The organism is Aciditerrimonas ferrireducens, from assembly GCF_023130475.1.
In the GTDB taxonomy this organism is placed as follows: Bacteria; Actinomycetota; Acidimicrobiia; order Acidimicrobiales; family UBA8190; genus Aciditerrimonas; species Aciditerrimonas ferrireducens.
Window position 1 is genome coordinate 1 of record NZ_JAKHEX010000004.1, and the last position, 113,048, is coordinate 113,048.

Sequence of the window (113,048 nt, forward strand, 5' to 3'; positions counted from 1 at the left end):
CCTCGGTGTCGACCCGGCTGACGAAGAAGGACGCCACGCTGCGGACCCGGGAGAGGTCGGCGGTGCCCTGGGCGGCGAGCTCCTCGAGGCCGGCGAGGTAGGCCTCCATGACCTCTTGGTAGCGTTCGAGGCTGAAGATCAACGTCACGTTCACCGAGAGGCCTTGGGCGATGACCTGGCGGATGGCCGGGACGCCCTCGGCGGTCGCCGGGATCTTGACGAGGACGTTGGGTCGGGCGATGCGGGCGTGGAGTTGGCGGGCCGCTGCGACGGTCCCGGCCGTGTCGTGGGCGAGGGCCGGGGAGACCTCGACCGAGACGTAGCCGTCGACGCCCCCGGAGGCCTGGTGGACGGGGGCGAGGACCTCGGCTGCCTCCTGGATGTCGGTGGCGACGAGCTCCCAGTAGGCGCCCTCGACGTCGTGGTCGGCGAGGAGCTGGCGGAACTGCTCGTCGTAGTCGTCCTCGCCCTCGATGGCCTTGGCGAAGATGGTCGGGTTGGAGGTGACGCCCCGGACCCCTTGGTCGACGAGCTCGGCGAGGCGACCGCCCCGGACGTAGTCGCGCCGGAGGTTGTCGAGCCAGGGGCTCTGGCCGCAGCGGTCGTAGAGGTCGTGCAGCTTGGTCATCGGGTCCTCCTCGACGGGCTTCCACCGTGCTCCTGCCAGCGGGCCCAGAGGGCCTGGGCCCGTTCGGCAACCGCCTCGGCGGTGAAGCCGAGGCGAGCCATGACGACCTCCCCTGGGGCCGAGGCCCCGAAGCGGTCCAGGCCGAGGACGTCGTCGGCGTAGCGCTCCCAGCCGAAGGGACTGGCCGCTTCGACGGCCAGGCGGGGCAGCTCGGGAGGGAGGACCTCGGCCTGGTAGGCGGGTTCCTGGGCGGCGAAGCGGTCCCATGAGGGCATGGAGACCACCCGGACGGCCAGCGACGGATCGGCGCTGGCGAGGAGCTCGGCGGCCCGGAGGCAGAGCTGGACCTCGCTACCGGTCCCGATGAGGACGAGGACCGGGGGCGAGTCCTTGGGGTCCTGGAGGACGTAGGCCCCCCGCTCGACCGGCGCGCCGAGGGTGCCGGGGAGGACGGGGAGGGCCTGCCGGCTGAGGACGAGGGCGGTGGGCCCAGGGCTGTGGACCGCGAGGCGCCAGGCCTGGGCGGTCTCGTTGGCGTCGGCCGGGCGGACGACCTGGAGGCCGGGGATGGCCCGGAGGGAGGCGAGGTGCTCGACGGGCTGGTGAGTGGGGCCGTCCTCGCCGAGGCCGATGGAGTCGTGGGTGAAGAAGTGGACGACCTTCGCCCGGGACATGGCGGCGAGGCGAAGAGTCGGGCGGAGGTAGTCGCTGAAGACGAAGAAGGTGCCGCCGACGGGCAGGATGCCGCCGTGGAGGGCGAGGCCGTTCATGACCGCGCCCATGGCGTGCTCGCGGATGCCGTAGTGGACCTGGCGACCGCCGGGGGTGGCGGCGGACTGGGTCTCGGCGTCGGCGAGCTCGACCCCGGTGTTCTCGGTGAGGTCAGCCGAACCGGCGAGGAGGCCGGGCAGCATGGGGGCGGTGGCGTCGACACAGGCCTTGATGGCTCGTCGAGTGGCGATCGAGGCGCCGGGTTCGAAGCGGGGCAGGGCCTCGGCGAAGCCGGGGAGGGGCTGACCGCTCCAGTGGGCCTCCCAGACCTGGCGGTCGCCCCGCCAGGAGCTGAGCCGGGAGCACCAGGCCTCACGGGCTGCGGCGCCCCGGGCGGCCACCCCCCGGTAGAGGTCGCGGACCTCCTCAGGGACCCAGAAGGTCTCCTCGGGGGGGAGGCCGAGGATGCGCTTGGTCTCCTTCACGACCTCCTCGCCGAGGGGCGAGCCGTGGGCGGCCGCGGTGTCGGTCTTGCCCGGGGCCGGCCAGCCGATGTGGGAGCGGAGCACGAGGAGGGAGGGCCGGTCCTCGACGGCCATGGCCCGGCGGAGGGCAGCTTCGAGGCCGTCGAGGTCGTTGGCCATCTCGCCGAGCTCCTCGACGTGCCAGCCGTAAGCCCGGAAGCGGCCGGGGACGTCGTCGCTGTAGGCGAGGGAGGTGGAGCCGTCGATGGTGATGTGGTTGTCGTCGTAGACGGCGACGAGCCGACCGAGGCCGAGGTGGCCGGCCAGGGAGGCAGCTTCGTGACTGATCCCCTCCATGAGGTCGCCGTCGGAGCAGATGACGAAGGTGCGGTGGTCGACGACCTCGGGTCCGAGGCGGGAGCGGAGGAACCGTTCGGCAAGGGCGAGCCCGACGGCGTTGCCGAGGCCCTGGCCGAGGGGCCCGGTGGTGACCTCGACCCCGGGGGTGTGGCGGACCTCGGGGTGACCGGGGGTCTTGGAGCCCCACTGCCGGAAGGCCTTGAGGTCTTCGAGGCTGAGGTCGTAGCCGGCCAGGTGGAGCATGGTGTAGAGGAGGATCGAGGCGTGGCCGCAGGAGAGGACGAAGCGGTCCCGGTCGGGCCAGGAGGGGTCGGCCGGGTCGTAGCGAAGGATGCGGCTGAAGAGGACGTGGGCGAGGGGGGCGAGGGCCATGGCGGTCCCGGGGTGGCCGGAGTTGGCCCGCTGGGGTCCGTCCATGGCGATGCCGCGGATGACGTTGACGGCCAGCTCGTCCAGGTTCTGGTGGCTCGCCGGTCGGGGGCGCTCGGCGGGGGTGGCGGCGGGCTCGCTCATGGCGACCACGGTAGTGGCCCACCCGGCCCACTGTCCCCCCAAGCTGCGGGGTGGCCGAGGAGGACGAGGCGGTCGGTTCTCGGGGTGCCGGTGCTCGGCGAACGGGCCAGGGTCCGGCCGGGAGCGGCCAGGAGGGGGAGGTCGGGGGGCAGGCCGAGCGGCGCTCGGGCGAGGGGCCCGGCCGGCGGGGGGAACCAGAGGCCGGCGGCCGCCGGTCCGGTGGGGTCGGGGACCAGGGCGCCGCTGGGCAGGGCGAGGGCCACCGCACCGACCCCGAGCAGGTGGTCGTCGAGGAGGAGGCGGACCGGCGTGGCGGTGGTGCCCCGGGCGAGACCGGCCACGACGACGTGGGCGGCGGGTGCGAGGGCATGCAGCTGGCCGGCCAGCTGGGGGACCGAGGTGGTGCGGTCGTCGGCGAGGGCGAGGAGCGCCGCCGTCCCCCGTGGGGCCAGGTGCTCGGGCGGGCCCGAGGGGGGGCCGGCGAGGGCAGCGAGGGCCAGGGGCGGCCGTGGGCCGGCGAGGGCGACGAGGACGGCGTGATCGACCCGTCCCGGGCCGAGGCGAGCCCAGAGGGGTGCAGCGACGGCCCCGAGGAGGGCCTCAGGGTGGAGCAGGGCCCGGAGCGCCCCGGCGACGTCCTCGAGGGCGCCGCCGATGGCCGGGTTGGCCAGGACGACGAGGAGGCCGGGGCGGTCCCCAAGGGCCTCGAGGAGGCGTCCGGCCACTTCCCCGGTGGCCTCGGCCGGGACGGGGTGGCCGCTGGCGGCCAGGGCGAACCGGGCCGGGAGGGCCTGGCGGGGCACGGCGCCAGCCTAGGGGGAGCGGGCCGGGTAGCCTCGCTCGGGTGTCGCCGGCCCGTCACCTCCAGGTCCCGCCGAACTGCGACCTGACCCTGGGGCTGGTCTGCGAGGACAAGACCACCCCGGGGCGGACCCGCTGGCGGATGCTGGCCGACGAACGGTTCGTGAACCCGGCGGGGATCGTCCAGGGCGGCTTCCTGGCGGCCCTCTGCGACTCGGCGATGGGGGCGGCCACCGTGACCTGGGCCGCGGGGCGGCCGGTGTGGACGGCGAACGTCGAGATGAAGGTCAGTTTCCTGCGGCCGGTCCGACCGGGGACGACGCTGTGGTGCACGGCCGAGGTGGTCGGTGGGGGGCGGCGGGTGGCCTTCGTGGAGGCCGAGGTGCGAAGCGCCACCGAGGTGGTGGCCCGGGCCAGCTCGACCTACCTGTTGACGGAGCGCACCGTGCCGGGACAGGGGGACGACCCTCCTGCGGGGGCGGAGCCCGGTGGCTCCTTGGGTGCGGGGGGCTATCCTGCCGCCAACCGGGCCGCCTCTGGTCCGGGGCGGGACGGCTGAGGCTGGGAGGACGGTGCCGGAGGATCGCCAGGGGGAGCCGAGGACCCGGTCAGGTCGGGCTGGCCTCTCGGAGGGGCTCAGTGACCTGCTGCGACTGGTCCTGGACTACCTGAAGCAGGAGACGGTCGGTCCCCTGCGGGGCCTCGGGCGCTTCGTGGTCTTCGGGGTCCTGGGTTCGGTGGCCGTGGCCGCTGGCGCGGTGCTGCTGCTGGTGGCGGTGCTGCGGGTGCTGCAGGACGAGACCGGGACGACCTTCGCCGGGGACCGGTCCTGGCTGCCCTACGTCGTCGTGGTGGTACTCGCCCTGGTGGGCCTGGGGGTGGCCGGGTGGCGGGTGGTCGCCGGCGTTGGTCGGCGGCAGCGAGGGCAGGCGGAGGGAGAGCGAGGTCGACGTGGCAGCTGAGGGTCGCCGCCGGGTCAGCAGGGCCGACATCGAGTCGAAGGTCCGGGAGCTGACCGGGCAGGTCGAGGGCGAGGTGCGCCAGCGTCAGGGTGTCGTGGTGCCTGCCCTGGCGGCTGCCGGCGTCGCCGTGGTGCTCGTGGCCTACCTGCTCGGGCGTCGGGCCGGGCGGCGGCGCTCGGCCGTGGTCGAGATCCGACGGGCCTGAGCCGGTGGTGCGCGACCGCGTCCTGCGGCTGGCCGGGGACTGGGCTCGTCGACGGGCCCGGGAGGGCGAACCCTGGTGGCTGGTGGTGGCGGTGCTGTTGTGGGCAGTCGGCCGGCAGTCCCGGCGGGGCGACCTATTGTGGCGGGGCCGGGTTGCGGAGGGGCAGCGCCTGGAGGTGCGGGTCCGGCCCGCCGGTGGGGGGGAGCCGGGCCGGCCGGCCCGAGGGTGAGGGGCGTGGCCGACGGCCTGCTGGGGCGGCGGGGTCCCTTGCAGGCCGGGGAGCGGGTCCTGCTCGTCGACGGGCGCCAGCGGCGGTACCTGGTGGAGCTGCAGGCGGGGAAGGCCTTCCATACCCACGCTGGCTGGGTGGACCACGACGCCATCATCGGCCAGCTCCCGGGCAGCGAGGTGCGGGGCAGCGCAGGCCGGCGGTTCCTCGTGCTGCGGCCCACCCTGGGCGACGTCGTCCTGAAGATGCCGCGGGGTGCGCAGGTCATCTACCCGAAGGACCTGGGTGCCATCCTGCTGGCGGCCGACGTCGGGCCGGGCATGCGGGTGCTCGAAGCCGGGGTGGGGTCGGGGGCCCTGTCCATGGCTCTCCTGCGAGCGGGGGCCGAGGTGGTGGGCTACGAGCTGCGGGCCGACTTCGCCGAGGTGGCGAAGCGCAACGTCGCCACCTGGCTCGGGGAGGCCCCGTACCGGGTCGAGCTGCGGGACGTCGGCGAGGGCATCGACGGGGGACCCTACGACCGGGTGGTGCTGGACCTGCCCGAGCCCTGGCGGGTGGTGCCCCACGCGGTCGAGGCCCTGGCGCCGGGGGGGATCCTGCTCGCCTACCTCCCGACCATCGGCCAGACCGCCCAGCTGCGGGAGGCGATGGAGGCACACGGCTTCGTGCTCTGCGAGACGGCCGAGGTCCTGCGCCGGACCTGGCACATCGAGGGCCGCTCGATCCGGCCGGACCACCGCATGGTGGCCCACACCGGCTTCCTCACCTCGGGGCGCAAGGGACCCGCTCGGGAGGAGCCTGCCGAGCCCTGAGGGGACCCGGGAGGGGACCCCGGAAGGGGCTCAGCCCTCCTCGATGAAGATGCACTCCCCGGGGCACTCCTCGGAGGCCTCCCGGACGGCGTCCTCGAGGTCCTCGGGGACGAGCGCCATGCCCGCCGAGCCGCCGGGGTCGTTCTTCACCACGTCGCCTTCCTTCACGTAGGCGAGCCCGTCGTCGAGCAAGGTGAAGACGGCCGGTGCGATCTCTTCGCACAGCCCGTCGCCGGTGCACAGATCCTGGTCGATCCAGACCTTCATCGGCTCTTGCCCTGCCTCTCTGCCTGTCGTGGCGCAGCGCCCGGCCGGCGGACCGTGCCCCGGGCCGACCGACCGGGGGAACCCGGGGCGTCGCCGGTCCGGGGCGGTGCCGGTGCCCGGCGCACACGACCCCTGGGGATCAGAAGCAGTCTAGCGGGCCGAGGACCCCCGTCGGGGAAGCCGGGCCAGGACCCGACCGAGCGACCACCGAGGACGGGGGCCGGTGTATGGTCGGCAGAGGGTCCCGGCTCGCGCGAGGGAGGTGGTCCCGATGTCCAGGTCGGACGACGAGCAGCGCCCCCTGCAGGCGGAGCTCGAGGAGCTCCGGGCTCGAGCGGAGCACGCCGAGGAGGAAGTGGCTGCCCTCAGGCGGCGCCTGTCGGAGGGGCCAGGCCGGGTGCAGAGCCTCGAGGAGCGGCTCCTGGAGACCAAGGGCCAGCTGGCCCACGCGATCTCCCAGAACGAGAAGCTGACGTTCACGCTCCAGCAGGCCAAGGAGCACATCGCCGCCCTGCGGGAGGAGGTCGAGAAGCTCACCCAGCCCCCGAGCGCCTACGGCACGTTCCTGGCGGCGAACGACGACGGCACGGTGGACGTGTTCTCGGGGGGTCGGAAGATGCGGGTGGCGGTCCACCCCCAGATCGACGTGGGTGCCCTGCGGCGGGGGCAGGAGGTCGTCCTGAACGAGTCCTTGAACGTCGTCCTGGCCCGGGAGCCGGAACGGGCCGGCGAGGTGGTGACGGTGAAGGAGGTCCTCGAGGACGGCCGCCGCGCGGTGGTCTACGCCCGGGCCGACGAGGAGCGGGTCGTGGAGCTGGCCGCAGACCTGGTCGGCACGCGCCTGCGGGCCGGGGACGCCGTGCTCATGGAGCCCCGCAGCCAGCTGCTGGTGGAGAAGCTGCCGCGCCCGGAAGTGGAGGAGCTGGTCCTCGAGGAGGTCCCCGACGTGACCTACGCCGATGTCGGGGGCCTGGACGAGCAGATCGAGGCCATCACCGACGCGGTCGAGCTGCCCTACCTGCACCGGGCGCTCTTCGGGGAGTACAAGCTGCCGGCGCCCAAGGGCATCCTGCTCTACGGCCCGCCGGGCTGCGGCAAGACGCTCATCGCCAAGGCGGTGGCGAACTCCCTGGCGAAGAAGGTCGCCGAGGTGACCGGCCGTGAGGGGGTGCGGAGCTACTTCTTGAACATCAAGGGGCCGGAGCTGCTGAACAAGTACGTCGGGGAGACCGAGCGGCAGATCCGGCTGGTCTTCCAACGGGCCCGTGAGAAGGCCGAGGAGGGCGTCCCGGTCATCGTCTTCTTCGACGAGATGGACTCGTTGTTCCGGACCCGGGGGACCGGGATCAGCTCGGACATCGAGTCGACCATCGTGCCGCAGCTGTTGGCCGAGATCGACGGGGTGGAGGCCTTGCGGGACGTCATCGTCATCGGGGCCTCGGCTGGACGTGAAGATCAAGATCGAGCGGCCCGACGAGCAGGCCGCCGCCCAGATCTTTGCCCGCTACCTGACGCCCGACCTGCCGCTGGACCCTGGCGAAGTGGAGCGGCTCGGCGGGGGGGACCCGGCGAAGGCGGTGGCCGCCATGATCGACGCCACCGTGGCCGAGATGTACCGGGCCGACGAGGAGAACAAGTTCCTCGAGGTGACCTACCAGAACGGGGACAAGGAGATCCTCTACTTCCGGGACTTCGCCTCGGGCGCCATGATCGAGAACATCGTCCGGCGGGCGAAGAAGCTGGCGATCAAGCGGGCCATCGCCGGCGAGGGCTCGGGGATCCGCACGGAGGACCTGCTGGAGTCGATCCGGCGGGAGTACAAGGAGAACGAGGACCTGCCGAACACGACGAACCCCGACGACTGGGCCCGGATCTCGGGCAAGAAGGGCGAACGGATCGTCTACGTCCGGACCCTGCTGGCCGACCGGGACGAGACCCGTGGGGGTCGCTCGATCGAGCGGGTGGGCACCGGTCAGTACCTCTGAGCGGTCCGATGACCTGCCGGCCCTGCCGTCCGCCGACCCCGAGACCCCGCCAGCGACCCTGGGCGTCGGTGCCAACCGATGCCGTGTCGGGGCAGGGGTGAGGCAGTAGGGTCCGGCCATGGCCGTGCCGAAGGTCTGCGGCATCGAGACCGAGTTCGGGATCCAGCACCTCGGTGGTGACGGGAACCCGGTGGCCTCGTCGTCGCTGCTGGTGAACGCCTACGTGGGGGGCCTGGCCCGGGCGGGCTGGGACTTCGAGGACGAGCAGCCGGGGAACGACGCCCGGGGGTTCGCCCGGGAGGGCGCCCTGCCGCCCGAGGTGGAGACCCACCTGGTGAACGCCGTGCTGACCAACGGGGCGCGCTACTACGTGGACCACGCCCACCCGGAGTACTCGACCCCGGAGTGCCCCGACGCCCTCGAGCTGGTCCGCTACGACCGGGCCGGCGAGGAGATCCTGCGGCGCTCCATGCGGGCCGCCGCCCAGGTCCTGCCCCCGGGCCAGCGGATCGTGGTCTACAAGAACAACTCCGACGGGAAGGGCAACTCCTACGGCTGCCACGAGAACTACCTCATGGACCGGGCCGTGCCCTTCTCGCGGATCGCCCGGCAGGTCATGGCCCACTTCGTGACCCGCCAGGTGTTCTGCGGCGCCGGCAAGGTCGGGACGGAGACTGCGCAGGCCGGGGCGGACGTGCCCTACCAGCTCTCCCAGCGGGCCGAGTTCTTCGAGGAAGAAGTCGGCCTGGAGACCACCTTGAAGCGGCCGATCGTGAACACGCGGGACGAGCCCCACGCCGATCCCCAGCGCTACCGGCGGCTGCACGTGATCGTGGGCGACGCCAACCTCTGCGAGGTGGCCACCTTCTTGAAGGTGGGGACGACGGCCTTCGTGCTGGCCATGATCGAGGACGAGGCGCTGGGCAGCCCGGAGCTGGTCCCGGCGAACCCGGTCCAGGCGATCCGGCAGGTGGCTGCCGACCCGAGCCTCAAGACCACGATCGACCTGACCGACGGTCGGCGGATCAGCGCTCTCGGGGTGCAGTGGGAGCTGCTGGAGCGTGCGGTGAAGTACGCGGAGGACCAGGGCCTTGGTGCCGTGGGGGGCGAGGCGGTGGGCCGGGAGGTGCTGCGGCGCTGGGAGGAGGTCCTCCACGGCCTGGAGACCGACCCGACCGAGGTGGCGGGCCAGGTCGACTGGTGTGCGAAGCTCCAGCTCATCGAGGCCTACCGGGATCGCCACGGCCTGGACTGGGACGATCAGCGGCTGGCGGCCCTGGATCTGCAGTACCACGACCTCCGGCCCGAGCGGTCCTTGTTCCAGCGTCTGCCGACCGAGCACCTGGTGGGCGAGGAGGCGGTCCTCGAGGCGGTCGGGTCGCCGCCCCGGGGCACCCGGGCCTACTTCCGGGGCCAGTGCCTGGCCCGGTGGGCCAGCGCCATCACGAGCGCCAACTGGGACTCCCTGGTCTTCGACCTGGGGACGGACCCGTTGCGGCGCGTCCCTATGATGGATCCGCTGCGCGGCACCGCCGAGCACGTCGGGGCGCTGCTGGACTCGTGTGCGACCCCGGCTCAGCTGGTGGCGCGCCTGAGCGGAAGAGGGTGAGGATCGAGCATGGCTGAGCGCGAGCTGAAGCGGAGGACGGCTCCGAGCACCCGGGAGGGTGACGAGGAGGAGCCGGCCGCGTCCGCCCAGGGCGAGCGGCAGGGGGAGAAGCTGAAGGCCGAGCTCGACGACCTGCTGGACGAGATCGACGAGGTCCTGGAGGAGAACGCCGAGGAGTTCGTCCGCAACTACGTGCAGAAGGGCGGGGAGTAACCAGGTGAGCCTGCCGATCTTCCCCCCGGGGGCGGACCCGGGGCCCGACTTCGCGGCGCTGCTCCGGCGGGTGGAGCCCGCAGCCCTGCCCTGGTGGCTGGGGGGTGCGGGCGGGCCGCCCGAGGGTGCCCGGGGGCTTCGGGACGGCCGGCCGGGCCACCTGCCCCACGGCACGACGGTGGTCGCCCTGCGCTTCGCCGACGGCGTGGTGATGGCGGGGGACCGCCGGGCCACCGAGGGGAACTTCATCGCGCACCGGTCCATGGAGAAGGTCTTCCCGGCCGACCGGCACTCGGCGGTGGCGGTCGCCGGCGCGGCGGGGCCGGCGGTCGAGATGGTGCGGCTCTTCCAGACCCAGCTGGAGCACTACGAGAAGGTGGAGGGCGTGGCCCTCAGCCTGGAGGGCAAGGCGAACCAGCTCGGCCAGATGGTCCGGGAGCACCTGCCGATGGCCTTCCAGGGCCTGGCCGTGGTGCCCCTGTTCGCCGGGTACGACCTGCGGCGACAGACCGGTCGGATCTTCACCTACGACGTGACCGGCGGGCACTACGAGGAGACCGACCACGCCGCCACCGGCTCCGGCGGCCGGGACGCCCGAACCACGATCAAGCTGGGCTGGCGGCCGGGGCTCAGCCGGGCCGAGGCCATCGAGCTGGCGGTGCGGGCCCTGTACAACGCGGCGGACGAGGACGCAGCGACCGGGGGGCCCGACGCCGTGCGGGGCATCTACCCGGTGGTGGCCCTGGTGACCGCCGAGGGCTACAGCCGGGTGGCCGAGGACGAGGTGGCGGCCCGGTTCGCCGACCTGCTGGCCCGGGGCCTGGGCCGGGAACGTTGAGGAGGCGGCCATGACCATGCCGTTCTACGTGGCCCCCGAGCAGGTCATGAAGGACCGGGCCGAGTACGCCCAGAAGGGCATCGCCCGGGGGCGTTCCCTGGTCGCCACCACCTACGACCAGGGGATCGTGATCGTGGCCGAGAACCCCTCCCGGTCCTTGCACAAGGTCAGCGAGATCTACGACCGGATCGCCTTCGCCGGGGTCGGCAAGTACAACGAGTTCGACCAGCTGCGGGTGGCCGGGGTGCGGCACGCCGACACGAAGGGGTACGCGTTCTCCCGGGAGGACGTCGACGCCCGCTCCCTGGCCAACCTCTACGCCCAGTTCCTCGGGAACGTCTTCACCCACGAGATGAAGCCCCTCGAGGTGGAGATCCTGGTGGCCGAACTGGGGGACCAGGGGCGGGCGGACCAGCTCTACCACGTGGCCTACGAGGGGACCATCTCCGACCAGGACGACTTCGCCGTGCTCGGCGGGGACGCCGAGACCATCGCGGAGCGCTTCCGGACCCGGTTCCGACGGGGCTGGACCCTGCCGGAGGCTCTGGTTGCCTGCGTGGCCGAGCTGGCCGGGCCGGAGCGGGAGCTCGGCCCCTCGGACCTGGAGGTCGCGGTTCTCGAGCGGGGGGCCGAGCGGCGGGCTTTCCGGCGGGTCCAGGGCGAGGAGTTGGCCCGGCTCCTGGAGGAGGGCCGGGCGGCGGGTGCCGGACCGGCCGAGGGCGGACCCGTCGACGGCTAGGCGACGTGGGGCGGCACCCTGGCTGGTCGGCGGACCCTTGCCGGCTCAGCCCCGAGGGTCGCCTGGCGGGGTTTCGGGATCGGCGACGGCAGCGAGCAGCTCCCGGGCGTCCCCGGCCCGGTCGGCCTCGACGAGGACCTCGACGGGCCCCGGCAGGGGATAGGGGCTCTCACCGCCCCGGACAGCGGCCACGATGCCCTCGGCCCCCAGGCGGGCGACGAGGACCTGACCCTCGAAGCGGGAACTGACCAGGGTCAGGGGCACGAGGGGCGAGGTCGGCACGGCGCCACGCTAGCGCTCCGCCCGAGCGGGGAGCAGGGCTAGCGTGCGGGTGTGGAGCGCCGGATCTTCGGCCTGGAGAACGAGTACGGGGTGACCTGCACCCAGCGGGGCCAGCGGCGGCTGAGCCCCGACGAGGTCGCCCGCTACCTGTTCCGCCGGGTGGTCAGCTGGGGACGGTCCTCGAACGTCTTCTTGGACAACGGGGCCCGGCTCTACTTGGACGTGGGCAGCCACCCCGAGTACGCCACCCCCGAGTGCGATCGATTGGTGGACCTGGTGGCCCACGACAAGGCCGGGGAGCGGATCCTCTCGCAGCTGGTCGAGGGCGCCGAGGCCCGCCTGCGCGAAGAGGGGATCCGAGGGACGATCTACCTGTTCAAGAACAACACCGATTCGGCCGGCAACTCCTACGGCTGCCACGAGAACTACCTGACCTCCCGCCGGGACGACTTCGCCCACTACACCGAGGTCCTCATTCCTTTCCTGGTCAGCCGGCAGATCTACGCCGGGGCCGGCAAGGTGCTCCACACTGCCCGGGGCGCTACCTACTGCCTCTCGCAGCGAGCCGAGCACATCTGGGAGGGGGTCTCCTCGGCCACCACCCGGAGCCGGCCGATCATCAACACCCGGGACGAGCCCCATGCGGACGCCGAGCGGTTCCGGCGGCTGCACGTGATCGTCGGGGACTCGAACATGAGCGAGGTGGCCACCCTCTTGAAGGTCGGCACCACGAGCGTGCTGCTCCACCTGCTGGAGGAGCCTGGGGTGGTCCTGCGGGACCTGACCCTCGAGAACCCCATCCGAGCCATCCGGGAGATCAGCCACGACCTCACCTGCCGCCGGCCCGTTCGACTGGCGAACGGCCGGGAGGTGAGCGCGTTGGACATCCAGCGGGAGTACCTGGGCCGGGCCCTGCGGTTCCGGGAGCAGCGGGGTCTGCCCGAGGAGGAGTCCCGGGTCCTCGACCTCTGGCAGGCCTGCCTCGAGGGTCTGGAACGGGACCCCTTCTCGCTGGCCGACCGGCTGGACTGGGTGGCCAAGCTGCAGCTCGTCGAGGCCTACCGGCAACGCCACCAGCTACCCCTCGGCCACCCCCGGGTGGCCCTCTTGGACCTGCAGTACCACGATGTGGATCCCCGCCGGGGCCTCTTCTACCGCCTCCAGGCCCGGGGAGCGATGCAGCGGGTGGTCGACGACGGGGCCATCGCCCAGGCGGTCCGCGAGCCGCCCCAGACCACCCGGGCCCGTCTGCGGGGCGAGTTCATCCGGCGGGCCAAGGAGCGGCGCCGGGACTTCACCGTGGACTGGGTCCACCTGAAGCTGAACGACCAGGCCCAGCGCACCGTGCTCCTGAAGGACCCCTTCAAGGCCCACGACGAGCGGGTCGAGCGGCTGATCGCCGGGCTCTGAGGGCTCCCGGTCCCCAGGGGCGGCCGATCTGGGGCAGGCTGGAGGGGCCCGGGGCCCGGCGGGGTCGGGGGGCAGGGTCGTGGGAGGAGGGCCATGGCTGAGGTGAGCGAGAGCGGGGCGCCGGCGGGACCGGCCACGGCGACGGAGCCCCCGACGGCGACCACCCGCTCCTCGGGTCGGGCCCGTCCCCGGCGCAAGGGCCGCTGGCTCGTCGAGTGGCTGGTCGTCGTGGCGGTGGCCGTCGTGGTCGCCGTGGTGGTCCGGGCCTTCGTCTTCGAGACCTACTACATCCCCTCGGACTCCATGGAGCCGACCTTGATGCCCGGCGACCGGATCGTCGTGGACAAGCTGGCCTTCGACTTCCACCCGATCGAGCGGGGCGACATCGTGGTCTTCCGCCGGCCGGCCACCTGGCCGAAGGAGTACCCGGACCTGGTGAAGCGGGTCATCGGCCTGCCGGGGGAGACCATCTCGGCCCGGGGGGGCAACGTCTACATCGACGGCCATCTGCTCCCCGAGCCTTGGCTGCCCCGGGGGATCACCACCTCGAACTTCGGACCGGTGCGGATCCCGAAAGGGGAGTACTTCGTCATGGGGGACAACCGGCCGGTCTCGGCCGACAGCCGCTACTTCGGCCCCGTGCCCCGCAAGGACATCGTCGGCGAAGTGGTCTTCCGCTACTGGCCCCTCTCCCGGATCGGCGGCGTCTGACCAGCCCGGCTCATCCGCCGGGGGGGACCGGGCCGTAGACTAGGGCGTGGTGGACCTCGACCCGGCCAAGATCCTCCTGGTCCTGGTTGTGGCCCTCATCGTGCTCGGCCCGGACAAGCTGCCGAAGGCGGCCCGCCAGATGGGTGCCGCCTGGGGCCAGCTGCGCCAGTGGCGGGCCCGGCTGGAGGAGGAGGTCCGCGGGGCGGTGCCGAACCTCCCCTCGACGGCGACCATCACCGACGCTGTCCGCTCGCCGCTCAGCTTCCTGGACCGGCTCGCCGACGAGCACGGCACCGGGACAGCCCCAGCCGGGGCGGCCGGTGCCGCCACCATCGACCCCCCGGTCCCCGAGGTCGGCGCGACCGGGAGCGGCACCGGGTGGGCCACCCCGGGCAGCCCCTCGGCGATCCCCGGGACGCTCGGGACCGCGAGCGGCCCGCTGCCCCCCACGACGGTGCCGCCGGTCGGCGGTCCCCTGGCGAACGGGGAGCCCGGTGCGGGCGACCCCTCGATGAACTGAGGCGGGCCGGTGGCCTCCCAGGTGCTGACCAAGCTCCGCCGCAGTGGCCGTCCCGAGCCGGACGCCATGACCCTGGTGGAGCACATCGCGGAACTCCGGAACCGGGTGGTGGTGGCAGCCGTGGCCACCCTGGCCGCTGGCGTGGCGGCGTTCTTCTTGTACCAGCCGATCCTGTCGTTCCTCCAGCACCCCTACTGCCAGGTGGCCGGCCCTCGGCACTGCGCGTTCTACGTCACCACCCCCCTCCAGGGGCTGAGCATCCGGATGAAGATCGCCACCTACGGGGGGGTCTTCATGGCCTCGCCGGTGATCCTCTGGGAGCTGTGGCGCTTCATCACCCCGGGCCTGCTGCCCAAGGAGCGGCACTACGTCGTGCCCTTCGCCCTGGCCTCCATCGCCTTGTTCCTCTTCGGGGTGGTGCTGGCCTACGTCATCTTCCCGCACGCCCTGGCGTGGCTGGGCTCCATCGGGGGTCCCAGCCTGCGGCAGATCTACAGCCCGACGGCCTACCTGCGCTTGATCCTGGCCCTCATGGTCCTCTTCGGGCTGGCCTTCGAGTTCCCCCTGCTCCTGCTGGGTCTGCAGCTGGTCGGCTTGGTGGACCCGAAGACCCTGGCCCGGGGCCGACGCTGGGCCTTCGTCCTCATCGTGGCCGGCGCGGCGATCTTCACCCCGAGCGGCGACCCCTTCTCGATGCTGGCCCTGGCGGTGCCGCTCTACGTCTTCTACGAGGTGTCGGTCGCCCTCGGCCGGCTGCTCACCCGCTGAGCGGCCCCTGGCGCCCTATCCTCGGCGGGTGCGGCGCGACCGGGCCTTCCCGTTCCCCCTCGACCCGTTCCAGGAACGGGCCCTCGACGCCTTGGACCGAGGGGCCTCGGTCCTGGTCTCGGCCCCGACCGGGGCGGGCAAGACGGTGGTGGCGGAGTACGCCGTGGACCTGGCCCGGCGGGAGGGGACCCGGGCGTTCTACACGACACCGCTCAAGGCCCTCTCGAACCAGAAGTTCGGCCAGCTCCGGCAGCGCTACGGGCCCGAGCAGGTCGGCCTGTTGACCGGGGACACGACCTTCCAGCCCGATGCGCCGGTGGTGGTGATGACCACCGAGGTCCTCCGGAACATGCTCTTCGCCGGCTCGCCCCAGTTGGCGGACCTCGGCCTGGTGGTCCTCGACGAGGTCCACTTCCTCCAGGACCCCTATCGGGGCTCGGTGTGGGAGGAGGTCATCATCCTCAGCCCGCCCCCGGTCCGCCTGGTCTGCCTCTCGGCCACCGTGGCGAACGCCGAGGAGCTCGGGGCGTGGCTCCGGTCGGTGCGCGGAGCGCTGGAGGTCGTGGTGGAGGAGCGGCGGCCAGTGGCCCTGCGGCACCACCTGGCCGTGGCCGAGCGGGGCCGGGGACGGATCGAGCTCCTGCCGGTGCTGAAAGACGGCGGGCTGCACCCCGAGGCGGCCCGCTTCGACCACCGGGTGGCCCGCTTCGCCCGACAGCCCGGTGGCCTGCGGCGGAGCCGGTTGGCCCCCCCTCGGCGGACCGAGCTGGTCGAGGCCCTGGCCGAACGGGAGATGCTGCCGGCCATCGTGTTCATCTTCTCCCGCGCGGCCTGCGAGGACGCCGTGGCCCAATGCCTCTCGGAGGGCATCCGCTTGACCGGCCCCGGCGAGAGGGCCGAGATCCGCCGGCGCTGCGAAGCGGCCACCGAGGGGCTGCCCGACGACGAGCTGGCCGCTCTGGGGTACGGGGAGTGGCTGGCCGGCTTGGAGGAGGGGCTGGCCGCCCATCACGCCGGCATGATCCCGGCCTTCCGGGAGGCGGTCGAGTCCTGCTTCGCGGACGGGCTCCTCGGGGTGGTCTTCGCCACCGAGACCCTGTCGCTGGGGATCAACATGCCAGCCCGGACGGTGGTGGTGGAGCGCCTCACCAAGGTCCGGGAGTCGGGCCGCTCAGCCCTCACCTCGGGCGAGTACGCCCAGCTGACCGGTCGGGCCGGGCGTCGGGGACTGGACCCGGTGGGGCACGCGGTGGTCCCCTGGGGTCCCCAGGTCCTCGCCACCGACGTGGCCCGGCTGGCCACGACCCCGCCGCCGGACCTGCGCTCCTCGTTCCGACCGACCTACAACCTGGCGGCCAACCTGGTGCGGCGCTTCTCGCCGGCCCAGGCCCGCCACGTCCTGGACCGCTCCTTCGCCCAGTGGGTCGACCGGCGCCAGCACCGGGCCCTCTCGGAGCGGCTGCAGCGGACCTGGGCCCTGCTGGAGGCCTGGGGCTACCTCGACCGGGCCGCCTGGCGGCTCACCCCTCGGGGCGAGATGCTGGCCCGGATCTACCACGAGTCCGACCTCCTGGTGGCCGAGGCCCTGGCCTGCGGCTGCTTCGGGGGTCTGGACGCCCCGGCCCTGGCCGCGGTGGCCTCGGCCCTCGTCTTCGCCCCCCGAGTGGCCCGCCGGCGGCTCCGACCGGCTCCGCCCCCCGAAGCGGCCCGGGCGCGCCTCGGGGAGTTGGGCCAGTTGGCCGAGCGCCTCCGAGAGGACGAAGCCCTCCACCGCCTGCCCCCCACCCGGCTGCCCGATCCCGGGTTCGCGCAGGCGGCGGCGGCCTGGGCCCGGGGCCGGCCCTTGGAGCGGATCCTCGAGCGGGCCGAACTGGCCCCCGGCGACTTCGTCCGGACCATCCGGCAGCTGGTCGACCTCCTGCGACAGGTCGCCCTGGTCGCTCCCGAGGCCGAGGTGGCCGACCAGGCCGCGCTCGCTGCCCGGGCCCTGGACCGGGGGGTGGTGGCCAGTGGGGTGCTCGGCGTGACACGGCTCGAGGAGGTCGAGGAGCCCCTGGGGGACCCCGCGCCCCCCTTCGGCACGGTCCCCCAGGCGGGACCGGCGGGCCCCTAGGCTCGGCCCGTCATGGCACGAAGCAGCGTGGAGGCCTTCGGCCCAGAGGAGCGGGAACGCCTGGCCCGCTACGTGACCGACGTCGACGGCCCGGTCTTCGCCCTGGTAGGCCTCCCGGAAGTGGTGAAGGGGGCGCTCTTCGCCCGCTACTCCCGGTCGGCGAAGAGCCTCCGACGGCTGCTGCTCGACGAGTTCGCCGACGACCTGGCGGACGGGGGATCGGGGGCGGCGCCGACCACCCGACGGGCCGACGCCCTCTACCACCGGGTCCTGACCGAGTACGGGGACGACTCGGTGGCCCAGCTGGGCGGCGTCCACCTGGCCTGCGAAGGGGTCTCGAACCTCCTCACGAAGGTCCTCGAACGGGGCCGCCTCATGTCCTACCTCGAGCAGTCGACCCGCTACGTCCGCTACGACGGCCGGCTGCCAAGCGGCCACTACCGCTACTACCGAGACCCGGACCTGCTGGCCTCGTCCCTGGGTGCCCGCTACGTCGGGGGCATGGACGGGCTCTTCGAGGCCTACGGGTCGCTGCTGCCGGAGGTGACCGCCTGGCTGGCCCGCCGGTACCCGGCCGGGGGGACCACCGAGGACCTGGCCCACCGCCGGGCCGTGCAGGCCGCCGCCTTGGACCTCCTTCGGGGGCTCCTGCCCGCCGGCGCCCTGGCGAACGTCGGGATCTTCGGCGCCCCCCAAGCCTTCGAGCGCCTGATCCACCGTCTTAGGGCCCACCCCCTGCCCGAGGCCCGCCGGATCGCCGAGCGGATCCTCCACGAGCTCCGAAAGGTGGTCCCGGCCTTCTTGGAACGGGTCGACCTGCCCGACCGTGGCCTGGCCGCCGTCGCCTACCGGGAAGCCACGGGGGCGGCCGTGGCGGCACGGCTGCGCCAGCTGTGGCCCGAGGACCACGAGCCGGGTCGGCCACAAGGCGCCGGGGGCCTGCGAGAGGGCGGCCCGGAGGTCTCCTTGGTGGACTGGGACCCCGACGGCGAGCTGAAGGTGCTGGCCGCCATCTGCTACCCGGCGACGGGGCTGCCCGACGTCGAGCTGGTCCGCCGGGTGGCCCGACTGGACGCCGAGCAGCGCCGGGCGCTCCTTTGGGCCTACGTGGGCGAGCGGCGCAACCGTCGGGAGATGCCGGGTCGGGCCTTCGAACGGACCGCCTACCGCTTCGACGTGGTCTGCGACTACGGGGCCTTCCGGGACCTCCAGCGGCACCGGATGGCCACGATCGAGTGGCAGCCCCTCGGGCCGGACCTCGGGGCCAGCGTGCCCCCGGAGATCGACGAGGGCGGCTTCGGCCCCCGGTACCGCGCCGCCCTCGAGCAGTCGGCGGACCTCTACGACGCTTTGGCCGGCGCCTGGCCCGAGCAGGCCCGCTACGCCCTGGCCATGGCCTACCGGGTCCGTTTCAGTATGCAGCTCAACGCCCGCGAGGCCATGCACGTCCTCGAGCTCCGCTCCCAGCCCCAGGGCCACCCCGCGTACCGCTCGGTGGTCCAGCAGATGCACCGGCTGATCGCCGAGCAGGCCGGGCACCGGCTCCTGGCCGAGGCCATGGTCTTCGTGGACCACGGCGACTACGCCCTTTCCCGCCTGGCCGCCGAGCAGCGGGCCCAGGCTCGCCGACGGCAGGCCGACGACGGGGCCGACGACCTGGCGGCTGGCGGGGCCGACCCGGCCGTGCTCGGCTAGGACCTCCAGGGCGCGTGGACCGCTGCTGCCCGCGCTGGGCCCGGGGGGCGAGCAGATATGCTCCCCCGGCGTTCACGACCCGCCGACGCGGGCGGGCAGCAGCTGAAGGGCGAGGATGGCCGACGATCTGGACGATGTGGCCGAGCCTGGCGACCTCGAGGCCGAGCTCGACGACGAGCTCGACGAGGACCTCGAGGTCGACCTCGAGGACGAGGACGCCGTCGACCTGGGTGACGAGGACGACGACGACGTCGTGGTCGACGACGAGGACGAGGACGACGATCTCGCACCGGTGGCCGGTGCCGACGAGGACGTCGACGACGACGAGGAGGTCGACGACGAGGACGTCGAGGCCAGCCTCGACGAGATCCTGAAGGAGCGCCTGGTCGTCGAGGACGACGAGCCCGACGAGGACGAACCGGCTGACCCCGAGGACCGGGGCGAAGGGGCCGAGCGGGTCGTCCCGAAGCGGCCCGACGAGTTCGTCTGCCAGTCCTGCTTCCTGGTGAAGCACCCGAGCCAGCTGGCCGACCCCGAGCGGGTGCTGTGCCGCGACTGTGTCTGACCAGCCCTGAGCCCGCCCCGGCGGCCGCCGGGTGAGCGGGGGAGCGGGGGAACGAGGAGGAGCCGGCCGGCGAAGGAGTCGGGCGGCGGGGAGGTGAGTGCGATGGCCGAGTCGGACCAGCAGCGGGACAAGCTCTTGGACCTGGTGCTCTACGCGCCGGTCGGCCTGGCCCTGACCGTCCTGGAGGATCTGCCGAAGCTGGCGGAGAAGGGCCGGGAACGGGTCGAGGGCCAGGTGAGCACGGCCCGGGTCCTTGGTCGTTTCGCCCTCCAGATGGCCCGTCAGCAGCTCGCCAGCCGGCGAGGCCCGGGGAGCGGGTCGGCACCCGCCGGCAGCGGCCAGCCACCTTCGACGCCCGGGGCGACACCGCCCCCGCCGGCCCGGTCCGCGCCGGACCCCAGCGCTGGGCGGCCGACCGCCGAGCCCCCCACGGCACCCCGGGCCTCGGCGACGACCAGCGGGGACGACACGGTGGACGAGGACCTGCGGGAGGCGGCCCCGCGCGAGGAGGACCTGGCCATCCCCGGCTACGAGAGCCTCTCGGCGTCCCAGGTGGTCCCGAGGTTGGCGGGCCTGACGCCCGAACAGCTCGAGGCGGTCCGGCGCTACGAGCTGGCGCACCGGCACCGGCGGACGGTCCTGGGCCGGATCGAGCAGCTCGCTGGCCGGCCGGCCGAGGAGTCGTGAGCGACCCCGGACCGCTGCGGGACGAGGCGGATCGGCCCGCGGCGCCGACCGGTCCCGGATCGGGCAGGACGACCACCGTGGAGGGCGCCCGAGCGGCTCGGCGTACCGACGCCGACCGCTGCGCCGAGCTGGCCCGAGCAGCCCTGGAGGCGGCCCAGGCCCAGCGAGGCGGGGCCCTGCTGGTCCGCCGGGAGGCCTACCCGGCTGGGCCGGCGCTGCTCCGACCGGGGGGCCTCGACCGGCTCCTCGGCGATCGCCGACGACGGGTGGTCGTGGGCACGCTCGACGAGGTCGTGGTGGGTGTGCTGGTGGCGCGGGTGGACGACGTCCAAGGTGCCCTCCTCGGGGTCCTGGAGCTGCTCTACGTCGAGCCGGCGGCGCGGGGGGTGGGCGTGGGCGGCGCCATGCTGCAACTGGCCGTCGACGCCTTGCGCCAGGCCGGCTGCCTGGGGATCGACGCGGTGGCCCTGCCGGGCGACCTGCCGACGAAGCGGCTGCTGGAGTCGAGCGGCTTCGTGGCCAGGGCTATCACCATGCACCTGGCCGAACCGACGACCGACCGCTAGGCGCCGGTGGCCAGCGCCCGGCCAGCTTCCCCCGTGCGACGCCCGGAGCTGGCCGTCGGCGCCGTCTGCGTGCACCGGGAGCGGTTGCTGCTCGTCCAGCGGGCCCATCCGCCGGCGGAAGGGCGCTGGACGGTGCCCGGGGGTCGGGTGGAGTGGGGCGAGACGCTGGCGGCGGCGGTCACCCGGGAACTCGCCGAGGAGACCGGCTTGCGTGGTCGATGCGGGCCGCTGCTGGGGTTCGTGGAGCGGATCGACACCGACCACCACTTCGTCATCTTCGACTTCGCGGTTGACCTGGCCGACGAGCGCGGCGGCGAGGCGGCGAGCGACGCTGCGGCCCTCGCCTGGGTGCCCCTCGGCGACCTGTCGACCTGGCCCCTCGTGCCGGGCCTGCTGTCGTTCCTCCAGGAGGTCGGGGTGGTCCCGGCCTGAGCCCGCTCAGCTCGCCCGGGCGGGCACCGGGCGAGCTCCCGGCGGCGGCGGCAGGGGGATGCCGAGCAGGCGAGCCAGCTCGGGGACCAGGCCGGCCGCCTGCCGGGCCCGACGGCGAAGCTCCTCGTCGGCGGTCTCGGGCAGGCCAGCGGGCCGGACCGAACGGCGCACCGGGGAGGCCACGACCGCGTCGAGGAGGGCCAGCCACTCGGTGGGATCGAGGTCCTGCCGCATGGCCTCCGACGCCGCCTGGGCCAGGGCCATGGCCAGGTCGGCCGGGAGCCTCGTCCCGTGGTCCGGCGGCTGGGCCGACTCCTGCAGGGCCTCCACCACCCGACCGGCAGCCAGGTGGGATCGGAGCCGTCCCAGCCAGGCCTCCCGGATCTGGGCGACCTTCGCCTCGAGGGCCTGGCGCACCGCCGTCAGCAGCTCCCGGCCCTCGTCGTCGAGCCCGACCGTCGAGGCCGCGGCCACGATGGCCCGCAGCTCCCGGAGCGGCGCCGTCCGACCGGCGTCCCGGGCCGCCACCGCCCGATCCTTCCAGGCGGCGAGATTGATGGTCGGCAGGAGCTCCTCGGCCATGGCCAGGAGGGGTTCGGGAGCGACCCCGTCGCGCCCCTCGGCCTTGGCCCGGGCGTTCTGCTCCTCGATGGCCCGCCGGACCTGGGGGATTCCGCCGCGCAAAAGCTGCTCGGCCACCGGCAGCTGTTCGGGCCGCAGGCTGGCGAGGACCGCGTTGCGGTAGGTGGTCGACGGGGTGAACCGCCGGGCACCTGGCCGGCCGGCCCGCCCGGCTCCGCCGCCCTCGGACCTCGTGCCCCGGCGGGCCCGAGCCTCCTCGCCAGCACGCGGCTCGGCCGCCTCGCCGGCCGGGGTTGCGCCCCGGGTTCGTCGGTCCTCCCGCGGCCGGTCGTGGCGGGGACGCTCGTCCCGGGGCCGGTCCTCTCGGGGCCGACGCCGATCGCGGTCCTCGCCAGGTCGCCGGTCGCCGGCCCGGCGGCGGGCGAGGCGGACCGACACCCCGGCCTGGACCCGTCCCGAGCCGAGGATCTCGAGACGCTGCGCCCCGTCGTGGCGATCCTCGCCTCGCAGGAGGGGGGCCAGGTGCACGATCGCCACGCCGTCGAGGCCGGGCTCCACCTCGGCGCGAAAGCGCGTCCCGACGGCGGCGTCGGCCGGCACGAGGTCGGGCTCGACCACCCCCTTGGGCTGCCGAGCCCCCGCGGCCCGCCAGGTCCAGGTCCCGTCGTCGCGCCGGGAGGTGAGCTCGATCTCCATCCGCGTGGCCATGGCAGCCGTACGCTAGCAACCAGCGGGACCGGGGCGGGAACCGGCGTACGGCCCCTGCGTGCACTCGGCTCTGCGCCCAGTCGGCTCTGCGCTCAGTCGGCCCCGGCGGCCCGGGGCGGGTGGGGGTCGGCTGCGCCGGGGACGACCACGGTTCGCCCGCGACCCAGGCGCTTGGCGGCGTAGCAGCCGGCGTCGGCCTGCTGGAGGAGATCTGCCGGGGACGCCCCGGGGGCGCGTTGGGCCACCCCGGCCGAGAAGCGTTGGGGGTGGACGCGGCGGAGCCGCTGGAGGACGTGGACGGCCTCCTCGGCGGTGGTGGCCGGGAGCACCAGGACGAACTCGTCGCCGCCGGTCCGGGCGAGCACGTCGAAGGGCCGAAGGGCGGCCCGCCAGGCCCGGGCCAGGTGCACGAGGAGGGCGTCGCCGCCGTGGTGGCCCCGGTCGTCGTTCACCGCCTTGAACCCGTCGAGGTCGACGACCGCCACCGTGAGGGGGTCCCCGAGGCGGGCGCAGCGGGCCAGTTCCCGGCGGAGGAGGGGACCGAGGGCTCGACGGTTGGGCAAGCCGGTCAGGGGATCGGCGACGGCGGCTTCCGCCAGGGCCCGCTCCACCTGGCGCAGGGCCCCGGCCACGGCAGCCCCGGCCAGGGCGCTCGCCAGGCCGACCAGCGGCCACGCCGGACCGAGGGGCTGGTTGCCCAGACGGGCCAGGCCGGCGGCCAACCCGGCGAGGAGGGCCACGAGGACGAGGAGCCCCTGGGCTCGCCGAGGAACGCTCAGCGCCGCCTGGGCGGTCAGGGCGGTCACGACGACGGCCTCGGCGCCCGCGTCGAGCCCAGGTCCGCCGGCGAGGGCGGCCGCGGCGGCGCAGAGCGCAAGGAGCGTCACGAGGAAGCGAGCAGGAGGACGCAGCTCCTCCCCGGTTCGGCCCCAGATGAAGGACCACGCGACGCCGAGGGCGGCGAGCAGGGCCCAGACGACCTGGTCCCACCCCGGGGACCGGGCCAGGGCGCTGGCGAGCGCGCCGGCCAGGGCGGCCAGGGCGGCCACGGCCCAGAGGACGCCCACGGAGGCGACGGCCCGACCGGGGGCCACCACCTCGGCGACCGCCACCGGCCCCGCCCGGTGACCGAAGAGGGGCCGGGCACGGACGAGGGTCGCAGGGTCGGCGTCCGCAGGCCGACCCGGCGCGCCGCCCCCCGGCGTGCTCCCCGGCCGTCGCATCGTGCCAGTATCGGTCACGGCTTGCGCCAGATGGTGGACCCACGCTGTCGAGGGTGCACGGAGGCCGCAGGCCGGGAGAAAGCGAGGAGCCCGTCGTGCGCCTGCTCTTGGCCGAGGACGACGTGGCCCTGCGGTCGGTGCTGGCCCGGGGCCTGCAGGAACAAGGGTACGTGGTGGACGCGGTCGGGGACGGCGAGACCGCCCTGCGCTACGCCCGGGCCCATGACTACGCAGTGGCGGTGGTCGATTGGCGGATGCCGGTGCTCTCGGGCCTCGATCTCGTCCGGGAGCTGCGGCGACGGCGCTCGACCATCCCGGTCCTCATGCTGACCGCCCGGGACGCCCCAGCCGACCGGGTGGCCGGGTTGGACGCCGGGGCCGACGACTACCTGGTGAAGCCGTTCGACTTGGACGAGCTCTTCGCCCGCCTGCGGGCCCTCCAGCGCCGCCCGGCGGTCCTGGCGGCGCCGGTGCTGAGCGTCGGGGACCTGGTGCTGGACCCCGCCACCCGCCAAGTCCGGGCGGCGGGGCGGGACCCGGGCTTGACGCCCATCGAGATGGGGATCCTCGAGCTGCTCCTGCGCCGCTCCCCCGGGGTGGTGGGCCGACGGGCCATCGCGGTGCACGTGTGGGAGGACGAGGCCGACACCTTGGGTTCCAACACCATCGACGTCCACATGGCCCGACTCCGGGCGAAGCTGGCTGGCGCCCGGGTCCGGGTCCAGACGGTCCGCGGGGTGGGCTATCGCCTCGTGCCCGAGGACGACGACGGCTCGTGAGGCCGGCACGGTCCCAGCGGCGCCTCGCCCTGCGGCACGCTGCCCGGGTGGCAGCGGTGGCCACGGTGCTCCTCGGGGTCCTCGGGGTGGCGGCCGTCGCCGGCTTGGACCTGGTGGTCCACGACCGCTTGACCGACCAGGTCCGCGTGGCGGTGCTCGACGCCCTCCACGACGTGCGCTCGGCCGAGGCCGCCCCCGGGGTGGCCCCCGCGGCCCCGGTGGAGGGCCTGGGCCGAGGCGACGACGAGGACGGGGAGCCCCTGGCCCTGTGGCTGGTGGATCGAGCGGGGACGGTCCAGGCGACGAGTCCCGGCGCACCCCCCTTGCCACGGGCAGCCCGAGACCTGGCCGGTGGCGTCCAGGAGGTGGGCATCGACGGGGCGGCATGGCTCGTGGGGTCGGTCCGGGTCGACGGCGGCCGGGTGGTCGCCGGGGAGAGCCTGACCGAGAGCCAGCACATCTTCGGCACCCTGGTGCTCGGGGAGGCCGTCGTGCTGCCCGTGTTGCTCCTGGCGAGCTTCGCCGCGGCCTTCGCCATCGGCGCCCGGGCGGCGGTGCCGGTGGAGGCCGCCCGGCAACGGCAGCTGGACTTCACCGCCGACGCCTCCCACGAGCTGCGGACCCCGCTCACGGTCATCGAGGCCGAGACGGCCCTGGCCCTCCGAGGCCTGCCACCGGGGGACCCGGCCCGCGAGGCCCTCGAACGGGTCCGAGCCGAGGGGGTCCGGCTGCGGCGGATCGTGGAGGATCTCTTGTGGCTGGCCCGCCTGGACACCGCGCCGCCAGGGGCGCCGGCCGAGCCGGTGGACCTCGTGGCCCTGGCCGAGGCGGCCACCGGCCGTTTCCAGCCGGTGGCCGCCGAACGGAACCAGGTCCTCGAGCTGGCGGCCGGCGAGGAGACGGCCTGGCTCTCGGCCTCCCCGGACCAGCTGGACCGGCTGCTCGGGGTCCTGCTGGACAACGCCTGCCGCTACGCCGGGCCCGGCGGGCGGGTCCGGGTGGTCGTGCAGGCCGGGAGCGGACGGGTGGCCCTGCGGGTGGAGGACAGCGGCCCGGGCATCCCCGAGGCCTCCCGGGCCCGCCTCTTCGACCGCTTCCATCGGGCCATCGAGGACGGCAGCGGCCACGGCTTGGGCCTGGCCATCGCCGACGCGGTGGTCCAGGCCACCGGGGGGCGCTGGACGGTCGGCCGATCGAGCCTGGGGGGTGCCTCGTTCGAGGTGACGTGGCGCCAACGCTGAGCCATGCTCAGGGGGTGCCCGACGCCGGTCCGCCGTCCGCCCGCCGCCACCTCCTCTGGCCGCCGTGGATGGACCGGAACCTCCGGCTGGTCTGGAGCGCCCGGCTGGTCATGAGCGTCGGGCGGGCCCTGGCCGGGGTGGTCACCGCCCTCTACCTGGCCGACCGGGGCCTGAGCGCCGTCGGGATCGCCCTGGTGTTCATGGTGGTCGCCCTGGCATCGGCCCTGTTGTCCTCCCTCTCGGGGCTGCTCTCGGACCGGGTGGGCCGCAAGCCGTTCCTTGTGGTCTTCCCCCTTCTGACGGCGGCGGCTGGGCTGGTCTTCGCGCTGGCCCGTCCACTGGCGCTCCTCGTCGTCTTCGCAGCGCTGGGCAGCTTCGGCCGGGGGGCGGGGGCCGGGGCGGGGGCGGTCGGCCCCTACCAGGCGGTCGAGTCGGCCCTGGCCACCGAGTCGGTGCGGGCCGGCCGGCGCAACGACGTCTTCGGGCGGCTGGCCTTCGCCTCGTCCCTCGGGGCCCTGGCCGGGGGGTTGCTGGCCGACCTGGCCCATCGGCACCACGGGGCGCTCGGCGCGGTGATCGCGGCCTACCGACCGGCCTTCCTGGCCGTGGCCGCCTGCTCGGCGCTGGCGGGTCTCTTGGCCCTCTGGATCCGGGAGCCGGCCCGGACGACCGGCGGGGACGACGTCCCGGTGCCCAGGGGGAAGGAGCGACGGGGCGGGATGCGCTGGCCGGCCCGCTCGGTCCCGCTCCTCGTGCGGCTGTGGGCCACGAACACGGTGAACGGGGTGGCCGTCGGCATGTTCGGCCCCTTCGTGAGCTACTGGTTCGCCCTCCGCTACCACGTCGGCCCGGGGGAGATCGGCGCGCTGTTCGCCGTGGTGAACCTGGCCACCCTGCCCACCACCCTCGAGGCCGCTGGCCTCGCCCGGCGCTTCGGCATCATCCGGGCCATGACCGCCCTGCGCCTGGCGCAGGCCGTCTTGCTGGTCCCCATGGTGCTCTCCCCCTCGTTCCTTCTGGCCGGCGCCATCTACCTGGTGCGCATGGCCGCCCAGCGGGCCGCGCTGCCCCTGCGGCAGTCCTACGTGCTCGCCATGGCCCACCCGGAGGAGCGGGCCTCGGTGGCGGCGCTCTCGAACCTGCCGAGCCAGCTAGCCATGGGGGTCAGCCCCCTGGCCTCGGGCTACCTCCTCGAGGAGGTCAGCCTCTCGCTGCCCTTCGAGCTGGCCGGCCTGCTCCAGGCGCTCAACGCCGGCCTCTATTGGCTGTTCTTCCGGCACGCCGCGCCGGAGGAGGAGCGGGCTCGGTCAGCTCGGACCGGGAGCGGGGGTGCTGTGGGGGTCGGGCTCGGCGGTGCGGGTGATGTCGAAGCTGCGGGCCGAGCGCCGGCGGATGGCCGTGGCTGAGATGAGCGTCCCCACCAGCAGCAGGCCAGCGGCCGCCCCGAGGGAGAGGTGGAGCCCGTTGCCGAAGGCGTGGTAGGCGGCGTGCTCGACCTCGAAGACGATGTGGGCGATGGCCCGGCTGGCGTGGGCCGCCTTGGCGGCCTGGGCGTTGAAGGAGCCGGTCGTGACCGCCGTGATCACCTCGGCCTGGAACTGCTTGGGGATCCCGACCGCGGCCAGCTGGTGGACCAGGTCGACGGTGAGCTGGCCGTTCACCACCGAGCCGAGGGCCGCGACCCCGACGACCGCGCCGAGCTCCCGACTGGTGTTGACCGTCGAGGCGGCGGTGGAGGAACGCTCGGGGGGCATGGAGGAGAGGGCGGCGGCGGTCACGGGCACGAGGGCCACGCCGAGCCCGAAGCCGGCGATGGCCAGGGTCCACCCCAACGTGGCCAGTCCGGTGGTCGGGCTGATGAAGGCGTCGGTCAGGGCCACCCCGGCGGCCCCGGCCAGGCAGCCCACCACCATGGGGAGGCGAGCGCCGCTGCGGGCCACCCAGGGCCCCGCCAGGCCGGCGCCGGCGATCATGGCCACCGCCATGGGGGCGAAGACGAGCGCCGTGCCGTCGGGGGAGCGGTTGGCGACCACCTGGAGGTAGAGGGCCACGAAGAAGAACACGGCGAAGGTGGCGAAGGAGACCGCGAAGGCCACCGCGGTGGCGCCGCTGAACGCCGGCCGAGAGAAGGCCCGGACGTCGAGGACCGGGTGGCGACTGCGACGCTCCCAGAGGACGAAGAGGACCGCTAGGGCGCCTGAACCGCTCAGCAGACCGAGGATGGGTGCGGCCCGGTAGCCGTGGGTCTCGCCGAGGATCACCCCGAAGGACAGACAACCCAGGGCGGCGGCACCGAGCAGGGCCCCTGGCACGTCGAGTCCCCGACCGTCGGGGTCGGCGCTCTCGGGCAGCAGGGCGGCCCCGGCGACGAGGGCCAGGAGGCCGAAGGCGACGTTGAACCAGAAGATGGCCCGCCAGGACCAGGCCCCGGCCAGCACCCCGCCGATGACCGGTCCGGTGGCCAGGGCCAGGCCCGAGACGGCCGCCCAGGCCCCAAGGGCCCGGGCCCGGCGCTCCCGGTCGTCGAAGAGGTGGCGGATCATGGAGAGGGTCCCGGGCTCCGAGGCCGCGGCGCCCACCCCCATGACCACCCGGCCGGCGATCAGGACCTGGATGCTCGGGGCCAGGGCGCAGATGACGCTGCCGGCGCAGAAGACCGCCACCCCGCTCAGCATGACCCGCTTGCGGCCGAGCCGGTCCGCGAGGGCCCCGAAGCTCAGCATGAGGGACGCGAAGGTCAGGGCGTAGCCGTTCACCACCCACTGGAGGTCGCTGACCCCGGCGTGGAGGGCGGATTGGACGTCGGCCAGGACGACGGTGACGACGGTGTTGTCGAGGAAGGTCAGGAAGAGGACCAGGGTGACGACCGCCAGGGCGTAGTTCGGCCGGTGCCAGCGGGCCAGCACCGCCGTCTCGAGGTCCCGGAGGTGGCCGAGATGGCCATGCTCCAGATGGGGGTGACCCCTCGCCTCCATGTGGCCACCGTATCGGTTCGTCTCGGGCATCGGGCTGGTGACCTTGTGGGGCGATGACCTGGTGCGTCGCTCACCCGATGGGGCCGACGGTTGAGGGTCGACGCCGGTCAGCCGATGACCGGCAGGGCACCCTCGCGGTGCTCGCCCCGGGAGACGAAGAGCCCGGCGATGGCCCCGAGGAAGCTCACGACGGCGGCGACCAGGAGGGCCTCGTGGAGACCGCTCATGAAGGCCTGGTGGCTCCCGGTGGTCACCACCTTCGCCAGCGCGGCCGGGGCGCCCTTGGGGACCGGCGCCACTCCCTGGGCGACGAGCTCCTTGGCCACCTGGAACTTCGCCGCCACCCCGTGGGGCAGACCGGCGTGGGTCAGGTCCCCGACCAGGCGGCTGCCGACGACGGTGGCGATGACCGAGCCGAGGACCGCGGTGCCGAGGACCCCGCCGAACTGCAGGGCCGTGGTCTGGATCCCCCCGGCGATGCCCGCCTCGTCCGCCGGGGCGTTCGCCACGATGGCGTCCGTGGAGGCCACGACCACGAGGCCGATGCCGATACCGAGGAGCACGAACGACGGCCAGAGGTGGACGTAGGAGGAGCCGGGTTCGAGGCTGAGGAGCAGGAGGAGGGCGACGCCGGTCACCCCGAGCCCGAGGGCGATGGGCACCCGGGGACCGAAACGGCCGGTGAGCCAGGCCCCGAGGGGGCTCGAGACGGCGAACACCAGCGTCAACGGCAACGTGCGGACGCCTGCGCCCACCGGGTCCAGGCCGTGGACGTTCTGGAGGTAGAGGGAGACGAAGAACAGCACGCCGTACATGGCGAAGAAGGTCAGCAGGACCGTCACGGTGCCGAGGGCCACCGACCGCTGGGCGATGACCCGCAGGGGGATGAGGGGGGCGTGGACCTTGGCCTCGACCAGACCGAACGCCACGAGGAGCACGGCCCCGCCAGCCAACAGGCCGTCGATGCTCGGCGCCCCCCACCCCCAGGTCTGGCCCTCGACGACCCCGAAGACCAAGCAGAAGAGGCTGCCGGCCAGCAGGATCAGGCCGAGGCCGTCGAGGACCTGGCGGACCGTTTCCCGGCTCTCGGCCAGGACCACCAGCCCGATGACGACCGTGATGGCGGCAATGGGGGCGTTGATGTAGAAGACGCTCTCCCACGAGACGTGCTCGACGAGAAGCCCCCCGACGATCGGCCCGGCGGCGGTGGCCAGGGCCGAGGTGCCGCCCCAGATCCCGACCGCCTGGTTCAGCTTCTCCTGGGGGAACGCACTGCGCAGGAGCGCCAAGGTGTTCGGCATGAGGAGGGCGCCGAAGGCCCCCTGGAGGGTCCGCAGGACGATGACCCCGGTGATGCTGCCCACCAGGCCGACCCCGACCGAGCAGGCGGCGAAGCCGGCTACGCCGATCAGGTAGACGAGCCGCCGGCCGTAGCGGTCGCCCAGCTTGCCGCCGGCCACCAGAAGGACCGCCAGGGCCAGCAGGTAGGCGTTCGTGACCCACTGGAGGTCGGCCAGGGAGGCGTGGAGGGAGCGGGCGATGTAGGGGTTGGCGATGGCCACCACCGAGCCGTCGATCCCCACCATGATGACCCCCAGGGCCACGCAGGCCAGGGTCCACCACGGGTTGCCCCGGCGATGGGAGGTCGGACGGGCGACCGTGGCGGGCGAGGCGGTGGTCAGGCTCATGCCCCCCAGCCTACCAGCTGTATGACAGAAGCTGCCATCCTGCGGGAGCTGTCATGGAGTGGCGGCGAGGAGCCGACGCGGGGCGTCCTGGCCCCAGGTCCTGTCAGATGGCATGATCTGCTGGGATGCAGTCGGTGACCGATGGCAGAACGGGGGAGGGACTTGTCGGGGAGGACGCGGGGGGCTCGCCGACCCTGACCCAGCGGCGCATGGCGCGGACCCGGCGCGAGCTGGCGAAGGCGGCCGGTCGGCTCTTCGCCAGCCAGGGCTACGACGAGACGACCATCGAGGAGATCGCCGCCGCGGCCGAGGTCTCGCCCCGGACCTTTTACCGCTACTTCGCCCACAAGGAGGGCGTCGTCGTGGCTCTGGCCCAGTTCGGCCTGGACGACGTGCTGGCCGAGCTCCGTCGACGGCTCCCGGGGGAGCCGCTGCCCGAGGCCCTGGCCGAGACGGTGGCGACCGTCGTGGCGAAGGACCAGGCCGACCCCTCGGGGGACGGCGAGGCCGAGGCCCGGGCGTTCTTCCAGATGGTCCGCCAGATCCCGGCCCTCCGGGCCCGCTGGCTGGACGAGATCTTCCAGCGGCAAGCCGAGCTGGCCGAGGTCCTGGCCACCGCCTACCCGGCCCTGGCCGACGACCCGCTGTGGCCACCGGTGGCTGCCGGGGCGGTCCTGGCCGCGGTGTCGGCCGCCTTCGAGCTCTGGGCAGCCGGCGAGCTGGCGGGCCCACTCGACCAGGTGGTGGCCCAGGCGCTCGAGGTCTTGGCCCGGCCCTTCGGGCAACCGAGCGCGAAGCGAGGACGGTCCACGCGTGGTCTCTGAGCTCTTCGACCCCGAGGCCTGGGAGGAGGTCCCCGGGTTCGCCTTCACCGACATCACCTACCACCGGGCCCGCGGTCTTGGGGCGGTCCGGGTGGCCTTCAACCGGCCCGAGGTCCGCAACGCCTTTCGTCCCAAGACCGTCGACGAGCTCTACCAGGCCCTGGACCACGCCCGGTGCACCCCGGACGTGGGGTGCGTGCTGCTGACCGGCAACGGGCCCTCGCCGAAGGACGGCGGCTGGGCCTTCTGCTCCGGGGGGGACCAGCGGATCCGGGGCCGGGACGGCTACCGCTACGAGGACGGCACGGCCGACACCCCAGCGGCGCGGGCCGCCATGGGCCGGCTCCACATCCTGGAGATCCAGCGGCTCATCCGGACCATGCCGAAGGTGGTCATCGCCGTGGTGCCCGGCTGGGCGGCCGGCGGTGGCCACAGCCTCCACGTCGTCTGCGACCTCACCCTGGCCTCGGCCGAGCACGCCCGCTTCAAGCAGACCGACGCCGATGTCGCCAGCTTCGACGGCGGCTTCGGCTCGGCCTATCTCGCCCGCCAGGTAGGCCAGAAGTTCGCCCGCGAGATCTTCTTCCTCGGGAGGACCTACAGCGCCGAGGACGCCCACCGGATGGGCATGGTGAACGCCGTCGTGCCCCACGCCGAGCTCGAGGCCACCGCCTTGGCCTGGGCCCGGGAGATCCTGGCCAAGAGCCCCACGGCCCAGCGCATGCTGAAGTTCGCCTTCAACCTGGTCGACGACGGGCTCGTCGGCCAGCAGGTCTTCGCCGGGGAGGCGACCCGACTGGCCTACATGACCGAGGAGGCCGCCGAGGGACGGGACGCGTTCTTGGAGAAGCGACCCCCGGACTGGTCCCGCTTCCCCTGGTACTACTGACCCGCCCGTCGTCCTAGGCGTCCGTGGCCTGGCGTCCGGGGGCCGGGCCGGGCACCCCTGGCAGCCCCGGGCGGCGGCCGGCGTCGCTCCGCAGCTCGTCCTCGGTAGCCCAGGGGACGGTGATGAGGCCCTCGGCGTCCACCTGGACCGAGCCCTGCCACCAGCCCCGCTCGGACACCGGGGCCAGCTGCTGGTGCTCAACCAGCTGCCGGAGCTGGCGTCCCGAGGAGCGCTGCTCGCTGGCCAGCAGCTTCGCCGTCGGTGGGATGACCGCCAGCCCGACGAGCAGCATCGAGAGGATCCAGAACACCTCGGCCCCGGTTTGGACCGACCCCACGCTGTAGAGGGTCGGGGCGATGGACTGGGTGGCGCCTCCCATCATGAGAGTGATGGCCAGCACCGAGTCGAAGGGCATCCCGATGACCCCGAGGACCACCCGGACCAGTGGGTGGTAGCGCCGACCCCCGATGAAGTCCGGGGAGAGGACCGGCCACCAGGTCAGGCAGCCGAAGAACAGAAAGCCGACGTTCACCAGGTCCATGAGGGCCGGGTGGGCCATGGCGAGGGTGATGCCCCCGTCCAAGAAGAACCAGAACATGATCCCGTAGTTGCCGAGGCCCGCGGTGAGGGGGTGGACCACGTAGCGGGTCGGCTTGGCCCGCAGCACCCGCAGGAGCCGCACCTTCGTGGCCCGCTGGACGGTCTGCATGAGCAAGGTCACGGGGGCCGCCAGGGCCAGCAGGGCCGGCGCGGCAATCATGAGGGCCAGGTGCTGGATGATGTGGACGGTGAAGACCGACCCGGCGTAGACCGGCACGCCGGTCTGCCAGGCCAGGGCCAGCATGGCCAGACCGCCCACGAAGGCCAGCGTCCGATAGCGCGGCCAGCGCCGGCCCCGGCGAGCCAGGCGCTGGACCGCCGAGAGGTACCAGCCGAGCAGCCCGAGTTCGACCGCCAGGGTGAACACCGTCCACGGCCCGGTCGACACCCGGCTGAGGACCAGCCAGATGGCCCGCAACCCGAACGGCGGCAGGCTCGGCGCGTGCGGCACGACCCCAGCCTAGGGCTCGGGTGGCCGGCGCAGCGAGCCGTCGTTCGGCCCGCCGCCCGGGCGAGGCGCCCGGCCCGACGGACGGCTCCCGGCCCGACGACCGGCGCCGGTCGCACCACCGGCTGCACCCAGCACTCCCCTGGCACGCCGAGAATGTCTCTTCTGTAAAGTGAAAGGTCAAGGGGAGGTCGAGGCGAGCTGAACCTCGACACGAGGCTCTCCCCCGGGCGCGTGGACGCGCGAAAAGATCGCGGACGAGCGCGCACCGAGGACGGGCGGCGGGGACCTGGTCGGCGTTCAGCGGCGCTCGACGACGCGGGAACCGCCAAGGGTGCCCGGCCGCTGGCCCTTGCCGCTGGGCCGCTGGCGCTGCTGGCGGGCCAGGGCGCGACGGATCGCCCGGCTGGACGGCGCCGCGTCGGGGTCGCCGGCCAGCAAGGCGGTCTCGACGACCTCGGCTCGTTTCTTCGGCGGCACCTTGGCGAGCTGCCGTTCGAGCTGCTGGAGCTCGGGCGGGATGGGCCGGCCCTTCTTCCGGCTCTTGGCCAGGTAGCGGAGCAGCCAGCGGCTGTAGCGGCGCCGGAACCAGGGCACGCGGGTGACGAGCCGACTGATGAGCCGCTGGATGCGGCCAGGGTTGTCGCGTGCCATCTTTCCCTCCCGTGTGCCCCCCCAAGGCTAGGGGGTCTCGGACCCCTCGGGCCAGCGCTCGCGACGGCCAGGGACCCCGGACCGGGCACCGGCCGCAGCGTTGGGCGTGCGGTGGGAAACGGGGCGTGGTGAGGGAACGTTGACTCCAGGTGACGTCGGCCGGTGCCGATCTCGCCGGGGAGGTGCCGCCACGGACGGCGGCTCGTCGGTCGGGTTCGGGTGGCTCGACGGAGGAGGACGGCATGGACGCGGGGGTGACGGGAGCGGTGCCGACGGAGGACGAGGTCAGGCAGCTCGTGGTCCTGGGGCGGCCCGTGGTGCTGCTGCCCGGGCCCGAGCGCGCACCGGAGGGCGACCACGGGGCCAGCCTCGACGCCGCCCCGGGCCGAGACGGCCGGGTCGGCGAGGCGGCGGTGAGCAGCCAGCCGGGAGGAGCGTGACCGCCACGTTGCCCCTCGCCGAAGGGGCAGACGGCCAGGAGCGTCCTGGGCGAGCCGGGGGGCTGGACGCGGCCCTGGCCGAGGCCCTCGGGCGGGGGCCGACCCCCCGGTCCCATCCGCAGCACCTTGCCCGACCCCTCGGGCGCCCCTGGGCGGCCGAGGCCCGTCCCGCGGTCCTGGGGCCCTCCGCCGTGCACCCGGCGAAGCAGGCCAGCGGCTCGCCGGCGAGGGCGGGGTCGACGAGGAGGACGGAGGCTCGCTTGGCGGGCTTCGAGGCGAACCCCTACCTGCTCAGCCGGGTGCCGGCGTCGGCCGGGGCGCCGCCGGTCCCCCCAAAGAGCCGTCGCCCGGGCATCCGGTGGGGCACGGTCGTCCTGGTCCTGGTCCTGGCGGCGGCTGGGTACGTGGTGGACCGACTGGCCCATCCGTCGCCGCACCGCTCCCCGACCGCGGTGGCCCTGGCCTTCTACCAGGACCTCGCCTCGGGGAACGTCCGGGCTCTCGAGCAGCTCGTCGAGCCCAGCCAGGCGGGTGCGGTGCCCTCGGCCATGACCGCCCCGGTGGTCGAGGCCTTCCGGCGGACGAGCCTGCGGGGGGTCGTGGTGCAGCCTGGCACGACCGAGCCGGGCAGCCTCCTGACCCTGGTCGTCCTGCAGACTTGCCAGGCGAACCTCTCGTGCGAGCCGACGGTCCCCGTCCCGACCACGAAGGTGGGCGACGCCTGGGACGTCGACTGGGTCGCCTGGCAGGCGAGCCTCTCCCCCGCCGCCGGCTAGCTGGGGCCGGCTGCCGCGGGCCGGTCCCGGAGGGCCTCGGGGGGCAGGGGCGGGCCTTCGACGGGGACGAGCTGGCGGGCGGCACGGGCCTCGTCGACCCGGCGAACGGGGGTCCGGGTGGGGGCCGCCCGCAGACGTTCGGGTCCGCCGGGGCGTTCGAGGTCTTCGACGAGGGCGGCGCAGGCCTGGGCGATGGCCCAGAGGGTCTGGGGGCTCTCGGTCTCGGTCGGTTCGAACATGAGGGCGTCCTCGACGATGAGGGGGAAGGCCACCGTGGGGGCGTGGACGCCCCGGTCGAGGAGGCCCTTGGCGACGTCGAGGGCCCGGACCCCGTAGCGGCGCCGGAGGCCGGCGGCCGAGACGACGAACTCGTGGAGGCAGGGCTGGTCGTAGGGCAGCTCGAAGCACGCCCGGAGCCTGGCCTGGAGCCAGCGGGCGTTCAAGACCGCCAGCTGGGCCACCCGGCGGAGCCCATCGGCCCCGTGGACCTGGAGGTAGGCGAGGGCCCGGGCGAGGACCAGGGCGTTGCCGTGCCAGGAGTGGACCCGGCCGATGGACCGCTCGGGGACCTGGAGGTCGTAGCGGTCCTCCCCCACCCGCACGGGCCGGGGGCCGGGGAGGTAGGGGGCGAGGTCGGCGACCACGGCGAGCGGGCCGGCCCCGGGCCCCCCGCCCCCGTGGGGGGTGGCGAAGGTCTTGTGGAGGTTGAGGTGGACGATGTCGAAGCCCATGTCGCCGGGGCGGACCACCCCGGCGATGGCGTTGAGGTTGGCCCCGTCGTAGTAGAGGAGGCCGCCGGCGTCGTGGACCACCGCGGCGACCTGCTCGATGCGCTGCTCGAAGAGCCCGAGGGTGTTGGGGTTGGTGAGCATGATGGCCGCGGTCTGCGGCCCGACCACCTGGCGGAGGGCGTCGAGGTCCACGCCCCCGTCGGGGGCGGTGGGGACGGTGACGGCCCGGTAGCCGGCGAGGCGGACCGAGGCCGGGTTGGTGCCGTGGGCGCTGTCGGGGATGACCACCTCGGTGCGCCGCTCGCCGCGGTCGTGGTGCCAGGCCCGGACGAGGAGCAGGCCGGTGAGCTCCCCGGCGGCCCCCGCGGCCGGCTGCAAGGTGGCGGCGGCCATGCCGGTCAGCGCGCAGAGGGCCTCCTCGAGGGCGACGAGGAGGGCCAGCCAGCCCTGGGCGAGGGCCGGGGGGCTGGCCGGGTGGACGGCGTTCAGCTCGGGCCAGGCCACCAGGGCGTCGAACGCCTTGGGGTTGTACTTCATGGTGCAGGACCCGAGCGGGTAGGCGCCCAGGTCGACGGCGTACTGCCGGTGGGCCAGGCGGGTCACGTGGGCCACGAGGTCCCGTTCGCTGACCTCGGGCAGCGCCGGGGGCGCGTCCCGGAGGAGCTCGGCCGGCAGGAGCGTCCCGAGGGGCGTCTCGGGGACCCCGGTGTCGGGCAGCTGCCAGGCCCGGCGGCCGGGGACGGAGAGCTCGAGGAGGGTCGGCTCGGGGGCCCCGCCGAGCAGGGGGCTGCCCGAGGCCACCCCGCCGGGGGCGCTCATCGGACCACCTTCGCGAGGGCGGCGGCGAACCGGTCGATCTCCTCGCGAGTCCGTCGCTCGGTGACGGCCACCAGCAGGCCGTGGCCGTCGGGGGCGAGCTCGGGGTCGAGGGCGACCCCCCCGAGGAACCCCTCGTCCGCGAGGCGCTCGATGGCCAGCTCGGCGGGGACCGGCAGATGGAGAGCGAACTCGTAGAGGAACGGGGCCTCGACCAGGGGCCGGAGCCCGGCCACCTCCCGGAGCTGGTCCCGGCAGTAGTGGGCGCCCTGGGCGCTGCGGGTGGCGACCGCGGCCAGGCCCGTCGGCCCGAGCCAGGCCAGCTGGATGGCCGCCACGAGGGCCAAGAGGGTCTGGTTCGTGCAGACGTTCGAGGTGGCCCGCTCTCGGCGGATGTCCTGCTCACGGGTCCGGAGGGTGGTGACGTAGGCCCGGCGGCCCTCCTGGTCGACCGTCTCCCCCACCAGGCGGCCCGGGAGGCGACGGGCGTCGCGGGCCCGGGCGGCGAAGAGCCCGAGGTAGGGGCCGCCGAAGGAGAGGGGCACGCCGAGGGGCTGGCCCTCCCCGACCACCAGGTCGGCCCCCAGCTCCCCCGGGGCTCGCAACACGCCGGCGGCCACCGGGTCGAGGGTCACGACCGCCAGGGCCCCGGTCTCGTCGCAGGCCGCCCGCAGGGCCCCGAGGTCCTCGACGCAGCCGAGGTGGTTCGGCTGGGCGACGACGATGGCGGCGGGCGGCGGGGCCCCCTCGGGAAGGTCGAGTCGGCTGCGCCCCTCGACCAGGGGCACGGTGACCAGCTCGTAGCCAGGTCCCGCGGCCATGGTGGCGAGCACCTGCCGCCAGCTGGGGTGGACGCCTTGGCTGACCCAGACCGCGTGGCGGCCCGTGGCGCCGACCGCCAGGTGGACGGCTTCGACCAGCGAGGCTGCGCCGTCGTAGAGGGAGGCGTTCGCCACCTCCATGCCGGTCAGGCGGACCAGGAGCGTCTGGAACTCGAAGAGGAGCTGGAGGACCCCCTGGGAGACCTCGGGCTGGTACGGGGTGTAGGAGGTGACGAACTCGGGCCGGGACCCCAGGGCGCTGGTCACCGGGGGGATCTCGCGGTCATATGCCCCGGCCCCGGCGAAGCAGACCAGGTCCTCCCCCACGGCCCGGTTGCGCCGGGCCAGGCGGCGGAGCCCGGCGAGGACGTCGGGCTCGGGCCGGCCTGGCGGCAGGGGGGCCAGGCCGGCCAGTCGGAGGGTCGGGGGCACCATGGCGAAGAGCTCCTCGAGCGAACCCAGGCCGAGGTCGGCCAGCATCGCCTGGATCTCGTCCTCGGTGTGGGGCCAGTAGCCGGGCATGGCAAGTGCCTCCTCGGGTTCCTCACCGGGACGCCCCGGGGTCCTCGGGGCGCAGACGGGTGAAGGGTGGGGTGACGACGGTGGCCGGCTCCTCCTCGTGGCGCAGCAGCACGCGGACCGCGGTGCCATCGGGCAGGGGGTGTCCCGGCGCCGGGCAGGCCAGGAGCGCCAGGGCGATGCCCCGCCCGAGGAGCGGCGAGAAGCTGCCGCTCGTGCAGGTCCCAAGCGCCTGCCCGTCGCGCTCGACCGGCGCGCCGGCCCGAAGCGGCCGGCGGCCCCCGAGCAGGCCACGGAGACGCCAGCGGGGCCCCGCCTGGCGTGCCGCGAGGAGGACTTCGCGGGCGGGCAGCTCGGGCTTCTCCCATCCCACGGCCCAGCCGAGGCCCGCCTCGAGCGGACCGATGCGGCCGCCGAGGTCTTGACCCATGAGGGGCAGGCCGGCCTCCAGCCGCAGGGTGTCCCGGGCTGCGAGGCCCGCCGGGGTCGCCCCGGCGTCGACCAGGGTCGTCCAGAGGGCCGGGGCTTGCGCCAGGGGCACGGCGATCTCCACCCCGTCCTCGCCGGTGTAGCCGGTGCCGGCCACGACGCAGGCCGCGCCGTGGAAGGCCACCGCCGCGACCTGGAAGTGGCCGACGGCGGCCGCCTCGGGCCAGGTCGCCTGCAGGATCGACCGGGCCCTGGGCCCTTGGAGGGCCAGCAAGGCCCGCTCGGCGGTGCGGTCCTCGGCACCGAGCCGGGCTGCCACGACCGCCGTCTGCGCGGCGTTCGGCAGGACCCAGAAGCGCTCCGGTGCCTCCCACCAGACCATGAGGTCGTCGGCGACCTGCCCGTCGGGTTCGAGGAGCAGGCTGTACTGGGCCCGGCCCGGCCCGATGCGTCGCAGGTCGTTCGAGAGGGCCGCCTGAAGGGTGCCGAAGGCCGACGGACCCTCGAGGAGCAGGCTGCCGAGGTGGCTCACGTCGAAGAGCGCGGCGGCCTCCCGACAGGCCCGGTGCTCGGCCACGGTGCCCGACGGGTAGCGCAGGGGCAGCTCCCAGCCGGCGAAGCTGCCGAAGGTGGCCCCGGCCGCCTGGTGGACCTCGTGGAGCGGCGAGCGCCGCAACGCCAGCGCGGGATCCTGCGAGGGCGGCACCCCCTCACTCTAGGGGTCGCCGCCGGCCATCCCCGGCGGGCGGTCAGTGGCCGATCCCGACGAGGACGGTCTTCGCCGCGAGGAGGGCCACGGCGAGCAGGATGTAGGCCCGGAGGACCACCAGGCCGATCCGCCGACCCCGGGAGGCGAGGGGAGGGTCGAGGAGGGCCAGGGCCGGCATGCGCCAGCGGGCCCGGTCCCGGCGGTCGATGGAGGGCCGCTGCCCGCGTCGCCGCAGACTGACCAGGCCCCCGGCTCCGAGCCCGACCAGCAGGGCCCCGCCGAGCACGGCCGAGGTGATCCGCACGTCGATCGACGGGAACGCCGTCGTCACCATCAAGAGCAACGAGAGCACCACGAGGAGCCCCACGATGAGGGTGGCGAGCGCGTTCAACCAGGGCGGGTTGACCCAAGGCCCGAGGATCGCCCGATCGTTGCAGAGCAGCAGCAAGAAGACGATGGCGCTCGGCAGGAGGACCCCGGCGAGGGCTTGGACCCCTTCGGTGATGAGGCCGAGTGGCGCGTGGGGCACGAGGACCACCCCGGCGGCCACGATCACCGCGGCGGCGAAGGCGCTGTAGAAACCCTTGGCGTCGCGCCAGGAGCGGTGCAGGGAGTGCTTGAGGCCCATGACGTCGCCGACGGCGTAGGAGATCGAGAGGGTGACGGCAGCCGCTCCGAGGATGGAGGCGTCGAGGAGGAGAATGGCGAAGAGGGCGCCGGCCGCCTGGCCGAGCTGATGCGAGAGCCCCCGGGCCACCCCGAGGGCGCTGGTGAAGTGGCCCGCCTCGGGGGTGTGGGCGAAGGCGAAGGCGGCGGCCACGACGATGGCGGCCGCGGCCACGTTCGTGAGGACCGCCCCGACGAAGGTGTCGGCTCGTTCGTAGTTCAACCAGCGGGGCGTGATGCGCTTGTCGACCACGTTGGACTGCTGGAAGAAGAGCTGCCAGGGGGCGACGGTCGTGCCGACGATGGCGATGACGAAGAGGACCGAGGTGGAGGTGAGGCCCCCGGCGACCCCTGGGACGACGAGGCCCCGGGCGACCGCTCCCCAATGGGGATGGGCCAAGAACGCCAGGGGGAACTCGACGAGGCTGGTCACGATGAGCAGGTACATGAAGCGTTCCCAGCGCCGGAAGCTGCCGGTGACGGTCACCGCGACCAGCCCGAGGGCGGCGATGGGGACCGAGACGACGGGCCGGACCCCGAAGTAGGAGAGGGAGAGGTCGACCCCGATGAACTCGGTCACCAAGGTGGCGAAGTTCAGGATCAGCAGGTCGACCACGGAGAACCAGGCCCAGAGGCTTCCGAAGCGCTCCTTGATGAGCCGGCCGTGCCCCACCCCGGTGACCGCCCCGAGCCGGACCACCATCTCCTGGGCCACCATGAGGACGACGACGAGGACCGGCAGTGTCCACAGCAGCGAGGTCCCGTAGTTCTGGCCGGCCTGGGCGTAGGTGGCCACGCCCCCGGCGTCGTTGTCCCCCACCATGACGATGAGGCCTGGGCCCATGATGGCCAAGAGGGCGAGGAGCCGCTTCGCCCAGGACCGGCTCGGGGGCAGCTCGTGGTGCCGGATGGTCCCGAGGGCGCCGACGATGTCGCCGACGTGCGCCTCGTCGAGGACGGCGCCGACCTCCGGGTCGGCGGACGGGCTCGGCTGGGCCGGAGCCACCGTCGGCTGCTCTGCCACCACTCACCTCCTTCCGGGTCGAGGTCCGCACGGCCGTGCGCCCCGCCCGGGGAGGGGTCAGGCTCGAGGAGCCCGGGCGGCAGCGCGGGAACGGGAGCGAGAACTTGGGGGATTGCCAGGCTGCACCCGCGGTCCTCCTCTCTCCTCCGAGACCTGCCGCCACACGGTGCCCGAAGACCTGGGCACCAGGGCAAGCCTAGCCGGTCGCTGCGCCAGGATCGATGCCCGCACGGCCCGGCGAGGGCCTAGGCCTCGTCGCTCTCGGCTCGGCGACGCCAGTTCTCCGGGACGAGCTGCTCGACGACGTCGTCGATGGTGACCACCCCGACGAGGCGGTCGTCGTCGTCGACGACGGGCAGGCTGGTGAGGTTGTAGTCGGTCATGACCAGGGTGACCTCGACCAGGTCGGCGTCGGTGCGGACCCGGGGCGGGTCGGGCTGGGCGAGCTCCTCCAAGCGGGCGGTCTCCGGGGCCCGCAGGAGGCCCGCGAGGGGCAGGGCGCCGGTCAAGCGGCCCTGGTCGTCGACGAGGAAGACGGTGTCGAGGTTCTCTGGCACCTCGGGCCTGGCCCGAAGCTCCGCGATGGCCTCCGTCGCGGTGGCCCCCGCCGGCAGGACGACCCGGTTCGGGCTCATGAGGCCCCCGGCGGAGTCGGGGTTGTAGCTGAGCAGCCGCCGGAGCTCCTCGCGGACCCCCGGCTCCAAGGCGGCGAGGATGGGCTCCCGGCGTCGCTGGTCGAGCTCGGTCAGCAAGTCGGCGGCGTCGTCCGGGGCCATCCGAGCGAGGAGCTGCGCCACCTCGGCGTCGCTGCGGCGGGCCACGAGCTCGAGCTGGTGCTCCTGGTCGAGCTCCTCGAAGACGTCGGCTTCGAAGGCCCGGTCCTCCCCCACGGCCTCGATGATCTCGGCCGCTTCCTCCGGGGACGCCTCCTCGACGAGGTCGGCCACCTGCCCAGGATGGAGCTCGTGGAGCCGACGGAGGCGCATGCGGAGGCGGGACGTCGGCACGTGGCGCAAGAAGGGCTCGACGTCGCGCCAGTCGATGGCGTCGGACCTGGGGCTCCGACGGCCGAACAGGCGGCGGCGATGGCCCACGCAGGCCCCGAGGACGAGCAGCCGGCCGTCTCGCCACCCAAGCAGCAGGTCCCCGGCCACCACGAGCCGGCCGCGATGATGGCGGGCCAGGTAGACGACCTGGCGGCCGGCGACGTCCCGTGCGAGGAGGACCTCGCCGGGGCGGCGCTCGAAGGCGGTGAGGCGCCCGACGTCACCGTCGGCCAGGACGAGGGGTCCCTCGTCCACGCCGACCAGCCGGTGGAGGGGGACGAAGAGCTCCTGGTCGCCCCGGCGGACGAGGATGCCGGTGACCGGAGGGTAGCCCTCGTCGGCGAAGCGGGCCACCAGGTCCACGACGCGGGCCAGCTCCCGTCCCTGCGGGTCGACGAGGGGTTGGCCCTTGAGGACTGAGCAGTGCAGGAGGTTCGAGTAGTCGAGCGTCGTGCTGCCCTGCTCGCCGAGGGCCTTGCCACCAGGCACGTCGCGTCGCCTCGGTCGCCGGTGACCTCAGGCCGAGCCGAGGGCCCGGACCGCCTGGTCGCCGACGTCCGCCGCCTCCGGCTCGTCTCGCAGGGGGAGCGTGCCCGGCCCCGGCACCACGCGGTGCACGGCGTCGTCGATGGCCTCGACCACCCCGCCCAGGGGCACGATGTTGAGGACGCCCTGCCCGCCTCGCAGGAGATCGACCACCTCGCCGTCGGAGCGGGCCAGGACGGTGGTCGGGCCGGCCAGCACGAGGCTGGCGGCGGCCAGGTCGACCCCGAGGCTCTGGCGGAGGCACTCGATGGCCCGACGGGCCCGCTGGAGCGAGACCCCCCCGTCGAGGAGCTGCTTGATCACCTTGAGCTCCACGAGGTCCCGATAGGCGTAGCGCCGCTGGCTGCCGCTGCCGTGGGCGTCGGCGATGGAGGGACGGACCAGGCCCGTTCGAGCCCAGTAGTCGAGCTGCCGGTAGGTGATGCCGACGATGCCGCAGGCCTGGGGGCCGCTGAACCCTGCCTCCCCGGGGTCTTCGGGCGCGCCGCGCCCGGTCCGACCGCCCCGCCCTCCGACGCTGCCGACCAGCCGGTGCCCGACGGCAGACGATCCTGGCGTGCCCACGTCCGTCCTCCTCCATCCGCCGCTCGACCGCCACCGCCCGCCCGACGGTGCGCCCGCGACCGATACGGCTCCGGCTCCGCAGGCCCGATGCTAGCCGGCCGGACGTGGTGGAGGGGGGGATCCGCCGCCGAGGACCGGGCGGCGTTCGACCTCGAGGGTCAGCCGCGACAGGCCGACCCGGCGGCAGCGGGGGCACCAGGCCACGAGGTGGCCCGGGGCGCTCGGCTCGACCTCCTCCTGGCAGGTGCGGCAGCGGTGCACGAGCCGGACCCGGGAGGTCTCGGGCTCGGGTGCACCCCGGTCGTGCGGACCGGGCGAACCGGCGGGGGCGGAGAGGACGGATCTCGGGTGCGCCATCCCTTCTCTCGTCGGCACCACGCGTGACGAGTTGAGCAACGTTCGGACACCCAGCGTCGCCCTCAGGCCAGGCGGCGGAGCTCGGCCTGGTAGCGAGCGGCGTTGCGGACGTACTCCTCGGCCGAGGCACGGACCAGCTCGAGGCTCCCCCGGCCCTCGTGGACCGTGGCCGGGACCCCCAGGGCGAGGGCGCCCGGGGGCACGGTCATGCGGTTGGGGACCACGGCGTTGGCGCCCACGATCGCCCCGCTGCCCACGACCGCGAAGTGCAGGACCACCGAGCCCGAGCCCACCAGGGCCTCGTCCGCGACGGTGCAGCCTTCGAGGTGGGCGAGGTGCCCGATGACGCAGCCGGCACCGATCTCAGTCGGGAACCCGGGCCCGGCGTGGACCACGGTGCCGTCCTGCACCGAGGTGCGGGCCCCGACCGTGATCTGGCCGAAGTCGCCCCGGAGGACCGCCCCGGGCCAGATCGACGCCTGGGGCCCGATACGGACGGCCCCGATGACGACGGCGTCGGGGTGCACGAAGGCGTCGGGGTCGATCTCGGGTTCGACCGCTCCGAGGGCGTAGATCGGCACGGGGGTGGAGCCTAGCGAGCACTGGCCGGCCAGCTCGGAGGTGGGCTCGGCACGATCCGGCCGGGGTGCCCTGGCGCGGGGCGTGCGAGGCCCTAAAGTGCCCCGCCGTGCGACCGTTCCTCAGCCGCCTGTTCGTCGCGCTCGGCCTCGGTGGGATCAGCCTGGCCGCAGCCTGCGGCAGCAGCACCCCTGCCCACAACCACCGCGCTCCCCGCTCGAGCACCGACCGGGGCTCGGTGAGCGCCCGACCGGCAGCCGACCTCGTCTCGGGCCTGCCCTTCGCGTCCCCGAACGGCTATGCGGCCACCGCCCACCTCCAGCCCGGTCCGAACCTGCAGCCGGGGTCCGACCCGGCGGTGCTGCCGAGCGACGTGCTGATCGCCGACCGGAACAACAACCGGCTGCTGATCGTGAACCCCCAAGGCACCATCGTGTGGCAGTTTCCCCAGCCGGGCGACCTCCTGCCCGGCCAGCAGTTCCTGGCCCCCGACGACGCGTTCTTCACCCCGAACGGCCGGGACATCATCGCCACCCAAGAAAGCCAGTTCGTCATCTCGGAGATCTCGGTGCGCCGGCACCGGATCGTGTGGCAGTACGGTCACCCCGGGGTGCCCGGATCGGCGCCGGACTACCTGGACAACCCCGACGACGCCATGATGCTGCCGAACGGCGACATCGTGACGGCCGACATCAAGAACTGCCGGATCCTGGTGCTGCGGCCCCCCTCGCACACGCCCCTCAAGATCATCGGCGAGACGACCCCCTACTGCTACCACCAGCCCCCCGCTCGGTGGGCCAGCCCGAACGGGGTGTTCCCGATGACGAACGGCCAGTGGCTGGTGACCGAGATCGACGGGGACTGGGTCGACGAGCTGAACCTGGCCACCGAGCAGATCGGCTTCTCGACCCACCCGCCGGGCTTCACCTACCCCTCGGACACGAACGAGGTCGCCCCGAACCTGTTCCTGAGCGCCGACTACGCGAAACCGGGGGCGGTGGAGGAGTTCACCTCCAGTGGGCGCCTGGTCTGGCGCTACGCGCCGAGCGGGCCGGACGCGCTGAACCAGCCGTCACTGGCCCTGCCCTTGCCGAACGGGGACGTGCTGGTGAACGACGACTGGAACCACCGAGTGATCGTCATCGATCCGAAGACCAACCAGATCGTCTGGCAGTACGGCCACACCGGCGTCCCGGGCTCGGCCCCCGGGTACCTGGACAAGCCCGACGGTGTCGACCTGGCCCCGCCCTACTCCCTGACCATCGTCCACGCCTCGACCATGGGACTGCCCTGACCATGCTCGGATCCCCCTACGCCACCCGTCGTCGACGCCCCGGCCGGGGTCGCTCCTCGCGCTACGCCAGCCACCGGGCGCCCCGCCGACGCTTCGGCTCGCTGGTGCTGCTCGTCGTCGTGCTCTTCTTGCTCTACCTGGCGATCCAGGGGCTCCGGCCAGCGCCGAGCGCCTCGGCCCGCCTGACGGCCAGCGTGCAGAAGGTGCCCGGTCACCTCTCCCTCCCCTGGCCCTCCCAGGGCGGCGCGGCCCTGGCCGTCGACGGGACCGGCTTCGTGGGGGTCGCTGGATCGGAGCAGCCCGCCCCGATCGCCTCCATCGCGAAGGTGATGACCTCGGTGGTGGTCCTCCACGACCACCCCCTCGGCGCCGGCCAGCCCGGTCCGACGATCACGATCACCCCGCGGGACGTGGCCGAGTACCAGCAGGACGTGGCAACCCAGCAGTCGGTGCTGAAGGTCGCCGCCGGTGAGCAGCTGAGCGAGGTGCAGGCCCTCGAGGGACTGCTGATCCCCTCGGCGAACAACATCGCCCATGTCCTGGCCCGCTGGGACGCCGGGTCGACGTCGGCCTTCGTGGCGAAGATGAACGCCGAGGCGCAGGCCCTCGGTCTGCGCCACACCCACTTCGTCAGCCCCTCGGGCCTGAACCCTGGCACGGTCTCGACCCCGGCCGACCTGGTGCGGCTCGGCGAGGTGGCCATGGCCAACCCGGTGTTCGCCTCGATCGTGGCTATGCCCCAGGTGACCCTGCCCGTGGCTGGCACGGTCGAGAACTACGACTACGACCTGGACCACCACGGCTTCATCGGCATCAAGACCGGCTCGGACAGCCAGGCCGGCGGCTGCTTCCTCTTCGACGCCGTGGTCTCCACCCCGGCCGGCCGAGAGCACGTGATCGGGGCGGTCCTCGGCCAGCAGACCCCGCCGATCATCGAGAGCGCGCTGAACGCCGCCACCGCCCTGGTCCAGGCGCTGCGACCCGAGCTGCGCTCGGTCACGTTGCTCCGAAGCGGCCAGGTAGTCGGGAGCATCGAGACCCCCTGGGGTGCGAGCAGCCCGGTGGTCATCGACCAGGGGGTCAACGTGGTGGGTTGGCCGGGCCTGCAGCCCCAGCTGCACTTCCAGCCGGCGCCGCTGGGCTCCTCGGTCCGGGCGGGCCAGCGGGTGGGGACGGTGGTGCTCGACGCCGCCGGCCACACCTGGCGGCTCCCGGCCCTGGCCGAACGGGCCGTGGGCGGGCCGGGACTGGGCTTCCGGCTGACGAACCTCTGAGGCGGGTCCGGGCGGCCGAGCCCGACACCAGGGCCCCGAGGGGACACCCCGCGCCCGGGGTCCGCTCCGGGGCCCCGTGGTCGTTGCCCGCTTGCGGAATACCGTTCGGCGTCCCAGCGTTTGTACAGGTGAGCGGTCCGGAGGGCCCCGGTGCGGGCTCCTAGTCGAGTGAGCGCCGCCGGTGCCCCCCGAGTCGCAGCGGGTAGTGCAGGAGCGTGCTGCCCGCCCGCGGCGGACGGGCAGCGGAAGGGAGGTGGCGATGCACTTCTTCGCCGTGTTCCTGTTCTTCGCCTTCGGCGTGATGGGCCTCACGATGCTCGGTGAGCGCCTCTACCGGAGGCTCCGGGAGGGCCGAGCGTTCGTGTCGCTCGCCTGGGGTGTGGCACTGGCCTGGCTGGCCAACCTGAGCATGTGGACCGGCTGGCATGTGGGCGACCTGCGCTACGGTTGGGTCGGCACGACCCTGACCGGCCTGGCCCTGGGCGGGAGCGCCCTGCTGCTCCACGCCATCCTGGGGTTCTTCGCCGGCCTGCACCGGAAGTTCGACGACCAGGCCGAGCAGCTGGAGCGGGGCGAGGCGGAGATCCGGCGGATCGCCTGAGCACCGGCAAAGAGCTCGTCGGTGCCCAGCCGCCGATGCTCGTCGGCTCCGTGCTTCGGCGCCCGGGACCGAGGGTCCCGGGCGCCGGCGCGTGGCGGGAAGGGCAGCTCGACGGTCCCGCCGACGTCTGTCGCCTGGCGCCGACTCGGCGCGAGCGGCGAGCCCGACCAGGACCCGGGTTTGCCTGGCCAGGTACTGCGCTGGGTACCGTGCCGCCATGGCTGAGGGCACCAGACGAGCCTACGGACCGGCGGGCGACGTCACCGTGCTGCTCTGTCGCCACGGTCGGACGGCCCTGAACGCCAGAGGGGTCCTCCGGGGACGTCTGGACCCGCCGTTGGACGAGGCCGGTCACGCGGAAGTCGAGGCCCTGGCGAAGGCGTTGGTGCCGTGGCGGCCCGGTCGAATCCTGGCCAGCCCCCGGCGACGAGCCCTGCAGACCGCCCAGGCAGTGGCCTCGGTGGTGGGCCTCGCCGTGGAGGTCGACCCGCGGCTGGACGATCGGGACTACGGCGAGTGGGCAGGCCTGGCGGCTGCCGACCTCGAAGCGCGGTTCGGGTCGGTCGGCGCTGCGCCCGGCGTGGAGAGCGAGGAGGCCGTCGTCGCTCGGGCGAGGCGGGCCCTGGTCGAGGCCGCGACCGAGGCGGCCGGCACCACGGTGGTGCTGGTGGCGCACGAGGTCGTGAACCGCCTGCTGCTGTGCTCCCTCGATCCCACCCTGGGTGACCCAGCCCACCTCCCCCAGCCGACCGGCTGTTTCAACGTCGTCGAGTGGGCGGGTGGGCGCTGGCGGGTCGACGTGGTGGGTCGGGTGCCGACGGGGCACCGAGCGACCTGAGCTTGCGGGCCGCAGGAGGCGACCCGCTCGATTCCCCGCGGGACCGGCGCCCACGGGCTACCATGGAGAACGCCGGATGAGGCTCCGGTGGCAGCCGGCCCTCGGCGCCGAACCGCCCAACCGGGCTGATGGCCTCTACTCCAGACGTCGGTCGTGTGGAGGAGGGGTCGGGAGCCAGTGGCGCTGAGCCCGGTGGTGATCCAGGCAGCCCAGGTCCTCACGGTAGCGGTGTTCGCGCCGTTCGTGAGCGGTGTCCTGGCGAAGATCGAAGCCCTGGGCCAGGGCCGTCGTGGTCCCCGCGTTCTCCAGCCCTATTACGACCTCGTGAAGCTGCTCCGCAAGGAAATCCTTGTACCGGAGCCCGCCAGCTGGGTCTTCCTGGTCGCCCCAGCCTTGGCCGTTGCGTGCTTCCTCACCGTTCCGATCCTGATCCCCGTCCTGACGAGCTATCCGTTGCCCCTTGGCATCATGGGAGACATCCTTGCCGGCGGCTTCGTCCTCTCCCTCGGCGGCTTCGCCCTGGCACTGGGGTCGGCCGAAACCGGCAGCCCCTACCCGCAGCTGGGTTCGAGTCGGGCTATGACCTTCGGTGCCTTGATCGAGCCCGCGATCCTCTTCGTCACCTTCACCGTTGCCCTGACGACCGGTACCGATCTCCCCTACGCCGAAGGAGACGCCGTCCGGGCCAGCCTCGCCCAGGCCCTCAGTCCTGCTCATGTCCTCGTCATGGTGGCCTTCTTTCTCGTCGTCTTGAACGACACAGGACGGATTCCGGTCGAGACCCATGCGAGCACCCTGGAGCTGGGCATGATCGACGAGGCTCGCACCATGGAGTGGTCTGGACCCTTACTGGCCCTGGTGCGCTTCGGCTCGATGGTGAAGCAGTTCGTGCTCTACGTCATCCTCATCGACGTCTTCACCGCACCCTGGGGCTTGGCGGGGAGCAGGTCGCCAGGGGCGATCGGGCTCGCGGTGGTTGCCCTGATCGGCAAGGCCCTGGCAGTGGGCACGGTCTTCACGCTCATCGACAACAGCTTCTCGAAGCTCCGGCTCTTCAAGCTGACGGAGTTCATGGCTGCGGTATTCCTCCTCGCGGTGCTCGCTGTCATGGTCGATCTGGCAGGTCTCGGATGAGCCCGGGGGTGCTGGCGGCCGAGTCGGGAGTCGGCTCGTTCCAGTCGTTCTCCGTTGCGTTGACGGTTGCGGTGCTGCTTTGCGAGTTCGCCATGCTCCGAGCTCCCCTCTCGCGCTCCCAGGTCCGCATCTACGCCGTGCAGTCCCTCCTGGTGAGCGGCCTGGCCGCCGACGTCGCGATTGCTCGCCACATACCCGACCTCTTCGCCATCGTCGGCCTTTCCTTGGTCCTCAAGGTCGTCGTCATCCCACTGATCGTGCTGCGCCTGATCTCCGAGGCCGTTGTCGATCTCGTTCCGAGCCACCGACTGGGTGTTGCCACCATGGTCCTGCTGGGTCTTGTGGCCGCAGGCATCGGCCTGTTCGTCGTCGGGGCTGTCCACGTTCATTCTCGAACGCTGCCGACGGCATCGTTCGGGCTGTCGGCATCGGCCGTCCTGGTGGCCTTCCTGCTCGTCGTCTTGCGGGCCGACGTGGTCTCGCAAGCCGTCGGCTTCTTCGCCCTCGAGAACGCGATCTCGGTGGCGAGCCTGGTCGTGGCAGCCGGCCTCCCCCTGATCGTCGAGGTCGCGTTCTTCTTCGATCTGCTGGTCGCTGTCGTCGTCTTCGGGGTCCTCATGCGAGTCCACCACCGTCGCACCGGAACCCTGTCGACGTCCGCGCTGGACGAACTGCGAGGCTGACCGTGGCCTATGCCTTGCTGGCCCTGCTCGTCGCCCCGGCCCTCGCCGCCGTGGTCTCGGTGTTCCTGCCGCGCTGGGCAGTGGAGGCCCTGGCCGTGGTGGTTGGCGGGGGCAGCTTCGCGGTCGCCATCATCCTGGTGGGCAACCCTCGGGTCGATGCCCTCAACGGCTGGCTCTCGGTGGACGCCTTGGCCGTGGTCTTCCTGCTCGCAGTGAGCTTCCTCTACTTCCTCACCATGGTCTTCACCATCGGTTACCTGCGGGCCGAGGACCAGTCCACCGAGACCTGGCGGCGGGGTCGGCTGCTGTTCGTCGGTCTCCACTTGTTCTGTTGGGCCATGCTTGTCGCGCCACTCATGAGCAGTCTGGCCCTGCTCTGGGTGGCCATCGAAGTCACGACCGTCGTCTCGGCTCTGCTCGTGGCTCTCGACGGGACCAAGCGCGCCTCAGAGGCGGCGTGGAAGTACGTCCTGATCGCCTCGATGGGCTTGGGGATCGCCTTGCTCGGCACCGTTGTCCTCTACTACGCGGGGAGCGCTGTCCTCGGAACGCACTACGACCTCTTCTTCACGCAGGTCCTGCGGGCCGCCCACCGCCTTCCGCCGCAGGTCGTCCGGCTGGCTGACGTTCTGGCCGTGGTCGGCTTCGGCACCAAGGTCGGTTGGGTGCCGATGCACACCTGGCTCCCCGACGCCCACAGCGAGGCGCCCACCCCGGTCTCGACGCTGTTGTCCGGAGCGCTCCTCGCGGTCAGCTTCTACGCTGTTCTGCGCTACTTCGAGATCACCGAGCGCGCTGTCGGAGCGGGCTTCCCCCGTGCGGTCCTCCTCGGCTTCGGCCTCGCCTCGCTTCTGCTCGCCGCGTTGAGCGTGGCCGGCCAACGAGACGTCAAGCGTCTGCTGGCCTACTCCAGCATCGAGCACATGGGCATCTTGGCAGTCGGGATGAGCTTCGGTGCGACGGTCGCAGTGGCCGGCGTCCTCCTCCAGGTCCTTGGGCACGCCGCTGCCAAGGGCACGTCGTTCTTCGGGGCCGGCACCCTCCTGCGACGATTCGGGACCAAGGACCTCGGCCGGATCAAGGGCGCGATCAGCCTGCTGCCCCGAAGCGGCCCCATGCTGGTCCTGGCTCTCCTCGGCCTCTCCGGGCTCCCACCGTTCGGCATCTTCCGCAGCGAGCTCATGATCGTCGAAGGCGGCCTCCTGGACCCCGACGGCTCCGCCGTGGTGGTCGTGGTCGTCCTGGTCCTGCTCGCCTTCGCCGGGCTGCTCTGGACGACCGGGCGGGCCTTGCTCTCCCCGGCCGCCAGGCCGCGACCGGCCAGAGCATCCGAACCGAGTCGATGGATGGCTGGCGCCATGTTCCTCGGGTTGGTCGGTCTGGCCGTCCTCGGCGTGCACCCCCCGGAACAGTTGCTCGTGCTCTTGGACCACGCAGCGCGACAGCTCGGAGCGGGTCGATGATCGGTTGGGAGGAAGGGACGCTCGGCGAGCAGGTCGAGTACGTCGAGCCGGCTGTCTTCGCTGACGCGATCGCCGAGGCGGTCGAGGAAAGCGGAAGCCTGGCTGGGCTCTTCTTCTTCGGTGATGCCGACGGGCAGGTCGAGCTCCGAGCTGTGCTCGCCGACGGGGGCGACCTCCGACAGCTCGTCGCCGTCCTCCCACCAACCAGTCGGCGCTACCCGGCCGTGGGTCGGCTGGTCGAAGCCGCGGTTCGCTACGAACGCCTGGCCACAGAGCGATTCGGCATCGAGCCCGAGGGCCTGCCGCCCCAACGGCCTCTCGCGAGGCCGACCCTGCGGGATGGGGAGCGCCGTTCGGCTCCGGTGCCCGGCCTGTTCGCGCTTCCCTATGGGCCCGTTCGCTCCGGGGTGTTCGAGTCCGTGGAGTGGGTGCTCTCGACCCGGGGCGAGGAGATCCTTGGGTTGTTCCCCGAGGTACGGCCCAAGCGCCGGGGAATCGAGCAGGCCTTTGAGGGTCGGAGCCCGGAGGAGGCAGTAGTGGTCGCGGAGCGGGTCGAGGGCACGGCGTGCATCGCCGAGGCCCTGGCCATGGCAGGGGCGCTCGAACGGCTGAGCGGGATAGAGGTGCCCCGTCCAGCCGCGCTGGCGCGGCTCGTGCATGCGGAACTTGAGCGGATCGCCACCCACCTTTCCTCGATGGTTCGGCACTGCGAGGGCGCAGGGCAGGCGGTGGCCCAAGCCCGCCTGGCCACCCACCGGGAGACGGTGCTCCGCCTCCGGGCCGCCCTCTGCGGTCACCGTTTCGGTCGGGGCGTCGTGGTGCCCGGTGGGGTCACCGGCCCGCCCATGGCGTCGCCGCGCGACGTTCAGAAGACACTCGAGCGTCTCGAGGACGCCCTCTCGGCCGATCTCGACCTGCTCATGACGACGCCCTCGTTCCTGGACCGGCTGCGAGGCACGGGGCTTCTCCATCTCGATGAGGTTGTCACGCTCGGTGCGTTGGGCCCGGTCGCCCGAGGCTCCGGTGTGAGCGATGACGTGCGGCACAATCGACCGACGAAGTGCTACGAGGAGCTGGGATTCAGGCCCGCGGTCGCCAGCGAGGGTGACGCCCTGGCCCGACAGCAGGTGCGGGTCGAGGAGGTCCGCGAGAGCTTCCGGTTGCTTCGCGCCGTCCTGGCGGAACTGGCCGACGGATCGGGGTGGCAGTGGGCGACCCGACCCTGGCGGGTCCCGCTGTCGCCGAGGGACGGGACAGCGCTGGGGTGGGCCGAGTCGCCCCAGGGGGAAGTCCTGACCATGGTCGAGGTCCAAGGCGGCCGGGTACGGCGGGCCGCTCCCCGACCGGCGTCCTTCCACAACGTCGACCTGTTCCCCGCGGCATTCAAGGGCGACATCTTCACCGACTTCGTCTTCATCGAGGCCAGTTTCGGCCTCAGCATCGCAGGAGCTGCTGGCTGATGCGCTGGGTCACCCGAGGCCTGCGGAACGGGATCGTCACGACGCGGTACCCGGCCCGTGCGGACAATTACGGTCCTGGCTACCGGGGCGCCGTGGCCGTGACCGACGCGGCGGCCGCCTCGGAGGAGGAAGCTGAGGCGCTGTGCCGTGCGTGCCCGAGCGGGGCCATTCGACGGAGGGGCGCCCGGATCTTGCTGGACCAGGGAGCCTGCGTTCTCTGCGGCCGCTGCGTGGAGCTGGCGCCGACACGGGTCGGCTTCGCTCCCAGCGTCGAGGTCGCCTGCACGAGCCGTCGCACCCTGGTCGTTCCATCGTCTCCGCATCCTGTAGCCGGCGCCAGCCAGAGCCCGATCCGGCGCCCGGGACGGCGACGATGGCCGTTCCGACGGTCGGTCCACGTTCGGCACGTGGACGCCGGGTCGGACGGTCTGGAGGAGGAAGAGATCCTCGCCTTGACGAACCCGGTCTATGACGTCCAGCGACTGGGCATCTTCTTCACCGCCAGTCCCCGCCATGCCGACCTCCTGCTGGTCACGGGATCCGGCGTGCCCGGGATGGTCGACGCGCTCTGGGAGACCTACGAGGCCATGCCCCAGCCGCGTCTCGTCGTCGCTGTGGGCACCGACGCGGTGAGCGGCGGGTTCCTTGGCGCCGGAGGCGTTGACCGCTTCGTGCCCGTCGACGTCTACGTCCCGGGATCCCCGCCGAGTCCGTTCAGCATCCTGCACGGCATCCTCCTGGCCATCGGTCAGCTTCAGGAAGGAGACGGCGGTTGAGCGCGCCGACGCTGCTCCTGGTGGCGCTGTGCTGCTGGACAGCGGGCGCCGTCATCGACCTGGTCGTCGGGGCAGGGCGCCTGGCTGGTCGGGTGACGCCCTACCTGCTCGCGACCGTCGGGGCCGCGTTCGAGCTAGCGGCCGGCGTCCAGGCAGTGGCGAGCCCGCCTCGGACTCTGGTCGTGGGCGACGTCCTTGCCGTACCCACCCTGGTCCGCGTGGATGGCCTGGCCGGCGCGTTCTTGGTCCTGCTCGGTGCCCTCGGGGTCTGTGTGAGCGCGGCGATGACCAGTTGGGTGGTGCCGGAGGGACGCGTCCGGGGTCACGGCACCGGCGCCGGGTTCACGCTGCTCCTCGGGGCGGTAGCGGTCGTGGTGGTAGCCGGCGACGCGTTCACCTTTCTGTTTGCCTGGGAGTCCGTTACCGTGGCCCTCTTCGCGCTGAGCGGCGTTCGTCGCCGCGGCCGGGACACGGTCCGGGGAAGCTGGGCGGTCGGAGTGTTCGGCAAGGCTTCGGGCGCTGCGCTCTTGCTCGGGATCTTCCTGCTGGTGGGAAGGGCTCATGGCCAGCTGGCGCTCAGCGCCTTCGCTCATCTGGCCCCCTCGGGAACCCTCGATGCGGCCTGGCTCCTCTTGGTCCTGGGTTTTGGTGCCAAAGTCGGGCTGGTTCCCTTCGAGGTCTGGCTGCCGCCTGGTTACCGGGCCGCTCCCGGGCCCGCTCGGGCCGCCATGGCGGGGCTCGCCGCGAACATCGGCTACTACGGCCTGTGGCGCTTCCTCGGTCTGCTACGGCCCCCTCCGCTGTGGCTGGACCTGACGGTTCTCCTGGCCGGTGGTCTCACGGGACTCCTGGGTATCACCTTCGCAGCAGTGGAGCGCCGATTGGCGCGTCTTGTGGCCGGCTCGTCCGTAGAGAACGCCGGGCTCATCCTGGTGGGCTACGGGACGGCCATGGTCGGCCGGACCGTCGGGGCGACGCCGCTCGAGGCGCTCGGCCTGTTGGCGGCGAGCCTCCAGTTGGTAGCGCATGCCGTGGCCAAGAGCGGCGTGTTCGCTGCCTCGGCGTTCGTGGAGAGCGATGCCGGGACGGACGATCTCGACGAGCTCCGGGGCGTCCGGCGCGACCACCCGTTCAGCGCAGCCGTCGTGGCCGTTTGTTCCCTGAGCCTGGCAGGCCTCCCCCCCACCGTCGGCTTCGTCTCGGAGTGGTTCGTGCTCGAGAGCCTCATGCAGGAGTTTCGGTTGCACCGGCTAGACGCCCAGCTCGCCATGGCGACCACCGGCGCCTTGGTCGCGCTGACGGCCGGACTCGCGGCGTTCACCTTCGCCCGCCTGGTCGGCCTGAGCGTCCTCGGAGGGGTGGCCGGGGGTCGAGCCCGACCCCGGCGGAGCGATGGCGGGATCGTCGGCGGCGGCGGTCTTCTCCTGCTCGGGGGAAGTTCGCTGGGACTCGGGGCAGCCGCGCCGTGGCTCATCCGAGGCATCGCGCTGGGCCTGGTGCCGGTGGTCCCTGCTGGGCTCGTCAAGGGCGCGCTGCGGTCGCCGGCGGTCCTGCAGCCGGTCTACGCCGGCTTCTCGATCCTCTCGCCGTCGTGGCTCTTCGTCGTGCTCCCTCTGGGCACCGTGGTCGTCGGGGGCTTGACCTGGGCGGCGAGCAGGAGCTGCCGAATCCGACGTGTCCCGCCGTGGCGCTCCGCGGGTGATCGGATCGTCCTGACGGAGGGTTACAGCAGCTTCGGCTACGCCCAGGCGGTGCGGCACGTGCTGGCGAACGTGCTCGGAGCTCGACGCGAACGGGTCCGGTTGCCCAACGGGCGCGAGGTCCCGGTGCGCACGAGCGTACGTGAACCGGTCCAGACCTACCTCTACCGCCCGGCTCGGCTCCTCGCCCGGCATGCGGTGGCAGGAGCGAAGGCCTTGCAGAGCGGTCGGCTGGACCTCTATGTACTCTTCTTGTTCGGCGCGTTGGTGGCAGTGCTCCTGGTAGCCGTGGCGGTGCATTGATGACTGTCGTCGTCGTGGATGCTGCGGTCGACCCTCCGCCGGAGCTTGAGCGCGCCGGTGCGATTCGACCGGTCCGGAGTGAGCTGACCATCGACGGCCAGTCGTGCCCGGTGTCTGCGACGGCCGGCTGGCAGGCCCTCCTCGCTGGTCGCTCCGTGGTGACGGCTCCCCCCTCGGCGCTGGTCCTTGCCGATGCCTACAACAAGTCACCGGTGCCGGCCGCCGGCGTGCATGTCTCCTCGAAGCTCAGTGCGACCTATGCCATGGCTCGGCAGGTGGTTGATGCACAGAAGGCAGCGGTGCTCGTCGTGGACTCAGGCTCGATGGCAGCGGGGGCCGGTCTGGTCGTGCTGGGGGTGCTCGAGGAGCTTCGGCGCGGCGAGGTCGCCGAGGCCGCCAGGGTTCCCGACCGGGTCAGGACCTACGTGCTCGTCGCGCAGCCCCGCTGGCTGGAACAGAGCGGACACGCCAGCCTGCTGCCCGCTGGCGGTCCGTCTCGGCACCCGCTCGTCGGCCTCGTCCACGGGCGGGCCTTCGTGCTCGGCGAGTCCCGCAGCTGGGAGCAGGGCGTGCGCCAGCTGACGCGGCAGGCGGCACGCCTCCTGGACCAGCCTGGATCCCGCTGGGCCTGCTCGCTCGCCCCTGGTCCTCGAGGGGAGGAGACCGAGGCCGCGACCATCCTGCGGGCGATGATCGGATCCGGGCCAGTCTTCGTGGCGCGGCTCAATCCCGTCGTGGGAGCGCACCTGGGCCCCGCCAGCGTGGTGCTCGCGGTCCTGGGACCCCGATGAGCCCGGGGGTCAGAGCGCCACGCCCACGGCGACCCCGGCGGCCGCGGCCAGGAGCCCGAGCAGGAGGCTGCCGCCGACGTAGAGCGTCCCGAGGAGCAGGTCGCCGTCCTGCACGAGGCGGACCGTCTCGTAGCTGAAGGTCGAGAAGGTCGTTAGAGCGCCGCAGAAGCCGGTGCCCACGCCGGCGTCGACCGCTGGGGGGAGGCGACCGGCCAGGGCGAGCCCGGCGAGGAAGCCGAGAAGGAGGGAACCGGCGAGGTTCACCAGGAGGGTGCCGGCCGGAAAGCGACCCGGTCGGCGGGTCGCGAGGAGCCGGTCGACCAGGTAGCGCGCCGGGGCGCCGACTGCGCCGCCGAGGGCGACCGCAAGCCAGAGCCCGGCGCTCACGGCAGGCTGCCCCCGAGAACGAGGACAGGCTGTTGCACGATCACGAGCGAGCCTGCGAGGTCGCCGAGCTCCTTGCGGAAGCGATCGATTCGGGTCGGGCGATCGACGGCCTCGAAGACCGCCGGGGCGTCGTCGCGCAGGAGGTGCCGGTGTCGCAGGAGGCCGGTGGTCCCGAATCCGACCTCGGCCTGCCTGACCGTCGCTCCGGCGAGGCCCATGGCCCGGGCCCGCTGGAGCAGCTCGCTGATCAGGTCGTGGTGTCGGTAGTGGTCGTCGACCCGGCACCAGATGCGAAGGCGGGCGGCGGGCTCCCACGACCATGCGCCGAGTCCGCCTGCAGCGAGCTCAACCATGGCGCGCCTCGAGTTCGTCCGCCAACCAGCGTTCGACGCCGAGGGCGGCCTTCGAGAGCAGCAGGCCGAGGAGCACAGCGACGAGCCCTCCGACCACGCTCAGCCCGAGGTACAAGGCAGCGGTACCGAGATGATGGCTCCGCACCAGCAAGACCTCCTCGACCATCCAAGTCGAGAAGGTCGTGTAGGCGCCGATGAAGCCGGTGCCGATCAGCAGACGGGGCAGCCGAGCGCGGGGAAATCCGACCAGGAGCAGGCCCAGGAGGAACCCGAGCACGATGCTGCCCGAGAGGTTCACCACGAGCGTCGCCCAGGGCAGGGTTCCGCTCGGCGTCGACCACGCCAGGAGGAGGAGGTTCCGCAACAGTGCCCCAAGGGCACCGCCCAGGGCGACAACAGCGACCGTCGCCCACTGCCGCTTACGCCGAGCTCGAGCGGGCCGCCCGGCGCTGGTCCTCGACGCCACCTGCCGGAGATGACCCTCAGCCACGTTCGTCCCCACGGCCATGCTGCCCCTGGTCGACCCCTTGATCACGAACGAACCAGGAGCCATCAGCCCAAAGGCGGTTCCGGCGGGCCCCATCGCCTTGGCACCACTTTAGTGGCCCTCGTCTGCCGAGGACCACCTAGGCTTGGTGGCTTGAGTCCTCCGAACGACGGGAGGGCCGTCGGGCAGCGGGAGGGAGTGCATGGCTACGGCTGTCGAGCGCCGAGGAGGAGAGTGCGAACGGGCCAGGCGGCTGGTCGTCTATGCCACCGAGGAGGACCGGGTCGGCAAGGAGCCGCTGTGGTCCTGGCTCGTGGAGCAGGCGAGAGAGCTCGGTCTGGCCGGCGCAACGGTCTGGCGAGGCGTCGACGGTCTGGGTCGCTCGGGGAGGTTGCGTTCGGACCGATTCCCCGACGCCGACGACGGTTTCCCCATGGTCGTTGAGGTCGTCGACGCCGCCGAGCGCATTGGGCGCCTCCTCGAGGAGCTCGTGGCAGTCGAGCCCGACGTGTTGGCAACCCTCGAGGAGGTCGACCTCTACCGGCCAGAGGCGCCGTCGCACCCGTTGGACGAGTCCGGTGACCACTGAGCTCGGGTGGCTCGACAGGCCGAGCTGGCCGGCAGGGGCAGCCGGTGGCGCCAGCGGGCCACCCCTGCGTAGGTGAGGGCCGCGAGGACCCGCACACCGGGCAGCTCGATTGCCCGCCCAAGCAGCGCCCAGGGCCAGCGAGCAGTCCGGAGGGCCCCGGCCGCGGCGAGGTGGCCCCGCAGGAGCCGACCGTCGGGCAGGACCAGGTAGGCGGCCCGGCGGACGTCGCCGATGGCCAGGCCCAGGCGGGCGAGGCCGGTCGAGCCGAGGTCCTGCCAGGCGGCGGCCTCAAGGGAGCCGGGGGCCCGGGCGAGGACCCAGGCGGCCGCTGCGCGGCAGAGGCCGCAGTCCCCGTCGTAGATCACCAGCGCAGGGCCGGCCCTCGACTCGGGCACGGTGCCTGGCCTCAGCGTCCTGCCGGCTCGGGGCCGACGCGGACGAGCATCTTGCCGAGGTTGGTGCCCTCGAAGAGGCCGAGGAACGCCTCCGGGAGCCGCTCGAAGCCCTCCACGATCGTGCTGTCGGCCTGGACCCGCCCTTCGGCCAGCCAGCGGCGCATGGCCGCCTCGAAGGCCGGTCGGCGGGCCTCGTAGTCGCCGACGATGAAGCCCCGGAGGGTGAGACGCCGGCCGATGGCCAGGGCCAGGTTGCGGGGACCGGGCCGGGGGGCCTCGTCGTTGTACTGAGCGATCGCCCCGCAGAGCACCACCCGACCACCGACGGTCATGAGGCCGAGCGCGGCCTCAAGCTGGTCGCCCCCGACGTTGTCGAAGAAGAGGTCCACGCCATCGGGCGCGGCCTGGCGCAGCGCCCGGGGAAGGTCCCCGGCCCGGTAGTCGATGGCCTGGTCGAAGCCGAGCTCCCGGAGCCGGGCCACCTTCTGGGCTCCCCCGGCGACCCCCACGACCCGGCAGCCGGCGAGCTTGGCGATCTGGCCGGCCACGCTTCCCACGGCCCCGGCGGCTCCGGTCACCAGGACCGTCTCGCCGGGTCGCAGGCCGCCGACGTCGGTCAAGCCGACGTAGGCCGTGAACCCGGTCATGCCGAGGGGCCCGAGGTGGGCCTCGAGGGGTTCCCCGTGGCGCTCGAGGCGGCGGAGCCTGCGGGCGGGGAGGACGTCGAGCTCGCGCCAGCGGAGCATGCCGGTCACGACGTCGCCGGGGGCGAAGCCGGCGTCGGGGCCGGCGGCCTCGACGGTGGCGATGCCGAAGCCCTCAATGGGGGCACCGAGGGCGAAGGGGGGCACGTAGGACGGCCGGTCGTCCATGCGGCCCCGCATGTAGGGGTCGACCGAGAGCAGGACCGGGCGGATCTCGACCTCCCCCGGGCCGGGGGGCGCCAGGGTGACCTCGGCCAGGCCGAAGCAGTCCTGCCCCGGGCGACCGACGGGTCGGCGGTCCAGACGGATCTCGCGGGTGATGCTCACGGGCTGCCCCCCTTGCTCGACGGGTTCGACGGCGCTGGAGCCTAGAGGCGAAGGGACGGCGCCCGATCGCCCTGGCGGGAGCAGACCCGCAGAACGGGACGGTCGTCGCTGCGAGGCCGGGGCAGGCTCAGCCGCCCATGGGCCGACGGGGCCGAGCCAGGAGCTCGCGGACCAGGGGGGCGAAGTGCTCGAGCGGCGGCGTGGGCCGGTCGGGGTCGAAGGCCCGCTGGTCGTAGCGCTCGCAGAACTCGGCGGTCAGCTCGAAGGCCGGGTGGCCCTCGTAGCGCTTGCGGGCCTCCCGGTCGCCGCCGAGGAAGTGGAAGTAGTAGTAGCCCTGGAAGACCGTGTGGTGGGCGACCATCCAGTGGAGCTCCTCGTCGACGTAGGGGCGAAGCACGGCGGCGGCCAGGGCGCCGTGGTTGTCGGGCGCCAAGAGGTCCCCCATGTCGTGGAGCAGAGCGCAGAGCACGTACTCGTCGCTTCGACCGTCGGCCTCGGCGAGGGCCGCGGTCTGCAGGCAGTGGGTGAGGCGGTCCACCGGGAACCCCCCGGCGCTGCCCGCCAGTTGGGCCAGATGGGCAAGGACCCGCTCGGGGAGCTCGGCGCTGAACGCGACGTGCTCGCGGGCGATGACCGCCCAGTCCTCGGCGGTCCCCTCCTCCATGGCCCGGAAGCGGGCCCGGGGTCCCCGGGTCGCCGTGGAGACGGCCCCGTCGTGTCGAGCCGTCCGCTCGAAGCCCACGGTGTCCTGGTCCATGCCCCACCCTCCTTCGTGCCGTCGTCCCATTCTGGCCCGCGTCGGGCCGGGATGCCGGCCTGGGTCCCGGCGGAGGTCCCGGGCCGGCGGCAGCCCCCGTCGGTAGCATGGGCCCGTTGGCTGCCCAGATCCCCCCCGCGCCGCTGCCCGCCCCTGGGGCTCCCCGCCGCCGCCCGACGAAGGCGGCCGAGCTGCTGGCCCGGCAGATCGAGGCCGAGATCGCCCAGCGGGGCTGGCCGGTGGGGGCGCTGCTCGGCACCGAGCCGGAGCTGCTGCGGCGCTACGGGGTGAGCCGGCCAGTGTTCCGGGAAGCCGTGCGGCTGCTCGAGCACCACATGGTGGCCGAGTCCCGGCGGGGCGCGGGCGGGGGCCTCCGGGTCACCGCCCCGGACGCCTCGGCGGTGGCCGACGCTGCGGCCATCTCGCTGGACTTCCGGGGGGTGCGGGTCAGCCAGCTCTTCGCCGCCCGGGCCCTCCTGGGCCGGCGGTGCGTGGAGCGGGTGGCCGAGCGGGCCGACCCGGCCGGTCGGGAGCGGCTCGCCGACCTGGCCAGGCAGCTAAGCGGCCTCGAGGGCGTGGCGCTCTTCGACCACGCCCACGACCTCGAAGGCCTGGTCGCCGACCTGACCGGCGATCCGGTGCTGGGCTTGTTCGTGGAGGTCCTCCTGCACCTGGCCGACCGGCACCTGCCCCTGGTCGAGCACCGGTCCCGCTACGTGGCCGACGTGGAGCGGATGCGGCGGGCCCAGCTGCGGATCCTGGAGGCCACCCGCAAGGGCCGGGTCGAAGAGGCCGCCGAACGGATGGACCGCTGGCTCCAGGCGGCAGCCAGCACCTATCGGCGCTGGCTGCGGGAGGGGGCGGTGCCCGCGCCCGGTACGGTCGCCGTGGACCCGGTCCGATCGCCGGCAGCGCCCAGTGGGGCCTCGCCGACTCCTCGTCGGGCCACCGGGTCCGGTGGGCAGCGGACGGGCCGGAGGAAGGAGACGGTGTCGTGAGCCAGCAGACCACCGGCACGGGCGCCACCCGCGTGGGCCTGGCCCTGGCGGTCGTGATGACCGGCGTGCTGATCACCGCGGTCGACACGACCATCGTGGTCCTGGCCCTCCCGGAGATCGAGCGGGGCCTGCACGTGCCGTTGACCTCGGTCATCTGGGTGGTGATCGGCTACCTGCTGGTCATCACCCTCCTGGCCACCCAGGTGGGACGTCTCGGCGACATGTACGGCCGGGTCCGGATGTACGAGCTGGGCTTCGTCGTGTTCGTGGTGGGATCGGCCCTGTGCGCGGCGTCGTGGAACGAGGCGTCGATCGTGGGCTTCCGGATCCTCCAGGGCCTCGGCGGGGCTCTGGTGAGCGCCAACTCGGGCGCGGTCATCGCGGACCTGTTCCCGCCTGAGCGGCGTGGCCGGGCCTACGGCTTCAACGCCATCGGCTGGAGCGTGGGGGCCGTGCTCGGCATCGTGCTCGGGGGCCTGATCGTCACCTACATCTCCTGGCGGTGGATCTTCTGGATCAACGTCCCCATCGGGGCCGCCGCGGTCCTGCTCGCCCTACGGGTCCTCCACGACCGGGGCGAACGACGCCGGCACCGGATCGACCTGGTGGGCATGGTGACCGGTGGGCTCGGCCTCTTCGGCGTGCTCTGGGCGGTCACGGAGCTGGCCACCCGGTCGCTTGACGCCACCCTGGTCGGCTACCTGGTGGGCGGGGTGGTCCTCCTCGGGGTCTTCGTCCTGGTGGAGCGGTCCCAACCCGAGCCGATGGTGCGGCTGTCCCTCTTCGCCGTGCCGGCCATCAGCCCCTCGCTGCTGGCCTCTCTCTTCCAGGGCCTGGCGAACTACGCGGTGCTGTTCCTGGTCATCATGTACCTCCAAGGGCCCCGGCAGCTCTCCCCGCTCGACGCTTCGCTGCTCCTGGTCCCCGGCTACGTGGTCGGGGGGCTGGTAGCCCCGCTGGCCGGTCGGCTGGCCGACCGCTTCGACCCCGTGGTTCCTGCGGCGACCGGCCTGGCGGTCCAGGCGGTCGGCCTCGTGCTCTATGCCCAGTTGGGTCTGACCAGCGGCCTGTGGCTCGTGGTCCTGGCCAGTGTGGTGAATGGGGTCGGCGCGTCGAGCTTCTTCCCGGCGAACAACGCGACGGTCATGAAGGCCTCCCCGCCCCAGGTCTTCGGGATCTCCTCGGGGATGCTGCGGACCTTCGGCAACGTGGGGATGGTCTTCTCGTTCTCCTTGGCCATCCTCATCGCCGCCCACTCCATTCCCCGGGGCTTGGCCTTCGCCATCTTCGTGGGGACGGCGAAGCTCCACGGGCACCTGGCCTCGGCCTTCACGACCGGTCTGCACGCCGCCTTCTACGCCTCGGTCGGCTTCCTGGCCCTGGCCGCGCTGTGCTCGGCGCTGGCCATCGGCAAGGTGGGCCGTCGGCCCACCGCCCCGGTGGCCGAGGGCCCCGCCGAGGCCCTCGCTGGCGCCGCGGCCGCCAAGGAGCGCTGAGGCGGCAGGCCCGGGGAAGTGCAGGACCAGGCTGGCTAGCCCGGTGACCCGCAGACCTCCGGGCCCTCCCAGACGGTGAGCCGGAGCGGACCCTCAAGCCAGGCGAGGTCGAGATCCACGACGAGCGCACGGCCCAGGTGGGCCTGTCCACGGGCCAGGCGACCGGGCACGCTGATCGTGCCGGTGGCCACGGTGGGGAGGGAGAGCTGCGTCGGGGCCGGCAAGAGGCCCTTCAGGTTGCCGCCGACGATGTTGACCAGCTCCCCGACGGCGTCGGCGAGGTCCTCGAACCCGACCTGGGGGACGGCGAAGACCGCCTGGGCGAGGGCCCGGGCGGCGGGTTCGGTCACCTGGAGGCTGACCAGGCCGTTCCACGCGCCGCTGATGGCCACGCTGGCCGTCAGAGCCGGACCCTTGGCCGGCTCGCTGGGGCCGACGCACCCCTCCCCCGCTGGCCGGTCGAGCTCGGGCGCCAGGGCAGCCAAGGCGGCCGCCAGATGCTCGGCCACCAGCTCCTCGGTGATCAGCTCGGCGCCCACCTCGCCTCCCCATGTGCCTTTGTCGTCCTGTTGTCCTGACCAATGTCGGCTCCGACCCCAGAGCCCTTGAGCTGGGCGTCGGTCGGGGTCCCCGGCAGCACGAGCATCCTCAGCCGTCGACCCGTTCGTAGAAGGTGACGCCGCCGACCAGCCGGGGCCGCAGGCCGCTCGCGGCCCCGAGGAGCAGCTCGGCCGCGCCGAGGAGCAGCAGGCCCCCGGGGGCGAGCTGGGCGGCGGCCTTCGCCACCACCGCCTGCTGGACCTCGGGTGCGAGGTAGATGAGGACGTTGCGGAGCAGGACGAGGTCGAAGCGCGGCAGAGCTGGCCAAGGCCCAGCCAGGTTGAGAGGGAAGAAGCGGGTGATGGCCCGCAAGGCCGGGACGACCTCGAACCCCCCCTCCACCGGGCGGAAGTAGCGAGCCAGGAGCTCGGGCGGCAACCCCCGGGCCACCTCGGCCGCGCTGTAGCGACCGGCGGCAGCGCGCGCGACCAGGGCGGTGTGGAGGTCGGTGCCGACGAGCTCGACGGTGCCCTGCGGGAGGAGGAAGCGGGCCGGGTCGAGGAGCATGGCAATGCTGTAGAGCTCCTGACCGGTAGAGCACGCAGCGCTCCAGATCGCCAGACGGCCGGTCTGGGCACTGCGGCGGACCAGCTCGGGCAGGACGATGGTGCGGAGAGCCTCGAAGGGGGCGCCGTCTCGGAACCAGGAGGTCTCGTTCGTCGTGAGGGCCTCGACCACCCGCTGGGCCAGCCGCTCGTCGCGCCCGTGGGCCACGGCGGCGAGCAGCTCCCCGAGCGAGCCGGCTTCGAGCTCGGCCAACAGGCCGGCCAGGCGGCTGCGAACCAGGTAGGCCTTCTCAGCGGGCAGCTCGAGGCCAGCCCGGGACCGCAGGAGGAGCCGGAGCTGGGCGAGGTCCTGGTCGTCGGCGGCGAGCTCCTCTGCCGCCGGGCTCACTGCGTGGCTCCGACCGGCGAGGGGGCGACCCGGGCGGCGATCGCCGGGGCCAGCTCGGCGAGCGGCAGGACCGCTTCGGCTAGGCCGGCTCGGGCGACGGCCCCGGGCATCCCCCAGACCACGGAGCTGGCCTCGTCCTGGGCGAGCACTGCCCCCCCGGCCCGCACGATCGCCTGGGCTCCGGCCAGGCCGTCGCTGCCCATGCCGGTCAGGACGACGGCCAGGACCCCCGGCCCGTAGACGGCGGCGGCGGTGCGGAACAGCACGTCGACTGCCGGCCGACAGAAGTGCTCGGGCGGATCGTCGAGGCAGGCAGCGACCATCTGCCCGCCCCGGCGATCCACGGCGAGGTGCCGGCCGCCGGGAGCCACCAGGACGGTCCCGGGCTCGAGGGGTTCGCCGTCGAGAGCCTCGCGGACCCGCAAGGGACAGGCCCGGTCGAGCCGTTCCGCCAGGAGGCGGGTGAAGATCGCAGGCATGTGCTGGACGACGAGCACCGGTACCCCGAGGCCGGCGGGCAGAGCTGGCAGGAGCTCGGCGAGCGCGCTGGGCCCGCCGGTGGAGACCCCGACGAGCACCACCTCGGGTCGGGTCGGTCGCCGGGTGCGGCCCGGCTGGTCGTGGTGCTTGGCCAGCGGCGGCTCTGGAACGTGGCGCGGCGGGGCCGGCTGGCTGACCTCGTGCCCGCGGGTGGCGACCCGCTCGCCCAGGCGCCGGGCCCGGCCGATGCGGCCCCAGAGGCGCACGAGGGGAAGGAGGTCCCGGCGGAGGCACGCCTCGGCCTCCTCCCGGCTGGTCGTGGCGCTGGGCTTCGTGGCGTAGTCTGCTGCCCCCCGGGCCAGGGCCTCAAGGGTGACCGCAGCGCCCCGCTCGGTGAGGGACGAGTACATGACGACCGGGAGACCGGGGCAGGACTGGTGCAGGGCGGCGAGCGTCTCGAGCCCGTCGAGCCGGGGCATCTCGACGTCGAGAACGACCACGTCGGGCCGGAGCTCGGGTATCTGCTCGACCGCCTGCTGGCCGTCGACCAGGGTGCCGGCCACGACCAGGTCGTCTTCTGTTCGCAGGACGCCACCGACCAGTCGACGGACGAGGGCCGAGTCGTCGACGAGGACCACCCGGAGGGGTTCGGCTTGCCCCAAGGGGAGCAGCCTGCTCATGGCTCGAGGGACACGAAGCTCACCCGCCCGGCCTGGTAGCCCTGGACGGTGATCTCGAGGTTCTCCTGGTGGTGGGCATCGGCGATGCGGGGGAACTCTTCGGGCTTCTCGAAGGGGGCCAAGAAGGTGACCTCCTTCAGGCTGCACTTGGCCCCGCCGTGGTGGGCCACCCGGGAGAGGACGTTGGCCACCTCGTGGAAGTTCTGGGCGACGGCTTCGGTGAGCACCCCGGCCTGGGCCCACTCGGCTGCGGTGGCGGGCGGCAGCATGGACAAGGCAGCCCCGGCCGAGGCGGCGAAGGCGATCTCGGCGATGCCAAGAGCGACCACCCTGCCCTGGTGGTCCTGGTAGCGGGCGAGGGCCCGGGCCACCTCGAGGCGAGGCGGTCCAGCCGGCCGGGCGCTGACCGGTCGGCGGAGCAGACCCTGGAGGACCTCCTCGACGCCGGGAGCCTCGCCGGTCGGGTGCCCCTGCTGCCCAGGGGCCTCGGCGGGAGCCTCGGGGACAGGGGTCGAGTCGTCCTCGAAGACCCGGGCGATGTGGCGGGCGAGGTCCTCGGCGCTGAAGGGCTTGGTGAGGAGGAACGAGGCGCCAGCCTCGGCCGCCTGCGTGGCGGTGGCCGTGCCGGACTCGGAGGTGAGGAACGCGAAGCGCCCTGGCCAGCCCCAGGCTCGCAAGGTCGTGAGCAGCTCGATGCCGCTCATCTCGGGCATGTTCCAGTCGCTGAGCACCAGGTCGATGGGCTCGGTCTCGAGCACGGCGATGGCCGCCTGGCCGCTGTCGGCCTCCAGGACGTCCTCGACCCCTTCCACCGACCGGAGCTCTCGTCGGATGAGCATCCGCATGGCCCTGCTGTCGTCCACGACGAGGACCCGCACCCCTGCCTCCTTCCTCTCCTCGCTCTTGCTCGATCTTCCTCGTCACCCGTCCTCGGGGGTGACCTCGACGGCGGCCTCCAGGTCCAGGTGGAGCAGGAGGCCCTGGGGCAGCTGGCTGACGCTTCGGACCAGGCGCCGGAGGCGACCGTGGACCGTGGCCGGGACTGGTTCGCGCTGGGCCGGGTCGACGGTGAGGACGTCGCCGATCCGGTCGACGGCCAAGCTGACCAGGCCGCCGGCGCTGCGGACCACGATGTCGACGGCTTCCTCGCCGGGCGGCTCCGGGGGGAAGCCGAACTGGCGACGGGCGTCGACCACGGTCACCACGTTCCCCCGGAGGTTCACGAGGCCCTCGACGGCGGCGGGGGCCAGGGGCACCCGGGTGACCTCTTGGTGGCGGATGACCTCCTGGACCTCGGTGACGGGCAGGCCAAAGAGGTGGCCGGCCACCTCGAAGGTGCAGACCTGGTCGTCCAGCATTGTGAGCCCGCTCATGGCCGGCCCGCCCCGACGGGAACGCCTCGAGTCCCCTGGCGGGCCAGGTGGGCCAGGGCGGCGACGTCGAGGATCTCGGTGACCTCCCCGCCGACCAGGCCGAGTCCGGCGACGCCCGGGCGGTCCTCGAGGGGTTCGAGCTCGAGGGCCTCCTCGACGATGTCCTGGATCTCGCCGCAGACCAGCCCGAAACGCTGGTCGCGATGGCGGATCACAACGATGCGGAGATCGGTCTCGTCGCCGGGGGGCGCTCCGGCGGTCACGACATCGGCAAGGCGAACCAGGGGGAGGATGCCGCCGCGGTACGCCAGGACCTCGCGCCCGCCGGCACAATCGAGGGCACGCTCCCCGAGGTCCTCGAGGCGCTCGACGACCTGGAGGGGCAGCGCGGCCCGAGCCGTCCCGGCCCGAAGGAGCAGGAGGGTGGCCCGGGGCACCCCGTTGCGGTCCTCCTCGGGGCCCAGCTCGTCCTGCCGGTCGGCTCGGCCGCCGAGGCGCTCCTCGTCGCCGCTGGCCAGACCGGCCCGGGCCACGATGCCCAGGACGTCGAGGATGAGGGCCAGCCGACCGTCCCCCATGATGGTCACCCCGCCGAAGACCCGCAGGTGCTGGACCTGGCGACCCAGGGGCTTCACGACGATCTCGGTGGTGTCGACGACGTCGTCGACCAGGAGGCCGAAGCGGACCCGCTCGGACTGGAGGACCACGACGCTGGCCACCTCCTCGCTGTCGGTCCCCTCGGTCCCGGTCCCCTCAGCGGGGCGGAGGAGGTCCCGCCGGGGCAGGCCGAGGACCTCGGCCAGGTCGACCAGGGGGACCAGGCGATCCCGGAGGCGCAGGAGCGACACCCCGTCGATCCGCTCGAGGACCTCGGCGGCCCGGGCCTGGTCGAGCTGGACGAGCTCGAGGACGTGGACCTGGGGCACGAGGTAGCGGTCCTGGCCGAGGCGGACGACGAGGGTCGGGATGATGGCGAGGGTGAGGGGCAGCTTGACCCGGACCGTCGTGCCGAGCCCCGGGGTCGACTGGAGGTCGACCGTGCCGCCGATGCGCTCGACGTTGGAGCGGACGACGTCCATGCCGACCCCCCGGCCGGAGATGGTCGTGACCGTGGCGGCGGTAGAGAAGCCGGGGAGGAAGATGAGCTCGAGGACCTGGCGGTCGTCCATCTTGGCGAGCGCCTCGGCGCTGAGCAGGCCCGCGGCCTGGGCCCGGGCCCGGACGGCCGCCGGGTCGATGCCGGTCCCGTCGTCGGCCACCTCGACGGTCACCGTGCCCCCCTCGTGGAAGGCCCGGACCCGGAGCTGGCCCACCTCGGGCTTGCCGGCCGCCCGACGTTCCTCGGGGCTTTCGAGCCCGTGGTCGACGGCGTTGCGGACCAGGTGGGTGAGGGGGTCCTTGACCGCTTCGAGGATGGTCCGGTCCAATTCGGTCTCGGCGCCCTCGAGGACCAGCTCGACCCGTTTGCCACAGGCCAGCCCGAGGTCCCGGACCACCCGGGGCAGGGGGGCGTAGAGCCGCCCGATGGGCTGCATGCGGGTCTTCGTGACGGCTGCCTGGAGCTCCGAGGTGACGAGGTTCAGTCGCTGGGCCGTCTCCTGGAGGGTCCGGTCCTGCTGCTTCGCGCTGCACTGGAGGACCTGGTTGCGGGCGAGGACCAGTTCACCCACCAGCGTCATGAGCCGGTCAACGAGACCGACGTCGACCCGGATGGTGCTCGGCGCGCCGGGCCCCGTGGTGGCAGGAGACCCTGCGGACTCCTCTGCTCGCTCCACGGGGGTCGCGCCCGTGGGGGCCTCGGCGGGCGGCGAGACCGGCGCCGTCCCGTCCCGGGGAGGGACACTGGCCTGGGGAGGGGCACTGGGCACCAGGGGGGGCGGTGGCTCCTGGTCGGGCCCGGCCGCACCCTGGGTGTCACCTCGAAGGCGAGCCAGCTCGGCGACGAGCTCGGTGTGGTCGTCGTCCCCGTCGCTGCCGGTCCGCTCGACCACGTCGAGGACCTGGCGGGTGACGTCGACGGTGCGGAGGAGCGCGGTGGTGATCTCCGGCGTCAGCTCGAGGTGCCCAGCACGCAGCTCGGCGAGGAGGCTCTCGGCGGCGTGGGCCAGGCGCTCGAGATGGGGGAAGCCGAGGAAGCCGCTGGAGCCCTTCAGGGAGTGCATGGTGCGGAAGATGGCGGCCAGCGTGGCCTCGTCCTTGGGCCGCTGCTCGAGCACGACGAAGGCCTGCTCGATGGCGTCGAGACCCTCGAGGCTCTCGGCCAGGAACTCGGCCAGGACCTCGTCGACTTCGCCCTCGGCCATGGTGCGCGCTCCCTCGCCCGTCCCGCGGGTCAGCCCTCGAGGCTGGCCCGGAACCCGGCCGCCAGGTCCTGGAGCTGCTGCGCGAGGTCCCGGAGGCGCTGGGTCTGCTCCTCGCCCCGGACAGCCATCTCGGAGGTGCGCTGGGCGGTGCCGGCCACCCCGCTGATGTTGCGGGCGATCTCGCCGGTACCGCTGGCCGCCTGGTTGATGGTCTCGGCCACCATCTTCGTCGTGGCCCGCTGGTCCCGGGTGGCTTCGGCGATGGCCCCCGAGAAGGTGTTGATCTGCTCGATGACCTGGCCGATGGCCTCCATGGCGCTGACCGCCTCGGCGTAGTCGGCGAGGCTGGTCGAGATGATCCGGCCGATGTCCTCGGTGGCCTGGGCGGTCTGCTTGGCCAGCTCCTTGACCTCGTTGGCCACCACGGCGAACCCCTTGCCGGCCTCCCCCGCCCGGGCCGCCTCGATGGTGGCGTTCAGGGCCAGCAGGTTGGTCTGCTGGGCGATGGAGGCGATGACCTTGCTGACGGTGGAGACTTCCCGGCTGGAGACCCCCAGGCGCTCGATGGTCTCGCGGGCGGTCGAGGCGGCCTCGACGGCCGTGCCGATGACCCGAGCGGCTTCCTCGACGTTGTCGGCCACGGTCGAGAAGCTCGTGGCCAGCTCCTCCGCCGCCGCCGAGACCGTCTGGACGCTGGCGTTGACCTCCTCGGCGGCACTGGAGACCGCCTCGGCCTGCGCGGTGGTCTCGCCGGCCGTGGCCCGAAGCTCCTCCCCCAAGGTGGCCAGGTCCTCGGCGGCCTCGCTGACCCCACCGGCGATCTCCTGGGCGTCCTGGACCGCCTGAGCGGTCTGGCGACGGAGCATGACCCGGTCGGTGGCGTCGGTGAAGGAGACGGCGATGCGCCAGGGGCGGCCCTGGTCGTCGAGCATCGGGAGGTAGCTGGCCTGGATCCAGCGCTCCTCCTCGTTCGTCGAGCGCTTGAACTCCCCGGTGCGGGACTCGCCTCGGGCGAGGGCCTCCCAGAGCTCCTGGTACTCCGCAGAGGCTCGGGTCTCGGCGTCGGCGAAGGCCTCCTTGGTCAGGCTGAGCACCTGGTCCCGCTTGAGACCCAGACTGGCCAGGAAGGTCGGGTTGACGTCGACGACCTTGCCTTCCATGTCGTAGACGAGGAGGGCGGCGGCCCGGGAGTAGGCGTCGAGGAGGCTCAGCGTCTCCGGCGCTGCGACGCCGACCAGGAGGACGTGGGAGACCACGCCGTCGGAGCCGGCCACGGGCAGGTAGCAGCCTTGGAGCCAGCGGGGCCGGCCGTCCTTGCCCCGCACGGCGGCTTCGAGCGGCCGGACCTGGCCGCCGAGGACCTCGGCGAAACGCTGCCGGTGGTCCTCGGCGCTGGCGACCTCGGGGTCCAGCAGCACCCCGTGGTGCTTGCCCTCCAGCTCGCCCGGGCCGTACCCCAGGAGGGTCTCGAGGGACTCGTTGGCGAAGCGGATGATCCCTTCGAGGTCGACCCGCGCCACGGGCAGCCGCTGCAGCAGGACCTCCAGCTCCGGATCGGCTTCGAGGACCCGCAGGTCGGCCAGCACCCCGCCCTCCCGGGCAGCAGCCGCCGGCCGCCGACGGGTCGACGTCGCTCGGCCCGACCGGGTGGCGGACGCCCCGCCCGCCTTGCCCGCCTCGGTGCGGGCGCGCCCCTCTCCAGCCCGGTTCGTCATCGCCTCCTCCTCGGCCTTCCTCGGGCGGGTCCCGCCTCCAGGACCCTGCTCGCTGCACGGGGCATCGGCCGGGCGAACCGCTACCTGAAGACGCTAAGCGGTCAACGGGAGGACACCCTGGGTGACTTGACTGGAGAGAGGTCGAGCGGGGCGACGAGGCAGGACCTGCTCGCAGCCCCCTGGCCCCGACCCCAGGGAGGTGAAGGGGACGTGACGCCAGCAGGCTCCGAGGGGATGGTCGGCTGGCGAGGAGGCTCGCTCACCTCGTCGGAAGCACCGGCCACGACGAAATCGTCACGTCCCCTCCCGAGAGCGATGGCGAGCGGCCGAGCACGACCCTCATCGCCGAATCACCTCCACGGTGATCGCCGCATCGTCGATCTCGGACCACATGCGGTCTGCCGTCATCGCCGGGAGATCGAGCTGAGCAGCAGTAGCCAGGCACGCAGCGTCACCAAGCGACATGCCTTTCCGCCGATGGCGGTGGAGGATGCCGGCGGCGATCCTCGCCGTGGCACGATCGAACGGCGCGATGGCGACCTCGAGGTCCCGCCAGATCTCGTCGTGGTCGGTTGCGGGAACGCCGTGATCCAACAGCTTCGCCTCGACTTCGGCGGCGTTCACCGAACAGACGACGGCTCGAGCGAGCCGGGGTGCCGCCACGTCCCCGCCGTCTTCGTCAAAGAGGACAGCGAGGATCGCTGAGGCATCCGCGACCACCTCACGCCGGCGTTGCCTAGGCACCGAGCCGATCTCGCTGCTCGGCCCGCCGCTCAGCGATCAGCTCATCGGTCACGGACGGAGAGCCGCTGACCTCCCGCCGAGAGCGCCTGACGAGAGCCTGGGCTGCCTTGACACCTGCCAGACCGCTTGACCGCTCCGCCGCCTTCTGGGCGATCGTCTCGCCTGGGTGCTGACGTTGCCACTCCTCGACGGCCTCGGCGAGGTTCCCCGTGCCGTAGGCGTCTCGAATGAGGACACCGGCCGCACGCTGATCGTGTCCTGCGACGAATTTCCCCCGTCGTGGGTGCTCACCGCACCCACACAGGCACGCTCCTTGGCTGGGGCTGGCCATGATCCCTCCGCTCCTTCCCTCGCCGATGACCTTCCCAATGGGCATTATACGTGGTCGGCCAGGAATGCTCCAATAGTCATATCGGCATGATATCGACCTAATACACAGGTCGGCACCGGTGCTTCGGGCTGAACTTGTCGACAGGCGTCACGGGGCTGTTCTCGGCCCCGTCCGCGTGGATGGCGGCGGCTGACTCGCATCGGCCCCGCCGTGGCCTACGCCGGGGGCGCCCTCGTGGGCCTGGTGCGGGAAGTGGCCCTGGCCGGGCTGGTGCTCGCCGGGTTCGACGACGCCTTCCAGCGCCGCCGGGTCAACCAGCAACTGAAGATGACCAAGCAGGAGGTGAAAGAGGGCTTCCGCCAGCACGAGGGCGACCCGCTCCTCAAGGGCCAGATCCGCAAGAAGCAGCGGGCCCTCTCCCGGCTCCGCATGATGGCCGCGGTGGCGAAAGCGGACGTGGTGGTGACGAACCCGACGCACGTCGCGGTGGCGCTGCGCTACGAGCCGGGCAGCGGCCAGGCCCCCCGGGTCGTCGCCAAGGGTGCCGACCTGCTCGCCGCTCGTGACCTCGACGACCTGATCCTCATCGAGCGCTACCACGGGGTCGCCCGGCTCCTCGCCTTCGCCTTCACCCTCCCCGACGTGGTTCGCCACGCCGGGCGGGTCCACCGCCGACCCGTCTGGGTCATGGTGGGGTCCACTTCCTCAGCGATCGTCGGCACCGGCCGCCTCAGTCGCAGCCGCCGGCGGAACCAGCCGACCTACGCCCACACCCTCATGGAGCACTCATCCATGACCGTGACCATGGACGTCTCCGGGCACCGCAGGCGGGACCCTTTTGAGCAGGTCCGGGGACAGCTCGAAGCTTTGTGGCACGACCGTGGCACGGAGGGGGCTCCGGTCGAGGGCCTCAAGGGAAAAGGCCACTGAGCTGGGGTTTTCCTGGTCGGGCTGGCCGGATTTGAACCGGCGACCTCTTGACCCCCAGTCAAGCGCGCTAACCAAGCTGCGCCACAGCCCGGACGGGCAGGGAGCCTAGCCGAGGTGGGTCGGGCACCGGCGCAGCGGGCGGGCGGACCCGATGCCTTTCCTGCGCCGGAGGCCTCGCGCTCGACGTGAGGCCCCTGGCCGGTGTCCCTAGACGTGGTGGGCGACCCAGGTGATGCCCTGGTAAGCCCGGTAGCCGAGGTAGATGACCGAGGCGGCGATCATGAGCTTGAACTTGAGGGGGACCCTGCGGGCCCCGAGGCGCTGGCCGCAGGTGGGGCAGGCGTCGTCGTCGTCGAGGTCGGCGATGGGGACGTGGGTCTCGCAGGTCGGGCACCAGAGGGCCTCGGCCGTGTCCTCCCCGGCTTGGGCCGCCTCGGCCGCAGCCGCGGGTTCCTCCTCGACGGCGACCGCTGCCGGTCGCCGTTGCCGCCGCTGTCGGTCGCCCCGTGGCACCGCCTCGGTGGCCGGCGGGGCCGGACGAGCGGGCCTCGGCTTCTGGGCCGTGGCTGTGCCCGTCTCGGGTGCGGCCGGTGAGGTCGACGAGCGGGGGGTCGTGCCCCCTGCTCGGCCGGCGGCCCGGTCAGCCGGCGCCCGTCGACCGTCGGGTGTGTGTTCCTTGCGATGCCCGGGGGCCAGCTCCTGACCCTGGCGTGGACGCTTGCCACTCGGGCGGGCCCGGGTCGGAGCCGAGGCGGTCCCGTCCCGCCGGGTTCGACGGGGCGACGCCGAGGACGCCGGGGCCCGGTCCTTGGGGGCGGGGTCCTGGGCGGCGGGCGGCACGGGCAGGTCCTCGTCCTCAGACCGGGGGAACCCCATGGCGACGGTCGCTGAACCGGCGGTCCTTGCCGGCGGCGGTGGCCAGGCGGGCGATGAGCTCGTCGCGGAGACGCTCGGGCTCGACGACGGCGTCGACCACCAAGTCGGCGGCCAGCCGCAGGAGGTCGACGTCCTCCTGGTATTCCCGCCGGCGCTCCTCGACGTACGCGGCCCGGGCCTCGGGGTCCTCGATGGCGGCGATCTTGTTGGCGTAGACCGCGTTCACCGCGGCTTCGGGCCCCATGACCGCGATCTCCGCAGTCGGCAGGGCCACGGTGGCGTCGGGTTCGAAGGCCGGCCCAGCCATGGCGTAGAGGCCAGCGCCGTAGGCCTTGCGGAGGACGACGCAGAGCTTGGGGACCGTCGCCTCGGAGACGGCCGTGATCATCTTGGCGCCGTGCCGGATGATGCCCTGGCGCTCGACGGCCGAGCCGATCATGAACCCGGGAACGTCCGCCAGGAAGATCAGGGGCACGTTGAAGGCGTCGGCGCACCAGACGAAGCGGGCGGCCTTGTCGGCCGAGTCGACGAAGAGCACCCCGCCGCGCACCGCCGGGTTGTTGGCCACGATCCCCACCGGGTGCCCGGCGAGGCGGGCCCAGCCGACCACCAGCTCGGGGGCGAAGGCCGGCTTGAGCTCGAAGAAGCTGCCCGCGTCCACGAGGGCCTCGATGACCCGATGGACGTCGTAGGCCTCGCGGGGATCCTCGGGCAGCAGGCCTGCCCCAAAGGGCTCGAGTGGCTCCTCGGGCACCGCCAGGGGCGGGTCCTCCCGCCAGGTGCCCGGCAGGTACGAGAAGTACTGCCGGGCCGCCTCGATGGCGGCCGCGTCGTCGGACACCAGGTTGTCGCCGCAGCCCGAGATCGTGCAGTGCATGGCGGCCCCACCCATCTCCTCGAGGGTCGTCCGCTCCCCCACCACCATCTCAGCCATCCGAGGGGACCCCAGGTACATGGAGGCGTTGCCCTCGACCATGAACACCACGTCGCAGAAGGCCGGGATGTAGGCCCCACCGGCCGCCGACGGGCCGAAGAGGCAGCAGATCTGGGGCACCTTCCCCGAGAGCCGGACCTGGTTGTAGAAGATCCGCCCCGCCCCCCGGCGCCCGGGGAACAGCTCGACCTGGTCGGTGATCCGGGCGCCGGCCGAGTCCACGAGCCAGAAGACCGGCAGCTCGTGCGCCAGGGCGTACTCGGTGAGTCGGACCAGCTTCTCGACCGTCCGGGCCCCCCAGGACCCGGCCTTCACCGTCGGGTCGTTCGCCGCCACGCAGACCGGCCGTCCGAGGACCGCGCCCCGACCGGTCACCACACCGTCGGCCGGCAGGTCCTCGGCGAGGGCGTTCGCCAGCAAGCCGTCCTCCACGAAGGACCCCGGGTCGAGCAGCAGCTCGAGGCGCCGGCGGACCGGCAGCTTGCCCTGGGCGGCCAGCCGGGCCTCGGCCTGCGGCCCCCGTCCAGCCAGCGCCCGGGCGCTGGCCGCCGCGAGGCGCGCCGCCTGGTCCACCTGCCCGGTCATCGCCCCCCGACCCGCACGCGGAAGACCACCGGCGTCGGCCCCAGCGCGAACCGTTGCCGGAGCTGGCGCTCGAGGTAGCGGAGGTAGGTGGGGGGCAGCCGACGGCTGGCGAAGAGGGTGAAGGTCGGGGGCTCGGCGGTGGCCTGGACGGCGTAGCGGATCCGGGCCCCGCCGGGTGCCGGATGGGCTTCCTGGGCGGCCCGGACCGCCCGGTTCAGCTCGCCGGTCGGGACCCGCTGCCGGTAGGCGTCCCCGGCCTGCCGGAGGGCCGGGAGGATCTTGTGGACGCCCAGGCCGGTGCGGGCGCTGACCTTCACCACGGGCACCTCGCCGAGGAACGCGAGGCGGTCGGCCACCCCGTCGAGGACCTCGGGTCGGCGTTCGGTGGGCAGCAGCTCCCACTTGTTCAGGACCACCACCACCGGGCTGCCCGCCGCCCCGATCCGCTCCGCCAGGCGCTGGTCCTGGTGGGAGACCCCCTCGGTGGCGTCCACCACCAAAAGGACCACGTCGGCCCGGTCGATGGCCTGCAAGGAGCGGACCATGGCGTAGAACTCGCTCCCCTCCTCGTGCCGGGACCGGCGCCGGATGCCAGCGGTGTCGATGAACCGGATCGGTCCCTCGGGGGTCGCGAGGAGCGTGTCCAGGGCGTCCCGGGTGGTGCCCGGCAGGTCGTGCACCACGGCCCGCTCCTCGCCGACCAGCCGGTTGAAGAGCGTGGACTTCCCCACGTTCGGCCGTCCCACGATGGCCACGGCCAGCGCCGGGTCTGCCGGCTCCTCCTCGTCGGCCACCGCGCCTGCACCTGGTTCCCCGGCCACCGCCGCCTCGGGCGCCACCGGCAGCTGCGCCAGCACCCGACACCGGGAAGGGGTCGCCGAGCCCGAGGGCCAGGTAGGCCCAGGCGTCGACCTCTCGGCGGTCGTTGTCGGCCTTGTTGGCCACGAGCAAGGTCGGCCGACCGGCCCGACGGACCAGCCTGGCCATGGCCAGGTCCTCCTCGGTCGGGGCCACCGTGACATCCACGACGAAGAGGACCAGGTCTGCCTCGGCGAGGCCCCGCTCGGCCTGGGCCGAGACCTTCGCCTCGAGGGCGTCGCCCCGGGGCAGCCAGCCGCCGGTGTCGAGCACCACGAAGCGTCGCCCCGCCCACTGGGCTTCGACGGCCAGCCGGTCCCGGGTCACCCCCGGCCGTTCCTCCACCACCGCCACCCGGCGCCCCACGAGCCGGTTCACCAGGGTCGACTTGCCGACGTTGGGCCGGCCCACCACGGCCACCACCGGCAGGCGACCGGGACCGGGGTCCGTGCCGACCGAAGCCCTCAGCTCGCCCACAACCCCTCCTCGCCCCCGCTGGCGGACGCCGGCTCGCCCACCGCCGGTCCCCTGGCCTCGAGGGCCGCCCGGAGGGCGGCCCCGTCGGTCGGGACCACCTCGACTGCCCGTCCGAGGTCCTCCAGGCCGCTGCCGTCGAGAAAACGCCCCTCGGAGAGGCAGACGTCGGGCAGGAGGACCCGGTGCTCAGCCGGGACCGTCGCCAGGACCGGCGCGAGGTCGGCCCCGGTGAGCAAGCCCGTCACCCCGACCGTGCCGCCGAAGAACCGGTTCGGCACGCCCCGCACCTCCACCGGTCCGGCCGGCGCCAACCAGCCGGCCTCGGCCAGGACGGGCCGAAGGACCTGGGCCCCGAACTCCCCGGTCAGGATCGTCACCGGCCGTCCCGCTGCGGCATCGGCCACGGCGGCGCGCCCAGAGCGCCGGCGCGGCGAGGGCAGACGAACCGCCCGGTAGCCGGCGGGCGGCGCGCCGTCCACCGCCTGGAAGAAGCCGCTCGGCCGTGGCGGGGCCAATGCCCGCCCGGCGAAGGCCTCGGCGAAGGCGGCGGCCATCCCCACCCCGTTCTCGTGCTGGGGGTAGCCCTCGTAGGTCTCGGGGCCCGGGAAGGGCCAGCCGGCCATGAGGTAGTACTCGTCCGCGGCGAACACGAAGCGCCGGCCGATCGCCGCCATCGCCAGCTCCTGCCAGGCGGTCACGGTCTCGAGGACGGCCTCCGCCTCCTCGGGCCGGTGCGGCCGCATCGCCGGCTCGGCGCTGTGCCGGCTCAGACCCAGGGGCACGCACGCCACGCTGGCCAGTTCCGGGTAGCCGTCGAGCAGGTCCGCCACGGTGGCCTCGAGGACCGGCCCGTCGTTGATCCCCGGGCAGACCACGATCTGGCCGTGGACCTCGATGCCGGCGTCGAGCAGGCAGCGCAACCAGCGGAGGCTCGTGGCGCCACGGGGGTTGCGCAGCAGGCGGGCCCGTACCTCGGGGTCCGTGGCGTGGATCGACACGTGGAGCGGCGAGAGCCGCTCCGCCACGACCCGCTCGAGGTCCAGCTCGGTGAAGCGGGTCAAGGTGGTGAAGTTCCCGTAGAGGAACGACAGCCGGTAGTCGTCGTCCTTCACGTAGAGGCTCCGCCGCAGGCCCTTCGGGAGCTGGTAGATGAAGCAGAAGGCGCAGTGGTTGTCGCAGGTCCGGACCCGATCGAAGACCGGCGAGGAGACCTCCACGCCAAGCGGCACGCCCGCTGGCTTCTCGATCCCGACCTCCAGCAGTTCGCGGCCCCGCTGGAGGGTCACGACGGGGTCCTGCCCATCGGTCAGGAACCGGTAGGCGATGACGTCCCGGGGCGCCTGGCCGTCGACCGCGAGCAGCTCGTCGCCCACCTCGAGGCCGGCGACGGCCGCCGGCGAGCCCGGCGCCACAGCCACCACGCGAGGAGCCGGCACGGGACCACGCTACCCGCTGCCCTGCCCCGGCCCGGTACGCTGAGACGGATGCCGGTCGAGCGGGTGCTGCTGGCCTCCCCCCGGGGCTTTTGCGCCGGCGTGGAGAAGGCGATCAAGGCCCTGGCCTGGATGGTCCGGGTCTTCGATCCGCCCGTCTACTGCTACCACGAGATCGTCCACAACCAGGTGGTGGTCGAGCAGTTCCGACGCCAGGGCGTCGTGTTCGTCGACGACGTCACCGAGGTACCCCCGGGTGCCCCCCTCATGCTCTCGGCCCACGGGACCGCTCCCGAGGTGGCCTCCCAGGCCCGCCAGCAGGGCCGACTGGTGGTCGACGCCGTCTGCCCACTGGTCACCAAGGTCCATCACGAGGTCAAGGTCCGGGCGAAGCGGGGCTACACCATCCTGTACGTCGGGCACCGGGGGCACGAGGAAGCCCAGGGCACCACGGCCGTAGCCCCCGAGGCGGTCCGGCTGGTGGAGGACGAGGAGGACCTGACGGAGGCGGCTGCCAGCATCGAGCCGGGTGCCCCGGTCGCCCTCTTGGCCCAGACGACGCTCAGCGTCGACGACTGGGCGGGCCTGCGGGAACGGGCCGAGGCCCTCTTCCCTGACCTCTGGACCCCGGGCCGCTCGGACCTCTGCTTCGCCACCACGAACCGGCAGGCGGCCCTCAAGGCCATCGCCGGTCAGGTCCAGGCCCTGGTGGTGGTGGGCTCGGCGAACTCCTCCAACACCCTGGCCCTCGAGAAGGTGGCGAAAGCCGCTGGCTGCCCCCGGGTCCTCCGGGTCAACAGGGCCGAGGAGCTGCCCGGGGACCTCGACGGGGTCGTCGGGGTGACCGCTGGCGCCTCTGCCCCCGAGCCGCTCGTCGACGAGGTGGTCCGGCGCCTGGCTCCCCGGGACGGCGTCGAGGAGGTTCGAGTGGTCGAGGAGGAGGAGTACTTCCCGCCGCCCCCCGAGCTCCGGGACGTCCTGCGTGCCCTGGAGCGCACCCTCGGCACCCTCCTCGGCGCGCCCGAGCCGCCGGCCGAGCGGGGGCCGCTCCCCGACGGGAGCCAGCCGGCGGCCACCGTGCTCGCCACCCTCGGGAGCCGCTAAGCCGGGCCGTCCCCCGGCGACGGCCGTGGGAAACTGCCGCCATGCCGCCCGTCGCCGAGTCGTCACCCTCCCCCGCCGCGAAGCGTCCCGAGCCCCTCGGGTCGGCGCGCCGCTCCCCGGCCGCGACCGCGAATCGCCGGTCGACCAGCTGGGGTCGGGACGCTGCCACGGTCCGACGGCAGGCGGCCGTCCGGGACCTGGTCATGGGTCTGGGGCGGCAAGACTTCGAGCGGCGGCACCCAGGAGCCCGCCTCGCCCCCGTCGTGGTCCTCATCACCGCCTACGAGGAAGCCGACAACATCGGCCCGGTCCTCGACGCAGTGCCCGCCGCCATCGGCGACCTGGCGGTCTCGACCCTGGTGGTGGTCGACGGGGGGGACGACGGTACCGAGGACGTCGTGGCGGCCCACGGAGCCCTCTGCGCCCGCCTGCCGGTCAACATGGGCCAAGGGGTCGCTCTCCGCCTCGGCTACCGGCTCTGCGACGAGCTCGGGGCCCGCTACGTCGTGACCGTCGACGCCGACGGCCAGAACGACCCTCGGGAAGTTCCTGGGCTGCTGGCGCCGGTCCTTGCCGGGGAGGCCGACTTCGTGGTGGCCAGTCGCCGGCTCGGCCAGGACCGCACCGCCGACCGGTTCCGGCGGGCGGGCGTCGTGGTGTTCTCGGCGCTGCTCTCCTGGTTGACCGGCCAGCGCCTCACCGACACGTCGAACGGGTTCCGGGCCCTGCGGATCGAGGTGTTGCGGGCCGTTCGCCTCGAGCAGGACCAGTACCAGACGGCCGAGCTGCTCTTGTCGGCGGCAGCCTGCGGCTTCCGCCTGGCCGAGCGCCCGACGGTCTGGCATCCCCGGGCGTCGGGCCACTCGAAGAAGGGCGGGAACCTCTGGTTCGGCTTCCGCTACGCCAGCGTCATCGCCCGGACCGCCTGGCGGGAACGCCGCCGCCTGCCCGGCCTGGGTGGCCGTCCCGCGCTGCCCTGAGCTCGCCGCGTCCGGTCGACGGGGACGGTTCGGTGTGGGCCGAGCGTTCGTGGTCGACCGACGCGGGCCCCGGTCGTTCCCCTGCCGGCGTTGTGGAGTTTGTGTGACATGTTGTGAAACGTGGCGCCACCCTCCCCGACTGTCCCCTCCCAGCACCTCTTTCCGCAGCGAATCCGCCACGCAAACGGGCCTTCGGGCCAGCGGACTGGTCGAGCGAGGATCGCCTCGCTCTAGGAGGCGCTGGTCGGTGGGTCGTCCCCGGCGAGCCGGCGGGCCTCGTCGAGACAGGCCTGGAGGGCCGCGGCGAGGGCCTCGTTGAGGGCATGGACCTGGTGGCGAGCCACCCGGCCCCGCTCCGAGCGCGGCGGCGGGGCGAGGGGTTCGCCGACGACGAGGTGGACGGGGACCAGGCGGGGCAGCCAGCGGCCCTTGGGGAGGACCCGGTGGGTCCCGCCGACGCCGACGGGGACGACGGGCACCTGGCTGCGGGCGGCGAGGAACGCCACGCCCTCCTCGAGGCGTGCCAGCTGGGGCCCTTCGATACGGCGCCCTTCGGGGAAGACGACGAGGACGTCGCCGCGGGCCAGGACGGTCTCGGCCCGGCTCATGGCTTGACGGTCGACGCCCTCGCGGTCCACCGGGAAGCCACCGAGGACCCCGATCAGCGCCCCGAGGAGCCGGCTGCGCCAGAGCTCGGCCTTGGCCATGTAGTGGAGGGTTCGAGGGGTCAACTCGGCCACGACGAAGAAGTCGACGAAGCTGCGATGGGCGGGGGCGATGATGTAGGGCCCACTGGTCGGGAGGCGTTCAGGGTGGTGGACGGTGACCCGCCAGGCGGTCCGGTTGATGGCCCGGACGAGGCGCCGGACCGCCCGATAGCTGCGGGGGCCGAGGCCGATCTCGGGCGGCCAGGGGCCGCGGGGGTCGCTGCGGGCGCGCCAGTCGGCGAGGCGCCGGGCCGCTCGGGCCCCGATCCCCGGTAGGGGCTGGGACGCGACGGGTGACTGGGGTGCGGAGGGGGTGGCACGGCGGGGCCCGAGGCGAGCGAGGAGCTCGTCGACGATGGCGTCGGGGGACTGACCGGCGGTGTCGAGGAGGACGGCGTCGGCGGCGAGGTCCTCGGGCCTGGGGAGGGGCGAGGCGGCCCGCCCGGCGTCGAGGCGGTCCCGGGCCTCGAGGGCCGCGGTCTCGGCCGCCGGGTCGGCGGCCTGACCGGCGCGCTGGGCGGCTCGACGGCGACCCCGTTCGGCCGGCGGGGCGGTCAGGTAGACCTTGAGGTCGGCGCCGGGGGCCACGACGGTGCCGATGTCCCGACCCTCGACGACTGCCCGGGGGTGGTCCTGGATCCAGCGCTGCTGGGCGTCGACGAGGACGGCCCGGACGGCGGGGTGGGCGGCGACGTGGGAGACGGCGCGGTCGACCTCGGGGGAGCGGATGGCGGCGGCGACGTCCTGGCCGTCGAGGAGGACGCGGTCGTCGGCCACGTCGAGGACGAGCCGGCGGGCCAGGGCGGCGAGGGCCGGCTCGTCGTCGAGGGGGACGCCGCGGCGGAGGGCGGCGAGGGTGACGGCCCGGTACATGGCGCCGGTGTCGAGCCGGGCGGCGCCGAGGCGGGCGGCGAGGAGCGCCGCGACGGTGGACTTGCCGGCGCCCGAGGGCCCGTCGATGGCGACGACGAGACGGTCGGGGGCCGGTCGGGGCGTGGCTGGCTGGGTCACGACTCCCCTTTCAGGCCAGCTCCTGCCAGGAGGGCCGGTAGCCGGCGCGCCGGAGGGCTTCGAGGAGGCCCCCGACCCCCTGGGCGTCGACGACGAGGACGAGGACCCCTCGACTGCCCTCGGCAGAGTGGGCGATCTCGACGTCCCAGACGTTGAGCCCGAGGGAGCCGGCGAGGGTGGTGATCTCGGCGAGGACTCCGGGCCGGTCGGGGACGGGGACGCGGACCTCGGCGAGGGTGCGGGGCGCTTGGCCCCGAACCGGGAGGGCGCGGCGAGCCGAGGCGGCCCGCTGGAGGGCCTCGAGGAGCGCGGCGCGGTCCCCCGCGGCCACCTGGTCCCGCAACCGGTGGAGGGCGTCGAGGAGCAGGTCGAGGGTGTCGACGATGGCGGCCCGATTGGCGAGGCAGACGTCGGGCCAGATGGTGGGTTCGCCCGCCGCGACGCGGGTCATGTCCCGGAAGCCGCCGGCGGCGAGACGGAGGAGGGCCGCCTGCTCCTCGGCGCGGGTGGCTGCCAGGTTCATGAGGGTGGCGGCGGTGAGGTGGGGGACGTGGGAGATGACGGCGACGAGGGCGTCGTGGCGGGCCGGTTCGAGGGCGACGACCTCGGCGCCGAGGGAGGTGACGACGGCGCGGACCCGGGCGAAGGCCTCGGGGTCGGTCCGGGCGGTGGGGGTGAGCACCCAGGTGGCCCCTTCGAAGAGGGTCGGGTCGGCCCCGGCCACCCCGAGCTGCTCGGAGCCGGCCATGGGGTGGCCGCCGACGAAGCGGGGGTCGTCGACGGCGTGGGCGACCCCGGCCTTGACGCTGGCGACGTCGGTGACGACGAGGTCGGGGTTCGGTCGGGTGGCGAGGACCTGTCGGACGACGGCCGTGGTCGCCCCGAGGGGGGTGGCGACGACGACGAGGTCGGCCTCGGGGTCTTCGCCGACCTGGTCGACCGCGCCGGCGGCGAGGGCGGCGGCGGCGACGCCGGGGTCCTGGTCCCGGCCGCTGACCCGCCAGCCCCGGGCCCGGAGGGCGAGGCCGACCGAGGCGCCGATGAGGCCGGTGCCGATGACCTCGGCTCGACCGGCCCCGGCCCGTCGACGGCGGCGCCCGGTGGCTCGCGGGGCGGCAGCGACCGGGGCGGTGCTCACGCCGGCAGGTCGTCCCGCAGGTGTCGGGCCCCCTCGAGGTAGACGTGGTGGAGCTCGGCCCGGGAGCGGTCGGTGTAGCAGTGGACCATGACCCGCAGGCACATGGGGGTGGCGTCCTTCACCGAGAGCTCCCGGGCGCAGATGAGGGGGACGTCGCCGAGGCCCATGGCCCGGGCGGCGGCCGCCGGGAACATGGAGACGACGTCCTCGGTGGCGGTGAAGAGGATGCTGATGAGGTCCTCCTTGGTGAGCCCGTTGCGCTCGAGGAGGGTGCGGAGGAGGGTCTGGACCCGCTCGGTGATCTGCTCCGGGGTGTCCTCGTCGACGGTGGTGGCGCCTCGGAGGGCTCGGACGGCGGTCGGCACGGCCAGGGATGCTAGCGGCGGCTCGGGCGGCCGGCCGCCTCGGCGAGGGCCCGGACCTCGGCGGGTTCGAGGCGGCGCCACTGGCCGGGGGCGAGGCGGGGGTCCCGAAGCGGGCCGATGCGGACCCGGACGAGGCGGACGACGGGATGCCCGACGGCCGCGCACATGCGGCGGACGAGGCGGTTGCGGCCCTCGTGGACGACGATGCGCAGGGTGTCGGGGGCGACGAGGCCGACCTTGGCCGGGGCGGTCGGCCCGTCCTCGAGGAGGACCCCTCGGCGGAGCCGGGCGATGGCGCCCGGGCCGGGGCGGCCCTCGACCCGGACGAGGTACTCCTTCTCGACGCCGTGGGACGGGTGGGTGAGGAGCTGGGCGAGCTCGCCGTCGTTGGTGAGGACGAGGAGCCCCTCGGAGGCGACGTCGAGCCGGCCGACGGTGAAGACCCGGGGTTCGGGGGGGACGAGGTCGAGGGCCCGGGTGCGCCCGGCGGGGTCCTTGGTGCTGCAGACGACCCCGGCGGGCTTGTGGAGCAGGTAGTGGACCAGCCCGGGGGCGACCGCCACCGGCACCCCGTCGAGGGCAAGGCGGTCCCGGGTCGGGTCGACGCGCTCGCCGGGCCGGGCCGGGCGGCCGTTCACGGTCACCCGGCCGGCGGCCACCGCCTCGTCGCAGGCCCGGCGGCTGCCGAGGCCGGCCCGGGCGAGGACCTTCTGGAGGCGCTCGCCCCGGCCGGCGTCGTCGGACGCGGGCTGGGCGGGGGGCGGCGCGGCTCGACGGGCGGGTGCCCGGATCACGGGTCCTCGTCGAGGGATGGGTCGGCCGCGGGCCGAAGGTCGTCGGTCGGGACGCCCCGGACCCTGGCTTCGAGGAGCTCGACGACCTCGAGGTCCGGCACGAGCTCCTCGACCGGGGGGAGCTGGTCGAGGGAGGCGAGGCCGAGCTGCTCGAGGAAGAGGGGCGTGGTGCCGTAGAGGGTCGGCTGGCCGGGCCCCGGCGCGTGGCCGACCTCGGCGACGAGGCCCCGCTGGACGAGGAGCCGCATGACGCCGTCGACGTTGACCCCCCGGACGGCGGCCACCTGGGCACGGGAGACCGGCTGCTTGTAGGCCACGACGGCGAGGGTCTCGAGGGCAGCTGCGGAGAGGCGGGCCGAGAGGCCTTGGCGGGCGAAGCGCTCGACGAAGGGAGCCATCTCGGGGTGGGTCTGGAGGCGGTACCCGCCGGCCACCTCGGCCAGGACGAAGCCGCGGCCTTCGGCCCGGTAGCGGGCGGCGAGCGCCTGGCAGGTCCTGGTCACCTCCTCGGCGGGCTCCTCGAGGAGCTCGGCCAGGAGGCTGACGGGAACCGGCTCGACGGCGGCGAGCAGGACGGCTTCGACGGCCCGCTCGGTCGGTGCGAGGGTCCTGGGCGGGTCGGGCTGCCAGGGTGCGGGCTGGGTCTTGTCGGTCACCCTTCGTACTCCTCCACCTCGACGAGCTCCTCGGCCAGCGCGCCGGTCTCCTCGGTGCCCGGGGGGGCGAGCCAGCGGACCTCGAGGTCGCCGAAGGTCTCGCCCTGGTCGAGGTCGACCCATCCTCGCTTGCAGAGCTCGAGCAGGCCGAGGAAGCGGACGATGACCTGCATGGTGGTGCGGCAGTGCCGGGTGAGGTCCCGGAAGGTGGCCCGGCCGAGGTTCGGGAGGGCGGCCACGAGCTCGGTGACCGCCTCGGCGACGGTGACCGGCTCGACGGTGACGTGGGAGAGGTCGAGGACCGGGGGGCCGGGCCGGGGCTGGAGGGCCCGGCGGTAGGCGGCGGCGAGGTCCTCGGGGGTGACCCCGGTGAGGAGGTCGGGGGCGAGCTGGTCGAAGGGCGGCTCGAGGCCGGCTCGACGGGGCACCGAGCGGGCCGCGTCGTCCATGAGGCGGGCCAGTTCGGCGGCGGCCGCCGAGTAGGCCTGGAGCTCGACGAGCCGGGCCACGAGGCGGTCCCGGGCCTCGAGGTCGGCGAGGTCCTCCTCGACCTCGGCGTCGGTGGGTGCCGGGAGGAGGAGGCGGGACTTGAGCTCGAGGAGGACGGCCAGGGCCAGGAGGAACTCGCTGGTGTCCTCGAGGCTGGGTGGCGCCTCGAGGAGACGGGCGACGAAGACCTCGACGACCTCGGCGAGGGGCACGTCGAGCAGGTCGACCTTGCGTTCGCCGACGAGGGCCAGGAGGTCGCCGACCGGCCCCTGGTAGACCGGGGTCGCCACGAGCACGGCCACGGGCCGACGATAGCGGAGCGGGCTCGGCGAACCGTGGACCGGGCGGGACCGGGCGGGGCCGGGCCGAGGGTCTCCTACGATGGCGGCCGTGACCCGGGTCCTCTCAGGCGTGCAGCCCAGCGGCGAGATGCACCTCGGCAACTACCTGGGGGCGTTCCGCTCGTGGGTGGCGGAACAGGACCAGGCCGACGCGTTCTACTGCGTGGTGGACCTCCACGCCCTGACCGTGCCCCAGGACCCCGAGGCCCTGCGCCGCCGGACGCTGGAAGCCGTGGCCTGCCTGCTGGCGGTGGGCCTGGACCCGGCCCGCTGCACCCTGTTCCTGCAGAGCCAGGTCCCCGAGCACCCCCGGTTGGCCTGGCTGCTGGAGTGCCAGGCGGCCTTCGGGGAGCTGCGGCGGATGACCCAGTTCAAGGACAAGGTGGGGCGCCACGGCGGCGAGGGCGCCGAGGCCGGGGTGTCGGTCGGGCTGTTCACCTACCCGGTGCTGATGGCCGCCGACATCCTGCTCTACCAGGCGGACCGGGTGCCGGTGGGGGACGACCAGCGCCAGCACCTGGAGCTGGCGCGGGACCTGGCCGAGCGGTTCAACCACCGGTTCGGGCCGACCTTCACGGTGCCCGAGGCCGCGGTGCCGCCGGTGGGGGCCCGGGTGATGGACCTGCAGGAGCCGACCCGGAAGATGTCGAAGTCGGCGGCTTCCCCGCAGGGCACCGTGCTGGTCGTGGACCCGCCCGAGGTCCTGCGCCGGAAGGTGCGGCGGGCGGTCACGGACTCCGACGGGGAGGTGCGCTACGACCCGGCCAGGAAGCCGGGGGTCTCGAACCTCCTGGAGCTGCTGGCGGCCAGCGCCGGCGGGGACCCGACCACGTTGGCGGGGCAGTTCTCGAGCTACGGGGCACTGAAGGAGGCGGTGGCCGACGCGCTGGTGGCCCTGCTCGAGCCGATCCGGGACCGGTACGCCACCGTCCTGGCCGACCCTGGGGAGCTGGAGCGGGTCCTGGCCAAGGGCGCCGCCCAGGCCCGGGAGGTGGCGTGCGCCACCTACGACCTGGCAGCCGAGCGGGTCGGCCTCCTCCCCCCGTCCTCGGTCGGCTGAGGGGGCCGGCGGCTCAGCTCAGATCCCCACCACTCGACCCCACCAGTTGAGGGCGGGGTCGAAGATGTGGTTGAGGAGGTCCCCGCCGGGACCGCCGAGGGAGGAGAGCACGATGAGGGCCAGGGGGAGGATCAAGGTGAAGGGGCGGATGCGGTAGTAGCCGGGCAGCCAGCGGTCCGGGATGAGGCGCTCGACGACCGCCGAGCCGTCGAGGGGCGGGAGCGGGATGAGGTTGAAGACCGCCAGGATGACGTTGACGTAGCCCACGAGGAAGACGATCTGGGCCCAGACCGGCTGGGCGCTCAGGTTGCCGGTCAGGAGCACCCCGAGCTTGTCGTGGGCCGGCACGAGGTCCCGGTAGACGAAGGCGGCGACGAGCGCGAGGACGATGTTGGTGGCCGGGCCGACCAGGCCGACGAGGACCGCCTGGTTCCGGGGGCTGCGGAGCTTGCTGACGTCGACCGGGACGGGTTTGGCCCAGCCGAAGGCCCCGATGCCGCTCAGCACCATGATGACCGGCACGATGATGGTTCCGACGACGTCTACGTGGGCCAGGGGGTTCACGGTGAGCCGGCCCGCCCGTTTGGCCGTGTCGTCGCCGCAGGCCAGGGCGACGAGTCCGTGGGAGATCTCGTGGAGGATGACGGAGGGGATCAGGACGCAGAAGACGAGGACGGACAGGAGGCTGAGGTGATGGGAGCGGACGAGGACCACCACCAGGGCGACGACCACGATGAGGAGGGCCACGAGCCGAGGGTCGTTGCCGGGACGCCCACCGGCACGTGAGCGGTGCCGGTCGGGGCGACCGTTCGGGGGCTGACCGCCGCCCGGCCAGCCCCCTGGCCCGGTGCCACCGGACCAGCCCCCCGCCGGCCACCCGCCGGGAGGGGGACCCCAGCCCCCCGGCGGCCAGCCACCTGGCGGCGGCCCCCACCCTCCGGGCTGGGCGGGGTCCTGGGGCGGCGCCCAGGGTCCCCACCCTGGCGGCGCGGGTGGCGCCTGCGGGGGCCGGGCGGGACGCCCCGGTGGGACCGCCGGCCCGTTCCCGCGTTCGGGCTCGGTGTCGTCCGGCGGGGATTCGGACGGGGCCACGGCCTCAGGGTGCCGTCTTGCCCTTGGAGGCGCAGTCGATGCAGCGACGGGCCGCCGGCTTGGCCTCGAGGCGGGCGGTGGCGATGGGCCGACCGCAGACCTCGCAGATGCCGTAGGTCCCCTCGTCGAGCTTGGCAAGGGCCCGCTCGACCTCGTCGAGGGCCTCCCGGAGAGTCTGGGCCAGGGCCTCGACCTCGCCCCGCTCGGCTGTCACCTGGCTGGAGTCGGCGAAGTTCGGGTCGTAGTGGAGCTCCTGGCCGTCGCCGACACCGAGTTCGGCCAGCTTGCCCAGGAGCTCCTGGCGCTCCTGCTCGAGGAGGGCGCGGAAGTCCGGGACCTCCCCGTCGGGGCTCCCGCTCGGGGGGGCCTCCGTCGGCGCGCCTTGCGAGGGCGCCTGGAGCCGCGAGGTGTCCGCTGCCACCCTCTTCAGCCTAGCTGCTGACGATGGAGCTGACTCCTCGGGTGGGCGGCGTCGTAGACACGGCGGAGGTGCTCGACGGTCACCTTCGTGTAGAGAGGAGCTCCTGGACGACCCGGATGTCGGCCCCGCGGGCCAGCATGTGGGTGGCGCAGGAGTGGCGAAGGACGTGGGGGTGGACGCCACTGGTGATCCCGGCAGCCGCCGCCCGCTGGCTGAGGACGGTCCAGACCCCTTGGCGGGTGAGCCGGCCGCCCCGGAGGTTGAGGAAGACCGCCGGGACGTCGCTGGCCCGGGTCCGACGTCGCCGGGCGGCGACGAGGCCGCGGCCGCCGGGGCTGAGCCAGCGGACCAGGGCGGCCCGAGCCGCCCCGGCCAGGGGCACGAGGCGCTCCCGCTGGCCCTTGCCTCGGACGAGGGCCAGCCCGAGGTCGGGGGCGAGGTCGTCGAGGTCCAAGGCGACCAGCTCCCCGACCCGCATGCCGGTCCCGTAGAGGACCTCGAGCATGGCCCGGTCCCGGAGGTCGGCCGGCTCCTCCCCCTGGACGCTGTCGAGCAGCCGGGCCACGACGGCCTCAGGCAGCGCCCGGGGCAGGCGGGGCGGGAGGCGGGGCGCCCGGAGGTCCGCGGCGGGGTCGGCCTCCCCGCGCTCGTCGGCGGCGAAGCGGTGGAGGCCGCGGATGGCGGCAACCGCCCGGGCCAGGGAGGCTGGGCTGGCCCCCTCGGCCCGACGGTTGCTCAGGTAGGCGTCGATGAGGGCGGGATCGGCTTCCCCGAGGGACCGGCCGGTGCGGCGGACGAAGCGTTGGTACGCGAGGAGGTCCCGGCGGTAGGCCTCGAGGGTGGAGCGGGCCCGGCCGCGATCCACGGCGAGCCAGGTCAAGTACTCCTCGGCCAGCGCCTCGAGCGGCTCCGGCCCCTCCCCCGGCGCCCGCAGGCGCCCCGGCCGACCCACGTCCCCTCCCCTCGTGCCTCGTCTGCTCGTCCCCCCGGGGCGTCCCTGGCGTCCTAGGCGCGTGGCGGCCCGCTGGGTGACCTGGCCGGCGCGCCCCCCGGCGCGGGGCGGTCGGCGAGGCGGGCTCTGGCGAGGAGGATGCCGAGGAGGGTCTGCCCGTCGACGACCCCCTCCTGGCCGAGGACGGCCAGGGCGTCGACCAGGGGGAGACGCTGGACCGTCATGGCCCGCTCCTCAGCCCCCGCCCGCCGGTCGGGCACGGGCACGAGGTCCTGGGCGAGGAAGAGGAGGGTCCGCTCGTCGCAGAACCCCGGGCTGTTGTAGAAGGCACAGAGCTCCTCGAGGTGGCCCGGCCGGAGCCCGACCTCTTCCTCGAGTTCTCGGGCGGCGGCCGCCTCAGGGCTCTCGCCGGGCACGTCGAGGGTGCCGGCCGGGATCTCCAGGAGCTCCCGGTCGACGGGCGCTCGGTACTGGCGGACGAGGACCACCTGACCGTCCTCGGTGACCGGCACGATGGCCACCGCTCCTGGGTGCCGGACGACGTCCCGCTCGAGGCGCTCACCGCCGGGACCGGCCACGGTGAGGCGGTGGAACGCCACCCGGCTGCCGACCGCCACGGCCACCTCGTCGAGGACCGAGAACCCTTGGGGTGCCGGCCCGGCCCCGCTCACCGGCCGCTCCCGAGGTCGCTCTCGAAGGGGATGCGGGGCAGGCGGCCCTCGGCGCGGGCCAGGGCGGCGGCCAGGAGGGCCTGGAAGAGGGGGTGGGGGCGGTCCGGCCGGCTCTTGAACTCAGGGTGGGCCTGGGTCCCGACCCAGAAGGGGTGGCCGGGCAGCTCGACGAACTCCACGAGCCGGTCGTCCGGCGAGGTCCCCGAGCAGAGCAGGCCGGCCCGCTCGAGGACCGGCCGGAACCGGGGGTTGACCTCGTAGCGGTGCCGGTGGCGTTCGGAGACCACCTCTTGGCCGTAGATCGCGGCGACGAGGGAGCCGGGGCGAAGCCGGGCGAGGTAGGCCCCGAGGCGCATGGTGCCCCCGAGGTTGACCACCTCGTGCTGGTCGTCCATGAGGTCGATGACCGGGTAGGGGGTGGTGACGTCGATCTCGGAGGAGTTCGCGCCGTGGAGGCCGGCGAGGTTGCGGGCCACGTCGATGACCATGGCTTGGAGGCCCAGGCACAGACCCAGGCAGGGGACCTGGTGGGTCCGGGCCCAGCCGGCGGCGGCGATCTTGCCCTCGACGCCCCGCTCGCCGAACCCCCCGGGGATGACGATGCCGTCGAGGGAGGCCAGCTCGTCGTGGGCCAGGAGCGCGGGGACCTCCTCGGCCGCCACCCAGACCACGTCCACCCGGGCCCCGAGGGCGAAGCCGGCGTGGCGGAGGGCCTCGACCACCGAGAGGTAGGCGTCGGGCAGGTTGACGTACTTGCCGACCAGACCGACTCGGACGTGACGCTCGGCCGCGTGGGCCTGGGCCACGGTCTGCTCCCAGCGGGAGAGGTCGATGGGGAACTCCCCGGGGTCGAGGGCCAGCGTGGAGAGCACCACGGCGTCGAGGCCCTCGTGGTGGAGGACCGAGGGGATGTCGTAGATGCTGGGCGCGTCGACCGCCGAGACCACCCCTTCGACGGGCACGTCGCAGAGCAGGGAGATCTTGCGCTTGAGGTCGGCCGAGATGTCGCGGTCGGACCGGCAGACGATGACGTCGGGCTGGATGCCCCGGCTGCGCAGCTCGGTGACCGAGTGCTGGGTCGGCTTGGTCTTCTGCTCGCCCGAGGGCGTGAGGTAGGGCACGAGGGTGAGGTGGACGTAGCAGACGTTCGTGCGGCCGACGTCGTGGCGGAACTGCCGGAGGGCCTCGAGGAACGGCACGATCTCGATGTCCCCGACGGTCCCGCCCACCTCGACCAGGACCACGTCGATGTCCTCGGTGGCCACCCGCCGGATCCGTTCCTTGATCTCGTCGGTCACGTGGGGGATGACCTGGACCGTCTTGCCGAGGTAGTCCCCGCGGCGCTCCTTGGCGATGACCTGCTGGTAGATCTTGCCGGTGGTGGCGTTGGAGTCCCGGCGGAGGTTCTCGTCGATGAAGCGCTCGTAGTGGCCGAGGTCGAGGTCGGTCTCCCCCCCGTCCTCGGTGACGAAGACCTCGCCGTGCTCGTAGGGGTTCATGGTGCCGGGGTCGACGTTGATGTAGGGGTCGAGCTTGATCATGGTGACCCGCAGGCCCCGGCTCTTGAGCAGCCGGCCGAGGGACGAGGCGGTCAGGCCCTTGCCGAGGGAGGAGGAGACGCCGCCGGTGAAGAAGACGTACTTCGTGTCGGCCAGGCGGCGGGGCCGCGGCCCTGGCTCGTCGCCGCCCTCGCTCGCACCCCGCTGCATCGGCCCACCGTAGACCACGAGGGGCAGGCTACCGGCGGACCCCGGAGGGGGACGACGGGTCCTGCTGGGCGGCGAGGAGCTCGGCTGCGTGGCGGCGGGCCACGGGAGAGTCGGGCTGGCCGGAGAGCATGCGGGCCAGCTCGGTCAGCCGGGCCTCGCCGCTCACCGGTTGGACGAGGGACCGGGTGCGGCCACCCCCTTGCTCCTTGCGGACGACCAGGTGGGCACTGGCGGCGGCGGCCACCTGGGGCAGGTGGGTGACCACGAGGACCTGCCGTTCCTGGGCCAGCTCGGCCAGGGCCCGGCCGACGGCCAGGGCTGCGGTGCCGCCGATGCCCGCGTCGACCTCGTCGAAGACCATGGTCGGGGGGGACTCGGAGAGGACGAGGCGAAGCGCCAGCATGGCCCGGGCCAGTTCGCCGCCCGAGGCGGCCTTGGCGAGGGGCTGGGGGGGTTCCCCGGGATTGGGCCCGAGCAGGAAGCTGACGTCCTCCCCCGCCTCCCCGGTCACGGCGACCTCGAAGCGAGCCGCCTCCATGCCCAAGCTGGCGAGCCGGTCGGCCACCGCCTGGGCCAAGCGGGGAGCGGCGGCCCGCCTCGCCTCGGCCACCTGCGCGGTGAGGTCGGCCAGCTCGGCGAGGAGACCGGTTCGCTGCCCGGCGAGCTGGGCCAGTTCTTCCTCCTCGGCCGCAAGGGCCCAGAGGGCTGCCCTGGCTTCCTCCGCGGCCGCCAGGGCGTCGGCCAGTTGGCCGCCGTAGCGGCGGGCCAAGCGGCGGAGCAGGTGGCGCCGAGCGCGGACCTCGGCCAGCCGGAGGGGGTCCTCCTCGAACCCCTCGGCTCGGCGGCGGAGCTCGAGGGCCAGGTCGTCGACCTCCCCGGCCAGAGCCTTGAGCCGGGAGCGCAGCTCGGCGAAGACCGGGAGGTCGGCGAGGGCCGAGGCGGCCGCCCCGAGGGCGTCGAGGGCGCCGGGCACCTCGCCGCCGGGCTCCCCGACGAGGGCCGAGGCGGCCGCCAGGGCCGCCTCCCGGTGGGCGGCGACGTCGGCCAGGGCGGCTTCCTCCTCGGCCAGGGCGGCCTCCTCCTCGGGCCCTTGGACCTGGGCCTCCTCGACCTCGGCGACGGTGGCCTGCAGGCGTTCCCGCCGGCGGGCCCGGTCCTCGGGGTCCCCGCCGGCCGCCGCCAGGCGGGCCTCGAGGTCCCGGAGGGCCTGTCGAGCCGCCCGGAGGGGCCGGTCGTCGATGGCGGCGAAGCGGTCCAGGGCGGCCCGTTGGACGGCCCCGGCGGTGAGGGCCAAGGCGCCGTGCTGGCCGTGGATCTCGACCAGCTCAGCGCCGGCCTCCGCGAGGGCTGCGACCGGAGCCATGCGGCCGTCCAGCCAGGCCCGGGACCGACCCTCGGCGGGGACCGCCCGGGCGAGGGTGCGTTCCTGGCCGTCGGGGCTCACGAAACGACCTTCCACGAGGGCTTCGTCGGCCCCCGGGCGAACCAGCTGCGGATCGGCTCGGCCCCCGAGGAGAAGACCCAGGGCTTCGACCACGAGGGTCTTGCCCGCCCCGGTCTCCCCGGTCAGGGCGATGAGCCCGTCGGGCAGGACGAGGTCCACGGCTTCGACCACCCCGAGGTTGCGGACTGAGAGCTCCAGCAGCACGGCTCACCGATCGGTCAGGCCGAAACGGGATCGGACGATGGCGTGGAAGCGACGGCCGCCGAAGCCGACGAGCTTCGCGTCGACCGGTGCGCCGCGGAGCTCGACGGCGTCCCCGGGGGCCAAGGTGCCGAGCGTCACCCCGTCGACCACCAGCACCGCCGGCCGCGGCCCGGCCACGGCGAGCCGGAGCTCCTCGTCGGGCTCGAGGACCAGGGGCCGGTCGAAGAGCATGTGGGGCGAGAGGGGCGTGGCCACCATGGCCCGCAGGCGGGGGCTGAGGAGGGGGCCCCGGGCCGAGAGGTTGTAGGCGGTGGAGCCGGTCGGGGTGGCCACGAGCAGGCCGTCGGCGGCGTAGGTCACGAAGGGGGCGCCGCCGATGGCGGCCGCCAAGCGGACGGTGTGGCCGGGCACGGTCTTCTCGACCACCGCTTCGTTCAAGGCGAGCACCGGCTCCTCGGGGCCCGTGGTCGGCCCGTCTGGCGCCGAGGGTTCCCGCCGGTCGACTCGGACGGCCAGCATCATGCGGCGTTCCTCCTCGTGGTCCCCGGCGAGGACCCGATCGAGGGCTGCCTCGAGGGCTGGGGGCTCGACCTCGGTGAGGTAACCCAGGTGGCCGAGGTTGACCCCGAGCACCGGCACGCCGCGGGGGGCCGCCCAGGCGACGGTCCGGAGCATGGTGCCGTCGCCCCCCAAGCTGACCGCCAGGTCCGTCGGGGGCTCGTCGACCCCGGGCGTCGGGTGGTCGCCGCTCTCGAGGGTCCCCTCGGCACGGGGGGTCAAGGAGCCGTCGACGGCGAGAAGGACGGCCGCCTGGTGGCCTCGGGCCGCTAGGTGGGCCCTGCCCCGGGCAGCGAGGGCCAGGGCCTCGGGGCGGTGGGAGTGGCAGACGAAGACCACTCGGGCCACGCTCAGTCCTCCCCGGGTCCCCGGTCCGGCGCGCTGGCCACGGCCGTCGCCAAGAAGGCCGATTCTTGCGGGGACCGTTCAGCCCCGAGGGTGGCCTGGACGAAGATCTCGGCGTTGCCCGCCGGACCGAGCAGCGGCGAGGGGGTGGCGGCCACGACCGGGGCGCCGACTGCGGCGAGGGCGTCGGCGACCCGCTGGACGGCCCCGATCCGCGCGGCGCGATCCCGGATGACGCCTCGACCGCGGCTGGCCTCGGCCCGGCCGACCTCGAACTGGGGCTTGACCAGCAGGACCAGCTGGCCGGCGGGGCCTCGGACCGCGGCGGCGAGGACGGGCACGAGGACGGTCAAGGAGATGAACGACACGTCGGCCACCACGAGGTCGGCCGCGCCCTGAAGCTCGGGGTGCTCGTCGAGGAGCCGGCGGGCGTTGGTCCGCTCGAGCAGCCGGACCCGGGGATCGGCTCGGAGGGTCGGATGGAGCTGGCCGTGGCCGCTGTCCACGGCCACCACCCGCTTCGCGCCGCGCTGGAGCAGGCAGTCGGTGAACCCCCCGGTCGAGGCCCCGACGTCGAGAGCGTCGACCCCGGCGACCTGGAGCCCGAAGGTGTCGAGGGCATGCCACAGCTTCTGGCCCCCTCGGGACACGAACGGTGAGGAGCCGGGCACGACGAGCAGCGGCTCGGCTGGGTGGACGAGACGGGCGGGCTTGCTGGCGGGCGCTCCCCCGACCCGGACCCGTCCCTCGGCGACGAGGCTGGCCGCCTCGGCCCGGGAGCGGGCCAGGCCCCGGCGGACCAGCTCGAGGTCCAGGCGGGTTCGGCTCACCTCAAACCCCCGTGGACCCGGGGCGTCCCCGATCGCCGACCGGGCCGTCCTCGAGCTCGCCGTCGCCCCGGAGCTCGCGGCAGACCTCGGCCAGGCGGGCGACGAGGAGCTGCCAGACCTCCCCGACGAGGCGACGGAGGGTGCTGCAGGGGTCCACCTCGGCCACGAGCCCACCGTAACCGGCGGACCGCCTCAGCCGGCTGGGATCGGGGCGTCGAGGGTCCCGGGATCGGCCAGCGCGGCCTGGACCACCGCCAGGAGGCTGTCGCCGGCGAACCGGGGTGGGGGGTCCACGGCCTCGCCCGGTGCGAGCACGCCACTGCGGACGTGGCAGAAGGGCACCCCGAGGTGCTCGGCGAAGCGGCCGTCGGTGGCGGGCCGGTCCCCGACCACCGCCACGATCCGGCTGGCCCGCTGCCGGACCAGGTCGACCATGGCGGCGTGGGGCTTGCCGGCGTACACCGGGGTCAGCTCGGCCGCGACCGCGACCGCTGCCACGAGCGCGCCGGACCCGGGCAGGAGCCCCTCGGGGCTCGGGTGGGTCGGGTCCTCGTTGGTCCCGATCAGCCTCCCGCATCGGCGGGCGGCGGCCGCGGCGACGGCCAGGACGGGGAAGTCGAAGGCCCGGGTGAGGCCGACGGCCACCGCCGCCACCTCGGGCACCGCGGCCAGCTCCCGTCCCTCCTCGGTCCGGGGGGGGTCGAGGCGCTCGACCCCCCGGGCGAGCAGGGCCTCGGCCAGGCCCGCCCCGCCGACCGCGAGGACGCGGTCGCCGCTGCGCACCAGGCCGGCTGTGGCGTCCGCCGAGGAGAGGATCTCCTCGGGCGCCGCCGGGATGCCCGCCCGCTCGAGACGGGCCTGGAGCTCGGCCTTGGTCGGCTCGGCGTTGTTCGTCACGAACAGGACCCCGAAACCGGCTCGGCGGAGCTCGCTCACCGCCTCCCCCACGCCGGGCAGGGGCGTCCCCGTGAGCCACACCACCCCGTCGAGGTCCACCACCCAGGTCCCTGCCGGCGCTTCGGCCATCACGCCATCTTGGCAGGGCCGCCCCCTGCCGGCTCAAGCCCGGGGGTCGCCGGGCCGAGGACTGCGGAGAGAGCAGCCCGGCGCCGGGGTGGGGCGGACCACCACGGAGGCGGCCCTCGGGCCCCGACGCCGCCGACGGAAGGGGTGGGCCATGGGAATGAGCGACGACGACGAGGCCATCGGCGCCGAGGTGCTCACCAGTCATCAGCGGGCCGCCCGGACCTACCGCAAGGGCCGGGTCTGCGCCGAGCCGGGCTGCCAAACGGTGCTGTCGATCTACAACCCCCAGGACCGCTGCGCCGCCCACGAGCTGGTCGTGGTCGACAGCGGGCGCCGCCGGTCGCTGCCCAAGGCGTCCTAGGACGGCCGTCGACCAGCCCGGGGTCGGCCCGGGGGCGCCCCCGGTCCCGCCGGGGGCAAGCGTCGGGGGCAAGCTGGGTCCGTGACCGGGTCGTCGGAGCGCTGGTTCCTGCTGGTCAGCCACTCGCGCACGGGCAGCACCGCCGAGCTGGCCGGGGCGGCCGAGGACGGGGCCCGCCAGGCGTCGACCCTCCTGGTCCGTCACCTGGCGGCCGAGGAGGCCGGCCCCGACGACGTCCTGCGGGCCGCCGCGATCCTCCTCGCCGCGCCGGCCCGCTTCGGGGGGATCGCCGGGCTCATGAAGGACTTCCTCGAGCGCATCTACTACCCCTGCCTGGAACGGACCCCGGGGCTCCCCACCGCCCTGGTCGTGAAGGGCGACACCGACGTCGACGGGGCGGTCCGCGACGTCGAGCGGATCCTGACCGGTCTGCGCTGGCGCCTGGTCCTGCCCCCGCTGCGGGTCGTGGGGCCCCTGACCGACGAGGTCCGCCAGGCGGCCTTCGAGCTCGGCGGGTCCCTGGCCGCCGGTGTCGAGATGGGCGCCTTCTAGCTAGTCCGCTCGACGGAACACGAGGGCCCGCCAACGCCCGCTCACCGGCACGCCGCTCAGAGCCTCGGTGGCCCGGAGAAGCCAGCGGAGGAGCTGCTCGAGCTCGACCTCCGGGCGGACCTCCAGCACCAGGCCTCGCCGGGGTTCGTCCTGACGAAGCAGCCACCCCGCCGGCGGGGGCCACAGCCCGGCTTCGGCGAGCCGGGGCCGGGCCCGCACCGCCAACCCGTGCTGGATGCCCAGCTGGTCCACCGCCTGCCGGCCCGACCCGGGGATCCGACGGCGCGCCGCACCGGGCACCCACGTGGCCACCGGGGCCGGGCCAGGGGCCGAACCGGCGAGAAGCAGAGCCAGGCCCCGGGGAGGTGGGGGCACCGCTTCCTCGGGGACCCCCGGCTGCAGGTGGAGCCACCCGCCGGGCCGCCGACGCAACGAATGGGCCGCCGCGACGAGCGGCCCGAGGTCCTCAGGGTGGACCTCCAGCTCCTCGGTCAGCTGGGCGGCGCGAGCCCGGACCACCCCGCGTGATCAGGCCGGCAACGACGGTGGCTCGAGGGCCGGCCCGTCGCAGCGGTCGACGGTGGCGAAGGCCTCCACGGGCTGGCGCCGGAGCCGAGTGGGCTGTCGGAGAGGCCACCCGAGAGCGACCACGGCCGCCACGTCGAGCTCGGGGGGACAGTGGAGCAGCGCCCGCACCTCCTCCTTGCGGCGCACGGCCATGGTGGTCATGACTCCCCCGAGGCCCTCGGCCCTGGCCGCCAGGAGCAGGTTCCACACGAACGGGTAGATCGAAGCGCCCCCGATCATCTGGTAACCCGGGGCGTCCCGGTCCACCGCCGCCAAGCGACGCAGGTCCGCCAAGACGACCAGGAGGACCGGCACCCGGTCGAGCTGCTCGGCGAAGCCCGGGGCGGCCCGCGCCCGCTCGGCCACCGCCGGCACCTTCGCCAGGGCGGCCCGCTCCAGGGCCCGATCGGTGATGGGCGCCCACGGGGTCAGGCCGGCCTCGACCATGGCCAGGTACTCGTACCAGCCGGTCAAGTACAGGTCCCGCAGCTGGACCCGCAGCGTCGGGTCCTTCACCGCCACCACCCGCCAGGCCTGCCGGTTGCCGCCGCTCGGGGCGAAGCGGGCCGTGTCGAGCACCCGGTAGACCACGTCGTCGGGCACCGGCTGGTCGGTGAACGCCCGGACCGCCCCGGTCGTCCTGAGCCCCTCGAGCAACTCCACCCCCGGCAGGCTACCGGCTGGGTGGGTCGAACCCCCGCCGGGAGCCCAGGGCTCGGGTCGAGGGTGCGCCGCCAGCGGGCGCCCGTTCACGAATCGTTGACGCGTGCCGGGGTCCGTTCGACACCACGTTCACGAGGCCGGGCCCAGGATGGGCCCGTGGCCGACTTCCTCGCCGTGCTCGGGACCCTCGGGGCGACCGCCGCCTTTCTGGCCCTGGTGAAGGCCTTGGAGAGGCTGTGAGCGCCGCCGACGTCGTCCTCCTGGTCCTCTCCTTCGCCGTCCTCGTCTACCTCGGGTTCGCCCTGGTGAAGCCGGAGCGGTTCTGATGGACCTGTTCCTCACCATCGTCGTGCTGGTCGCCGCCCTGGCGGTGTGCTGGCGGTTCCTCGGGACGTACATGGCCGGGGTCTTCGAGGGGCGCATCACCTTCCTGGCCTGGGCGGAGCGCCCCGTCTACCGCCTCCTTCGGACCTCCCCCGAGCAGGAGCAGACCTGGCAGCGCTACGCCGGGGCGCTCGTCGTGTTCTCCGGCCTCTCCATCCTCTTCACCTACCTGGTGCTGCGCATCCAGGGCTCGTTGCCCTTGAACCCCGAGCACCTCGGGGCGGTGTCCCCGGCCCTCGCCTGGAACACCGCCGTGTCCTTCGTGACGAACACGAACTGGCAGAACTACGCCGGCGAGCGGACCCTCTCGTACCTCTCCCAGATGACCCTCGTGGTCCAGCAGTTCCTGAGCCCGGCGGTCGGCATCGCCGTCGCCCTGGCCCTGGTGCGGGGCCTGGCACGGCGGGAGTCGAAGACCGTGGGGAACTTCTGGGTCGATGTGACCCGGGCAGTGCTCTACGTCCTGCTCCCCATCGCCTTCCTGGCCGGCATCGTCTTCGTCGCCCAGGGGGCGGTCCAGACCCTGGCCGGGCCGGCGCACGTCCGGGACAGCCTGACGGGCTTCACCCAGGTCATCCCCCGGGGACCGGTGGCCTTCATGGAGGCCATCAAGCAGCTCGGCACGAACGGGGGGGGCTTCTACGCAGCGAACGGGGCCATGCCCTACGAGAACCCGACGGGCCTCACGAACCTGCTCTCCATCGTGCTGTTGCTGGCCATCCCGGTGGCCCTGACGGCGACCTTCGGGGACATGGTGGGCTCCCGCCGCCAGGGCCTGGCTCTCCTGGCCGCCATGGCCGTGCTCTTCGGGGCCTGGACCGGCTTCACCACCTGGGCCGAGCACCAGCCGAACCCGGCCGTGGCGGCCGCCGGGCTTCCCCACCAGCCGACCGGGAACATGGAGGGCAAGGAAGCCCGCTTCGGGGACACCCAGAGCGCGCTCTACGGGGTGGCCTCCACCCAGACCTCGACCGGCTCGGCCGACGCCGCCTACGACTCGTTCAACCCGATCGGGGGCTTCGGGCTGCTGAGCGGCATGATGCTCGGGGAGGTGAGCCCCGGCGGGGTCGGCAGCGGCCTCTACACCATCTTGCTCTTCGCCATCCTGGCGGTCTTCATCGCCGGCCTCATGGTGGGCCGAACACCGGAGTACCTCGGCAAGAAGATCCAGGCGAGAGAGATCCAGCTCGCGGGCATCGGGATCCTCGTCATGCCCATCGTGGTCCTGGTGCTGACCGCCATCGCCGTCTCGGTCCACGCCGGACGGGTCGCCCCGTTGAACGGGGGACCCCACGGGTTCAGCGAGATCCTCTACGCCTTCACCTCGCAGGCCAACAACAACGGCTCGGCCTTCGGTGGGATCTCGTCGAACACCGCCTTCTACAACGTGCTCGGCGGCGTGGCCATGCTCCTGGGTCGCTTCGCCATCATGGTGCCGGTCCTGGCCCTCGGCGGTGTCCTCGCCGAGAAGGCCACGGTCCCCGCGGGGCCAGGGACGTTCCGGACCGACACGCCCCTCTTCGTCGGGCTGGTCATCGGCTCCATCCTCCTGATCGGGGCCCTCACGTTCTTCCCGGCGGTCTCCCTCGGGCCCATCGTCGAGCAGCTGAGCCACGGGAGGTTCTTCGGATGACCACCATGCCGGCCGCCGCGCCCGAGCCCGCCGAGTCGAGTGCTGCCGACAGCGGTGGGTCGCGGCCCCGGGGGGTGGCCCAGGCCCGGGGCCTGTTCGATCGGGAGATCCTCAAGCAGGCGGCCCTCGACGCCCTGCGCAAGTTCGTGGACCTCCGGGCCCAGGCGAAGAACCCGGTGATGTTCGTGGTGCTCATCGGCACCGTCGTGGTCCTGGTGGAGGCGGCGCTCCATCCGGGGGTCTTCACCTGGTCGATCACGATCTGGCTGGCCCTCACCGTCTGGTTCGCGAACTTCGCCGAGGCGGTGGCCGAGGGCCGGGGCAAGGCCCAGGCGGACACGCTGCGCAAGATGCGCACCACCACCGAGGCCCGTCGCCTGCGGGAGGACGGCACCGAGGAGCGGGTACCGGCCTCGGCGGTGGCGAAGGGCGACCTGGTGGTCTGCGAGGCCGGCGACACCATCCCCTCGGACGGCGAGATCGTCGAAGGGGTCGCCTCGGTCGACGAGTCGGCCATCACCGGAGAGTCCGCGCCGGTCATCCGGGAGTCCGGCGGGGACCGCTCGGCGGTGACCGGGGGCACCCGGGTCCTCTCGGACCGGATCGTGGTCCGGATCACCGCCGAGCCCGGTCAGACCTTCATGGACCGCATGATCGCCCTCGTCGAGGGGGCCGAACGCCAGAAGACGCCGAACGAGATCGCCCTCACCATCCTCCTGGCCGTCCTCACCATCGTGTTCCTGCCCGTGGTGGTCACCTTGGACCCCTACGGGATCTTCGCCGGGGCCTCGGTGTCGGTCGTGGTGCTCGTGGCCCTCCTGGTCTGCCTGATCCCCACCACCATCGGCGCGCTGCTCTCGGCCATCGGCATCGCCGGCATGGACCGCCTCGTCCAGCGCAACGTGCTGGCCATGAGCGGCCGAGCGGTGGAGGCCGCGGGGGACGTCCAGACCCTGCTGCTGGACAAGACCGGCACCATCACCATCGGGAACCGCATGGCCTCCCGGTTCATCCCGGTCGGCGGGCACGACGAGGCGGAGCTGGCCGACGCGGCCCAGCTGGCCTCCCTGGCCGACGAGACCCCCGAGGGCCGCTCCATCGTGGTGCTGGCGAAGGAGCGCTTCGACCTGCGGGAGCGGGACCTGGGCGAGCACGCCTTCGTGCCCTTCTCCGCCTCGACCCGCATGTCGGGGGTCGACCTGGCCGACCGCCAGGTCCGCAAGGGGGCCGCCGAGGCCGTCAAGCGCTGGGTGACCGAGCAGGACGGCACCCCCCCACCGGAGCTGGACCAGGTGGTCGAGGAGGTGGCCCGGGCCGGCTCGACGCCGCTGGTCGTGGCCGTCGGCCCCGAGGTGCTCGGGGTCATCGAGCTCAAAGACGTCGTGAAGCGGGGCATCCGGGAACGCTTCGAGGACCTCCGACGGATGGGGATCCGGACCGTCATGATCACCGGCGACAACCCCTTGACCGCCGCGGCCATCGCCGAGGAGGCCGGGGTGGACGACTTCCTCGCCGAGGCGACCCCCGAGCGCAAGCTCGAGCTCATCCGGGCCGAGCAGGCCGGCGGGAAGCTCGTGGCCATGACCGGGGACGGCACGAACGACGCCCCGGCACTGGCCCAGGCGGACGTGGGGGTGGCCATGAACACCGGCACGACCGCAGCGAAGGAAGCCGGGAACATGGTCGACCTGGACTCCAACCCGACCAAGCTCATCGACATCGTGGAGATCGGCAAGCAGCTCCTCATCACCCGAGGCGCCCTCACGACCTTCTCGATCGCGAACGACGTGGCGAAGTACTTCGCCATCATCCCCGCCCTCTTCGTCGCCACCTACCCGCAGCTCCACGCGCTGAACATCATGCGCCTGCACGGCCCCAAGGACGCCGTGCTCGCCGCGGTCATCTTCAACGCCCTGGTCATCGTGGCCCTCATCCCCCTGGCCCTCCGCGGGGTGCGGTTCCGGCCCTCCTCGGCCCAGGCGATCCTGCGACGCAACGTCTTCATCTACGCCGTCGGCGGGATCATCACCCCGTTCGTGTTCATCAAGCTCATCGACCTGATCCTGGTGGCCCTCCATGCCTACTGATCGGCCCACTGGTCGGCCCACCGGCCGGCGCTCCGGGAGGTCCTGACCGTGTACGTCCACCTGCGTCGCTCCCTGGTGTTGCTGCTCTGTTCCTTCGCCGTGCTCGGCCTGGCCTACGCCTACGCCGCCACGGGGCTCTCCCAGGCCCTGTTCCCCCACCAGGCGAACGGTTCCCTCGGCCCGAACGGCTCCACGCTCATCGGACAACCCTTCGACGCCACCCGCTGGTTCCACGGCCGGCCCGACGACTTCGGGCCCTACGCCGCCGACCCGGCCAAAGGGGTGAGCGGCGGCGACAACCCCCTGGAGGCCGACGGCCTCCAGGGCTCCTCGGGGCCGACGAACCTCGGGCCCCGCTCCAAGGTCCTCCTCGAGGACACCCGAGCTCTCATCCGCTGGTGGCACGAGCACGGAGTCCAGCCGACCAGCGACCTGGTGACCACCTCGGGCAGCGGTCTGGACCCCGACATCAGCCCCCGCTCGGCCCTCGTCCAGATCCCCATGGTGGCGAAGGCCACCGGGGTGCCCCCCGCGGACCTGCGGGCCCTGGTCGAGCGGGAGGTCCACCCCGCCGAATGGGGCTTCCTCGGGAGCCCGACGGTCGACGTCCTCCAGCTGAACGAGGCCCTGGCCCACCTCGAGGCCCGCCTGGGCCTCCATCCCGGGAAGTCCCGGTGACCGCCCTGGGGGAGCAGGAGACCTGGGGCGGGCGGCCGGTGGTCCGGGCCTGCCGCGAGGCCCGGGCCCGGCACCGCGCCCGGCTCACCGGCCGGGTGCTCGACTGCCGGGTCCTGCCCCTCGGCGGGGGCTGGGCCCTCGAGGCCACCCTGGACGACGGCACCGGCCAGGTCCTCTTGCGGTTCCTCGGGCGGCAGCAGGTCGAGGGGGTCCTGCCCGGGGTCATGCTCGAGGTCGAAGGGACCCTCGTGGACCTCCACGGCCGCCTGGGCCTGCTCAATCCCCGCTTCGAGGTCGTCCTGGGGCCGGCTCGGTGACCGGCTCCCCCGCCAGGCGCAGCTCGTAGCCGAGGCCGGGATGGGTCCGGAGCACCACCCCCGAGCCGTCGAGCTTGCGGCGGAGCCGATGGGCGTAGGTTCGCAGGTAGTGGGTCTCGGTGCCGTAACCCGGACCCCAGACCGCCTGGAGGACCAGGTGGTGGGGGCAGAGCTTCCCGGCGTGGCGCGCCAGGTAGGCGAGCAGGTCGAGCTCCTTGGCGGTCAGGTCCAACAGCTCGCCGTCCACCCAGGCGCAGCGGCTCGCCTGGTCGACCACCAGCCGCCCCAGGGTCACCCGGGCCTCGCCCTCACCCTGGCGGGTCCCGTGGCGGAGCGCAACCCGCAGGCGGGCCTGGAGCTCGGCCATGCCGAAGGGCTTCGTCACGTAGTCGTCGGCCCCGAGGTCCAAGGCCGCCACCTTGCGCTGCTCGTCGTCGGCGGCCGAGAGCACCACGATGGGCACCGCCGACCACTGGCGGACCTCCCGGCAGACCTGGACCCCGTCGAGGTCCGGCAGGCCGAGGTCCAGGACCACAACGTCGGGCTGGGTCAGGGCCACCTGGGCGATGCCGTCGCGCCCGCTGTGGGCGGTGACGACGTCGAAACCCCGGGCCCCGAGGGCGATGGCCAGGGTCCGCACCAGGGCACGGTCGTCGTCGACCACCAGCACCCGGGCCACCTAGCCGACCTCCGCCGCCACGTCCTCGACCGGGGCGGTCGGGACGGTGAACCAGAAGCGGGCCCCGCCCCCGGGGTTGTCGTCGACGTGCAGGCGCCGACCGTGGGCAGCCACGAAGGCACTGGCGATGGCCAGCCCGAGGCCACCCCGCCCCGCGCCGCTGCCGCCAGTCCCCGTACCCGGGGGGACGGTGCCGAGCCGCAGCAGGGCCTCCCGGAGGGCCCGGGGGACACCCGGTCCCCGGTCGTGGACGGAGAGTTCCACGTCCCGTCCCCGGCGGACCGCCCCGACGGTCACCTGTTGCGGGCAGAGCCGAGCGGCGTTCTCCACGAGGTTGGCCAGGGCGTGACCGACCAGTGCCCGGTCGACCACGACCGGGGGCAGGCCTGGTGCCACCAGCCGCCGCACCACCGCCTGCGGGGGACCGCCCGGTCGGTGCTCGTTGGTCAGGTCGGCCAGTGCCTCGTCCAACAGGGTCTCGACGGGGACCGCCTCGGTGTGCACCGCCAGGCTCCCCGCCTCAAGGCGGCTCAGGTCCAAGAGGTCAGCCACCATCCGTTCGAGCCGATCGGCCTGCCCCTCTGCCAGGCCGAGCAGCTCGGCCTGCGTGTCGCTCGGCAGCTGGCCGGCGTGCTCGGTCAGCTCCGAGAGGGCTGCCTTCACCGTGGCCAAGGGGGTCCTGAGGTCGTGGGAGACGGTCCGGAGCAGGACCCGCTTGGCTTCCTCGGCCGCGGCCAGGGCCTCGGCCCTGACCGCCTGCTGGCGGAGCGCCGCCCGCTCGAGTGCCGCGGCCACCTGCGCGCCAAAAGCCTGGAGCAGGCGCCTCGTATGGGGGTCAGCGGGTGGCGGCTCGACGAGCAGCAGACCGAGGGCACCATTGGATCCCGTGAGCGGCAACGCCGACGGGCCGGGACCGCTCCCGTGGGCCAGCCCGAGCGGCACGGCGCGGGCCAGCTCGAGGATCACGTCGTCCGGCGGGGCCTCACCGGCGGTGGCGGCCACGACCAAGGGCCGAAATCGCCCCGACTCGGGCGCCGGCGGTTCGGCGACGGCGAGGACGTCGCGATCCCCTGGCACCAAGAGGGCCACCCACACCGGCCCGAACGCCTGCGCCAGGAGGGCCACGGCTCTGTCCACGAGGCCCGGCGCGTCGACCGCCAACGCCTGGCTGAGCTCGTAGAGCCGCCGGGTGTCCTGCTCCCGCTGGTCGGCGAGCTCGCTTGCCCGACGCTGGGCCGAGACCACCCCTGCCACGGGGACGAGGACGGCCACGTAGACCCCGAGGGCCGCCCAGTTCTGGGCCGCCCCGACCGCCAGGGTGCCGTAGGGCGGGATGAAGAGCACGTCGTAGGCGATGAAGCCGGCGGCCACGGCCAGCACCCCGACCCCGAGCCCACCGAGGACCACCCCGAGGACCACGGGGACCACGAGCACCAAGCCAGCGGTGGCCACACTCAGGTGGGTCCGGAACGGCAACAGCAGAGCGCTCAAGCCGCCCACAGCCCCCAGGACAGCGAAAGTCGCCCACACCGGCCGACCGGGTCGCCGGCGCTGCCCTCGAGGCCCCAGGGTGCCCACCGGAACGATGGTAGCGAGGCCCCATGACCAGTCCCCCTGTCCCCCCCACCGCCACGCCAGCCGAGCTTGCCCAGGTCGCCGAGGCGGTGGCCCCCGCCGGTCGGTTCCGGATCTACCTGGGGGTCGCGGCCGGGGTCGGCAAGACCTGCGCCATGCTCGACGAGGGTCAACGGCGACGGCAGCGGGGCACGGACGTCGTGGTGGGGATCGTCCACACCCACGGCCGGCCCCACACCGCCGAGCGCCTGGCGGGCCTGGAGGTCGTGCCCCCGAAGCGGGTCGCCTACCGGGGCGCCACCTTCGAGGAGATGGACCTCGAGGCCGTCCTCGCCCGGGCCCCGAAGGTCGCCCTGGTCGACGAGCTGGCCCACACGAACGTGCCCGGAGCCGGCCCCCACGAGAAGCGCTACGAGGACGTCCTCACCCTGCTGGACGCCGGCATCTCGGTGGTGACCACCCTGAACGTCCAGCACATCGAGTCCCTGGCGGACGAAGTGGAGCGGATCACGGGGGTGGCGGTGCGGGAGCGGGTGCCCGACTGGGTTGTGCGGCGGGCCGACCAGGTGGAGCTGGTGGACTCCTCCCCCGAGCAGCTGCGCCGCCGGATGCTCCACGGCAACGTCTACCCCCTCGAGCGGGTGCCCGACGCCCTCGCCGGCTTCTTCCGGACCGAGAACCTGGTGGCGCTGCGCGAGATGGCCCTGCGGTTCGTGGCCGACGAGACCGACCAGCGCCTCCTGGCCGAGGCTCCCCCCCACGGCGCGCCCCTCGACACCGCCGAGCGGATCCTGGTGGCCGTCACCGGCGCCCCGGGGACCGACATGGTGCTGCGCCGGGCCGCCCGGCTGGCCCACCGGGCCAAGGCCGAGCTCCACGTCGTCCACGTCCGCCAGCGGGACGCCGACCTGCACCCCGGGGGCGGCGACCTGGGCGACCTGACCCGCCTGGCCGAGGACCTCGGCGGCCGGGTCGTGACCCTGGAAGCCGACGACCCCGCGGCCGCGCTTGTCGAGTACGCCCGAGCACACGAGATCACCCAGATCGTCCTCGGGTCCTCGGGCCGGAGCCGCTGGCAGGAGCTGACCCGAGGCTCGGTCGTCCAGCGGGTCCTGCGCTACGCGGCGGCCGCCGGGGTCGACGTCCACGTCATCGGCCGCCGGGACCGCCTCCCGCCCCAGCCGGGCCTCGGGGGTCCCGAGGCGAGCCCGTCGGCACCGCACCGAGCTTGAGCAGCCGAGCGGCCGAGCGTCGCGGCCCGGTCGACAACCCTCGTCCACCGTGGCTACCGTCCAGCCGTGTCCGAGGTCCCCTACCCGCCGCCCGGCCACGTCCTCGCGCGCCTCGGCTTGCAGGTGGGACGCCTCGGGGACCGCAGCGCCGGCGCTCTCCGTCTGCCCGATCGTGGCCCGGCGAGCCCCCTGGACCTGGCCCTGCGGGCCGCCGCTGCCGTGAGCGCCCTGGACGTCGTCGCCATGCGCTGCCTCGCCCAGAGCGGCGCGGGCCCTGCGGTCACGGCCGACCTCGGGGCCAGCCTGGTGGCCGGCGCCCTCCAGGGTCCGCTCCTGCTCCAGGCGCGGGTGGTGCGTCGGGGCCGGAGCCTGGCCGTCTTGGCCGTCGACCTTGGGGAGGTCGGCGCCGCCGAGGTGAGCGCCGCTCTGCTCGGCGACCACGGTCCCCGCCCGCTGCCCGTCGCCGACCCCGTGGGACCACCCGTCCTGCCCGACGCGCCCGCCGAGCTCTCCCCTGCCACCTTCGGCCTGCGGGCCAACGCTGCAGGCGGCTGGCTGCTCGAGCCGGGGCCCGCCGTGGCGAACCGGGTCGGCAAACTGCACGGCGGCGTGCAGGCGGCCCTGGCCCTCGTGACGGGCGTCGAACGGAGAAGGCCGCAGGAGCCGAGCGTCCTGCCCGGGGCCCTCGACGTGGAGCTCGCCTACCTGCGGGCGACCGACGGTCCCCTGCTGGCCCGCCCGGGCTCCCAGGACCCCGGGGCCCTCAGCGTCCTCCTCGAGGAGCCTGCCGGCGGGCCTCCCGTGGCCTGGGCCGGCATCGGCTTCGCCGGGCGGTTGGCCGCATGAGCGACGAAGGCAGCATCGGACCCCGCTGGGAGGGGCCAGCCGACCCGGTCAGCGCCTGGCTGGGCCTCGCCCTCGAAGAGGAACCCCCGGCAGGGGACGCCCCGGCGGCCGTGATCGGCCGGGCACCAGCCAGCCCTCCCCTGCTGCTCGCCGGCGGGCGACTGGCAGCGGGCCCGCTGGCTGCCCTGGTGGACACCGTCGGCGGGATGACCTGCGGGCTCGCCCTCCAGCCCGACTGGGTGGTGACCAGCACCCTGACCCTCCTCGTTGGTCCCGACCCCTGGCCAGAAGGCGGCACCCTCGTCGCCCGCGGTGGCCTCCTCCACGCCGGCCGGCGCAGCGCCGCGTCGCAGGTCCTGCTCGGCTCGCCCGAGGCACCCGAAGCGAGCGCCGTCGCCCTGATCAGCTCGGCCCGAGTCCGGGTCCCGACGCTTTCGAACCGGCCCCGACCCCTCCGCCGGCCAGCCCCCGAACCCGAGCTCGGTCGGCCCCTCGCTGCCCTGGTCGACCTGGCGACGAGCCAGGAGCGGAGCGAACCGGTCCGCGTCGAGCTGGCCGACACGCTGCGGAACCCCCTCGGGATCCTCCACGGGGGTCTCACCGCCGTCCTGGCCGACGCCGCCGCCCGCCGGCTCGCCGGGCCGTCCTGGACCGTGCGCCGGCTCAGCCTCCGCTACCTGGTGCCCGCCACGACCGGACCGGTCCGCGCCCGCGCCCGGGTCCGTCCGGCGGGAACCGGTGCGCTCACCGCCCAGGTCGAGATCGTCGACGAGGGACACGACGCTCGGCAGGTGGCCACCGCCCAGGTGACCTTGGCCGAGCCCTGAACCGGGCCGGAGCCGAGGCGCGCTGCCCACTGGACGGTGTCGCCCGGCCGCCGCCAGACTGCGGCGGTGCCCCTCGACCCCCGCCGCAGCGGCCCGGGCGCGCAGGTGGAGCTCCGGGCCCGTTTCGCCGAGACCGACGCCATGGGCGTCGTCCATCACGCGTCGTACCTCCTCTACTTCGAGGTGGCCCGGGTCGAGCTGTTGCGAACCCTCGGGCACCCCTACGCCGACCTTCGGGCCGACGGCCTCGACTTCGCCGTGGTCGGGACCGAGGTGCGCTACGAGCACGCCGTCCGCTTCGACGACCTGGTCCGGGTCGAGGCCCGCCTGGGCGCCCTGCACCGGGCCCGCTTCGAGGTCTGCTACCAGGCGTTCGTCGGGGGGACCAGGGTGGCGACGGGACGGACCTGGCACGCCGCCGTCGACCGCGCCGGGCGACCCCGTCGCCTGCCTACGTGGCTGCAGGACCTCGCCTCGAGCTGAACGCCGCTCCGCCGGCTCGCCCCACCCCCGCTCGGCGTTGTGGAGTTTGTGTGTCATGTTGTGTTTCGAGGCGCCGAGCCCTCCCCCACGGCGACCCGGTTCGACGACCGCCCACCTCCGGGACCACGGCTGCGGGCAGTAGCCTGCAGAGAAGGACGAGGGGAAGGAGGGGGACCATGGCCGACCCGCCCCGGCACCGGAGGCTGCCGACCTTCGACACGGTGGAGCAGGAGCGGCTGCACCGCAAACAGCGCCTCGCCGCAGGCTTCCGGCTCTTCGCCAGGTTCGGCTACGACGAGGGAGTCGCCGGGCACATCACCGCCCGGGACCCCGGGGAACCGGACACGTTCTGGGTGAACCCCTTCGGGGTGGACTTCTCCCAGGTCCGGGTCTCGAACCTCATCCGGGTGAACGCCGAGGGCCAGGTGGTGGAAGGCGAGTACCCGGTGAACACCGCGGCGTTCGCCATCCACAGCCAGGTCCACCAGGCCCGGCCCGACGTGGTCTCGGCGGCGCACGCCCACTCGATGCACGGCAAGGCGTTCTCGGCGCTGGGCCGGCTGCTGGAGCCGATCACCCAGGACGCCTGCGCGTTCTACGAGGACCACGGCCTCTTCGACGATTACACCGGGGTGGTGGTGGACCTGGAGGAGGGCAAGCGGATCGCGCATGCCCTCGGGGACGCGAAGGCGGTGATCCTGCGGAACCACGGCCTGCTGACGGTGGGGAGCTCGGTGGACGCCGCGGTGTGGTGGTTCGTGGCCATGGACCGGTCCTGCCAGGCCCAGCTCCTCGCGCAAGCGGCTGGCCCCCTGGTGCTGATCGATCCGGAGCAGGCCCGCAAGACCCACGGACAGGTCGGCTCGGAGGTGGCCGGGTGGTTCAGCTTCCAGCCGCTCTACGACCGGATCGTGGCCGCCGAGCCGGACCTGCTGACCTGATCCTCGGCGAGGCGGCCGAGCTCCTCGAAGACCTGGCGGGCACGGTCCGCCCGTTCGGACCAGAAACGGGCAGAGCCCTGGTCGGGAAGCCCCTGGTCGGCCCAGGCCCGGTGGGCCTCCTCCCAGCGGGAGGCTTCGGTGGCCAGCCAGGCCCAGGTGCCGACCGGCTCCTGCTCGAGGAGGGTGCGGAGAAGGAAACGGCGCTCGCCGAGCCGCAAGCCGACGCCGAGGTCCTTGGCTGCCCGGGCCAGGGAAGCCCGGGTGAGGACGAGGCCGCAGCGGACCGGGGCGACGAGGTGGTCGAGGAGGCGCTGGCCGTCGTTGGGGGCGAGCCCAGGCGGGGCGGCAGCGAGGGCCACCGGGAGGCGGTCGGGCCCAGCGGGCAGGTCGGGGGCGAGTTCGGCGAGCTCCTCGCGATACCAAGCGAGGAGGAGGCGGCAGTAGGCGTCGAACCAGGGGTCGGCGAGCTCGGCGACCTCGAGGGTCCAGGGGACGAGCCAGGGAGCGAGGTGCTCGAAGAGGAGCGCGGCCCGGGCCCGTCGCCAGGCCGCGCCCCGGTCGGGCTCCGCAGCCTGCGCTTCGCGTCGGGCCAGCTCGGCCGCCAGTTCGAGGAGGGCGCCGAGGTGGTCGGCGTCGGGACCCGGGGTGCCGCCGAGGGCCCGCCAGAACCCGGCGACGCGGTCGGCGGCCTCGCCGCCCCGCATGCCCTCGGGCCCGAGGTGGACCGAGGCGTAGGGGTGGCAGGCCAAGACGGTCACCTCGGTGTGGGCGGCCGGGTCGGGCTCGCCGGGGAGCCCGAGGGCTTCGGCGACGCGGCCGTGGCCCGGTCCGGGGGTGGCGAGCAGCTGGGCGAGGGCTTCGGCCACCTCGGCCCGGGCCGCTACGGCGTCGGCGCCCGCGGCGTCGGCCGCCCGGGCGGGCAGGGCGGAGGGCCCGGTGGCGTTCACGAGCCGTCCCGGCTGGCGCCGCTGGCCGCCCGTTCGGGGAGGCGCTGGGCCTCGGGGGTGGGCTTCAAGGGTCGCATGAGCCAGGAGGGCCGGCGGGTGCCGTCGGGCGAGACGGTGTGGGCCGGCCGGGTCATGGCGAGCCAGCGCTGGTAGACGTCGCGGGCGCGCTGGGTGTCGACGGCGATGTCCCCGAAGCGGTCGCCGGGCTCGGCCGGGCGGACCCGGACGGCCTGGTGCCAGCAGTGCATGCCGGAGATGGGGTCGGGGTGGACGGGGAAGGTCAGGTTCTGGTGGACGCCGACGTCGGTCCACCAGATGCGGCGGGTGTCGGGGTCCGAGGAGTCGTAGGGTCCGACGCCGGCCACCCGGCTCATGCGCCAGCTGCCCTGCTCCTTGCGGAGGGTGACGGTGGCCATGGCCTGGTGCTGGCCGGTCTGGTGCCCCTGGAGCTTCCAGCGGCCCATGTGGTGGCTGCAGGCCACGACCCCGGGGCGGATGCCCTCGGTGATCCAGGCCTTGGCGACGAAGTAGCCGATCTCGGTCTCGACCCGGACGAGGTCGCCGGTGCGGCGGACGCCGAGGCGGCGGGCGTCGCTCGGGTGGATCCAGACCGGGTTGGCGTGGGCCAGCTCGTCGAGCCACTTGGAGTTCGCCGAGCGGGTGTGGATCTGGGTGGGCAGGCGGAAGGTGGAGAGGAGCACCATCTGCCCGGGTTCGAGGTGGTCGGGGTGGACGTGGCTCTTGATGTAGCCGGGGAGGGCGTGCTCGGGCCAGCCCCAGGAGGCGAGGGTGGAGGACCAGAACTCGAGCTTGCCCGAGGGCGTGGGGAAGCCGCGGAGGACCTGGCCGTCCACGAGGACGCCGACGGGCCGGCGCCCCTGGTCGTCGGGGGGCGGGGCGCCCATGGGCACGATGTTGGGCGAGTCGGGGCGGGGTGCGGCGGTGTAGACCCGGCCGGTGTCGGTCACCGCCACGTCGACGAGTTCCTCCTCGGGGACGGGCCGCTCGAAGACCGGGCCCTGGTCGCGGGTGATCTCGAAGGCCCCGTAGCGGCGCATGTACTCGAGGGGGGTGAGGCCCTCGGCGGCGGCGCGCTCGGGCAGGCCGGGGACGGAGTGCTCGAACATCCAGGCGTAGTACTCGTCGACCGTGAGCTTCTCGCCCGGCCGCTCGCGGGACTCGTAGTACGGGCGGATGCCGAGCGAACCGTCGGGGTCGATGCGCCAGGAGAGCTCGATCCAGAACTCGTTCTCCTCCCAGACCTCCCCGGGGTTGACCTGACGGGTGTCGGTGACGCGCTCCCCGAGTCGCTCCCGGGCCGCCCGGAGGACCGGCTGGCGGAAGCCGATCCACTGGCCGTCGTACTGCTCGTAGGAGTGGGTGTCGTGGCGCTCGGGGCTGTGGCCCATGGGGAGGACCCAGTCGGCGAAGAAGGCGGACTCGTTCCAGGTCGGGGTGAGGGCCACGTGGCAGCCGACGAGCTGCTCGTCGGTGAGGACCTCCATCCAGGAGAGGCCGTCGGGGTTGGTCCAGACCGGGTTGTAGACCCGGGTGAAGTAGGTGTCGAGCCGGCCCCGGCCGTCCTTGAGGAAGTGGGGCAGGAGGAAGGAGAGCTCGTTCTGGGCGAGGGGGTACTCGAGCGGCCAGCTGAGCTCCTGCCAGACCCCGGGGTGGGGCGGGACGTGGATGGGCCGGGGCACGAACTTGTTGTAGGCGTTGGGGAAGGTGCCCCCCGGCTTGGCCACCGCCCCGAGGAGGGCAGCGATCATGAAGAGGGTCCGGCTGACCTGCCAGCCCCCGAGGTTGGCGGCGGCGGCAGAGCGCCAGGAGTGGCAGGCGAAGGCGCTGCCGGCGTCGGCCACCACCTCGGCCACTTCGGCGAGGACCGCTTCGTCGATGCCGGACTCCTTGGCGGCGAAGGCGAAGGTGTACTGGTCGTAGAGCTCGGCGAGGATCCGCTCGAAGGTTTCGAAGGTGGGCTCGACCTCGGGGTGGCAGGCCCGGAGGTACTCCTCCCAGTTCCACCAGCGCCGGACGAACTCCCGGTCGTAGCGCTTGGTGACGATGAGGTGGCGGCAGATGGCGAGGTTGATGGCGGCCTCGGAGCCGGGATAGGGCGAGAGCCAGTAGTCGGCGTGGGTGGCGGTGTTCGAGAGGCGGGTGTCGAGAACGATGACCTTGGCGCCCCGGGCCCGGGCCTCGGTGATGCGCTGGGCGTGGGGGTTGAAGTAGTGGCCGGTCTCGAGGTGGGAGGAGATGAGGTAGATGACCTTGGCCCGGGCGTGGTCGGGGCTGGGACGGTCGATGCCGCACCAGAACTGGAACCCGGTGCGCCCGCCGCTGGAGCAGACGTTGGTGTGGGAGTTGTGGCCGTCCACGCCCCAGGAGGCGAGCACCCGCTCGGTGAAGCCGTCCTCCCCCGGCCGGCCGAGGTGGACCATGATCTCGTTGTGCCGTCCCTCGACGAGGGCGGCTCGGATGCGAGCGGCCAGGGCGTCGAGGGCCTCGTCCCAGGAGACCCGCTGCCACTTGCCCTCGCCCCGGGCGCCGACCCGCTTGAGGGGGTAGAGGATCCGGTCGGGGTCGGTGACCTGGTTGATGGTGGCCGGGCCCTTGGCGCAGTTCCGGCCCCGGGAA

General features: G+C 73.7%; 113 protein-coding genes, 1 tRNA gene, 3 pseudogenes and 1 riboswitch (1 of these 118 running past the window's edge). Of the genes and pseudogenes, 57 read left to right on the forward strand and 60 right to left on the reverse strand.

Annotated elements, in window-relative coordinates:
• The 3 genes from Acit_RS03830 to Acit_RS13455 form a co-directional block, all read right to left on the reverse strand.
• A partial coding sequence (locus Acit_RS03830; RefSeq protein WP_282436215.1) for a transaldolase family protein occupies positions 1-628 on the reverse strand: 628 nt, incomplete at its 3' end.
• Positions 625-2,676: a transketolase gene (gene tkt, locus Acit_RS03835; RefSeq protein WP_248105873.1), complete on the reverse strand. Its 2,052-nt coding sequence runs from the start codon at positions 2,674-2,676 to the stop codon at positions 625-627. The genes Acit_RS03830 and tkt, both read right to left, overlap by 4 nt.
• The gene (locus Acit_RS13455) at positions 2,673-3,479 is read right to left on the reverse strand and encodes an FIST domain-containing protein (RefSeq protein ID WP_248105876.1); all 807 of its coding nucleotides are present in this window, start codon (positions 3,477-3,479) and stop codon (positions 2,673-2,675) included. The genes tkt and Acit_RS13455 overlap by 4 nt, the downstream gene beginning before the upstream one ends.
• Positions 3,480-3,520: 41 nt before the next feature.
• Here Acit_RS13455 and Acit_RS13460 point away from each other — a divergent pair, with 41 nt between their 5' ends.
• The 5 genes from Acit_RS13460 to Acit_RS03865 are packed head-to-tail and all read left to right on the forward strand — an operon-like array spanning position 3,521 to position 5,685.
• The gene (locus Acit_RS13460; RefSeq protein ID WP_248105878.1) at positions 3,521-4,036 is read left to right on the forward strand and encodes a PaaI family thioesterase; all 516 of its coding nucleotides are present in this window, start codon (positions 3,521-3,523) and stop codon (positions 4,034-4,036) included.
• 13 nt (positions 4,037-4,049) lie between these two features.
• Positions 4,050-4,439, forward strand: a complete 390-nt coding sequence (locus tag Acit_RS03850) for a hypothetical protein (RefSeq protein WP_248105880.1) — start codon at positions 4,050-4,052, stop codon at positions 4,437-4,439.
• Complete coding sequence (locus Acit_RS03855; protein WP_248105883.1) at positions 4,429-4,644, forward strand: hypothetical protein; 216 nt, start codon at positions 4,429-4,431, stop codon at positions 4,642-4,644. Before Acit_RS03850 ends, Acit_RS03855 begins: the two co-directional genes overlap by 11 nt.
• A gap of 4 nt (positions 4,645-4,648) precedes the next feature.
• Positions 4,649-4,873 carry a hypothetical protein gene (locus Acit_RS03860; protein WP_248105885.1) on the forward strand — a complete coding sequence of 75 codons (225 nt, stop codon included), beginning with the start codon at positions 4,649-4,651 and terminating at the stop codon, positions 4,871-4,873.
• A 5-nt stretch (positions 4,874-4,878) separates the two neighbouring features.
• Positions 4,879-5,685 carry a tRNA (adenine-N1)-methyltransferase gene (locus Acit_RS03865; RefSeq protein ID WP_248105887.1) on the forward strand — a complete coding sequence of 269 codons (807 nt, stop codon included), beginning with the start codon at positions 4,879-4,881 and terminating at the stop codon, positions 5,683-5,685.
• A 30-nt stretch (positions 5,686-5,715) separates the two neighbouring features.
• On the opposite strand, the gene Acit_RS03870 is transcribed toward Acit_RS03865, so the two are convergent.
• On the reverse strand, positions 5,716-5,952 hold the full coding sequence (locus Acit_RS03870; RefSeq protein ID WP_248105888.1) for a ferredoxin: 237 nt from the start codon (positions 5,950-5,952) through the stop codon (positions 5,716-5,718).
• Positions 5,953-6,223: 271 nt separating this feature from the next.
• Here Acit_RS03870 and arc point away from each other — a divergent pair.
• The 5 genes and pseudogenes from arc to prcA all read left to right on the forward strand — a co-directional run bounded on the left by arc (position 6,224) and on the right by prcA (position 11,336).
• A pseudogene (gene arc, locus Acit_RS13465) lies at positions 6,224-7,937 on the forward strand (proteasome ATPase).
• Positions 7,938-8,055: 118 nt separating this feature from the next.
• On the forward strand, positions 8,056-9,546 hold the full coding sequence (gene dop / locus Acit_RS03885; protein ID WP_248105890.1) for a depupylase/deamidase Dop: 1,491 nt from the start codon (positions 8,056-8,058) through the stop codon (positions 9,544-9,546).
• A gap of 9 nt (positions 9,547-9,555) precedes the next feature.
• A complete protein-coding gene (locus Acit_RS03890; RefSeq protein WP_248105892.1) occupies positions 9,556-9,759 on the forward strand; it encodes a ubiquitin-like protein Pup in 204 nt (67 codons plus the stop codon).
• Positions 9,760-9,763: 4 nt separating this feature from the next.
• Positions 9,764-10,597, forward strand: a complete 834-nt coding sequence (prcB, locus tag Acit_RS03895) for a proteasome subunit beta (RefSeq protein WP_248105893.1) — start codon at positions 9,764-9,766, stop codon at positions 10,595-10,597.
• Positions 10,598-10,607: 10 nt separating this feature from the next.
• Positions 10,608-11,336: a proteasome subunit alpha gene (gene prcA, locus Acit_RS03900; RefSeq protein ID WP_248105894.1), complete on the forward strand. Its 729-nt coding sequence runs from the start codon at positions 10,608-10,610 to the stop codon at positions 11,334-11,336.
• Positions 11,337-11,381: 45 nt separating this feature from the next.
• On the opposite strand, the gene Acit_RS03905 is transcribed toward prcA, so the two are convergent.
• Positions 11,382-11,618 (reverse strand): hypothetical protein, encoded by a 237-nt coding sequence (locus tag Acit_RS03905; protein WP_248105895.1) that lies wholly within the window; start codon positions 11,616-11,618, stop codon positions 11,382-11,384.
• A gap of 51 nt (positions 11,619-11,669) precedes the next feature.
• Here Acit_RS03905 and pafA point away from each other — a divergent pair, with 51 nt between their 5' ends.
• The 10 genes from pafA (at position 11,670) to Acit_RS03955 (ending at position 21,085) form a co-directional block, all read left to right on the forward strand.
• Entirely contained in the window at positions 11,670-13,028 is a 1,359-nt protein-coding gene (gene pafA, locus Acit_RS03910; RefSeq protein ID WP_248105896.1) for a Pup--protein ligase, read from the forward strand.
• A 93-nt stretch (positions 13,029-13,121) separates the two neighbouring features.
• Positions 13,122-13,739, forward strand: coding sequence for a signal peptidase I (lepB, locus tag Acit_RS03915; protein ID WP_248105897.1), 618 nt, complete (start codon positions 13,122-13,124; stop codon positions 13,737-13,739).
• Positions 13,740-13,788: 49 nt separating this feature from the next.
• Positions 13,789-14,259 (forward strand): twin-arginine translocase TatA/TatE family subunit, encoded by a 471-nt coding sequence (locus tag Acit_RS12835; protein WP_312709458.1) that lies wholly within the window; start codon positions 13,789-13,791, stop codon positions 14,257-14,259.
• 9 nt (positions 14,260-14,268) lie between these two features.
• Positions 14,269-15,027, forward strand: coding sequence for a twin-arginine translocase subunit TatC (gene tatC / locus Acit_RS03925; RefSeq protein WP_312709461.1), 759 nt, complete (start codon positions 14,269-14,271; stop codon positions 15,025-15,027).
• Between the two features lie 28 nt (positions 15,028-15,055).
• Complete coding sequence (locus Acit_RS03930) at positions 15,056-17,140, forward strand: DEAD/DEAH box helicase (protein ID WP_248105899.1); 2,085 nt, start codon at positions 15,056-15,058, stop codon at positions 17,138-17,140.
• Between the two features lie 12 nt (positions 17,141-17,152).
• Positions 17,153-18,835 (forward strand): FAD-dependent thymidylate synthase, encoded by a 1,683-nt coding sequence (locus Acit_RS03935; RefSeq protein ID WP_248105904.1) that lies wholly within the window; start codon positions 17,153-17,155, stop codon positions 18,833-18,835.
• Positions 18,836-18,950: 115 nt separating this feature from the next.
• Positions 18,951-19,400, forward strand: a complete 450-nt coding sequence (locus Acit_RS03940) for a DUF4193 family protein (RefSeq protein ID WP_248105905.1) — start codon at positions 18,951-18,953, stop codon at positions 19,398-19,400.
• 102 nt (positions 19,401-19,502) lie between these two features.
• The gene (locus Acit_RS03945) at positions 19,503-20,087 is read left to right on the forward strand and encodes a hypothetical protein (RefSeq protein WP_248105907.1); all 585 of its coding nucleotides are present in this window, start codon (positions 19,503-19,505) and stop codon (positions 20,085-20,087) included.
• Positions 20,084-20,653, forward strand: a complete 570-nt coding sequence (locus Acit_RS13475) for a GNAT family N-acetyltransferase (protein ID WP_248105908.1) — start codon at positions 20,084-20,086, stop codon at positions 20,651-20,653. The genes Acit_RS03945 and Acit_RS13475 overlap by 4 nt, the downstream gene beginning before the upstream one ends.
• Before the next feature lie 33 nt (positions 20,654-20,686).
• Entirely contained in the window at positions 20,687-21,085 is a 399-nt protein-coding gene (locus Acit_RS03955; RefSeq protein ID WP_248105910.1) for an NUDIX hydrolase, read from the forward strand.
• Positions 21,086-21,091: 6 nt separating this feature from the next.
• On the opposite strand, the gene Acit_RS03960 is transcribed toward Acit_RS03955, so the two are convergent.
• Both Acit_RS03960 and Acit_RS03965 read right to left on the reverse strand, forming a co-directional pair.
• Positions 21,092-22,375, reverse strand: coding sequence for a hypothetical protein (locus Acit_RS03960; RefSeq protein WP_248105912.1), 1,284 nt, complete (start codon positions 22,373-22,375; stop codon positions 21,092-21,094).
• A gap of 92 nt (positions 22,376-22,467) precedes the next feature.
• A complete protein-coding gene (locus tag Acit_RS03965) occupies positions 22,468-23,598 on the reverse strand; it encodes a GGDEF domain-containing protein (protein WP_248105913.1) in 1,131 nt (376 codons plus the stop codon).
• Between the two features lie 95 nt (positions 23,599-23,693).
• On the opposite strand from Acit_RS03965, the gene Acit_RS03970 reads away from it, so the two are divergent.
• Genes Acit_RS03970 through Acit_RS03980 form a run of 3 tightly spaced genes read left to right on the forward strand, consistent with a single transcriptional unit; the run spans position 23,694 to position 27,024 of the window.
• Positions 23,694-24,377 carry a response regulator transcription factor gene (locus Acit_RS03970; RefSeq protein ID WP_248105915.1) on the forward strand — a complete coding sequence of 228 codons (684 nt, stop codon included), beginning with the start codon at positions 23,694-23,696 and terminating at the stop codon, positions 24,375-24,377.
• Positions 24,374-25,618: a sensor histidine kinase gene (locus Acit_RS13480; protein ID WP_248105917.1), complete on the forward strand. Its 1,245-nt coding sequence runs from the start codon at positions 24,374-24,376 to the stop codon at positions 25,616-25,618. The genes Acit_RS03970 and Acit_RS13480 overlap by 4 nt, the downstream gene beginning before the upstream one ends.
• Before the next feature lie 14 nt (positions 25,619-25,632).
• A complete protein-coding gene (locus Acit_RS03980) occupies positions 25,633-27,024 on the forward strand; it encodes an MFS transporter (protein ID WP_248105926.1) in 1,392 nt (463 codons plus the stop codon).
• Here Acit_RS03980 and Acit_RS03985 read toward each other — a convergent pair.
• A complete protein-coding gene (locus tag Acit_RS03985) occupies positions 26,926-28,593 on the reverse strand; it encodes an MFS transporter (RefSeq protein ID WP_248105928.1) in 1,668 nt (555 codons plus the stop codon). The two genes, Acit_RS03980 and Acit_RS03985, sit on opposite strands and share 99 nt — an antisense overlap.
• A gap of 107 nt (positions 28,594-28,700) precedes the next feature.
• Positions 28,701-30,281: an MFS transporter gene (locus Acit_RS03990; protein WP_248105930.1), complete on the reverse strand. Its 1,581-nt coding sequence runs from the start codon at positions 30,279-30,281 to the stop codon at positions 28,701-28,703.
• Positions 30,282-30,415: 134 nt separating this feature from the next.
• On the opposite strand from Acit_RS03990, the gene Acit_RS03995 reads away from it, so the two are divergent.
• Both Acit_RS03995 and Acit_RS04000 read left to right on the forward strand, forming a co-directional pair.
• Positions 30,416-31,105 (forward strand): TetR/AcrR family transcriptional regulator, encoded by a 690-nt coding sequence (locus tag Acit_RS03995; RefSeq protein WP_248105933.1) that lies wholly within the window; start codon positions 30,416-30,418, stop codon positions 31,103-31,105.
• Positions 31,095-31,994 carry a 1,4-dihydroxy-2-naphthoyl-CoA synthase gene (locus tag Acit_RS04000; RefSeq protein WP_248105935.1) on the forward strand — a complete coding sequence of 300 codons (900 nt, stop codon included), beginning with the start codon at positions 31,095-31,097 and terminating at the stop codon, positions 31,992-31,994. Before Acit_RS03995 ends, Acit_RS04000 begins: the two co-directional genes overlap by 11 nt.
• 13 nt (positions 31,995-32,007) lie before the next feature.
• Here the strand turns inward: Acit_RS04000 and Acit_RS04005 are convergent, their stop codons facing one another.
• Together Acit_RS04005 and Acit_RS04010 are read right to left on the reverse strand one after the other, a co-directional pair.
• On the reverse strand, positions 32,008-33,045 hold the full coding sequence (locus Acit_RS04005; protein WP_248105937.1) for a cytochrome c oxidase assembly protein: 1,038 nt from the start codon (positions 33,043-33,045) through the stop codon (positions 32,008-32,010).
• 297 nt (positions 33,046-33,342) lie between these two features.
• Positions 33,343-33,696 carry a hypothetical protein gene (locus Acit_RS04010; protein ID WP_248105939.1) on the reverse strand — a complete coding sequence of 118 codons (354 nt, stop codon included), beginning with the start codon at positions 33,694-33,696 and terminating at the stop codon, positions 33,343-33,345.
• Between the two features lie 242 nt (positions 33,697-33,938).
• Between Acit_RS04010 and Acit_RS04015 the strand changes: the two genes are divergently transcribed.
• A complete protein-coding gene (locus tag Acit_RS04015) occupies positions 33,939-34,136 on the forward strand; it encodes a hypothetical protein (RefSeq protein WP_248106242.1) in 198 nt (65 codons plus the stop codon).
• Complete coding sequence (locus Acit_RS04020) at positions 34,133-34,912, forward strand: serine/threonine-protein kinase (RefSeq protein WP_248105941.1); 780 nt, start codon at positions 34,133-34,135, stop codon at positions 34,910-34,912. Before Acit_RS04015 ends, Acit_RS04020 begins: the two co-directional genes overlap by 4 nt.
• Here Acit_RS04020 and gcvPB read toward each other — a convergent pair.
• The 7 genes from gcvPB to Acit_RS04055 all read right to left on the reverse strand — a co-directional run bounded on the left by gcvPB (position 34,909) and on the right by Acit_RS04055 (position 43,721).
• A complete protein-coding gene (gcvPB, locus tag Acit_RS04025; RefSeq protein ID WP_248105943.1) occupies positions 34,909-36,462 on the reverse strand; it encodes an aminomethyl-transferring glycine dehydrogenase subunit GcvPB in 1,554 nt (517 codons plus the stop codon). The two genes, Acit_RS04020 and gcvPB, sit on opposite strands and share 4 nt — an antisense overlap.
• On the reverse strand, positions 36,459-37,802 hold the full coding sequence (gene gcvPA, locus Acit_RS04030; protein WP_248105949.1) for an aminomethyl-transferring glycine dehydrogenase subunit GcvPA: 1,344 nt from the start codon (positions 37,800-37,802) through the stop codon (positions 36,459-36,461). The genes gcvPB and gcvPA overlap by 4 nt, the downstream gene beginning before the upstream one ends.
• 22 nt (positions 37,803-37,824) lie before the next feature.
• Positions 37,825-38,934, reverse strand: a complete 1,110-nt coding sequence (gene gcvT / locus Acit_RS04035) for a glycine cleavage system aminomethyltransferase GcvT (protein ID WP_248105950.1) — start codon at positions 38,932-38,934, stop codon at positions 37,825-37,827.
• A 43-nt stretch (positions 38,935-38,977) separates the two neighbouring features.
• On the reverse strand, positions 38,978-40,627 hold the full coding sequence (locus tag Acit_RS04040) for an NRAMP family divalent metal transporter (RefSeq protein ID WP_248105951.1): 1,650 nt from the start codon (positions 40,625-40,627) through the stop codon (positions 38,978-38,980).
• A gap of 245 nt (positions 40,628-40,872) precedes the next feature.
• On the reverse strand, positions 40,873-42,162 hold the full coding sequence (locus tag Acit_RS13485; protein ID WP_248105958.1) for a magnesium transporter MgtE N-terminal domain-containing protein: 1,290 nt from the start codon (positions 42,160-42,162) through the stop codon (positions 40,873-40,875).
• Between the two features lie 27 nt (positions 42,163-42,189).
• Entirely contained in the window at positions 42,190-42,747 is a 558-nt protein-coding gene (locus Acit_RS04050) for a MerR family transcriptional regulator (protein WP_282436240.1), read from the reverse strand.
• Positions 42,748-43,202: 455 nt separating this feature from the next.
• On the reverse strand, positions 43,203-43,721 hold the full coding sequence (locus Acit_RS04055) for a gamma carbonic anhydrase family protein (protein ID WP_248105962.1): 519 nt from the start codon (positions 43,719-43,721) through the stop codon (positions 43,203-43,205).
• Positions 43,722-43,828: 107 nt separating this feature from the next.
• Here Acit_RS04055 and Acit_RS04060 point away from each other — a divergent pair, with 107 nt between their 5' ends.
• The 11 genes from Acit_RS04060 to Acit_RS04110 all read left to right on the forward strand — a co-directional run bounded on the left by Acit_RS04060 (position 43,829) and on the right by Acit_RS04110 (position 56,036).
• Positions 43,829-45,013 (forward strand): NHL repeat-containing protein, encoded by a 1,185-nt coding sequence (locus Acit_RS04060; RefSeq protein ID WP_248106244.1) that lies wholly within the window; start codon positions 43,829-43,831, stop codon positions 45,011-45,013.
• A 2-nt stretch (positions 45,014-45,015) separates the two neighbouring features.
• Complete coding sequence (locus tag Acit_RS04065) at positions 45,016-46,287, forward strand: D-alanyl-D-alanine carboxypeptidase family protein (RefSeq protein ID WP_248105964.1); 1,272 nt, start codon at positions 45,016-45,018, stop codon at positions 46,285-46,287.
• 259 nt (positions 46,288-46,546) lie between these two features.
• The gene (locus tag Acit_RS04070; protein WP_248105966.1) at positions 46,547-46,888 is read left to right on the forward strand and encodes a hypothetical protein; all 342 of its coding nucleotides are present in this window, start codon (positions 46,547-46,549) and stop codon (positions 46,886-46,888) included.
• Between the two features lie 217 nt (positions 46,889-47,105).
• Complete coding sequence (locus Acit_RS04075) at positions 47,106-47,726, forward strand: histidine phosphatase family protein (protein WP_248105968.1); 621 nt, start codon at positions 47,106-47,108, stop codon at positions 47,724-47,726.
• 177 nt (positions 47,727-47,903) lie between these two features.
• Positions 47,904-48,860, forward strand: a complete 957-nt coding sequence (locus tag Acit_RS04080; RefSeq protein WP_248105970.1) for a respiratory chain complex I subunit 1 family protein — start codon at positions 47,904-47,906, stop codon at positions 48,858-48,860.
• An 8-nt stretch (positions 48,861-48,868) separates the two neighbouring features.
• Positions 48,869-49,543, forward strand: a complete 675-nt coding sequence (locus tag Acit_RS04085; protein WP_248105972.1) for a hypothetical protein — start codon at positions 48,869-48,871, stop codon at positions 49,541-49,543.
• A gap of 2 nt (positions 49,544-49,545) precedes the next feature.
• Positions 49,546-51,006, forward strand: coding sequence for a proton-conducting transporter transmembrane domain-containing protein (locus Acit_RS04090; RefSeq protein ID WP_248105974.1), 1,461 nt, complete (start codon positions 49,546-49,548; stop codon positions 51,004-51,006).
• Complete coding sequence (locus Acit_RS04095; protein WP_248105975.1) at positions 51,003-52,466, forward strand: hydrogenase large subunit; 1,464 nt, start codon at positions 51,003-51,005, stop codon at positions 52,464-52,466. The genes Acit_RS04090 and Acit_RS04095 overlap by 4 nt, the downstream gene beginning before the upstream one ends.
• 407 nt (positions 52,467-52,873) lie before the next feature.
• Entirely contained in the window at positions 52,874-53,242 is a 369-nt protein-coding gene (locus tag Acit_RS13490; RefSeq protein WP_248105977.1) for an NADH-quinone oxidoreductase subunit B family protein, read from the forward strand.
• A complete protein-coding gene (locus tag Acit_RS04105) occupies positions 53,239-55,245 on the forward strand; it encodes a proton-conducting transporter transmembrane domain-containing protein (RefSeq protein WP_248105979.1) in 2,007 nt (668 codons plus the stop codon). Before Acit_RS13490 ends, Acit_RS04105 begins: the two co-directional genes overlap by 4 nt.
• Positions 55,245-56,036, forward strand: coding sequence for a DegV family protein (locus tag Acit_RS04110; protein ID WP_248105981.1), 792 nt, complete (start codon positions 55,245-55,247; stop codon positions 56,034-56,036). Before Acit_RS04105 ends, Acit_RS04110 begins: the two co-directional genes overlap by 1 nt.
• A gap of 9 nt (positions 56,037-56,045) precedes the next feature.
• On the opposite strand, the gene crcB is transcribed toward Acit_RS04110, so the two are convergent.
• Genes crcB through Acit_RS04125 form a run of 3 tightly spaced genes read right to left on the reverse strand, consistent with a single transcriptional unit; the run spans position 56,046 to position 57,284 of the window.
• Entirely contained in the window at positions 56,046-56,423 is a 378-nt protein-coding gene (gene crcB / locus Acit_RS04115; protein ID WP_248105997.1) for a fluoride efflux transporter CrcB, read from the reverse strand.
• Complete coding sequence (locus Acit_RS04120) at positions 56,420-56,776, reverse strand: DUF190 domain-containing protein (RefSeq protein ID WP_248106000.1); 357 nt, start codon at positions 56,774-56,776, stop codon at positions 56,420-56,422. The genes crcB and Acit_RS04120 overlap by 4 nt, the downstream gene beginning before the upstream one ends.
• Positions 56,769-57,284, reverse strand: coding sequence for a FluC/FEX family fluoride channel (locus Acit_RS04125; protein WP_248106001.1), 516 nt, complete (start codon positions 57,282-57,284; stop codon positions 56,769-56,771). Before Acit_RS04125 ends, Acit_RS04120 begins: the two co-directional genes overlap by 8 nt.
• A gap of 28 nt (positions 57,285-57,312) precedes the next feature.
• Positions 57,313-57,372: riboswitch (Fluoride riboswitch) on the reverse strand.
• Positions 57,373-57,465: 93 nt separating this feature from the next.
• On the opposite strand from Acit_RS04125, the gene Acit_RS04130 reads away from it, so the two are divergent.
• Positions 57,466-57,852: a DUF190 domain-containing protein gene (locus tag Acit_RS04130; RefSeq protein WP_248106010.1), complete on the forward strand. Its 387-nt coding sequence runs from the start codon at positions 57,466-57,468 to the stop codon at positions 57,850-57,852.
• On the opposite strand, the gene Acit_RS04135 is transcribed toward Acit_RS04130, so the two are convergent.
• The 3 genes from Acit_RS04135 to Acit_RS04145 form a co-directional block, all read right to left on the reverse strand.
• A complete protein-coding gene (locus Acit_RS04135; RefSeq protein WP_248106012.1) occupies positions 57,801-58,247 on the reverse strand; it encodes a thiol-disulfide oxidoreductase DCC family protein in 447 nt (148 codons plus the stop codon). The genes Acit_RS04130 and Acit_RS04135 overlap by 52 nt on opposite strands.
• Positions 58,248-58,258: 11 nt before the next feature.
• The gene (locus Acit_RS04140; RefSeq protein WP_248106013.1) at positions 58,259-59,278 is read right to left on the reverse strand and encodes an NADP-dependent oxidoreductase; all 1,020 of its coding nucleotides are present in this window, start codon (positions 59,276-59,278) and stop codon (positions 58,259-58,261) included.
• 127 nt (positions 59,279-59,405) lie between these two features.
• The gene (locus Acit_RS04145; RefSeq protein WP_248106014.1) at positions 59,406-60,035 is read right to left on the reverse strand and encodes an HD domain-containing protein; all 630 of its coding nucleotides are present in this window, start codon (positions 60,033-60,035) and stop codon (positions 59,406-59,408) included.
• Positions 60,036-60,151: 116 nt separating this feature from the next.
• On the opposite strand from Acit_RS04145, the gene Acit_RS04150 reads away from it, so the two are divergent.
• Together Acit_RS04150 and Acit_RS04155 are read left to right on the forward strand one after the other, a co-directional pair.
• Positions 60,152-61,033 (forward strand): FadR/GntR family transcriptional regulator, encoded by an 882-nt coding sequence (locus tag Acit_RS04150; protein ID WP_248106018.1) that lies wholly within the window; start codon positions 60,152-60,154, stop codon positions 61,031-61,033.
• Positions 61,030-62,529 carry an MFS transporter gene (locus tag Acit_RS04155; RefSeq protein ID WP_248106021.1) on the forward strand — a complete coding sequence of 500 codons (1,500 nt, stop codon included), beginning with the start codon at positions 61,030-61,032 and terminating at the stop codon, positions 62,527-62,529. The genes Acit_RS04150 and Acit_RS04155 overlap by 4 nt, the downstream gene beginning before the upstream one ends.
• A 35-nt stretch (positions 62,530-62,564) precedes the next feature.
• Here Acit_RS04155 and Acit_RS04160 read toward each other — a convergent pair whose 3' ends face one another.
• From Acit_RS04160 to Acit_RS04195, 8 genes are all read right to left on the reverse strand, one after another.
• Complete coding sequence (locus Acit_RS04160) at positions 62,565-63,068, reverse strand: chemotaxis protein CheX (protein WP_248106023.1); 504 nt, start codon at positions 63,066-63,068, stop codon at positions 62,565-62,567.
• A gap of 109 nt (positions 63,069-63,177) precedes the next feature.
• The gene (locus Acit_RS04165; RefSeq protein WP_248106025.1) at positions 63,178-64,023 is read right to left on the reverse strand and encodes a CheR family methyltransferase; all 846 of its coding nucleotides are present in this window, start codon (positions 64,021-64,023) and stop codon (positions 63,178-63,180) included.
• Positions 64,020-65,183 carry a protein-glutamate methylesterase/protein-glutamine glutaminase gene (locus Acit_RS04170; protein ID WP_248106027.1) on the reverse strand — a complete coding sequence of 388 codons (1,164 nt, stop codon included), beginning with the start codon at positions 65,181-65,183 and terminating at the stop codon, positions 64,020-64,022. The genes Acit_RS04165 and Acit_RS04170 overlap by 4 nt, the downstream gene beginning before the upstream one ends.
• Positions 65,180-66,061 carry a response regulator gene (locus Acit_RS04175; protein ID WP_248106030.1) on the reverse strand — a complete coding sequence of 294 codons (882 nt, stop codon included), beginning with the start codon at positions 66,059-66,061 and terminating at the stop codon, positions 65,180-65,182. The genes Acit_RS04170 and Acit_RS04175 overlap by 4 nt, the downstream gene beginning before the upstream one ends.
• Positions 66,062-66,103: 42 nt before the next feature.
• Positions 66,104-66,556, reverse strand: a complete 453-nt coding sequence (locus tag Acit_RS04180) for a chemotaxis protein CheW (RefSeq protein WP_248106036.1) — start codon at positions 66,554-66,556, stop codon at positions 66,104-66,106.
• Positions 66,553-68,859: a chemotaxis protein CheA gene (locus Acit_RS04185; RefSeq protein WP_248106038.1), complete on the reverse strand. Its 2,307-nt coding sequence runs from the start codon at positions 68,857-68,859 to the stop codon at positions 66,553-66,555. Before Acit_RS04185 ends, Acit_RS04180 begins: the two co-directional genes overlap by 4 nt.
• 29 nt (positions 68,860-68,888) lie before the next feature.
• Positions 68,889-70,574 (reverse strand): methyl-accepting chemotaxis protein, encoded by a 1,686-nt coding sequence (locus tag Acit_RS04190; RefSeq protein ID WP_248106041.1) that lies wholly within the window; start codon positions 70,572-70,574, stop codon positions 68,889-68,891.
• Positions 70,575-70,913: 339 nt separating this feature from the next.
• Positions 70,914-71,294, reverse strand: a complete 381-nt coding sequence (locus tag Acit_RS04195) for a type II toxin-antitoxin system VapC family toxin (RefSeq protein WP_248106043.1) — start codon at positions 71,292-71,294, stop codon at positions 70,914-70,916.
• Between the two features lie 565 nt (positions 71,295-71,859).
• Here Acit_RS04195 and Acit_RS04200 point away from each other — a divergent pair.
• The gene (locus Acit_RS04200; protein WP_248106046.1) at positions 71,860-72,579 is read left to right on the forward strand and encodes an EscU/YscU/HrcU family type III secretion system export apparatus switch protein; all 720 of its coding nucleotides are present in this window, start codon (positions 71,860-71,862) and stop codon (positions 72,577-72,579) included.
• A gap of 13 nt (positions 72,580-72,592) precedes the next feature.
• On the opposite strand, the gene Acit_RS04205 is transcribed toward Acit_RS04200, so the two are convergent.
• The 6 genes and pseudogenes from Acit_RS04205 to Acit_RS04230 form a co-directional block, all read right to left on the reverse strand.
• Positions 72,593-72,670, reverse strand: a tRNA-Pro gene (locus Acit_RS04205).
• A 116-nt stretch (positions 72,671-72,786) separates the two neighbouring features.
• A complete protein-coding gene (locus Acit_RS04210; RefSeq protein ID WP_248106048.1) occupies positions 72,787-73,092 on the reverse strand; it encodes a hypothetical protein in 306 nt (101 codons plus the stop codon).
• 343 nt (positions 73,093-73,435) lie between these two features.
• Complete coding sequence (locus tag Acit_RS04215) at positions 73,436-74,974, reverse strand: acyl-CoA carboxylase subunit beta (protein ID WP_248106237.1); 1,539 nt, start codon at positions 74,972-74,974, stop codon at positions 73,436-73,438.
• Positions 74,971-75,831, reverse strand: a complete 861-nt coding sequence (locus Acit_RS04220; protein ID WP_248106238.1) for a GTPase — start codon at positions 75,829-75,831, stop codon at positions 74,971-74,973. The genes Acit_RS04215 and Acit_RS04220 overlap by 4 nt, the downstream gene beginning before the upstream one ends.
• Positions 75,832-75,949: 118 nt before the next feature.
• Positions 75,950-76,309, reverse strand: a pseudogene (locus Acit_RS04225) (GTPase); the annotation flags it as partial.
• Entirely contained in the window at positions 76,297-77,745 is a 1,449-nt protein-coding gene (locus Acit_RS04230) for a DUF512 domain-containing protein (RefSeq protein WP_248106050.1), read from the reverse strand. The pseudogene Acit_RS04225 and the gene Acit_RS04230, both read right to left, overlap by 13 nt.
• A 48-nt stretch (positions 77,746-77,793) precedes the next feature.
• Between Acit_RS04230 and ispH the strand changes: the two genes are divergently transcribed.
• Both ispH and Acit_RS04240 read left to right on the forward strand, forming a co-directional pair.
• Entirely contained in the window at positions 77,794-78,846 is a 1,053-nt protein-coding gene (gene ispH / locus Acit_RS04235; RefSeq protein ID WP_248106052.1) for a 4-hydroxy-3-methylbut-2-enyl diphosphate reductase, read from the forward strand.
• Positions 78,847-78,887: 41 nt separating this feature from the next.
• The gene (locus Acit_RS04240) at positions 78,888-79,826 is read left to right on the forward strand and encodes a glycosyltransferase family 2 protein (RefSeq protein ID WP_248106055.1); all 939 of its coding nucleotides are present in this window, start codon (positions 78,888-78,890) and stop codon (positions 79,824-79,826) included.
• A 230-nt stretch (positions 79,827-80,056) separates the two neighbouring features.
• Here the strand turns inward: Acit_RS04240 and cmk are convergent, their stop codons facing one another.
• The 6 genes from cmk to Acit_RS04270 are packed head-to-tail and all read right to left on the reverse strand — an operon-like array spanning position 80,057 to position 85,288.
• Positions 80,057-81,544 carry a (d)CMP kinase gene (gene cmk, locus Acit_RS04245; RefSeq protein ID WP_248106057.1) on the reverse strand — a complete coding sequence of 496 codons (1,488 nt, stop codon included), beginning with the start codon at positions 81,542-81,544 and terminating at the stop codon, positions 80,057-80,059.
• 10 nt (positions 81,545-81,554) lie between these two features.
• The gene (locus Acit_RS04250; protein WP_248106059.1) at positions 81,555-82,682 is read right to left on the reverse strand and encodes a prephenate dehydrogenase/arogenate dehydrogenase family protein; all 1,128 of its coding nucleotides are present in this window, start codon (positions 82,680-82,682) and stop codon (positions 81,555-81,557) included.
• Positions 82,679-83,047: a chorismate mutase gene (aroH, locus tag Acit_RS04255; RefSeq protein WP_248106061.1), complete on the reverse strand. Its 369-nt coding sequence runs from the start codon at positions 83,045-83,047 to the stop codon at positions 82,679-82,681. The genes Acit_RS04250 and aroH overlap by 4 nt, the downstream gene beginning before the upstream one ends.
• Positions 83,048-83,058: 11 nt before the next feature.
• Positions 83,059-83,841, reverse strand: coding sequence for a pseudouridine synthase (locus Acit_RS04260; RefSeq protein ID WP_248106063.1), 783 nt, complete (start codon positions 83,839-83,841; stop codon positions 83,059-83,061).
• Entirely contained in the window at positions 83,838-84,497 is a 660-nt protein-coding gene (gene scpB / locus Acit_RS04265) for an SMC-Scp complex subunit ScpB (protein ID WP_248106065.1), read from the reverse strand. The genes Acit_RS04260 and scpB overlap by 4 nt, the downstream gene beginning before the upstream one ends.
• A complete protein-coding gene (locus Acit_RS04270) occupies positions 84,494-85,288 on the reverse strand; it encodes a segregation and condensation protein A (RefSeq protein WP_248106067.1) in 795 nt (264 codons plus the stop codon). The genes scpB and Acit_RS04270 overlap by 4 nt, the downstream gene beginning before the upstream one ends.
• A gap of 79 nt (positions 85,289-85,367) precedes the next feature.
• Here Acit_RS04270 and trpS point away from each other — a divergent pair, with 79 nt between their 5' ends.
• Entirely contained in the window at positions 85,368-86,387 is a 1,020-nt protein-coding gene (gene trpS / locus Acit_RS04275; protein WP_248106070.1) for a tryptophan--tRNA ligase, read from the forward strand.
• A gap of 18 nt (positions 86,388-86,405) precedes the next feature.
• Here the strand turns inward: trpS and Acit_RS04280 are convergent, their stop codons facing one another.
• The 10 genes and pseudogenes from Acit_RS04280 to Acit_RS04325 form a co-directional block, all read right to left on the reverse strand.
• Positions 86,406-87,134, reverse strand: a complete 729-nt coding sequence (locus Acit_RS04280) for a site-2 protease family protein (protein ID WP_248106073.1) — start codon at positions 87,132-87,134, stop codon at positions 86,406-86,408.
• 349 nt (positions 87,135-87,483) lie between these two features.
• Positions 87,484-87,900, reverse strand: a complete 417-nt coding sequence (locus tag Acit_RS04285) for a TraR/DksA family transcriptional regulator (protein WP_248106075.1) — start codon at positions 87,898-87,900, stop codon at positions 87,484-87,486.
• Between the two features lie 5 nt (positions 87,901-87,905).
• Positions 87,906-88,834 (reverse strand): annotated as a pseudogene (locus Acit_RS04290) (tyrosine-type recombinase/integrase).
• 71 nt (positions 88,835-88,905) lie between these two features.
• The gene (locus Acit_RS04295; protein ID WP_248106081.1) at positions 88,906-89,523 is read right to left on the reverse strand and encodes an NUDIX domain-containing protein; all 618 of its coding nucleotides are present in this window, start codon (positions 89,521-89,523) and stop codon (positions 88,906-88,908) included.
• Positions 89,520-91,232, reverse strand: coding sequence for a CTP synthase (gene pyrG / locus Acit_RS04300; protein WP_248106091.1), 1,713 nt, complete (start codon positions 91,230-91,232; stop codon positions 89,520-89,522). Before pyrG ends, Acit_RS04295 begins: the two co-directional genes overlap by 4 nt.
• Before the next feature lie 28 nt (positions 91,233-91,260).
• On the reverse strand, positions 91,261-92,880 hold the full coding sequence (gene recN / locus Acit_RS04305) for a DNA repair protein RecN (RefSeq protein ID WP_248106093.1): 1,620 nt from the start codon (positions 92,878-92,880) through the stop codon (positions 91,261-91,263).
• Positions 92,881-92,883: 3 nt separating this feature from the next.
• Entirely contained in the window at positions 92,884-93,786 is a 903-nt protein-coding gene (locus Acit_RS04310) for an NAD(+)/NADH kinase (protein ID WP_248106095.1), read from the reverse strand.
• Positions 93,787-93,788: 2 nt separating this feature from the next.
• Entirely contained in the window at positions 93,789-94,613 is an 825-nt protein-coding gene (locus tag Acit_RS04315; RefSeq protein ID WP_248106097.1) for a TlyA family RNA methyltransferase, read from the reverse strand.
• A 1-nt stretch (position 94,614) separates the two neighbouring features.
• Positions 94,615-94,779, reverse strand: a complete 165-nt coding sequence (locus Acit_RS04320) for a hypothetical protein (protein ID WP_248106099.1) — start codon at positions 94,777-94,779, stop codon at positions 94,615-94,617.
• Between the two features lie 26 nt (positions 94,780-94,805).
• The gene (locus tag Acit_RS04325) at positions 94,806-95,639 is read right to left on the reverse strand and encodes an HAD-IIA family hydrolase (RefSeq protein ID WP_248106102.1); all 834 of its coding nucleotides are present in this window, start codon (positions 95,637-95,639) and stop codon (positions 94,806-94,808) included.
• Positions 95,640-95,790: 151 nt separating this feature from the next.
• Here Acit_RS04325 and Acit_RS04330 point away from each other — a divergent pair, with 151 nt between their 5' ends.
• A complete protein-coding gene (locus Acit_RS04330; RefSeq protein ID WP_248106104.1) occupies positions 95,791-96,000 on the forward strand; it encodes a hypothetical protein in 210 nt (69 codons plus the stop codon).
• Positions 96,001-96,081: 81 nt separating this feature from the next.
• Positions 96,082-96,552 carry a flavodoxin family protein gene (locus Acit_RS04335; protein ID WP_248106106.1) on the forward strand — a complete coding sequence of 157 codons (471 nt, stop codon included), beginning with the start codon at positions 96,082-96,084 and terminating at the stop codon, positions 96,550-96,552.
• Here Acit_RS04335 and Acit_RS04340 read toward each other — a convergent pair whose 3' ends face one another.
• Both Acit_RS04340 and Acit_RS04345 read right to left on the reverse strand, forming a co-directional pair.
• A complete protein-coding gene (locus tag Acit_RS04340) occupies positions 96,553-97,071 on the reverse strand; it encodes a hypothetical protein (RefSeq protein ID WP_248106108.1) in 519 nt (172 codons plus the stop codon).
• 9 nt (positions 97,072-97,080) lie between these two features.
• Positions 97,081-97,782: a nitroreductase family protein gene (locus tag Acit_RS04345; RefSeq protein WP_248106110.1), complete on the reverse strand. Its 702-nt coding sequence runs from the start codon at positions 97,780-97,782 to the stop codon at positions 97,081-97,083.
• Between the two features lie 236 nt (positions 97,783-98,018).
• Here Acit_RS04345 and Acit_RS04350 point away from each other — a divergent pair, with 236 nt between their 5' ends.
• Genes Acit_RS04350 through Acit_RS04370 form a run of 5 tightly spaced genes read left to right on the forward strand, consistent with a single transcriptional unit; the run spans position 98,019 to position 102,881 of the window.
• Complete coding sequence (locus Acit_RS04350) at positions 98,019-98,108, forward strand: potassium-transporting ATPase subunit F (protein WP_248106112.1); 90 nt, start codon at positions 98,019-98,021, stop codon at positions 98,106-98,108.
• Positions 98,108-99,799, forward strand: a complete 1,692-nt coding sequence (gene kdpA / locus Acit_RS04355; protein ID WP_248106113.1) for a potassium-transporting ATPase subunit KdpA — start codon at positions 98,108-98,110, stop codon at positions 99,797-99,799. The genes Acit_RS04350 and kdpA overlap by 1 nt, the downstream gene beginning before the upstream one ends.
• A gap of 5 nt (positions 99,800-99,804) precedes the next feature.
• On the forward strand, positions 99,805-101,886 hold the full coding sequence (gene kdpB / locus Acit_RS04360; RefSeq protein WP_376746005.1) for a potassium-transporting ATPase subunit KdpB: 2,082 nt from the start codon (positions 99,805-99,807) through the stop codon (positions 101,884-101,886).
• Between the two features lie 48 nt (positions 101,887-101,934).
• The gene (locus Acit_RS04365) at positions 101,935-102,564 is read left to right on the forward strand and encodes a potassium-transporting ATPase subunit C (protein ID WP_312709548.1); all 630 of its coding nucleotides are present in this window, start codon (positions 101,935-101,937) and stop codon (positions 102,562-102,564) included.
• Positions 102,561-102,881, forward strand: a complete 321-nt coding sequence (locus Acit_RS04370) for a hypothetical protein (protein ID WP_248106115.1) — start codon at positions 102,561-102,563, stop codon at positions 102,879-102,881. The genes Acit_RS04365 and Acit_RS04370 overlap by 4 nt, the downstream gene beginning before the upstream one ends.
• Here Acit_RS04370 and Acit_RS04375 read toward each other — a convergent pair.
• Both Acit_RS04375 and Acit_RS04380 read right to left on the reverse strand, forming a co-directional pair.
• The gene (locus tag Acit_RS04375; RefSeq protein ID WP_248106116.1) at positions 102,841-103,560 is read right to left on the reverse strand and encodes a response regulator transcription factor; all 720 of its coding nucleotides are present in this window, start codon (positions 103,558-103,560) and stop codon (positions 102,841-102,843) included. The genes Acit_RS04370 and Acit_RS04375 overlap by 41 nt on opposite strands.
• Positions 103,561-105,138 carry an ATP-binding protein gene (locus Acit_RS04380; protein WP_248106117.1) on the reverse strand — a complete coding sequence of 526 codons (1,578 nt, stop codon included), beginning with the start codon at positions 105,136-105,138 and terminating at the stop codon, positions 103,561-103,563. It abuts the gene before it with no gap.
• Between the two features lie 23 nt (positions 105,139-105,161).
• On the opposite strand from Acit_RS04380, the gene Acit_RS04385 reads away from it, so the two are divergent.
• The 5 genes from Acit_RS04385 (at position 105,162) to Acit_RS04405 (ending at position 109,464) form a co-directional block, all read left to right on the forward strand.
• Positions 105,162-106,367, forward strand: coding sequence for a universal stress protein (locus Acit_RS04385; protein ID WP_248106118.1), 1,206 nt, complete (start codon positions 105,162-105,164; stop codon positions 106,365-106,367).
• Positions 106,368-106,433: 66 nt separating this feature from the next.
• Positions 106,434-107,213 carry a hotdog domain-containing protein gene (locus Acit_RS04390; protein WP_248106119.1) on the forward strand — a complete coding sequence of 260 codons (780 nt, stop codon included), beginning with the start codon at positions 106,434-106,436 and terminating at the stop codon, positions 107,211-107,213.
• The gene (locus Acit_RS04395) at positions 107,210-108,040 is read left to right on the forward strand and encodes a hotdog fold thioesterase (protein WP_248106121.1); all 831 of its coding nucleotides are present in this window, start codon (positions 107,210-107,212) and stop codon (positions 108,038-108,040) included. The genes Acit_RS04390 and Acit_RS04395 overlap by 4 nt, the downstream gene beginning before the upstream one ends.
• 66 nt (positions 108,041-108,106) lie before the next feature.
• Positions 108,107-108,523, forward strand: a complete 417-nt coding sequence (locus tag Acit_RS04400) for an acyl-CoA thioesterase (protein ID WP_248106123.1) — start codon at positions 108,107-108,109, stop codon at positions 108,521-108,523.
• A gap of 176 nt (positions 108,524-108,699) precedes the next feature.
• The gene (locus Acit_RS04405; protein ID WP_248106125.1) at positions 108,700-109,464 is read left to right on the forward strand and encodes a class II aldolase/adducin family protein; all 765 of its coding nucleotides are present in this window, start codon (positions 108,700-108,702) and stop codon (positions 109,462-109,464) included.
• Here Acit_RS04405 and Acit_RS04410 read toward each other — a convergent pair.
• A complete protein-coding gene (locus Acit_RS04410; RefSeq protein ID WP_248106128.1) occupies positions 109,422-110,411 on the reverse strand; it encodes a molecular chaperone TorD family protein in 990 nt (329 codons plus the stop codon). The two genes, Acit_RS04405 and Acit_RS04410, sit on opposite strands and share 43 nt — an antisense overlap.
• Positions 110,408-113,048, reverse strand: partial view of a molybdopterin dinucleotide binding domain-containing protein gene (locus Acit_RS04415; RefSeq protein WP_248106130.1) — the 3' portion only. The gene runs 332 nt beyond the window's last position; only the last 2,641 of its 2,973 coding nucleotides appear in the window; the start codon falls outside the window, past its right edge; the stop codon is at positions 110,408-110,410. The genes Acit_RS04410 and Acit_RS04415 overlap by 4 nt, the downstream gene beginning before the upstream one ends.

Coding starts and splice junctions, on each gene's coding strand:
- tkt (WP_248105873.1), bottom strand. CDS start 2,676: ATGAGCGAGCCCGCCGCCACCCCCGCCGAGCGCCCCCGACCGGCGAGC.
- Acit_RS03870 (WP_248105888.1), bottom strand. CDS start 5,952: ATGAAGGTCTGGATCGACCAGGATCTGTGCACCGGCGACGGGCTGTGC.
- dop (WP_248105890.1), top strand. CDS start 8,056: ATGGCCGTGCCGAAGGTCTGCGGCATCGAGACCGAGTTCGGGATCCAG.
- Acit_RS03890 (WP_248105892.1), top strand. CDS start 9,556: ATGGCTGAGCGCGAGCTGAAGCGGAGGACGGCTCCGAGCACCCGGGAG.
- prcA (WP_248105894.1), top strand. CDS start 10,608: ATGACCATGCCGTTCTACGTGGCCCCCGAGCAGGTCATGAAGGACCGG.
- lepB (WP_248105897.1), top strand. CDS start 13,122: ATGGCTGAGGTGAGCGAGAGCGGGGCGCCGGCGGGACCGGCCACGGCG.
- Acit_RS03935 (WP_248105904.1), top strand. CDS start 17,153: ATGGCACGAAGCAGCGTGGAGGCCTTCGGCCCAGAGGAGCGGGAACGC.
- Acit_RS03940 (WP_248105905.1), top strand. CDS start 18,951: ATGGCCGACGATCTGGACGATGTGGCCGAGCCTGGCGACCTCGAGGCC.
- Acit_RS03945 (WP_248105907.1), top strand. CDS start 19,503: ATGGCCGAGTCGGACCAGCAGCGGGACAAGCTCTTGGACCTGGTGCTC.
- Acit_RS03960 (WP_248105912.1), bottom strand. CDS start 22,375: ATGGCCACGCGGATGGAGATCGAGCTCACCTCCCGGCGCGACGACGGG.
- Acit_RS03965 (WP_248105913.1), bottom strand. CDS start 23,598: ATGCGACGGCCGGGGAGCACGCCGGGGGGCGGCGCGCCGGGTCGGCCT.
- Acit_RS03985 (WP_248105928.1), bottom strand. CDS start 28,593: ATGGAGGCGAGGGGTCACCCCCATCTGGAGCATGGCCATCTCGGCCAC.
- Acit_RS03990 (WP_248105930.1), bottom strand. CDS start 30,281: ATGAGCCTGACCACCGCCTCGCCCGCCACGGTCGCCCGTCCGACCTCC.
- Acit_RS04010 (WP_248105939.1), bottom strand. CDS start 33,696: ATGGCACGCGACAACCCTGGCCGCATCCAGCGGCTCATCAGTCGGCTC.
- Acit_RS04015 (WP_248106242.1), top strand. CDS start 33,939: ATGGACGCGGGGGTGACGGGAGCGGTGCCGACGGAGGACGAGGTCAGG.
- gcvPB (WP_248105943.1), bottom strand. CDS start 36,462: ATGAGCGCCCCCGGCGGGGTGGCCTCGGGCAGCCCCCTGCTCGGCGGG.
- gcvPA (WP_248105949.1), bottom strand. CDS start 37,802: ATGCCCGGCTACTGGCCCCACACCGAGGACGAGATCCAGGCGATGCTG.
- Acit_RS04065 (WP_248105964.1), top strand. CDS start 45,016: ATGCTCGGATCCCCCTACGCCACCCGTCGTCGACGCCCCGGCCGGGGT.
- Acit_RS04070 (WP_248105966.1), top strand. CDS start 46,547: ATGCACTTCTTCGCCGTGTTCCTGTTCTTCGCCTTCGGCGTGATGGGC.
- Acit_RS04075 (WP_248105968.1), top strand. CDS start 47,106: ATGGCTGAGGGCACCAGACGAGCCTACGGACCGGCGGGCGACGTCACC.
- Acit_RS04095 (WP_248105975.1), top strand. CDS start 51,003: ATGATCGGTTGGGAGGAAGGGACGCTCGGCGAGCAGGTCGAGTACGTC.
- Acit_RS04110 (WP_248105981.1), top strand. CDS start 55,245: ATGACTGTCGTCGTCGTGGATGCTGCGGTCGACCCTCCGCCGGAGCTT.
- Acit_RS04120 (WP_248106000.1), bottom strand. CDS start 56,776: ATGGTTGAGCTCGCTGCAGGCGGACTCGGCGCATGGTCGTGGGAGCCC.
- Acit_RS04125 (WP_248106001.1), bottom strand. CDS start 57,284: ATGGCCGTGGGGACGAACGTGGCTGAGGGTCATCTCCGGCAGGTGGCG.
- Acit_RS04130 (WP_248106010.1), top strand. CDS start 57,466: ATGGCTACGGCTGTCGAGCGCCGAGGAGGAGAGTGCGAACGGGCCAGG.
- Acit_RS04145 (WP_248106014.1), bottom strand. CDS start 60,035: ATGGACCAGGACACCGTGGGCTTCGAGCGGACGGCTCGACACGACGGG.
- Acit_RS04170 (WP_248106027.1), bottom strand. CDS start 65,183: ATGAGCAGGCTGCTCCCCTTGGGGCAAGCCGAACCCCTCCGGGTGGTC.
- Acit_RS04180 (WP_248106036.1), bottom strand. CDS start 66,556: ATGAGCGGGCTCACAATGCTGGACGACCAGGTCTGCACCTTCGAGGTG.
- Acit_RS04185 (WP_248106038.1), bottom strand. CDS start 68,859: ATGGCCGAGGGCGAAGTCGACGAGGTCCTGGCCGAGTTCCTGGCCGAG.
- Acit_RS04190 (WP_248106041.1), bottom strand. CDS start 70,574: ATGACGAACCGGGCTGGAGAGGGGCGCGCCCGCACCGAGGCGGGCAAG.
- Acit_RS04215 (WP_248106237.1), bottom strand. CDS start 74,974: ATGACCGGGCAGGTGGACCAGGCGGCGCGCCTCGCGGCGGCCAGCGCC.
- ispH (WP_248106052.1), top strand. CDS start 77,794: ATGCCGGTCGAGCGGGTGCTGCTGGCCTCCCCCCGGGGCTTTTGCGCC.
- Acit_RS04240 (WP_248106055.1), top strand. CDS start 78,888: ATGCCGCCCGTCGCCGAGTCGTCACCCTCCCCCGCCGCGAAGCGTCCC.
- trpS (WP_248106070.1), top strand. CDS start 85,368: ATGGCGGCCGTGACCCGGGTCCTCTCAGGCGTGCAGCCCAGCGGCGAG.
- pyrG (WP_248106091.1), bottom strand. CDS start 91,232: ATGCAGCGGGGTGCGAGCGAGGGCGGCGACGAGCCAGGGCCGCGGCCC.
- Acit_RS04325 (WP_248106102.1), bottom strand. CDS start 95,639: ATGGCCGAAGCGCCGGCAGGGACCTGGGTGGTGGACCTCGACGGGGTG.
- Acit_RS04330 (WP_248106104.1), top strand. CDS start 95,791: ATGGGAATGAGCGACGACGACGAGGCCATCGGCGCCGAGGTGCTCACC.
- kdpA (WP_248106113.1), top strand. CDS start 98,108: ATGGACCTGTTCCTCACCATCGTCGTGCTGGTCGCCGCCCTGGCGGTG.
- kdpB (WP_376746005.1), top strand. CDS start 99,805: ATGCCGGCCGCCGCGCCCGAGCCCGCCGAGTCGAGTGCTGCCGACAGC.
- Acit_RS04385 (WP_248106118.1), top strand. CDS start 105,162: ATGACCAGTCCCCCTGTCCCCCCCACCGCCACGCCAGCCGAGCTTGCC.
- Acit_RS04395 (WP_248106121.1), top strand. CDS start 107,210: ATGAGCGACGAAGGCAGCATCGGACCCCGCTGGGAGGGGCCAGCCGAC.
- Acit_RS04405 (WP_248106125.1), top strand. CDS start 108,700: ATGGCCGACCCGCCCCGGCACCGGAGGCTGCCGACCTTCGACACGGTG.